The 114,781-nt window shown below is 63.5% G+C and carries 97 protein-coding genes and 2 pseudogenes (2 of these 99 running past the window's edge); 48 read left to right on the top strand and 51 right to left on the bottom strand.

The annotated features are described in order from the left end of the window. The 8 genes from AC56QX_RS02525 to AC56QX_RS02490 all read right to left on the bottom strand — a co-directional run. Positions 1-994: the 5' portion of a dihydroxyacetone kinase subunit DhaK gene (locus AC56QX_RS02525; RefSeq protein WP_497113558.1), read on the bottom strand. Its footprint begins 650 nt before the window's first position; 994 of the gene's 1,644 nt are visible here — the first part of the coding sequence; the start codon lies at positions 992-994; its stop codon lies off the left edge, out of view. A gap of 72 nt (positions 995-1,066) precedes the next feature. After that, positions 1,067-2,080, bottom strand: coding sequence for an ABC transporter ATP-binding protein (locus tag AC56QX_RS02520; RefSeq protein WP_497113557.1), 1,014 nt, complete (start codon positions 2,078-2,080; stop codon positions 1,067-1,069). Beyond that, positions 2,073-3,185 (bottom strand): ABC transporter ATP-binding protein, encoded by a 1,113-nt coding sequence (locus AC56QX_RS02515; protein ID WP_475454038.1) that lies wholly within the window; start codon positions 3,183-3,185, stop codon positions 2,073-2,075. The genes AC56QX_RS02520 and AC56QX_RS02515 overlap by 8 nt, the downstream gene beginning before the upstream one ends. Positions 3,186-3,187: 2 nt before the next feature. Then, positions 3,188-3,394, bottom strand: coding sequence for a hypothetical protein (locus AC56QX_RS02510; RefSeq protein WP_081850242.1), 207 nt, complete (start codon positions 3,392-3,394; stop codon positions 3,188-3,190). Then, positions 3,391-4,341 carry a carbohydrate ABC transporter permease gene (locus AC56QX_RS02505; protein WP_027040435.1) on the bottom strand — a complete coding sequence of 317 codons (951 nt, stop codon included), beginning with the start codon at positions 4,339-4,341 and terminating at the stop codon, positions 3,391-3,393. Before AC56QX_RS02505 ends, AC56QX_RS02510 begins: the two co-directional genes overlap by 4 nt. After that, positions 4,338-5,285, bottom strand: a complete 948-nt coding sequence (locus AC56QX_RS02500; protein WP_027040434.1) for a carbohydrate ABC transporter permease — start codon at positions 5,283-5,285, stop codon at positions 4,338-4,340. The genes AC56QX_RS02505 and AC56QX_RS02500 overlap by 4 nt, the downstream gene beginning before the upstream one ends. Positions 5,286-5,397: 112 nt before the next feature. Further along, entirely contained in the window at positions 5,398-6,729 is a 1,332-nt protein-coding gene (locus AC56QX_RS02495) for an ABC transporter substrate-binding protein (protein WP_027040433.1), read from the bottom strand. 233 nt (positions 6,730-6,962) lie between these two features. Beyond that, positions 6,963-7,661: a PIG-L deacetylase family protein gene (locus AC56QX_RS02490; protein ID WP_497113556.1), complete on the bottom strand. Its 699-nt coding sequence runs from the start codon at positions 7,659-7,661 to the stop codon at positions 6,963-6,965. Between the two features lie 25 nt (positions 7,662-7,686). Between AC56QX_RS02490 and AC56QX_RS02485 the strand changes: the two genes are divergently transcribed. The 5 genes from AC56QX_RS02485 (at position 7,687) to nhaA (ending at position 14,496) form a co-directional block, all read left to right on the top strand. Next, positions 7,687-8,577 carry a DMT family transporter gene (locus tag AC56QX_RS02485; RefSeq protein WP_497113555.1) on the top strand — a complete coding sequence of 297 codons (891 nt, stop codon included), beginning with the start codon at positions 7,687-7,689 and terminating at the stop codon, positions 8,575-8,577. Between the two features lie 47 nt (positions 8,578-8,624). Continuing rightward, the gene (gene hrpB / locus AC56QX_RS02480) at positions 8,625-11,087 is read left to right on the top strand and encodes an ATP-dependent helicase HrpB (RefSeq protein ID WP_497113554.1); all 2,463 of its coding nucleotides are present in this window, start codon (positions 8,625-8,627) and stop codon (positions 11,085-11,087) included. A 26-nt stretch (positions 11,088-11,113) separates the two neighbouring features. Continuing rightward, positions 11,114-12,445 carry an ActS/PrrB/RegB family redox-sensitive histidine kinase gene (locus AC56QX_RS02475; protein ID WP_497113553.1) on the top strand — a complete coding sequence of 444 codons (1,332 nt, stop codon included), beginning with the start codon at positions 11,114-11,116 and terminating at the stop codon, positions 12,443-12,445. A 64-nt stretch (positions 12,446-12,509) separates the two neighbouring features. Beyond that, positions 12,510-13,073 (top strand): ActR/PrrA/RegA family redox response regulator transcription factor, encoded by a 564-nt coding sequence (locus AC56QX_RS02470; RefSeq protein ID WP_010913121.1) that lies wholly within the window; start codon positions 12,510-12,512, stop codon positions 13,071-13,073. A 226-nt stretch (positions 13,074-13,299) separates the two neighbouring features. Next, on the top strand, positions 13,300-14,496 hold the full coding sequence (gene nhaA, locus AC56QX_RS02465) for a Na+/H+ antiporter NhaA (RefSeq protein ID WP_497113552.1): 1,197 nt from the start codon (positions 13,300-13,302) through the stop codon (positions 14,494-14,496). 25 nt (positions 14,497-14,521) lie between these two features. On the opposite strand, the gene AC56QX_RS02460 is transcribed toward nhaA, so the two are convergent. Together AC56QX_RS02460 and cueR are read right to left on the bottom strand one after the other, a co-directional pair. Next, positions 14,522-15,022 carry an MmcB family DNA repair protein gene (locus AC56QX_RS02460; RefSeq protein WP_497113551.1) on the bottom strand — a complete coding sequence of 167 codons (501 nt, stop codon included), beginning with the start codon at positions 15,020-15,022 and terminating at the stop codon, positions 14,522-14,524. 1,635 nt (positions 15,023-16,657) lie between these two features. Continuing rightward, positions 16,658-17,071, bottom strand: a complete 414-nt coding sequence (gene cueR, locus AC56QX_RS02455; protein ID WP_477440973.1) for a Cu(I)-responsive transcriptional regulator — start codon at positions 17,069-17,071, stop codon at positions 16,658-16,660. Between the two features lie 227 nt (positions 17,072-17,298). Here cueR and AC56QX_RS02450 point away from each other — a divergent pair, with 227 nt between their 5' ends. Beyond that, positions 17,299-17,916 (top strand): L,D-transpeptidase, encoded by a 618-nt coding sequence (locus AC56QX_RS02450; RefSeq protein WP_172220276.1) that lies wholly within the window; start codon positions 17,299-17,301, stop codon positions 17,914-17,916. Positions 17,917-18,079: 163 nt separating this feature from the next. Here the strand turns inward: AC56QX_RS02450 and AC56QX_RS02445 are convergent. From AC56QX_RS02445 to AC56QX_RS02410, 8 genes are all read right to left on the bottom strand, one after another. Beyond that, positions 18,080-18,840 (bottom strand): IS5 family transposase gene (locus AC56QX_RS02445; RefSeq protein WP_497109867.1). Its coding sequence is split into 2 segments (ribosomal slippage): positions 18,080-18,513 and positions 18,513-18,840, totalling 762 coding nucleotides; the frame shifts between segments, so codons are not numbered across the junction. Positions 18,841-19,115: 275 nt separating this feature from the next. Continuing rightward, positions 19,116-19,685 carry a NifU family protein gene (locus AC56QX_RS02440; RefSeq protein WP_497113550.1) on the bottom strand — a complete coding sequence of 190 codons (570 nt, stop codon included), beginning with the start codon at positions 19,683-19,685 and terminating at the stop codon, positions 19,116-19,118. Between the two features lie 300 nt (positions 19,686-19,985). Continuing rightward, positions 19,986-20,477 carry a universal stress protein gene (locus AC56QX_RS02435; RefSeq protein ID WP_010913128.1) on the bottom strand — a complete coding sequence of 164 codons (492 nt, stop codon included), beginning with the start codon at positions 20,475-20,477 and terminating at the stop codon, positions 19,986-19,988. Positions 20,478-20,581: 104 nt separating this feature from the next. After that, the gene (gene trpS / locus AC56QX_RS02430; RefSeq protein ID WP_497113549.1) at positions 20,582-21,649 is read right to left on the bottom strand and encodes a tryptophan--tRNA ligase; all 1,068 of its coding nucleotides are present in this window, start codon (positions 21,647-21,649) and stop codon (positions 20,582-20,584) included. 171 nt (positions 21,650-21,820) lie between these two features. Continuing rightward, a complete protein-coding gene (gene murJ, locus AC56QX_RS02425; protein ID WP_497113548.1) occupies positions 21,821-23,419 on the bottom strand; it encodes a murein biosynthesis integral membrane protein MurJ in 1,599 nt (532 codons plus the stop codon). Between the two features lie 148 nt (positions 23,420-23,567). Next, positions 23,568-26,369, bottom strand: coding sequence for a [protein-PII] uridylyltransferase (locus AC56QX_RS02420; RefSeq protein ID WP_497113547.1), 2,802 nt, complete (start codon positions 26,367-26,369; stop codon positions 23,568-23,570). A gap of 90 nt (positions 26,370-26,459) precedes the next feature. Beyond that, positions 26,460-27,257, bottom strand: coding sequence for a glycosyltransferase family 25 protein (locus tag AC56QX_RS02415; RefSeq protein WP_497113546.1), 798 nt, complete (start codon positions 27,255-27,257; stop codon positions 26,460-26,462). Between the two features lie 393 nt (positions 27,258-27,650). Further along, on the bottom strand, positions 27,651-28,454 hold the full coding sequence (locus AC56QX_RS02410; protein WP_497113545.1) for a glycosyltransferase family 25 protein: 804 nt from the start codon (positions 28,452-28,454) through the stop codon (positions 27,651-27,653). A gap of 192 nt (positions 28,455-28,646) precedes the next feature. Between AC56QX_RS02410 and AC56QX_RS02405 the strand changes: the two genes are divergently transcribed. The 3 genes from AC56QX_RS02405 (at position 28,647) to AC56QX_RS02395 (ending at position 32,517) form a co-directional block, all read left to right on the top strand. Further along, positions 28,647-31,148, top strand: a complete 2,502-nt coding sequence (locus AC56QX_RS02405; RefSeq protein ID WP_497113544.1) for a heavy metal translocating P-type ATPase — start codon at positions 28,647-28,649, stop codon at positions 31,146-31,148. Positions 31,149-31,191: 43 nt separating this feature from the next. Next, positions 31,192-31,584, top strand: coding sequence for a CopM family metallochaperone (gene copM / locus AC56QX_RS02400; RefSeq protein WP_027052650.1), 393 nt, complete (start codon positions 31,192-31,194; stop codon positions 31,582-31,584). Between the two features lie 87 nt (positions 31,585-31,671). Further along, on the top strand, positions 31,672-32,517 hold the full coding sequence (locus AC56QX_RS02395) for an aldo/keto reductase (protein ID WP_497113543.1): 846 nt from the start codon (positions 31,672-31,674) through the stop codon (positions 32,515-32,517). On the opposite strand, the gene mutS is transcribed toward AC56QX_RS02395, so the two are convergent. Further along, positions 32,518-35,247 (bottom strand): DNA mismatch repair protein MutS, encoded by a 2,730-nt coding sequence (gene mutS / locus AC56QX_RS02390; protein WP_497113542.1) that lies wholly within the window; start codon positions 35,245-35,247, stop codon positions 32,518-32,520. It lies immediately after the preceding gene. Positions 35,248-35,403: 156 nt separating this feature from the next. On the opposite strand from mutS, the gene AC56QX_RS02385 reads away from it, so the two are divergent. From AC56QX_RS02385 to AC56QX_RS02375, 3 genes are all read left to right on the top strand, one after another. Next, positions 35,404-36,591 carry a glycosyltransferase gene (locus AC56QX_RS02385; RefSeq protein ID WP_497113541.1) on the top strand — a complete coding sequence of 396 codons (1,188 nt, stop codon included), beginning with the start codon at positions 35,404-35,406 and terminating at the stop codon, positions 36,589-36,591. A 132-nt stretch (positions 36,592-36,723) separates the two neighbouring features. Continuing rightward, positions 36,724-39,003 carry an NADP-dependent malic enzyme gene (locus AC56QX_RS02380; RefSeq protein WP_475453989.1) on the top strand — a complete coding sequence of 760 codons (2,280 nt, stop codon included), beginning with the start codon at positions 36,724-36,726 and terminating at the stop codon, positions 39,001-39,003. Between the two features lie 173 nt (positions 39,004-39,176). Beyond that, positions 39,177-40,262, top strand: coding sequence for a GGDEF domain-containing protein (locus tag AC56QX_RS02375; RefSeq protein WP_497113540.1), 1,086 nt, complete (start codon positions 39,177-39,179; stop codon positions 40,260-40,262). Between the two features lie 51 nt (positions 40,263-40,313). Here the strand turns inward: AC56QX_RS02375 and AC56QX_RS02370 are convergent, their stop codons facing one another. Beyond that, positions 40,314-41,015, bottom strand: coding sequence for an antitoxin Xre/MbcA/ParS-like domain-containing protein (locus tag AC56QX_RS02370; protein ID WP_497113539.1), 702 nt, complete (start codon positions 41,013-41,015; stop codon positions 40,314-40,316). 414 nt (positions 41,016-41,429) lie between these two features. Further along, the gene (locus tag AC56QX_RS02365; RefSeq protein ID WP_497113538.1) at positions 41,430-42,422 is read right to left on the bottom strand and encodes an adenosine kinase; all 993 of its coding nucleotides are present in this window, start codon (positions 42,420-42,422) and stop codon (positions 41,430-41,432) included. A gap of 256 nt (positions 42,423-42,678) precedes the next feature. On the opposite strand from AC56QX_RS02365, the gene AC56QX_RS02360 reads away from it, so the two are divergent. After that, on the top strand, positions 42,679-43,581 hold the full coding sequence (locus AC56QX_RS02360; RefSeq protein WP_497113537.1) for a DMT family transporter: 903 nt from the start codon (positions 42,679-42,681) through the stop codon (positions 43,579-43,581). A 90-nt stretch (positions 43,582-43,671) separates the two neighbouring features. Beyond that, positions 43,672-44,370, top strand: coding sequence for a sulfate transporter family protein (locus tag AC56QX_RS02355; RefSeq protein WP_497113536.1), 699 nt, complete (start codon positions 43,672-43,674; stop codon positions 44,368-44,370). A 9-nt stretch (positions 44,371-44,379) separates the two neighbouring features. Here the strand turns inward: AC56QX_RS02355 and AC56QX_RS02350 are convergent, their stop codons facing one another. From AC56QX_RS02350 to AC56QX_RS02330, 5 genes are all read right to left on the bottom strand, one after another. Further along, entirely contained in the window at positions 44,380-45,183 is an 804-nt protein-coding gene (locus AC56QX_RS02350; protein ID WP_497113535.1) for an isocitrate lyase/PEP mutase family protein, read from the bottom strand. A gap of 74 nt (positions 45,184-45,257) precedes the next feature. Next, positions 45,258-46,109, bottom strand: coding sequence for a hypothetical protein (locus AC56QX_RS02345; protein ID WP_497113534.1), 852 nt, complete (start codon positions 46,107-46,109; stop codon positions 45,258-45,260). An 84-nt stretch (positions 46,110-46,193) separates the two neighbouring features. Further along, on the bottom strand, positions 46,194-46,853 hold the full coding sequence (locus AC56QX_RS02340) for an HAD family hydrolase (protein ID WP_497113533.1): 660 nt from the start codon (positions 46,851-46,853) through the stop codon (positions 46,194-46,196). After that, positions 46,853-47,338, bottom strand: a complete 486-nt coding sequence (gene dut / locus AC56QX_RS02335; protein ID WP_497113532.1) for a dUTP diphosphatase — start codon at positions 47,336-47,338, stop codon at positions 46,853-46,855. The genes AC56QX_RS02340 and dut overlap by 1 nt, the downstream gene beginning before the upstream one ends. A gap of 97 nt (positions 47,339-47,435) precedes the next feature. Beyond that, positions 47,436-47,906, bottom strand: coding sequence for an Lrp/AsnC family transcriptional regulator (locus AC56QX_RS02330; RefSeq protein ID WP_497113531.1), 471 nt, complete (start codon positions 47,904-47,906; stop codon positions 47,436-47,438). Between the two features lie 113 nt (positions 47,907-48,019). On the opposite strand from AC56QX_RS02330, the gene AC56QX_RS02325 reads away from it, so the two are divergent. From AC56QX_RS02325 to AC56QX_RS02315, 3 genes are all read left to right on the top strand, one after another. Further along, a complete protein-coding gene (locus AC56QX_RS02325; RefSeq protein WP_475453956.1) occupies positions 48,020-48,268 on the top strand; it encodes a DUF6356 family protein in 249 nt (82 codons plus the stop codon). A gap of 15 nt (positions 48,269-48,283) precedes the next feature. Next, positions 48,284-49,081, top strand: a complete 798-nt coding sequence (locus AC56QX_RS02320) for a class II glutamine amidotransferase (protein WP_497113530.1) — start codon at positions 48,284-48,286, stop codon at positions 49,079-49,081. Positions 49,082-49,395: 314 nt separating this feature from the next. Beyond that, positions 49,396-50,769, top strand: a complete 1,374-nt coding sequence (locus AC56QX_RS02315; RefSeq protein ID WP_497113529.1) for an amidase — start codon at positions 49,396-49,398, stop codon at positions 50,767-50,769. On the opposite strand, the gene AC56QX_RS02310 is transcribed toward AC56QX_RS02315, so the two are convergent. After that, positions 50,763-51,836 (bottom strand): NAD(P)/FAD-dependent oxidoreductase, encoded by a 1,074-nt coding sequence (locus AC56QX_RS02310; RefSeq protein WP_497113528.1) that lies wholly within the window; start codon positions 51,834-51,836, stop codon positions 50,763-50,765. The genes AC56QX_RS02315 and AC56QX_RS02310 overlap by 7 nt on opposite strands. A 199-nt stretch (positions 51,837-52,035) precedes the next feature. On the opposite strand from AC56QX_RS02310, the gene AC56QX_RS02305 reads away from it, so the two are divergent. Next, positions 52,036-53,628 carry a peptide chain release factor 3 gene (locus tag AC56QX_RS02305; RefSeq protein WP_477440999.1) on the top strand — a complete coding sequence of 531 codons (1,593 nt, stop codon included), beginning with the start codon at positions 52,036-52,038 and terminating at the stop codon, positions 53,626-53,628. A gap of 248 nt (positions 53,629-53,876) precedes the next feature. Here the strand turns inward: AC56QX_RS02305 and AC56QX_RS02300 are convergent, their stop codons facing one another. Then, complete coding sequence (locus AC56QX_RS02300) at positions 53,877-54,347, bottom strand: VOC family protein (protein WP_497113526.1); 471 nt, start codon at positions 54,345-54,347, stop codon at positions 53,877-53,879. A gap of 266 nt (positions 54,348-54,613) precedes the next feature. Here AC56QX_RS02300 and ilvD point away from each other — a divergent pair, with 266 nt between their 5' ends. Then, complete coding sequence (gene ilvD / locus AC56QX_RS02295) at positions 54,614-56,458, top strand: dihydroxy-acid dehydratase (RefSeq protein ID WP_497113525.1); 1,845 nt, start codon at positions 54,614-54,616, stop codon at positions 56,456-56,458. Between the two features lie 68 nt (positions 56,459-56,526). Here ilvD and AC56QX_RS02290 read toward each other — a convergent pair whose 3' ends face one another. Both AC56QX_RS02290 and AC56QX_RS02285 read right to left on the bottom strand, forming a co-directional pair. Beyond that, positions 56,527-57,471, bottom strand: a complete 945-nt coding sequence (locus tag AC56QX_RS02290; RefSeq protein WP_497113352.1) for an IS110 family RNA-guided transposase — start codon at positions 57,469-57,471, stop codon at positions 56,527-56,529. A gap of 301 nt (positions 57,472-57,772) precedes the next feature. Continuing rightward, positions 57,773-59,527 carry an ABC transporter ATP-binding protein gene (locus AC56QX_RS02285; RefSeq protein ID WP_497113524.1) on the bottom strand — a complete coding sequence of 585 codons (1,755 nt, stop codon included), beginning with the start codon at positions 59,525-59,527 and terminating at the stop codon, positions 57,773-57,775. 149 nt (positions 59,528-59,676) lie between these two features. On the opposite strand from AC56QX_RS02285, the gene AC56QX_RS02280 reads away from it, so the two are divergent. The 3 genes from AC56QX_RS02280 to AC56QX_RS02270 all read left to right on the top strand — a co-directional run bounded on the left by AC56QX_RS02280 (position 59,677) and on the right by AC56QX_RS02270 (position 62,728). Then, positions 59,677-60,957 carry an amidohydrolase family protein gene (locus AC56QX_RS02280; protein WP_497113523.1) on the top strand — a complete coding sequence of 427 codons (1,281 nt, stop codon included), beginning with the start codon at positions 59,677-59,679 and terminating at the stop codon, positions 60,955-60,957. A gap of 108 nt (positions 60,958-61,065) precedes the next feature. Beyond that, the gene (locus AC56QX_RS02275) at positions 61,066-61,989 is read left to right on the top strand and encodes a DMT family transporter (protein WP_497113521.1); all 924 of its coding nucleotides are present in this window, start codon (positions 61,066-61,068) and stop codon (positions 61,987-61,989) included. A gap of 265 nt (positions 61,990-62,254) precedes the next feature. Next, positions 62,255-62,728, top strand: coding sequence for a DUF805 domain-containing protein (locus AC56QX_RS02270; protein ID WP_497113519.1), 474 nt, complete (start codon positions 62,255-62,257; stop codon positions 62,726-62,728). A gap of 71 nt (positions 62,729-62,799) precedes the next feature. On the opposite strand, the gene AC56QX_RS02265 is transcribed toward AC56QX_RS02270, so the two are convergent. Further along, positions 62,800-63,702: a phosphotransferase gene (locus tag AC56QX_RS02265; protein ID WP_497113517.1), complete on the bottom strand. Its 903-nt coding sequence runs from the start codon at positions 63,700-63,702 to the stop codon at positions 62,800-62,802. 103 nt (positions 63,703-63,805) lie between these two features. Here AC56QX_RS02265 and AC56QX_RS02260 point away from each other — a divergent pair, with 103 nt between their 5' ends. Beyond that, the gene (locus AC56QX_RS02260; protein WP_497113515.1) at positions 63,806-64,438 is read left to right on the top strand and encodes a class I SAM-dependent DNA methyltransferase; all 633 of its coding nucleotides are present in this window, start codon (positions 63,806-63,808) and stop codon (positions 64,436-64,438) included. On the opposite strand, the pseudogene AC56QX_RS02255 reads toward AC56QX_RS02260, so the two are convergent. Continuing rightward, a pseudogene (locus AC56QX_RS02255) lies at positions 64,435-66,889 on the bottom strand (GcvT family protein). The gene AC56QX_RS02260 and the pseudogene AC56QX_RS02255 sit on opposite strands and share 4 nt — an antisense overlap. Continuing rightward, entirely contained in the window at positions 66,886-67,773 is an 888-nt protein-coding gene (locus tag AC56QX_RS02250; protein WP_477441008.1) for a phosphotransferase, read from the bottom strand. The pseudogene AC56QX_RS02255 and the gene AC56QX_RS02250 overlap by 4 nt, the downstream one beginning before the upstream one ends. A gap of 425 nt (positions 67,774-68,198) precedes the next feature. Here AC56QX_RS02250 and AC56QX_RS02245 point away from each other — a divergent pair, with 425 nt between their 5' ends. After that, positions 68,199-68,975, top strand: coding sequence for a DeoR/GlpR family DNA-binding transcription regulator (locus AC56QX_RS02245; RefSeq protein WP_497113514.1), 777 nt, complete (start codon positions 68,199-68,201; stop codon positions 68,973-68,975). A 26-nt stretch (positions 68,976-69,001) separates the two neighbouring features. On the opposite strand, the gene AC56QX_RS02240 is transcribed toward AC56QX_RS02245, so the two are convergent. Both AC56QX_RS02240 and AC56QX_RS02235 read right to left on the bottom strand, forming a co-directional pair. Continuing rightward, a complete protein-coding gene (locus tag AC56QX_RS02240; RefSeq protein WP_497113513.1) occupies positions 69,002-70,363 on the bottom strand; it encodes a sensor histidine kinase in 1,362 nt (453 codons plus the stop codon). 10 nt (positions 70,364-70,373) lie between these two features. Further along, complete coding sequence (locus AC56QX_RS02235; RefSeq protein WP_497113512.1) at positions 70,374-71,048, bottom strand: response regulator transcription factor; 675 nt, start codon at positions 71,046-71,048, stop codon at positions 70,374-70,376. Between the two features lie 290 nt (positions 71,049-71,338). Between AC56QX_RS02235 and AC56QX_RS02230 the strand changes: the two genes are divergently transcribed. From AC56QX_RS02230 to AC56QX_RS02195, 8 genes and pseudogenes are all read left to right on the top strand, one after another. Then, complete coding sequence (locus AC56QX_RS02230) at positions 71,339-71,938, top strand: class I SAM-dependent methyltransferase (protein WP_497113511.1); 600 nt, start codon at positions 71,339-71,341, stop codon at positions 71,936-71,938. Between the two features lie 8 nt (positions 71,939-71,946). After that, complete coding sequence (locus AC56QX_RS02225) at positions 71,947-72,576, top strand: DedA family protein (protein WP_497113510.1); 630 nt, start codon at positions 71,947-71,949, stop codon at positions 72,574-72,576. Positions 72,577-72,650: 74 nt separating this feature from the next. Beyond that, positions 72,651-73,561, top strand: a pseudogene (locus AC56QX_RS02220) (LysR family transcriptional regulator). Positions 73,562-73,777: 216 nt separating this feature from the next. After that, the gene (locus tag AC56QX_RS02215) at positions 73,778-74,932 is read left to right on the top strand and encodes an ABC transporter substrate-binding protein (RefSeq protein WP_056570411.1); all 1,155 of its coding nucleotides are present in this window, start codon (positions 73,778-73,780) and stop codon (positions 74,930-74,932) included. Between the two features lie 177 nt (positions 74,933-75,109). After that, on the top strand, positions 75,110-76,108 hold the full coding sequence (locus AC56QX_RS02210; protein WP_497113509.1) for an ABC transporter ATP-binding protein: 999 nt from the start codon (positions 75,110-75,112) through the stop codon (positions 76,106-76,108). Positions 76,109-76,122: 14 nt separating this feature from the next. Beyond that, positions 76,123-77,073, top strand: coding sequence for an ABC transporter permease (locus AC56QX_RS02205; protein ID WP_497117647.1), 951 nt, complete (start codon positions 76,123-76,125; stop codon positions 77,071-77,073). Further along, the gene (locus AC56QX_RS02200) at positions 77,063-77,878 is read left to right on the top strand and encodes an ABC transporter permease (RefSeq protein ID WP_027043653.1); all 816 of its coding nucleotides are present in this window, start codon (positions 77,063-77,065) and stop codon (positions 77,876-77,878) included. The genes AC56QX_RS02205 and AC56QX_RS02200 overlap by 11 nt, the downstream gene beginning before the upstream one ends. A 19-nt stretch (positions 77,879-77,897) precedes the next feature. After that, positions 77,898-79,325 (top strand): gamma-aminobutyraldehyde dehydrogenase, encoded by a 1,428-nt coding sequence (locus AC56QX_RS02195; protein ID WP_497113508.1) that lies wholly within the window; start codon positions 77,898-77,900, stop codon positions 79,323-79,325. Between the two features lie 223 nt (positions 79,326-79,548). Here AC56QX_RS02195 and AC56QX_RS02190 read toward each other — a convergent pair whose 3' ends face one another. The 10 genes from AC56QX_RS02190 to AC56QX_RS02145 form a co-directional block, all read right to left on the bottom strand. Continuing rightward, positions 79,549-79,863 carry a hypothetical protein gene (locus tag AC56QX_RS02190; RefSeq protein ID WP_497113507.1) on the bottom strand — a complete coding sequence of 105 codons (315 nt, stop codon included), beginning with the start codon at positions 79,861-79,863 and terminating at the stop codon, positions 79,549-79,551. A gap of 29 nt (positions 79,864-79,892) precedes the next feature. Beyond that, positions 79,893-80,255, bottom strand: a complete 363-nt coding sequence (locus tag AC56QX_RS02185; protein WP_497113506.1) for a nuclear transport factor 2 family protein — start codon at positions 80,253-80,255, stop codon at positions 79,893-79,895. 76 nt (positions 80,256-80,331) lie between these two features. Next, positions 80,332-80,811 carry a carboxymuconolactone decarboxylase family protein gene (locus AC56QX_RS02180; RefSeq protein ID WP_497113505.1) on the bottom strand — a complete coding sequence of 160 codons (480 nt, stop codon included), beginning with the start codon at positions 80,809-80,811 and terminating at the stop codon, positions 80,332-80,334. Positions 80,812-80,920: 109 nt separating this feature from the next. Next, positions 80,921-82,474: an alpha/beta fold hydrolase gene (locus AC56QX_RS02175; RefSeq protein ID WP_497113504.1), complete on the bottom strand. Its 1,554-nt coding sequence runs from the start codon at positions 82,472-82,474 to the stop codon at positions 80,921-80,923. Positions 82,475-82,589: 115 nt separating this feature from the next. After that, entirely contained in the window at positions 82,590-82,901 is a 312-nt protein-coding gene (locus tag AC56QX_RS02170) for a formate dehydrogenase subunit delta (RefSeq protein ID WP_497113503.1), read from the bottom strand. Continuing rightward, a complete protein-coding gene (gene fdhD, locus AC56QX_RS02165) occupies positions 82,891-83,721 on the bottom strand; it encodes a formate dehydrogenase accessory sulfurtransferase FdhD (RefSeq protein WP_497113502.1) in 831 nt (276 codons plus the stop codon). The genes AC56QX_RS02170 and fdhD overlap by 11 nt, the downstream gene beginning before the upstream one ends. 2 nt (positions 83,722-83,723) lie before the next feature. Next, positions 83,724-86,636 carry a formate dehydrogenase subunit alpha gene (gene fdhF, locus AC56QX_RS02160; protein ID WP_497113501.1) on the bottom strand — a complete coding sequence of 971 codons (2,913 nt, stop codon included), beginning with the start codon at positions 86,634-86,636 and terminating at the stop codon, positions 83,724-83,726. Between the two features lie 10 nt (positions 86,637-86,646). Beyond that, a complete protein-coding gene (locus AC56QX_RS02155) occupies positions 86,647-88,203 on the bottom strand; it encodes a formate dehydrogenase beta subunit (protein WP_497113500.1) in 1,557 nt (518 codons plus the stop codon). Continuing rightward, positions 88,200-88,679 carry a formate dehydrogenase subunit gamma gene (locus AC56QX_RS02150; protein WP_497113499.1) on the bottom strand — a complete coding sequence of 160 codons (480 nt, stop codon included), beginning with the start codon at positions 88,677-88,679 and terminating at the stop codon, positions 88,200-88,202. Before AC56QX_RS02150 ends, AC56QX_RS02155 begins: the two co-directional genes overlap by 4 nt. 135 nt (positions 88,680-88,814) lie before the next feature. Next, positions 88,815-89,714, bottom strand: a complete 900-nt coding sequence (locus AC56QX_RS02145) for a LysR family transcriptional regulator (protein ID WP_497113498.1) — start codon at positions 89,712-89,714, stop codon at positions 88,815-88,817. A 162-nt stretch (positions 89,715-89,876) separates the two neighbouring features. Between AC56QX_RS02145 and AC56QX_RS02140 the strand changes: the two genes are divergently transcribed. The 4 genes from AC56QX_RS02140 (at position 89,877) to AC56QX_RS02125 (ending at position 94,130) form a co-directional block, all read left to right on the top strand. Next, positions 89,877-91,127, top strand: coding sequence for a sensor domain-containing diguanylate cyclase (locus AC56QX_RS02140; protein WP_497113497.1), 1,251 nt, complete (start codon positions 89,877-89,879; stop codon positions 91,125-91,127). A 101-nt stretch (positions 91,128-91,228) separates the two neighbouring features. Beyond that, entirely contained in the window at positions 91,229-91,870 is a 642-nt protein-coding gene (locus tag AC56QX_RS02135; RefSeq protein WP_497113496.1) for a DUF47 family protein, read from the top strand. Between the two features lie 3 nt (positions 91,871-91,873). Beyond that, the gene (locus tag AC56QX_RS02130) at positions 91,874-92,878 is read left to right on the top strand and encodes an inorganic phosphate transporter (protein WP_497113495.1); all 1,005 of its coding nucleotides are present in this window, start codon (positions 91,874-91,876) and stop codon (positions 92,876-92,878) included. A 76-nt stretch (positions 92,879-92,954) separates the two neighbouring features. Beyond that, positions 92,955-94,130, top strand: coding sequence for an Mrp/NBP35 family ATP-binding protein (locus tag AC56QX_RS02125; protein WP_477441032.1), 1,176 nt, complete (start codon positions 92,955-92,957; stop codon positions 94,128-94,130). Positions 94,131-94,148: 18 nt separating this feature from the next. Here AC56QX_RS02125 and AC56QX_RS02120 read toward each other — a convergent pair whose 3' ends face one another. Beyond that, positions 94,149-94,598, bottom strand: coding sequence for an SRPBCC family protein (locus tag AC56QX_RS02120; RefSeq protein WP_027060891.1), 450 nt, complete (start codon positions 94,596-94,598; stop codon positions 94,149-94,151). Between the two features lie 148 nt (positions 94,599-94,746). Here AC56QX_RS02120 and AC56QX_RS02115 point away from each other — a divergent pair, with 148 nt between their 5' ends. The 4 genes from AC56QX_RS02115 to AC56QX_RS02100 all read left to right on the top strand — a co-directional run bounded on the left by AC56QX_RS02115 (position 94,747) and on the right by AC56QX_RS02100 (position 99,501). Then, entirely contained in the window at positions 94,747-96,552 is a 1,806-nt protein-coding gene (locus AC56QX_RS02115) for an IlvD/Edd family dehydratase (RefSeq protein ID WP_497113494.1), read from the top strand. A gap of 224 nt (positions 96,553-96,776) precedes the next feature. Continuing rightward, positions 96,777-97,595 (top strand): chromate resistance protein ChrB domain-containing protein, encoded by an 819-nt coding sequence (locus AC56QX_RS02110; protein WP_497113493.1) that lies wholly within the window; start codon positions 96,777-96,779, stop codon positions 97,593-97,595. Beyond that, entirely contained in the window at positions 97,592-98,983 is a 1,392-nt protein-coding gene (gene chrA / locus AC56QX_RS02105; protein WP_497113492.1) for a chromate efflux transporter, read from the top strand. The genes AC56QX_RS02110 and chrA overlap by 4 nt, the downstream gene beginning before the upstream one ends. A 119-nt stretch (positions 98,984-99,102) precedes the next feature. Beyond that, positions 99,103-99,501 carry a hypothetical protein gene (locus AC56QX_RS02100; protein WP_497113491.1) on the top strand — a complete coding sequence of 133 codons (399 nt, stop codon included), beginning with the start codon at positions 99,103-99,105 and terminating at the stop codon, positions 99,499-99,501. Positions 99,502-99,519: 18 nt separating this feature from the next. Here the strand turns inward: AC56QX_RS02100 and AC56QX_RS02095 are convergent, their stop codons facing one another. Beyond that, positions 99,520-101,109 carry a trimethylamine methyltransferase family protein gene (locus AC56QX_RS02095; RefSeq protein ID WP_497113490.1) on the bottom strand — a complete coding sequence of 530 codons (1,590 nt, stop codon included), beginning with the start codon at positions 101,107-101,109 and terminating at the stop codon, positions 99,520-99,522. Between the two features lie 181 nt (positions 101,110-101,290). After that, complete coding sequence (gene pdxR, locus AC56QX_RS02090; protein ID WP_172220119.1) at positions 101,291-102,784, bottom strand: MocR-like pyridoxine biosynthesis transcription factor PdxR; 1,494 nt, start codon at positions 102,782-102,784, stop codon at positions 101,291-101,293. A gap of 302 nt (positions 102,785-103,086) precedes the next feature. Here pdxR and pgi point away from each other — a divergent pair, with 302 nt between their 5' ends. Then, on the top strand, positions 103,087-104,730 hold the full coding sequence (pgi, locus tag AC56QX_RS02085) for a glucose-6-phosphate isomerase (protein WP_497113489.1): 1,644 nt from the start codon (positions 103,087-103,089) through the stop codon (positions 104,728-104,730). 5 nt (positions 104,731-104,735) lie between these two features. Then, positions 104,736-105,458 (top strand): HAD family hydrolase, encoded by a 723-nt coding sequence (locus tag AC56QX_RS02080; RefSeq protein ID WP_497113488.1) that lies wholly within the window; start codon positions 104,736-104,738, stop codon positions 105,456-105,458. Here the strand turns inward: AC56QX_RS02080 and AC56QX_RS02075 are convergent. Beyond that, positions 105,455-106,099, bottom strand: a complete 645-nt coding sequence (locus AC56QX_RS02075) for a class I SAM-dependent methyltransferase (protein ID WP_497117645.1) — start codon at positions 106,097-106,099, stop codon at positions 105,455-105,457. The genes AC56QX_RS02080 and AC56QX_RS02075 overlap by 4 nt on opposite strands. 92 nt (positions 106,100-106,191) lie before the next feature. Then, positions 106,192-107,880 carry a long-chain fatty acid--CoA ligase gene (locus AC56QX_RS02070; protein ID WP_497113487.1) on the bottom strand — a complete coding sequence of 563 codons (1,689 nt, stop codon included), beginning with the start codon at positions 107,878-107,880 and terminating at the stop codon, positions 106,192-106,194. On the opposite strand from AC56QX_RS02070, the gene AC56QX_RS02065 reads away from it, so the two are divergent. The 6 genes from AC56QX_RS02065 (at position 107,879) to AC56QX_RS02040 (ending at position 113,944) form a co-directional block, all read left to right on the top strand. Continuing rightward, the gene (locus AC56QX_RS02065) at positions 107,879-108,283 is read left to right on the top strand and encodes a hypothetical protein (RefSeq protein WP_497113486.1); all 405 of its coding nucleotides are present in this window, start codon (positions 107,879-107,881) and stop codon (positions 108,281-108,283) included. The genes AC56QX_RS02070 and AC56QX_RS02065 overlap by 2 nt on opposite strands. Positions 108,284-108,688: 405 nt before the next feature. Beyond that, complete coding sequence (locus AC56QX_RS02060; RefSeq protein WP_497113485.1) at positions 108,689-110,287, top strand: ABC transporter substrate-binding protein; 1,599 nt, start codon at positions 108,689-108,691, stop codon at positions 110,285-110,287. A gap of 45 nt (positions 110,288-110,332) precedes the next feature. Beyond that, positions 110,333-111,340: an ABC transporter permease subunit gene (locus tag AC56QX_RS02055; RefSeq protein ID WP_497113484.1), complete on the top strand. Its 1,008-nt coding sequence runs from the start codon at positions 110,333-110,335 to the stop codon at positions 111,338-111,340. A 26-nt stretch (positions 111,341-111,366) separates the two neighbouring features. Continuing rightward, on the top strand, positions 111,367-112,251 hold the full coding sequence (locus tag AC56QX_RS02050; RefSeq protein ID WP_497117643.1) for an ABC transporter permease subunit: 885 nt from the start codon (positions 111,367-111,369) through the stop codon (positions 112,249-112,251). After that, the gene (locus AC56QX_RS02045) at positions 112,251-113,117 is read left to right on the top strand and encodes an ABC transporter ATP-binding protein (RefSeq protein WP_497113483.1); all 867 of its coding nucleotides are present in this window, start codon (positions 112,251-112,253) and stop codon (positions 113,115-113,117) included. Before AC56QX_RS02050 ends, AC56QX_RS02045 begins: the two co-directional genes overlap by 1 nt. Continuing rightward, complete coding sequence (locus AC56QX_RS02040; RefSeq protein ID WP_497113482.1) at positions 113,114-113,944, top strand: dipeptide ABC transporter ATP-binding protein; 831 nt, start codon at positions 113,114-113,116, stop codon at positions 113,942-113,944. Before AC56QX_RS02045 ends, AC56QX_RS02040 begins: the two co-directional genes overlap by 4 nt. A 158-nt stretch (positions 113,945-114,102) precedes the next feature. Here AC56QX_RS02040 and AC56QX_RS02035 read toward each other — a convergent pair whose 3' ends face one another. Further along, positions 114,103-114,781, bottom strand: the 3' portion of a protein-coding gene (locus AC56QX_RS02035) for a cysteine desulfurase-like protein (protein ID WP_497113481.1). It continues 596 nt past the right edge of the window; 679 of the gene's 1,275 nt are visible here — the last part of the coding sequence; its start codon lies beyond the right edge, outside the window; its stop codon occupies positions 114,103-114,105.

Here is a 114,781-nt window from a genome sequence, read left to right as displayed (position 1 = left end):
TGATCGGCTTTGCCGGCATCCAGGCGTGCGGGCCGACCGGCGCCAGCAGGGCGGCCTCGCGCGCTGCGTCGAGCCGGATCAGCGACAGCGAAAAGCCGTTCATGTTGAGCGCCGTCATCAGCGGCCCGGGACCGATCGCCAGCTTGACGGTCTTGGCCAGCGGCGAGGCCAGCACCGCATTGGCAACCAGCGACATTTCGAGCGGCGGCACCGAGCCGAGATTGTTGATCAGCAAGGCATAGCTTGCTTTCGGATCGAGCCCTGCCGCGAGGCGATCCGCCATGATCGCGACCAGCCTGTCGACACTTTGCAAGGCAATCCGCTCGACTCCCGGCTCGCCATGAATGCCGAGGCCCAGTTCACCGTCGTCCGCGCCAAACCTGTCTTCATGCGGCTGGCCGGGGATGGAGCAGGACGACAGCGACATGCCGAGCGAAACAATGTCCTTCGCCGCCGCCCGCGCCGCTGCCGCGATGTCTGCCAGATCACGGCCGGTCTCCGACAAATGCCCCGCGATCTTGTGCACGAACAGAGTGCCGGCGACACCGCGTGGCTGGGTGATGTCGGGCAGCGCGATGTCGTCGGCGACGATCACCATCTCGACGCAAAAGCCCTCGGCGCGCGCCTTCTCGGCGGCCAGGCCGAAATTGAGGCGGTCGCCGGTATAGTTCTTGACGATCAGCAGGCAACCGGCCGGGCCGGTGACCGCGCGGATGGCCGCCAGCACGGCTTCGACACTCGGCGAGGCAAAAATCTCACCCGAAACCGCCGCCGTCAGCATACCCTTGCCGACGAAGCCGGCATGCGAAGGCTCATGCCCGGCGCCGCCGCCGGAGACGACGCTGACCTTCGTCTTGTCCCAGTCGGCGCGCAGCACGACCTTGATCTCGGGATAGCCGTCGAGGCGCGCGAGGTCGCCTGAGCCGATGGTCCGCAACAGGCCGTCCAGCGCCTCGGTGACGATCGTTTCCCTGCGGTTGAAAAAGTGCTTCATCGAACTCGTCCCGTATTCGCGATCGTCAATCAGAAGCGGCGTGAACCCGGTGAGGGGGAACGCCGAAACCATTCACATCAGTCTTTGTCCGTCGGCGCCGAAATAGAGCGGTGAGCGGTAGCGGATCACCACTTTGTCGCCTTGCCCCAGATCGGTGTCGGGGTCGGTCAGCGTCACCAGCTTCTTCGATCCCACTGTCACATGCAGATGGTTCTGGTCGCCGAGATGCTCGACCCAGTCGACGACGCCGTCGGCGTGACCATTCGCGGCCTTCTCAATTGTCAGATGTTCGGTGCGCGCGCCGATCGTCTTGGTGCCGGTCGGTGCACCGCCATCGGGCAGCAGTCCGGTCGGCAGAAGGTTGATCGCCGGCTGGCCGAGCCTGGCCGCGACATGCAGGTTTGCCGGCTCAGAATAGATCGTCCTGGGCGAGCCGATCTGCACCAGCACGCCGTCGGCGAGGATGCCGATGCGGTCCGCCATCGTCATCGCCTCGATCTGGTCGTGCGTGACGTAGAGCATGGTGGCGCCGAGCTCGGACTGGATGCGTTTCAGCTCGAGCCGCAGATCCGCCCGCAGCTTGGCGTCGAGCGACGACAGCGGCTCGTCCATCAGGTAGATGGCGGGCTTGCGCACCAGGGCGCGGCCGATGGCGACGCGCTGCATTTCGCCGCCCGACAGCTTGGTCGAGCGGTTGGCGAGCTTGTGATGGATGCGCACCATCTTCGCCACCTCCTCGACGCGCCGGCGGATCTGGTCTTCCGGGATTTTCCGCGCCGGCGAGCGCAGCGGGAAGGCGAGATTGTCGAACACCGACAGATGCGGATAGAGCGAATATTGCTGGAACACGAAAGCGGTGTCGCGCTCGGCTGGCGACAGCGTCGTGGCATTGTGGCCGCCGATCTCGATCGTGCCGCTGTCCGGCCGTTCCAGCCCGGCGATCAGCCGCAGCGTCGTCGTCTTGCCGGCGCCTGTTGGCCCGAGCAGCACGACGAACTCGCCGTCGGCAATGTGCAGGTCGAGACCGTTGACGGCGACATGCTCGCCAAAGCTCTTGGTCACGTTCTTGATGTGCACGTCAGCCATGCTGCGCTCTCCCCTGAGAGGCGGTATCGTGGACGGCGGTTCGCACCGCCCGGCCCGACCCCTTGTCGAACAGCGACAGTCGCGCGCTGTTCAATGCCAGGCCGACATGGTCGCCGGCATTGAGCCGGATTTCGGCCGGCACACGCGCCTTGATGATGCCGTCCGCCGTCTCCACCGCGACGATCTGCGTCGTGCCGAGATATTCGGTGCCGTAGATGGCGCCGCGCAGCTTCGAGGCGTCATCGAAGCGGATGTGTTCGGGCCGGATGCCAAGTGCCATGTCTGCCGGCGCGATATCCTCACGCACCTCCGGCACCGCAACTTTCGCGCCTTGGACGACAATCTCCTTCGCGCCCTTGGCGAGCCCGCCGCCGAAACCCAGAAAGTTCATTGGCGGCGAGCCGATGAAGTCGGCGACGAACATGGTCGCCGGACGGTCATAGATTTCGCGGGGCGTGCCGAACTGTTCGATAACGCCATGGTTCATGACAGCGATCTTGTCGGCCATCGACATCGCTTCCATCTGGTCATGCGTGACATAGACCGTGGTGGCGTGGATGCGGTTGTGCAGTTCGCGCAGTTCATGGACCATCAAATCGCGGAATTCGGTGTCGAGCGTGCCGAGCGGTTCGTCCATCAGGAAACATTTTGGCCGCCGCACGATGGCGCGGCCGAGCGCCACGCGCTGGCGGTCGCCGCCGGCAAGGCCGGAAACGGATTTGTTGAGCAGATGGTCGATGCGCAAGAGTTTTGCCGTTTCCTCGACGCGGGTGCGGATTTCGGCCGACGGCATGCCTTGCGCCAAGAGGGGAAAGCCGATGTTCTTGCGCACATTCATGTGCGGATAGAGCGCGAACAGCTGGAAGACGAAGGCGATGTCGCGCTCGCGTGCCCGCAGCATGGTAACGTCGTCGCCGCCGAGCAGGATCTCGCCGCCCGTCGGCAGTTCGAGCCCGGCGATCATGCGCAGCGTCGTCGTCTTGCCGCAGCCCGATGGCCCGAGCATGACGAAGAACTCGCCATCCTCGACGACGAAGTTGGAATCCTGCACGGCGACGAAATCGCCGAAGGCCTTTCTCAGATGCTGGACGCGGATTTCGGCCATGATTATTCCGGGAATTTCGAGACGATGATGAACATCACGGTGCCGGCAAGCATGGTGATGAAGGAATAGGTGTAGAGCGACAGCGCGAAGGGCTGGAACAGCATCAGGAAGCCGATGGCGATCAGCGCCGTCGCGATGTTTTCCATCAGGCCGCGCCTGGCCCAGACCGGCCAGCGCGATTTGCGTTTGACGGGCTTGGTCATGCTCATTTGCGCACCGCACCGAAGGTGATGCCGCGCAGCAATTGCTTGCGAAGCAGGATGGTGAAAACCAGGATCGGCACCAGGAAGATCGTCGTGCCGGCCGCAACCGCCGGCCAGTCCTGGCCGCCTTCGCCGATGATTGTCGGGATGAAGGGTGGCGCGGTCTGCGCCGTGCCCGAGGTCAGCAGCGCGGCGAAGGCATATTCGTTCCAGGCGAAGATCAGGCAGAAGATCGCCGTCGCGGCAATGCCCGTGGTCGCCTGCGGCAAAACCGTGCGCCAGAACGCCTGCAGCCGCGTATAGCCGTCGATCATCGCCGCTTCTTCATATTCGCGCGGGATCTCGTCGATGAAGCCTTTCAAGAGCCACACCGCCAGCGACACGTTCACCGCCGTGTAGAGCAGGATCATGCCGAGCGCTGTGTCCGACAGGCCAAGCTCGCGGTACATCAGGTAGATCGGGATGGCGACCGCGATCGGCGGCATGAAGCGCGTCGACAGGATGAAGAACAGAAGGTCGTCGGCCAGCGGCACCTTGAAGCGCGAGAAGCCGTACGCCGACAGCGTGCCGAGAAAGACGGCGCAGAAGGTCGAGCCGAAGGCGATGATCAACGAGTTGACGAAGCGCGGCAGGAAGTTGGACGGGCCGGCGATCACCATGTTGCGCTTGCGCGTGGTCTCGTCGCAAAAGCCGGTCGCCGGTCCCAGCGAGTTGATGTATTCCGGCGTCTGCCGCGTCCGCGTCGTGAACAGGTTGCAATAACCTTCGAGGCTCGGCTGGAACAGCACCTTCGGCGGATAGGCGATCGAATCCGGTGGCGTCTTGAAGCTGGTGGCGAAGATCCACAAAAGCGGCACGATCGAGATCAGTGCATAGGCGATGATGATCGCGCCGGCGATGCGCTTCGAGTTGGCCGAGGGAGCGACGACCGAATGGGCTGTGGTCAGGCTCATCTCTGCTTCACCTTGTTGAGCGCCTTGACGTAGATGTTGGCGAGACCGAACACCGCAACGAACAGGATGATGGCGAAGGCCGAGGAATAGCCGGTGCGCCAGCTCTCGAAAGCCTGCCGCTTCAGCGTGATCGAGGCGACCTCCGTGGTCGATCCCGGCCCGCCGCCGGTGAGCAGATTGACCATGTCGAACATCTTGAAGTTCTCGATGCCGCGAAACAGCACCGCCAGCATGATGAAGGGCAGCGCCATCGGCAGGGTGATCGACCAGAACTGCCGCCAGTTCGAGGCGCGGTCGACCTCGGCCGCCTCATAGATGTATTCGGGGATCGAACGCAGTCCGGCGAGGCAGATCAGCATCACGTAAGGTGTCCACATCCAGGTGTCGACGATGATGATCGACCACGGCGCCAGCGACACGTTGGAGAGCATCTGGATGCTTGTCGGCGGGATGCCGCTGACGAACGAGATGACATAAGAGAACAGGCCGATCTGCGGCTCGTAGAGGAAGCGCCAGAAATTGCCGACCACCGCAGGCGACAGCATCATCGGCACCAGGATCAGCGTCGTCCAGAAGGCGTGGCCGCGGAATTTGCGGTCGATCAGCCAGGCTAGGGTAAAGCCGATCAGCGTCTGCAACAGGATCGTCCAGAACACGAAATGCGCCGTTGTCTGCATGGCGATCCAGATGTCCTGGTCGCCGAGAATGCGCTGGTAGTTGGCGAAGCCGAGATTCTTGACCACTTCGTTCGGCCGGTTGGCCCGGTAATTGGTGAACGACAGATAGATCGCCCAGAACAGCGGGAAGATGTTGATGGCCAGCAGCAACAGGATCGTCGGCGAGATGAACAGCCAGGCGAGGCCCTTGTCGCTGATGCCCCGGACCTTGCGGGCCAACGGTTCCGGGGTCGCCCGGGCAACGTTCTCCGCAGTCCGATTGAGCATGGTAAGTCCTGCTTCGGTCACTTGGGTCGTCTCTGTCATGGAATTTATCTGAACTGCGTCCCGTGCCAAGGGTGGCACGGGACGCTCTGGGTCCTAGCTCGGGAGGAGCCGGTTACATCTTGCCGTCATCCTGGAACACCTGGGTCCAGTCCTTGACCAGGCCGTCGAGCGCATCCTTGGCAGAGCCCTGGCCGGCGACGACATAGTCATGGAAGCGCTTCTGCGACGCCTGCAGCAGCGGGGCGTAGCTTGGCTCGGCCCAGAAGTCCTTCACGATGGCCATCGAGTCGAGGAAGGTTTGTGCGTAGGGCTGGCTGGCCGGGAACTTCGGATCCTTCACCACCGCGTTGAGGCAGGAGTAACCGCCGAGCGACCACCACTTGGCCTGCACATCCTTGTTGGCGAACCACTTGATGTATTTCAGCGCCGATTCCTGCTTGTCGGAATAGGAGACCACCGAAATACCCTGGCCGCCGAGCTGCGCGAACTGGGCGCCGCCGGGACCCTTGGGATTGACGAAGTAGCCGATCTTGTCGCCGCCGACATTCTCGTCCTTCTGCAGGCCCGGCCAGGTGAAGGCGAAGTTCATGTGCATCGCCACCTGACCGGATTTGAAGGCATCGACGCCTTCACCCATGTAGCTGTTCGATGCGCCCGGAGGGGTGCAGCAATCGTAAAGCGCCTTGTAGAATTCCAGGCCTTTGACCGAGTCGGCCGAATTGACGAAGCCTTCCATCTCGTAGGGCTTCTTCGGGTTCTCATACTGGAAGCCGTAGCTGTAGAGCACGTCCATGGCGCCCATGGTGATGCCTTCCGAGCCACGCTCGGTGTAGATCGAGGCGCCATAGACGGTCTTGCCGTCGATCTGCCGCTTCTGGAAGAATTCGGCGATCTGCTTCAGCTGGTCGAAGGTGGCCGGCGGGCCGAGATCCCAGCCATACTTCTCCTTGAATTCCTTCTGCAGCTCCGGCTTGGAGAACCAGTCCTTGCGGTAGGTCCAGCCGACGACGTCGCCCATGGCCGGCAGTGCCCAGTAGTTGGGCGTGTTCTTCGGCCATTCCGAATAGCCGACCACGGTCGCCGGCACGAAGTCGTCCATGCTGATCTTCTCCTTGTCGAAGAAGTCGTTCAGCTTGACGTAGTGGCCGTTCTCGGCCGCGCCGCCGATCCACTGGCTGTCGCCGATGATCAGGTCGCACAATTTGCCGTGCGAATTCAGCTCGTTGAGGAAGCGATCGGCATAGTTGGTCCACGGCACGAACTCGAATTTCATGCCGATGCCGGTTTCCTTGGTAAAATCCTTGGACAGTTCGACAAGTGCGTTTGCCGGGTCCCAGGCGGCCCAGCAAAGTGTCAGGTCTTCAGCGTGCGCGGCGTTCGAGACAGCTGTCGACGCAACCACCGCCGAGGCCAGTCCCAACGCCATTTTCAAGCTCGATTTCATGCCTTCCTCCCATTTGCGAAACGCGCCCGGATGACGGTTTCAAGAGCCCTCAACCTCTCTCCTCAGAGGCCCAAACATGGCGGCGCCGGAGCGCGGCAGATGTTTAGTAATTTGTTTAGTGATGCAATTTTTACTAAACAACGCAAGCGAATTCGTTGCTGCGTCGCAGCATGACGAAACGAGTGATTGAAATCGTTGAGAAATGACCGCCGGATGGTTTCTCCGGCAGCCGCTCAGTCGGCCTCGCCGATGACGTTGGTCTGTGGCGTCACCGGCCGGACCGGCGGCGCGGGCGGCAGCAAGGCGCGTATGTCGGCGAAGGGAAATGTCGGCTCGAAGCGAAAAGCCTCGGCCAGAGAACCGGGGATAGCGTTGCATTGACCGGCGCGAAATTCATTCTGAATGCGCGCCCTGTCGACATATTGCTCCGGTCGCTGCGAGCGGTGCGCCCGGATCGCCTGTGTCTTGATATCCCGGTAGGCTGATATGTCGACATAGTGCGTCGGCGAAAATCCGGTGCCGCCCATCGTGTCGGCATGCAGCACTGGAACCGCGAACGAGGCGGCAATGCGCACACCGTCCGACAGCGCGCGATGGTCGGCGTGATAGTCGTTGGGCGCGTGCGTGATGACCAGGTCCGCTCCGGTCGCGCGTATCAGCGTTTTCAACGCGCCGATCAGCGCGGCATCGGCGACCAGTTCGCCGTCGGGAAAGTCGAGGAAGCGTGGCGCAGCACCTGCCAGTGCGGCCGCGGCCATTGCTTCTTCGCGACGGACACGGGCGAGAACCGTGGCATCACTCTTGCCGCCCCTGGCACCATCCGTGGCCACGGCAAAAGTGAGTTCTGCGCCTTGCGCCGCATAGGCGGCCAGCGTACCGAACATGAAAATCTCGATGTCGTCCGGATGCGCACCGAGCGCCAGTATTTTCAAGCTACTCTCTCCCCGGAAATGGAACGTGACGAACGGAATCCTGCTCGCTCTGATCGCCTATGCAAGCTATTCGGGCAGCGATGCCGTTATCAAGAGCCTGGGCGGACAGTTCACCGTCTTCGAGATCGGCTTCTTCGGCACCTTGTTTGCCGGTTTTTTCCTGTTCTTCACCCGCCCGGCGGGCGAACGCTGGCGCGATTTCTGGCGCATGAAGCGGCCATGGGCCGTGCAGGCCCGCGCCTGGGCCGGCATCGCTTCCGGCGTGCTCAGCGTCTATGCCTTCACCCACATTCCTCTGGCCGAAGTCTACGCCTTGATCTTCCTGGCGCCCTTGCTGGTCACCATCCTGTCCACCGTCATCCTGAAGGAAAAGGTCGGTCCCTGGCGGTGGCTGGCCGTGGTTGCCGGCTTTGCCGGGGTGATGCTGGTGGTGCGGCCGGGTTTTCGCGAACTGAACCTCGGCCATCTGGCCGCCTTCGTGAATGCTTTCCTCGCCGCGACCAGCGTCATTCTGCTGCGCTCGCTGGCGCAGCAGGAGAAGCGCACCTCGATGCTCGGCGTGCTTGTCGGCTATGGCCTAGTGTTCAACGGAGTCGGCGCCGCCGCCACCTCGTTCACCTTGCCGAATGCCATGCAGCTTGTCTGGCTGGCGATGGCGGGCGCCTTCACCGCAGGCGGACAATTCATGCAGCTGCTCGCCGCCAAATACGCCCCCGCCAACCGTATCGCGCCGACGCATTATTCGCAGATCGTCTGGGCGGTGATCCTCGGCGCGCTGTTCTTCAAGGAATACCCCGACTGGCTGTCGCTCGTCGGCCTCGCGATCGTCGGTGGGGCCGGCCTGCTGACCATGGTGCGCGAGGAGGTGCGGCTCGGCACCGTACGCTGGAACCCGTTTGCGCGGACCAGGCTTTGAGCCGGCGCCGGTTGCACGGCGACCATGACCGCTGATATGCGGACGCGATGACGACAAGATCCCTGCCGGAGCTTCCGGTATCCGCCGTGCTGCCGGCGCTGGGCGCAGCGCTCGACGCCGGCAACAGCGCGGTGCTGGTGGCGCCGCCCGGCGCCGGCAAGACGACCCTGGTGCCGCTGGCGCTGCTCGATGCGCCGTGGCTGGGTGCGGGCAAGATCGTCCTGCTCGAGCCGCGCCGGCTCGCCGCCCGCGCCGCCGCCCGCCGCATGGCGCAATTGCTGGATGAGGAGCCGGGCGCCACGGTAGGCTATGCCATGCGCATGGAAAACCGCACTTCGGCGAAAACCAGGATATTGGTCGTCACCGAGGGCGTGCTGGCGCGCATGATCCTCGACGATCCCGAATTGCCCGGTATTTCGGCGGTCATTTTCGACGAATTCCACGAGCGCTCGCTCGACGGCGATTTCGGTCTGGCGCTGGCGCTCGACGTGCAGGGCGCGCTGCGGCCGAACCTGCGTCTGCTGGTGATGTCGGCGACACTCGACGGCGCCCGCGTCGCCAAACTCCTGTCGGGCGCGCCGGTGATCGAAAGCGAGGGCCGCGCCTTCCCTGTCGACATCCGTTACGACGAGCGGCCAGCCGGTGTTGCGGTCGAGGACGCTATGGCCAAGGCGATCCGCGCCGCACTTGCCGACGAGGGCGGCAGCGTGCTTGCGTTCCTGCCTGGCCAGCGTGAGATCGAGCGCACCGCCGAACGGCTGGCCGGCAAGGTCGGCGCCGACACCGATATCGTCCCGCTCTACGGCCAGCTTGATGGCAAGGCGCAGGACGCCGCGATCAAGCCGGCGCAGGCGGGCCGCCGCAAGGTGGTGTTGGCGACGTCGATCGCCGAGACCTCAATCACCATCGACGGCGTGCGCGTCGTCATCGATTCCGGCCTGTCGCGCCTGCCGCGCTACGAGCCGGCCAGCGGCCTGACGCGGCTGGAAACGGTTCGCGTCAGCAGAGCCTCGGCCGATCAGCGTGCCGGTCGCGCCGGACGCACGCAACCGGGCGTCGCCATCCGGCTGTGGCGCGCCGAGCAGACATCGGCACTTCCCGCCTTCACCCCGCCGGAGATACTCGAAGCGGATCTTTCCGGCCTGTTGCTCGACTGTGCCGCCTTCGGCGTCGCCGATCCGACGGCGCTCGCCTTCCTCGATGCGCCGCCGGCCCCGGCGCTCAATGAGGCAAGGGTGCTGTTGCGCGCGCTCCATGCCATCGACGATGCCGGGCGCCTGACCGAAGCAGGCGCTTCGATGCGCAAGCTCGCTCTGCCGGTGCGCCTGGCGCACATGGTCGCCGAGGCGGCGAAGAGCGGTTATGCTTTTGAAGCGGCCATGCTCGCCGTGTTGCTCACCGAACGCGGCCTTGGCGGCGACGGCGCCGATCTCGATCGGCGGCTGATGCGCTTTCGCGGGGAAAGATCGCCGCGCGCCGCTGCCGCGCGGCAGCTCGCCGAACGATTGGCAAGGCAGGTGGGTGGGGTGAAAAACAGCGAAGCTGTCCCTGCCGGTCCTTTGCTTATCCATGCCTGGCCGGACCGCGTCGCCAAGGCGCGTGGCGAGCGCGGGCGCTTCGTGCTGGCCAATGGCTCCGGCGCCATGCTCGATGCCGCCGACCCGCTGGCGGGTGAGCCGTTTCTGGTCGTCGCCGACCTGCAGGGCAAGGCGCAGAACGCGCGCATAGCAGCGGCTGCGGCAATCGGCGAAGAGGACATCCGCGCCACATTGGCCGACCGGATCGAAACACGCCGGCAGACGAGCTTCGACCGCGAACGCCGCGCCGTGCGTGTGCGCGAAACGGTTCGGCTCGGCGCCATCACGCTCGCCGAACGCATGCTGCCGGCTCCTTCAGGCGCCGAGGCCGACCGTGCCATCCTTGACGCCTTGCGCGAGCACGGGCTGTCGCTGCTGACCTGGAGCAAGGAGGCCGAGACGCTGCGCCAGCGGCTGTCCTGGCTGCATCGCGGCCTCGGCGCACCCTGGCCAGATATGTCTGACGAAACGCTGATCGAGCGCCTCGACGACTGGCTGCTGCCCTTCCTGTCGGGTGCGGCTTCGTTTGCCGCCATCGGTCCCGGTGTTGTCTCCGCCGGCCTGACCTCGCTCGTGCCGCACGATCTGCAGCGCAAGGTCGAGGCGCTGGCGCCGACGCATTTCGACGCCCCATCGGGCAGCCATGTGCCGATCCGCTATGACGGCGAATGGCCGGTGCTGGCGGTTCGCGTGCAGGAACTGTTCGGGCTCGACCGCCACCCCTCGATTGCCAATGGCACGGTGTCGCTGACGCTCGAACTGTTGTCGCCGGCGCATCGCCCTATCCAGATGACGCGCGACCTGCCCGGCTTCTGGCGCGGCTCCTGGGCCGACGTGCGCGCCGACATGCGCGGCCGCTATCCCAAGCATGTCTGGCCGGAAAACCCGCTGCTCGCCGCCGCCACCGCCCGAGCAAAACCGCGCGGGACCTAGCGTTCCCGGCCCTGCGGCTGTAATCCATGGCCATGATCAACGTTTTGCGTTCACCCGATTTCCAGCAGAGCCAGCGGCTCCGCCTCAACACGCTGATCCGGCTGCGCTGGCTGGCCATTGTCGGCCAGAGCGTGACGGTGCTCGTCGTCGCCTATGGCCTGAAATTCCCGCTGCCGGTCAGCCTGTGCTTCGCCCTGATCGCGTGCTCAGCCTGGATGAACCTGTTCCTGGCCTTCCGCTTTCCGGCCGCGCACCGGCTCACCCCGTTCGCGGCGTTCGGCATCCTGATCTTCGACAGCCTGCAACTCGCCGGCCTGCTCTACATGACCGGCGGCCTGACCAATCCGTTCTCGCTGCTGATGACCGTGCCCGTCGTCATTTCGGCGACCTCGCTGCCCCTGCGCCTGACAGCTCTCCTCGGCGGGTTGGTGATGATAGCCGCGACCTTGCTGGTGTTCATCCATCTGCCATTGCCCTGGCACGAAGGCGCGCCATTGGCCATGCCCTTCATCTATGTCGCCGGCATGTGGATGGCGGTGCTGTCCTCGATCGCCTTCACCGCCATCTATGCCTTCCGGGTGGCCGCCGAGGCACGGCTTCTGGCCAATGCGCTTGCCGCCACCGAACTGGTGCTGCAGCGCGAACAGCACCTTTCGGCGCTCGACGGCCTGGCGGCGGCGGCGGCGCATGAGCTTGGCACGCCGCTCGCCACCATCACGCTCGTCGCCAAGGAAATGGAAAAGGCGCTCGGCAGCGACCCGAAATACGGGGAAGACGTGAAGCTGCTGCGCTCGCAAAGTGAACGCTGCCGCGAAATCCTCAAACGCCTGACCAGCCTGTCGTCGGAGGGCGAGGCGCATCTGTCCCGCCTGCCGCTGACCTCGCTGGTCGAGGAGGTCACCGCGCCGCATCGCGACTTCGGCATCTCGATCAAGCTTCGCCCGGGCGAGCGCACCGGGCCTGAGCCGGTCGGGCGTCGCAATCCGGGCGTCATCTACGGCCTCGGCAATCTGGTCGAGAACGCTGTCGATTTCGCCCGAAAGAGCGTCACCGTGCGCTGGAGTTGGGACGAGGCCGCCGTCACCTTTTCGATCATCGATGACGGGCCCGGCTTTCCGCCCGAGATCATCGACCGCATCGGTGAGCCCTATATGTCGACGCGCCAGGGCAATGAAGCCGGCGGCGGCCTGGGGCTTGGCCTGTTCATCGCCAAGACGCTGCTCGAACGCTCGGGCGCCACGCTCGATTTTCGCAACTCGAGCGGACTGGGCGAGGGCGCCGTGGTGCAGATTTCGTGGCCGAGAACGGTCTTCCTGAACCCGGAAACGGCCCCGGCCACCATGTTTGACATTGCGTAAATTGGACAATAGCGGCGCAAAACTATATCTGCGTAAAATTAAGGCAGCAGGAATTTTCAAGACGATGACAGGCGATGAAAATATTGGCGCAATGGTTGAAGGCGAGGACACCTCGCTTCTGATCGTCGATGACGACAAGCCGTTCCTCACCCGTCTGGCCCGCGCCATGGAAACCAGGGGCTTCGTGGTCGAGACCGCCGAGAGCGTCGAGGAGGCCGTGGGCAAGGCGCGCGCCAATCCGCCGGCCTATGCCGTGGTCGACATGCGGCTTGGTGACGGCAACGGCCTCGACGTCGTCGCCGCCATCCGCGAGAAGCGCGAGGACTCCCGCACCATCATCCTGACCGGCTACGGCAACATCGCCACCGCGGTGACCGCGGTGAAGCTCGGCGCCGTCGACTATCTGTCGAAGCCCGCCGATGCCGACGACATCTTTGCGGCGCTGACCCGCACCTCGGGCGAGCGTGCGGCACCGCCGGAAAACCCGATGTCGGCCGACCGCGTGCGCTGGGAGCATATCCAGCGCGTCTACGAAATGTGCGAGCGCAACGTCTCCGAAACCGCGCGCCGGCTCAACATGCACCGCCGCACGTTGCAGCGCATACTGGCCAAGCGCGCGCCGCGCTGAGACTGTTTGGAAATTCTACTCCGGCGGCCATCTGATGGCGTTTTCTGCGCTTCCGGTGCTCACGGACCCAAATGTCCGCTCCGCTCCGGTTCTCGAAACCACCACCATATGACTCGCCGGAGCGAATTTCGAAACAGTCTCTGAGGCGCTGACAGACGGTCCGATTACTTGCCCGGAGACTGGAGTTTGAGCATCATCGAGAATGACGCGGCTTAACGGAGGCGACATGCAGGATCTGAAGCAGCGGCCGGTTTCCGTCTTCCGCGAATTTCTCGATGGCGAGGCGGCCGGCGGCATCATCCTGATGGTGGCGGCGGCGCTTGCGCTGATCGTCGCCAATTCGCCGCTCGCGGAAACCTATTTCTCCGTTCTCCATGCCTATCTCGGCCCGCTCAGCGTTTCGCATTGGGTCAATGATGGGCTGATGGCGGTGTTCTTCCTGCTCGTCGGGCTGGAGATCAAGCGCGAGATGCTGGACGGCCAGCTGTCGACCTGGCCGCGCCGCGTCCTGCCCGGGATCGCGGCGGCCGGCGGCATGGTTGTTCCGGCACTGGTCTATGTCGCCATCAACCGCAACAACGGGCCGGCGCTCTCCGGTTGGGCGATCCCGACCGCCACCGACATCGCCTTCGCGCTTGGCGTGCTGTCGCTGCTCGGCAGCCGCGTGCCGGCCTCGCTTAAAGTCTTCCTGACCGCGCTCGCCATCATCGACGACCTCGGCGCCGTCATCATCATCGCCATCTTCTACACCAGCGGCCTGTCGCTGGCCTATCTCGGCGCCGCCTTCGCCGTCATTGCCGTGCTCATCGTGCTCAACCGCATGCGGGTGATGACGCTGGTGCCCTATCTCGTGCTCGGCGCAATCCTGTGGGTATTGGTGCTCAAATCGGGCGTCCATGCCACGCTTGCCGGCGTCGCCCTGGCGCTGACCATTCCGCTCGAACGCTCCGCCGGGATCGGCCACGACCTCGACCACTCGCCGCTGCATCGGCTCGAGCATGGCCTGCACAGAATAGTGCCGTTCTTCGTCATCCCGATCTTCGGCTTCGCCAATGCCGGCGTTTCGCTTGCCGGCCTGAGCTTCGGCGCGCTGATCGAGCCGTTGACGCTGGGTGTCGCCGCCGGCCTCGTGGTTGGCAAGCTGGTCGGCGTGTTTGGCTCTTCAGCACTAGCCATCCGGCTCGGCCTCGCCGATCTGCCGGCCCATGCCGGCTGGTCGCATATGGTCGGCATCTCGCTGCTCTGCGGCATCGGCTTCACCATGAGCCTGTTCATCGGCCTGCTCGCCTTCGCCGGCGACGTCGCCCTGCAGGATGCGGTCAAGGTCGGCATCCTCGCCGGCTCCTTCATCGCCGCCATTCTTGGCGCCGCCGTGCTTTTGATGGCGCCGGCCGCGGGTGGGGTGGAAGAAGAGACGGAGTAGGGGCGAGGAACCCAGGTTTTTCGAACTACTCGCTCTCCCCCTCCAGCGCCGGCACCGACACGCCGGCCAGTTCCGCTGCCAGCAGCCGCGAGGCGCCGGCCCGGGCGATGCGGAGCATCAGCGCCTTGCGCGTCGCCGCCGCCATGCGGTGCTCCGGCGCGTCACGTAGGATCTCGGCGCCGTAGCCGTCGGAGAGGATGAAGCCGCACTCTTCCGGGAAGATTTCCGCCGGCACGCCGGGATGGGTGGCGAAGAAGAAGCGATCGGAATGCAGCCGGTAGTCGGGCCATTTGCGGTCGACCCGGAAATCCTCGATCGAGGATTTGATCTCGATGATCCAGATGTCGCCCTGCCGGGTCAGCGCCACGAGGTCGGCGCGGCGGCCGGTGGCCAGCGACAATTCAGGCAGCACATGCGCGCCCATTTCCATGAGCAGCCGCTGCACGCCGCGCCGCACCAGCATGGCGCGTTCCGACTGGCGGCCGTCGATGAGAGGGTTGATTGCGATGGGGGAAATGATCGGCATGGCGGGCACCATGCCAGATTCTGTTCACGGTTTGAACCCCTGGCGCTACTCAGCCGTAGGGAAACGGGATGCATCACTTGTTGCATGGTGCCAGTACGAATTGGATCGCTAAGGCAGTTCCGTGCAGGACGATAGTGAGGGCCACGAGAATCGCGATCTGCCAATACCAAGCGTAGGGGGAACGGTTGGCGACAAAGACAGCCGTAAAAATTGAAACCGCCCGGATAAGCCGACCCATCCACGCCTCCCTTCCCCGTTCCTGGAGAATGCGCGTGGAGCGCCGCAGACGCCAAATCACAAGCGCGATACTTGCGGCGACCCAGCCCAGGCCGCCGCATGAACGACACATCCTTATCGGTGATCCCCACCGGCTCTCACTGGCGCAAGGAAGGTGGAAACATCTGAGGCCGATTGGGTCTGTCAAATGTACGATCGCTTGGCGATAGGGATTGTATATTTGACAACCCTACGACCGAATGGCGGTCCGTACGGAATCGGCAGGGGGAAGTCGAGCTTAATCCAGTGGGAACACCACAGCGCCGGTGCGATCCCTACAACTGGGGATCAGCGCGATTCACCCTGGCGAACTCTTTGTTTTTCGAGGAACCGCTTGGCGTGTTCCCCCCACTCCGCGGCCGTTGTTTTGTGCTCTCGAACGTATGTTTCGAAAGCCTTGCGCAGAGCATCAAGGTCTAGAGCCCAAAGCCGCTCGCCCTTATCGTCGTTCAACATTGCGTCACCCAAGCCCCTTGAGGCGACGATATGCCCTTCAGATCAAGCCTTCAAGAACCGGTCCTGACTTCTTTTGGGTGTATCTGGCCTGTCAAATATACAACCGCCTTCGATAGGTGACCGATTGGAGACCGCAGGAACTGCTGCCAGTAGGAATGAAGTCGACTTCATCCCGCGGATCAGCGCCAGGGCAGGTGCTGTCCTTACAACTGAGCAGTCCGTGGACGGGACTTCAGTCTCAATTGAGCTAGTCCTAATATGAATATAGGTTTGGCCGTGCGGGAGGAGATCCCAAAAGCCTGACCCGCAACGACCCGGCACGACCCCATGTCCCCCCGACTGAGCGTGCCGGGTCGTTCCTACCAGGGGACTGGCAAGCGGCGCGTCCAGGGCGCGATCGCTCACGCGACAATGTCTGTCAAATATACAAGCCGGGGTTTGTCAAATGTACAAACCGGCCCGGCCTGAAGCTGCCTTCCGTGATCGCGCACTATTCGGCTGAGTACAGTCTGGTATTGTTCCTTTGCGGAACGGCCCTATATCGTGCCTATCAACTCCCGTTCTTTGTTGGAGAATGGCAGGACTAAGGTCTTGCGTGCCAAGCGCAAAGGTCTGAGGGGACCGTTTAGGTTCCGTTAGTGTCCATTGGACGTTCCGTTACTTTAGTTAGTCGGCATATAAAGGCTGATGTAAGGGAACATGGCTGGCGGAATGGCCGGCGCAGCTTGGCTTGGGTTTATAGGGGGGCTGCACCGGCCATTGCGGGTGTGGGCTTTTGGGTGTGATTATCCCCGCGTCCATCAAACTATATGTATATTAGCAATAGCGCAAATAAGACTGAAGTCCCTTGTTCCACCAGACCTGACCGGACTTCCTCAAAGCTTTGACCTCCGCCAGCCCTTGCTATGAAACGGCCCTTTCGCCAGGCGCCGCAGCCCCTGCCATATCATCCAGGATCGGGCAGTCCGGCCGGTTGTCGCCATGGCAGGCATGGATCAGTTTCTGCAGGGTCGTGCGCATCGATTGCAGCTCGCGCACCTTTTCCTCGATCGCCGTGACATGGGCGGCGGCGATCTCGCGTACGTCGGCGCTGGCGCGGCCGCGATCCTGGTAGAGCGCCATCAACTGGCGGCAATCGTCGATGGAAAAGCCGAGGTTGCGCGCGCGGCGCAGGAAGGCCAGCCGGTGGATATCGTCGCCGGAATAATCGCGGTAGCCGTTGGCGGCGCGCGCCGGCGCGATCAGGCCGATCTCCTCATAGTAACGGATGGTCTTGGCCGGCAGGCCTGAACGGTGGGCAGCGTCGCCGACATTCATGACTGATCCTCGATTCCAGGTAACCGTTTGATGTCGCCCGCATTGAATTTACTTCACAATCCGGTGAGGGCTGTTGCCGAAATGCCATAGTGATACGCTTACCCGCGGGTAAGGCCTTGCATATAGGCATCGCGTGCTTGGCAAGCAAAGCAAATGCCAGCATGAATGATGGCAAGAAAGCGGTCGACTCGTGCCGCTGACGTTTGGGCGGGGCTCCGGATCATCTCATGCGCATGAAGTCGCTTGCAATAATTGCCGCATTGGCGCTGTCCACGGCCATCGCCGGTTGCAGCACCATTGGCGGGCAGATCTTCTCCAACGACTACGGCGCCGTGACCGATGCTGGCTACCAACTGCCGCGGATTCCGATCGAAAAAGTGCCGAGGCAGTTCCACCGGCAGGAAGTGAACTACGATACCAAGGAAAAGCCGGGCACCATCATCGTCGATACCCAGAACAAGTTCCTCTATTTCGTCGAGGGCGACGGCTTGGCGATCCGCTACGGCATCGGCGTCGGCCGCGAGGGCTTCGAGTGGCATGGTACCGCCCATATAGCGCTGAAGCGCGAATGGCCGACCTGGACGCCGCCCCGTGAAATGATCAGGCGCCAGCCGGAACTGGAGAAGTTCGCCGACGGCATGGAGCCGGGCCTGAAGAACCCGCTCGGCGCGCGCGCCATGTACCTGTTCAACAAGGGCGGCGACATGGGTTACCGGCTGCACGGCAGCCCGGAATGGAATTCGATCGGCAAGGCGATGTCGTCTGGCTGTATCCGCCTGATGAACCAGGACATCATCGATCTCTATGACCGCGCCTCGGTCGGCGCCAAGGTCATCGTGATGTAAGGACCACGATCCCTCGTGGGATCATGGTCGGACACGTTTCGTACGCGGACCGTCTAGGCAACAACGGACGTCCCAAACAGAAAACCGGGCAATTCGGCCCGGTTTTTTGTTGTCTGCGGATGGGATGTTTCAGGCCGCGCCCTAGGCTGTAGTGACAATTTAATCATTTGAGCCAGAGCATGATGGCTGCGAGCTTGACGAAGCCGAGGAAGTTGGCGGCGATTTTGTCGTAGCGCGTTGCGATGCGCCGCCACTGCTTGAGCTTTGCAAAGAAGGCCTCGATGCCCCAGCGGTTTTTGTAGGCGATCTTGTCATAGCTGTGTTGGTATCTGCGATGGCGCCGCGGCGGGATGACCGGTTCACCGCCTTGGTCGAGGATCACATCATGCAGTCGATCGGCATCATAAGCGCGGTCGGCGATCACTTGGCCTGCTGCAATCCCCTCGATCAGACCGCAGGCCGCTGCCATGTCGTTTTGCTGGCCGGGGCCGATCTCGAAGCGGACCGGTAGGCCGAGCGCATCTACGACGGCATGGAGCTTGGTGCCGAACCCACCACGCGAGCGGCCGAGAGCCTGGGCTTCAGATCCCCCCTTTTACGCCGGGCTCCAGCAGCCTGGGCCTGAGCGCGGATAACGGTCGCGTCGATCATCAGCCATTCCATATCTGGATGCCTGCTGATGGCTTCGAACAGCCGGTCGAACACGCCCGCTTCGATCCAGCGGTAGTAACGTCGCTTTGCCCTCTGATACGGGCCGAACCGCTCCGGCAGGTCGCGCCAGCGCGCGCCTGACCGAGCGATCCATAAAAGCGCATCGAAGAAGCGCCGACCATCGCTACGCGGACCCCGCTTGCCCTTGCGCCCACCCGGCACAAAAGGCTTGATCTGCTCCCACTGATCGTCGCGTAGAACCTCACCTTCCAAAGCCGACCTCCAAAAGTCAGCCTTGAATCTGATTTGCCTCGCGATGGGAATCCCAAGTCGTTAATTTGTCACTACAGCCTAGAGCAATTCCAGGAAAAGTGTGGAACGGCTTTCCGTCCGGAATTGCGTCAAAACAAGGACTTAGAGCAATTCCAGGAAAAGTGTGAAACGGTTTTCCGTTCGGAATTGCGTCAAAACAAGGACTTAGAGAGGGTCACCGTTTCCGTGAAACGGTGAACTGCTCTAAGACCGACAGGCGGCGCGGCGCGAAAGAATCAGGAAACCTGCTCGACCTGCTGCACTTCGGGCACGAAATGCCGAAGCAGGTTCTGGATGCCGTGCTTCAGCGTTGCCGTCGATGACGGGCAACCGGCGCAGGCGCCCTTCATGTGCAGGAACACGGTGCCGTTCTCGAAGCCGCGGAAGGTGATGTCGCCGCCATCCTGGGCCACCGCCGGGCGCACCCGTGTGTCGAGCAATTCCTTGATGGTGGTGACGAGTTCCTCGTCGGCCTTGTCGTAGAATTCTCCGGTCTGGCTGGTCTCGGCGGCCGGGCCGGCCTTGGCCATGACAGGCGCGCCGGACATGAAATGCTCCATGATGGCGCCAAGGATCGCCGGCTTCAGGTGCTGCCAGTCGGGGCCGTCCTTGGTCACGGTGATGAAGTCGTAGCCGAAGAAGACGCCGGTGACGCCGGGAATCTCGAACAGCCGGCCGGCCAGCGGCGAGGCGGTTGCCGCACTGTCGGCATCGCGGAAATCGGCCGTGCCTTCGAGCAGCACTTCCTTGCCGGGCAGGAATTTCAGCGTCGCCGGATTGGGCGTCGATTCGGTCTGGATGAACATGGCCGTCTCCGTGCCCGTTTCGGGCAGATAGTTTGGAATAGTTCTAAATAGGCTCTATCGGCCGGACATTCAAGCGAAACGCATCGCGCGAACGGCTGGCTGGCGGAATGTTTTTGCTCACCTGCACTCACGGGAGTTGTGTTGAGATTCAGGTCAGGCCGAGTCGAGAATGGTGGTTTCCGAGAACCGGAGCGGAGCGTACTTGAAGTGCGTGAGCACAGTTCTACTGCGACGCAGTAGAACGGGGAAGCGCAGGAAGCCGCCATTTGCAGGCTGGCCTCACCTGAATATCAGCATATCTCAGGCGAGGCTGTCGATCTCCTCGTCCGACAGATTCTGCGGCACGACCGTGACCGGAATGGGGAAGGCCGCGCCCTTGCCGGCCACCGCGCCGACCAGCGGTCCGGGGCCTTCCTTGCCGGCGCCGGCCGCCAGCACTAGAATGGCGATGTCCTGGTCTTCCTCGATCAGCTTGTGGATCTCTTCCGTCGGCTTGCCTTCGCGCACCACCATCTCCGGCTCGATGCCGAGCTTCTGGCGCACCTTGTTGGCGTAGCCGTCGAGAGCCGCGCGCGCCGTGGCGTTCGCCTCTTCGCGCATGATCTTCTCGACGCCCAGCCAGTGCTGGAAATCGTCCGGCACGATGACATAGAGCAGCACAAGCGTACCGCTGGTGCTCTGCGCCCGCTTCGAGGCGTAGGCGACGGCGCGCTCGCACTCGGGCGTGTCGTCGATGATCGTCAGGAATTTCCTGCGATGACCGGCTTCGCGGCTGAGGCGTTTGGAGACCATGTCTATCTACCTGGTGTCATTTCGGCCGCAATCTGCCACCGCCGCCGACCGGCGGCAAGCCGCCGGCCTTATGCCAGTATGGTGCGGTGCACCGACGATGCGGATCAGCCCTGCAGCAGGCCGATGATGTCGCGCACGGTCTTCATCGTCGTTTCGGCGAGCACGCTGGCGCGTTCGCCGCCGTCCCTGAGCACCGCGTCGACATAGGTGCGGTCGCCTTCGATGCGGCGCATCTCGCCGGCGATCGGTGCCAGCTTCTCCACCGCAAGGTCGGCCAGCGCCGGCTTGAACACCGAAAACTGCTGGCCGCCGAATTCCTTCAGCACGTCGGCCTTCGACATCTCGGCCAGGCCGGCGTAGATGCCGACCAGGTTTTCCGCTTCCGGCCGGCTTTCCAGCCCGTCGACTTCGCTCGGCAAGGCTTCCGGATCGGTCTTGGCCTTGCGGATCTTCTTCGAGATGGTGTCGGCATCATCAGTCAGATTGATGCGCGACAGATCCGACGGGTCCGACTTCGACATCTTCTTCGACCCGTCGCGCAGGCTCATGATGCGCGCCGCCGGGCCGCCGATAACCGGTTCGGTGATCGGGAAGAAGCCGTTCACCGTCTCCTCGCCGACCCGCATCTCGACGCCGACGCCAAGGCGGGCGATGCGGCCCGAAAAATCATTGTTGAATTTCTGTGCGATGTCGCGGGTCAGTTCCAGATGCTGCTTCTGGTCCTCGCCCACCGGCACATGCGTTGCGCGATAGAGCAGGATGTCGGCAGCCATCAGCGAGGGATAGGCGAGCAGGCCCAGCGAGGCATTTTCGCGGTCCTTGCCGGCCTTGTCCTTGAATTGCGTCATCTTGTTCATCCAGCCGATGCGCGCCACGCAATTGAAGATCCAGGCTAGCTCGGCATGCTGCATCACCCGCGACTGGTTGAAGACGATGTGCTTCTTCGGGTCGATGCCGGAGGCGAGGAACGCCGCGGTGATCGAACGCGTCTGGTCGGCAAGGTCGTCATGGACCAGCTGCGCGGTCAGCGAATGCAGGTCGACGACGCAATAGATGCAGTCGGAGGTGTCCTGCAGGGCGACGAACTTCTTGATGGCGCCGAGATAATTGCCGAGATGCAGATTGCCGGTCGGCTGGACGCCGGAGAAGACGAGGGGCTTGAAGGCGGACATGGGTTTCCTCATGGCTTGTGGAGGGCCGTATAAGCATGATTCCAAAAAGTTGCAGACTTTTTGGAGCCAATCATGCGGCTGGAAACCGCGCGCGGCGAAAGTCTTGCGACGGCGCGCTTATGGACGAAGACGCCGCCGCGATCAAGATGGGGCTATAGGTCGATTGAGGCTCTAGTCGTCGATGCCGGTCGTTGCGGCCGGCGGCACTCCCTTGCGCCCGACATTGCGCCGGATCATGCCGAAATCGGCGCCGCCGGTGGCAAACGCGGTGACGAAGTAGAGCAGCGCCCCGCCGGCCACCAGCGCCAGCAGCGTCGTCGCCTTGACGACCAGCGGCGAGCCGGGACCGAGCCTGACGGCCAGCCAATGCTCGGCGAAATACAGCGCCACCGCCATCACCGCGGCCGACAGAACCAGTCGGGGAATGCGTTTCAGGAGCGGCACGTCGCGGCCCCAATGGCCGCGCCGGATCAGCACGGCAAGCAGCATCAGCGCGTTGACCCAGCCGGCCACGGCCGAGGCGACCGCAATGCCGGGTGCACCCATCCTGGGAAACAGCGTCAGCGCGGTGGCGACGTTCACCGCCACCGAGATGGCGGCGAAGATCATCGGCGTGCGGGTGTCCTCGCGGGCGAAATAGCCGGGAGTGAAGGCCTTGATCAGCACGAAGGCCGGCAGGCCGAGACCGAAGATCGCCAGGATCGCCGCCACCGTGGGCGTCGAATGGTTGGCGGCAAACGCGCCGCGCTCGTAGACCAGCCGCACGATCGGCTCCGCCATCACCCAGAGCGCTGCCGCCGCCGGCAAGGTCATGAACAAGGTGAATTCGACGGAGCGGTTCTGCAGATTGGCGGCCTCGATGAGATTGCCCGATTTCAGTGCCCGCGACAGCTCCGGCAACAGCACGATTGCCACCGCCACGCCGACGACACCGAGCGGCAGCTGATAGACGCGGTCGGCATAGGCAAGCGAGGACACGGCGCTGTCTTGCGCCGACGCGATCGCCGTGCCGATCAGCTGGTTGATCTGGGTGATGCCGCCGGTAATCGCCGCCGGCAGCGCCAGGATCAGCAGGCGCTTGACGTTCGGCGTCATCTTCGGCCGGCGGAAGCCGATCGAGATGCCGGCATTGCGAACCGCCACCCAGACGATGGCAAGTTGCACGAGGCCCGCCGCCAGCACGCCCCAGGACAGGCTGGAGCCGACAGCACGGGCATCCAGCCCATGGTACCAGGCATAGCCCAGCACGCTGATCAGGATGATGTTGAGGAACGCCGGCGCGATGGCAGCCGCGAAATAGCGGCGCAGCGAGTTCAGCATGCCGGCCATCATGGCGGCGAGCGACATGCAGATCAGATACGGGAACATGATCGTCGCCAGTGCGACGGTCGTCTCGAACTTGCCCGGCGTGTCGGCAAAGCCCGGCGCCACCAGGTAGCGCACGATCAGCGGCATCGCCAGTTCCATGACGATGGTCAGCGCCAGAAGCGCCGAGAACAGCACGCCGAACACTTCCTCCGAGAAGCGCTTGGCGCCGTCGGTGCCGTGCGTTTCGATCTCCTTGGCAAACAGCGGCACGAAAGCGGCGTTGAAGGCGCCTTCGGCGAACAGCCGGCGAAAGGTGTTGGGAAACTGGAAGGCGGCGTTGAAGGCGTCGGCCACCGGTCCGGTGCCGAGTGCTGCCGCCATCAGCATCTCGCGGCCAAAACCGAGCGCGCGGCTCATCAGCGTGCCGGAAGCGACCGTAGCGAATTTCTTGACGAGGCTCATGCGTTCGAAGACTGCCTTGGAGCAATTCCAGGAAAAGTGTGAAGCGGTTTTCCGTCTGGAATTGCGTTGAAACGAAGATTTAGAGCTGTTCGCCGTTTCCGTGAAACGGTGAACAGCTCTAGGGATTGGGACAAAGTGAGGATGGCAGTCACTCGGCGGCCGCCTTGGCCTTGCCGCCGCGTTCGGGCGCGATGCCTTCGAGCGTCGCCATCAGCCGGTTGCGGATGGTGGCGGTGCGGGCCGGGCTGTCGATCTTCTGCCCGGTGAGGTCGGTGACATAGAAGGTGTCGATGACCTTTTCGCCGAAAGTGGTGATGTGTGCCGATGCGATGTCGAGCGACAGGTCGGACAGCGTGCCGGTGATCTCCGACAGCAGGCCCGGGCGGTCGAGCCCCTCGACCTCGATGACCGAAAACCGGTTCGACAGCGTGTTGCGGATCTCGGCGCGTGGCGGGATCTTGAACACCTTGGACCCGCGCCTTGGCTTGGTGCGCTTCTCGATCATCTCCGGCAGCCAACTCTTGCCCGACAGCACGTCCTCGATCAGCCGGCCGACGCGCTCGGCGCGCCGCCGCTCGTCCTCGTCGCGGTCGAATTCCCGCGAGATCAGGATCGTGTCCAGGGCGCGGCCATCAGACGTGGTGAAGATCTGCGCGTCGACAATGTTGCCGCCGGCGCCGGCGCATGCCCCGGCAATGACCGATAGAAGACGAGGATGGTCCTGCGCCAGCACGGTGATTTCGGTCACCGCCTCGAACTGGTGGGTCTTGACCATGGTGGCGAGCTTGTTGCCCGACGCGTCCGCCTCGCGGATGAATTCGGCGTGGCGAATCTGGTCCGGCAGGTCCACGGCCAGCAGGTAGTTCTCATAGTGCAGCCCGACATAGCGTTTGCGGGCCTTGTCGGGCCAGTCGGCGAGTGCCTCGGCCAGACGCTCGCGCGCCGCCGCCGTGCGCTGCGCGCGCGACACTTCCGAAAAGCCGCCGGTCAGGAGCAGTTCGGTTTCGTAATAAAGCGTGCGCAGCAACTGGCCCTTCCAGCCGTTCCACACACCGGGTCCAACGCCCCTGATGTCGCAGACGGTGAGGATCAAAAGCATCTTCAGCCGCTCGACCGATTGCACGACCGAGGCGAAATCCTCGATCGTCTTGCGGTCGTTGAGATCGCGGGTCTGCGCCGTCATCGACATGACGAGGTGGTTCTCGACCAGCCAGGCGACGGTTTCCGTGTCGGCCGGCGACAGCCCCATATGCGGGCAGATGCGGCGCGCGATCCTGGCGCCGGCCTCGGAATGATCTTCCGGCCTGCCCTTGGCGATATCGTGCAGCAGCACGGCGACATAGAGCGCCTCGCGGCTCTTCTTCAGGCCCGGCATAAGCGAATGCGACAGCGGGTGCACTTTCTCGCCGTCGCCGCGTTCGATTTCTGCCAGCACGCCGATGCAGCGGATTAGGTGCTCGTCGACCGTATAGTGGTGGTACATCGAGAACTGCATCATGGCGACGATCTTGCCGAAATCGGGGATCAGCCGGCCCAGCAACCCGGCCTCGTTCATGCGCCGCAGATTGAGTTCGGCGTTGCGGTCCGAGGTCAATATGTCGAGGAACAGCCGATTGGCCTCCTCGTCGCGGCGCAGCGACTTGTTGACCAGGCCGAGCGAGCGCGTCAGCAGCTTCAGCGCGTCAGGGTGGAACTCCAGCCCGTGCTTGTCGGCGAACCAGAACAGCCTGAGCAGATTGACCGGATCGCGTTCGAACACCTGGTCGTCGGCGATGTTGATGCGGTGGTTGTCGACGATGAAATCGGAAGTGCCGGCGAGCTTGCGCTTGCGGCGCTGGAAGGTGAGGAAGATGCGGTTGAAGCCCGGCACGTGCTTGGCCTGCTCCTCCTCGAGCGCGGCGCAGAAGATGCGGGTCAGGTCGCCGACATCCTTGGCGACGAGGAAGTAGTGCTTCATGAAGCGTTCGACTGCCGACAGGCCGGGATGGGTGGTGTAACCCAGCCGCCCGGCGATCTCGCGCTGGATGTCGAAATGCAGCCGCTCCTCGGCCTTCCCGGTGAGGAAATGCATGTGGCAGCGCACTGCCCACAGGAAGTCCTCGGCTTTCTGGAATTCGCGGTACTCGGCCTCGGTGAAGACGCCTTTGTCGACCAGTTCCTCGCCGGTACGCACCCGGTAGAAATACTTGCCGATCCAGAACAGCGTCTGCAGGTCGCGCAGGCCGCCCTTGCCGTCCTTGACATTGGGCTCGACCAGATAGCGGCTCTCGCCGGCCTTGGCGTGCCGCTCGTCGCGTTCGGCGAGCTTGGCCTGGACATATTCCGGGCCGGTCGTGCGCACCACCTCGTGGTCGAAGCGCAGCATCAGCTCGTCATAGAGCTTGCGTTCGCCCCACAGGAAGCGTGCTTCCAGGATTGATGTGCGGATGGTGATGTCGGTGCGTGACAGCCGCAGGCACTCATCGATGTTGCGGGTGGCGTGGCCGACCTTTAAGCCCAGATCCCACAGCATGTAGAGCATGTATTCGACGGTTTGTTCGCCCCACGGCGTCTGCTTGTAGGGCAAGAGGAACAGCAGGTCGATGTCGGATCCCGGCGCCAGCGTGCCGCGGCCATAGCCGCCGACCGCGACGACGGCCATGCGTTCGGCCGACGAACGGTTCTTCACCCGGTAGACATGCGTCGCCGCGAATTCGTAGAGCGCCCGGATCAGCTCATCCATCAGGTGCGACAGCCGCTCGGCGCAGGCGTTGCCGCCGCCATCTTGCTTCAGCATGGCTTCGGTGATCTTTCGGCCTTCGGCAAGCCGGGCCTTGAGAAGCTGGAGAACGCCGGCACGCGCGGCCGCTCCGGAACCGTCGCCGGCCGTGGCCGTCGTCAGCGCGGTCATCTCGCGGCGCAAGGCTTCGCCGTCGATCAGTTCATCGAGCTTCAGGGAGATTTTCGCCATAGGTACCGGTTGGCCTTGCCATTTGGGCGGCGTCTATAGCGCGTTTTCGCGGCGCTGGGTATGGGGCCTGCCGGTGGCCCGGCAAGCGGCCTACTCCGTTGCCTCGATCGGATCGAGGGGAACGACAATCCGTTGCCGGAATCTGCAGAAATCGGCGATCCACCTCACGGCTCGCCCGGCCTCTCTGCTGATTCTCACGGCTGCCGGCTTCCTCTGCCTTGTCATAAGCCCGCTCGCGGTCCGCGCGGCGTCGCGTTCCTGGTCGAGCAGGCTTGGCAGCCTTTCACCGACGAACTGGTCCTGTGCGCAGAGCGCTGGAACAAGTTGGTAGACAGTCCTGCCGGCGGACATGATGGGGTCGAAGATGAGATCATCGACAGCTATGTTGACCCGCGCCGTTGCCTCCAGAAAGTCGCGCGCCGTTCGCCGCGAGAGCAGATAACCCCCGGCCCCCGGATGGCCCTTGCGGAGCCGGACCATGGAAAAACCATGTCCGGCGGAGGTCCTTCTCCTCTGGATCACGGTTCTGGAGAAGAACGTCTCGAGTTTCACGACATCGGCGTATGCCGGCACCCAACTCGTATCGCCCAGCAACGCCCCGGCCTTGCTTGAGAAGACCATGTCGTCCTCGAACACGGCGCCGTATGGGGCCTCGTCCTGCGCGATGATCGTCCAACAGGCTCGATGACTATGCAGGCAAGCGATCTCGCTGCCGGAAAGCGGCCGGACGGCGTGTATCGCGTGCTGCGGCTGCAGCACCAGGTCGGGATGCTCCTTGGCATCGATCCCCGCGACGCGCTCGAACCCGATGCCGATACGGGCGAACTCCGACGCCATGTGGGCAAGCCGGTCAGGAGATCGATCGAGGTTGATAACCAGACGCTTCATTCTTACGAGCTATTCTGTTCAAAATTCTTTGTACAAAATCCTTGCTTCCACCGGAACCGGCGGGAGCCGCCAAGCAGCGTAGGAGCCTTCTAGCACAGGTGACGTGACGGTTTGTTGATCTTTTCTGGGGTGGATATTATACCACAATCAGAAAGCCAAGCTTTTAAACCGACTATCTTCCCAGGATTACCGGGAGATGACATGTTGCGGCTGGCCGGAGGAATTTTCTATTCAAGGTCACTGGCGGCAAGGTGGAATTCGCCCGGAGCCCGAGATTTTCCTCGATGAGGGCAAGCAGTTTCCGACGGTGGGTGTCGGATAAGCTGGCTTTTCATCGATGTCTCTGCGCGTTGTGGCCGCGCCGGATATCAGGCCCTGCGGACGGAAACAGATCTATCGTTCCGCTTCGGGTGGATCGAAGGGGACAACCGTGTACCGCCGTAGTCTGCAGTGGTCGACAATCCACTCGGCGATGCGCCTGGTTTCCACCCTCATCTTTTCGCGGAGGGGCTTTCGGCGCTTCGCGGTCAGCCCGCTTGCGATCCATTCGGCTTCGCGTTCCTCGTAAAGCAGGCTTGGCAGCCTGTTGCCCATGAACTGGTCCTGCGCGCAGAGCGCGGGAACAAGCTGGTAGATCGTCTTTTCACCCGACGTCGGGAACACCGGGTTGAAGAGAATGTCATCGGCGGCCGCGTTGGCCCGCGCGGTGGCATCCAGCAGATCGCGTGCCATCTGCCTGGAGAGGATGTAGCCGCCGGTCCCCATATGGCTCCTGCGGAGCCTGAACACGGAAAAGCCGTGGCCGACAGCGGTCCTCTTCCTCTGGATCATGGTCTTGCTGAAGAATGTCTCGAGCTTGACGGTATCGGCATCGGCTGGAATCCAGCCGCCGTCGGCAAGCAGGGCGCCGGCATTCGCGGAGAACACAATGTCGTCCTCGAAAACGGCGCCATAGGGCGCTTCGTCATGAGCAATGACGGCCCAGCATGCGCGATGGCTGTGCATGCAGGCGATCTCGCTGGGGGACAGGCGCCGTATGGAGTACTCAGCATGCTGCGGCTGCAGCATCAGGTTCGGATGCTCGCGGGCGTCGATTGCGGTGATTCGTTCGAAGGCGATGCCGATGCGGGCAAATTCCGCCGTGACATGGGCAAGCCGGTCAGGCGACCGATCAAGATTGATGACCAGACATTTCATGTCTCGACGGATCGGCATCACGTTGGAGGGGCCGGCGTAGTTAGCACAACGCTGCGCTACGCAATGTGGGCTTTTTCGGGGCGAACCGCCCCGGGTTGGGCTCGAAACGCGAAAAATCGACACAGCCCTTGACCTTCCAGTTACTGGAAGCACTACCTCCGCTTTAGGCAGAGGCACAAAGGCATTTTTGGAATGACGCATTCAGATCATGATCACCCCGGCGCCCATGGCGGCTGCTGTGCGGCGAAAGGCGCGGCCGTGGAAGCGGTTCTGCGCGATCCGGTCTGCGGCATGACCGTGGATCCGGCCGCCGGCAAGCCGACATCAGAGCATGGTGGCCGCCTCTATCATTTCTGCAGTGAAGGTTGCCGCACGAAATTCCAGGCTGCGCCGGAACAATATCTGACGGCCACCGACCCCGTCTGCGGCATGAGCGTCAACCGCGCCACCGCCAGGCACTTCGTCCGCCATGAAGGCCAGGGCTTTTATTTCTGTTCCGCCGCTTGCCAGGCGAAATTCGAGGCGGCACCGCAAACCTATCTCAGCGACAGGCCGGCGCCGGTGCCGGCGCCCAAGGGCACGCAATACACGTGCCCGATGCATCCCGAGATCATCCGCGACAAGCCCGGCTCCTGTCCGATCTGCGGCATGGCGCTGGAGCCGATGGGGGTACCATCAGGCGATGAAGGGCCAAATCCCGAGCTGGTCGATTTCACCAGGCGGTTCTGGGTCAGCGCGGTCTTGTCGATCCCGCTTCTCATCATCGCCATGGCCCCGATGATCGGCCTGACGTTCGAAGGCCTGGTCGATGATCGGACGAAGGTCTGGATCGAGCTGGCGCTGGCAAGCCCGGTGGTGCTCTGGGCTGCCTTTCCTTTCTTCCATCGCGGCTGGGAGTCGATCGTCAACCGCAGCCCCAACATGTGGACGCTGATTTCGCTCGGCGTCGGTGCGGCCTACCTCTACAGCGTCGTTGCCACGCTCTTCCCTGACATCTTTCCACATCAGTTCCGCAGCCATGGCGGTGCGGTGCCGGTCTATTTCGAGGCTGCGGCCGTCATTGTCGCGCTGGTGTTCCTCGGCCAGGTGCTGGAATTGCGTGCCCGCGAAAAGACCGGGTCGGCGATCCGCGCTCTGCTCGATCTGGCGCCCAAGACCGCGCGGCGCATAGCCGAAGACGGTTCCGAGACCGACGTGCCGCTGGACAGCGTCAAGGCTGGCGATCGCTTGCGCATCCGGCCAGGCGACGCCATCCCGGTCGACGGCACCGTGCTCGAAGGCCGTTCGTCTATCGATGAATCGATGATCACGGGCGAGCCGCTGCCGGTCGAAAAGGTCGAGGGCGACGCCCTGACCGGCGGCACGCTCAACAAGAACGGCTCGCTTATCATGCGCGCCGAGCGGATCGGCGCCGAGACCACGCTTGCGCGCATCGTCGAACTTGTCGCCAAGGCACAACGTTCGCGCGCGCCGATCCAGGGATTGGCCGACCGCGTTTCCTTCTACTTTGTTCCCGCCGTCGTCCTTGTCGCCGTCGTGGCATTCATCGCCTGGGCGCTCTTCGGCCCAGAGCCCAGCCTGATCTTCGCCGTCGTCTCGGCGGTCTCGGTGCTGATCATCGCTTGTCCCTGCGCGCTTGGCCTCGCCACGCCTATGTCGATCATGACCGCCACCGGGCGCGGGGCGCATGCCGGCGTGCTGATCAAGGAGGCCGCTGCGCTCGAACGCTTTGCCTCCGTCGACACGCTGATCGTCGACAAGACCGGCACGCTGACCGAGGGCCGGCCGAAACTGACGGATGTTGTCGCAGCAAACGGCTTTTCCGAAGACGAATTGCTGGGGTTCGCCGCGAGCCTGGAGAAGGGCTCGGAGCATCCGTTGGCCGAGTCCATCGTCGAAGGCGCCGCCGCGCGCGGTGTAATCGCCACTGAGGCCAGCGCCTTTGAGGCGCTCACCGGCAAGGGCGTTTCCGGCACGGTGTCGGGCAAGACTGTCGCGCTCGGCAACGCCGCGATGATGCGCGATCTTGGCGTCGACGTTTCCGCCGCCTCAGTCAGTGCCGAAGCGTTGCAAGGCGATGGCAAGACCGCGATGTTCATCGCCGTCGGCGGCAAGCTGGCCGGCATCGTCGCCGTCGCCGATCCCATCAAGGCGACCACCGCCGAGGCGATCCGGGCGCTGCATGACAGTGGCCTCAGGATCATCATGGCGACCGGCGACAATGAGCGCACCGCCAAGGCGATCGCCAGAAGCCTCGGTATCGATGAGGTTCGCGCCGGTCTGCTGCCGGAACAGAAGGCAGCCCTTGTCGAGGAATTGCGTGGCAAGGGCGCTGGCGTTGCCATGGCCGGCGACGGCGTCAACGACGCACCGGCTTTGGCCGCCGCCGATGTCGGTATCGCCATGGGCACCGGCGCCGATGTCGCGGTCGAAAGCGCCGGCATCACTTTGGTCAAGGGCGACCTCAACGGCATCGTCCGGGCCCGTAAGCTCGCCCAGGCGACGATCGGCAACATCCGCCAGAACCTGTTCTTCGCTTTCCTCTACAATGTGCTTGGCGTGCCGGTCGCCGCCGGCGTGCTCTATCCGCTCACCGGCATGCTTCTGTCGCCGATGCTGGCGGCGGCGGCGATGAGCCTGTCCTCCGTGTCCGTCATCGCCAACGCATTGCGTCTGCGGACGTTGAAACTCTGATCCAAACCCCCAAATACGACACCGAAGCAACAGGAGACCATGAATGACCTTGGCCAAGAAACTCGTGCTTTTGCTGATGGCGGCCGGAATGCTGCTCGCCGTCTTCCTCGAAAGCGTTCCGGCGCAGAGCGAAGAGATGAAACACGACATGGCTGGCATGTCCATGGACGCGACCAGCCCTTCGACCGAAGGCTATAAGGCGGCGATGGACAAGATGCATGCCGACATGATGGCGTCGCAATATACCGGCAATGCCGATGTCGATTTCGTCCGCGGCATGATCCCGCACCATCAGGGCGCCATCGACATGGCCAAGGTCGAGCTTGCCAATGGCAAGGATCCCGAAATCCGTAAGCTCGCCGAAGGCGTCATCGCCGCGCAGGAAGCCGAGATCAAGCAGATGCAGGACTGGCTCGCCGCCCATCCGGTGAAGTGAGCCCTTTCAAGACGAAGAATTGGGCGAGAACGCCTCTGGATTTCTTGTCCGCCCTGTGATGCGATCCGGCCTCCAACGGAGCCTGCCATGTCATCGACCATCAGAACCACCACGCTGCCCTCCGGCGAAGCCATTGCTGTTCTCGGCCAGGGCACGTGGAAGATGGGCGAGGATTCGCGCCGCCGTGCTGGCGAGGTCGATGCGCTCAAGCTCGGTATCGACCTTGGCATCACGCTGATCGACACCGCCGAAATGTATGCCAGCGGCGGCGCCGAGGAAGTGGTGGCCGAAGCCATCGCCGGGCGCCGCGACGAGACTTTTCTGGTCTCGAAAGTTCTACCATCCAACGCGTCGCGCGCGGGCGTGCAGCGCGCCTGCGAAAACAGCCTGAAGCGCCTGCGCACCGACCGCATCGACCTCTACCTCTTGCATTGGCCAGGCAGCGTGCCGTTGGCGGAGACGGTCGAGGCCTTCGAGGCGCTTAAGAAGGCCGGCAAGATCCGCCATTGGGGCGTCAGCAATTTCGACACCGAGGAGATGGAGGACTTGGTCAGTGTTGCCAATGGCGGCAACGTCCAGACCAACCAGGTGCTCTACAATCTGGTCCGCCGCGGCCTCGAGTTCGATCTGGCGCCGTGGAGCCGGCAGCGCGGCATTCCGCTGATGGCCTATTCGCCGGTCGAGCAGGGCGCCTTGGCGCGCAACGGCAGGCTCGACGCCGTCGCCGCCCGCCACAATGCCACCCCTGCACAAATCGCCTTGGCCTGGGTGGTGCATCAGGAGGGCGTCATCGCCATTCCAAAGGCCAGCAGCCAGGAGCATGTCCGTCAGAATGTCGCCGCACTCGACATCAAGCTCACGGCCGAAGATCTCGCCGATCTCGACCGCGCCTTCCCGCCGCCGACGCGTAAGCGCGGGCTGGAGATGATCTGACTATTTCCCCGCCAGACCCTTCAGCCGGTACAGCGCCTCCAGCGCCTCCCTCGGCGTCATCTCGTCGGGATTGATCTCGCCCAGCGCAGCACCCAGCGCGTCGTTCTTCACCGGCTTCGGTGCTTCCCGCTTCACCGCCACGGAAAACAGCGGCAAATCGTCGACCAGCCGGTTGGTCTTGCCGGAAACCTCGCCTTCCTCCAGTTGGTGCAGCACCTGCTTGGCCCGGTCCACCACAGCTTCCGGCAGGCCGGCCAGCCGTGCCACCTGCACGCCGTAAGAGCGGTCGGCCGCGCCCTTGCCAACCTCATGCAGGAACACGACGTCGTTTTCCCATTCCTTGACCCGCATGGTGACGTTGTGAAGCCGCGCCAGCTTGCCGGCGAGCGAGGTCATTTCGTGAAAATGGGTGGCGAAGATCGCCCGGCAGCGGTTCTTCTCATGCAGATATTCCACCGCCGCCCAGGCGATCGACAGGCCGTCGAAAGTGGCGGTGCCGCGGCCGATCTCGTCGAGGATCACCAGCGCCCGTTCGCCGGCCTGGTTGAGGATCGCCGCCGTCTCGACCATCTCGACCATGAAGGTCGAGCGGCCGCGCGCCAGATCGTCCGAGGCGCCGACGCGCGAGAACAGCCGGTCGACGACGCCGATATGGGCCGACGTCGCCGGCACGAAGGAGCCGGTCTGGGCCAGGATGGCGATCAGCGCGTTCTGGCGCAGGAACGTCGATTTACCGCCCATGTTCGGGCCGGTCAGTAGCCAGATCGCACCGTTCTTGGCGCTGCCCTCCGGTGACAGGTCGCAGTCATTGGCGACGAACGGACCTTCGCCGGAGCGGCGCAGCGCCTGTTCGACCACCGGATGGCGGCCGCCGGAAATTTCGAAGGCAAGGCTGGAATCCACCACCGGCCGGCACCAGGCTTCGCTTTCCGAAAGCAGGGCGAGCGTCGCCGACACGTCGATCACGGCGAGCGCATCGGCGCCGGCGCGGATTCTTTCTGCTTCGCCGACGGCTTCCGCCGTCAGCGCATCGAAGGCCGCCAGTTCGATGCTCAGTGCCCGGTCGGCGGCATTGGCGATCTTGGTCTCGAGCTCAGCAAGCTCGGTCGTGGTGAAGCGCATGGCATTTGCCATGGTCTGGCGGTGGATGAAGCGCGCCTTGGCGCCGTCGCTGCCGGCCATGATCGCATGGTGGTTGGCGGTCACCTCGATATAGTAACCGAGCACATTGTTGTGCCGGATTTTTAGCGAGCGGATGCCGGTCTCCTCGATCAGCGAGCGCTCCAGTCCGGCGATCACTTTTCGCGACTCGTCGCGTAGCGCCCGCATCTCGTCGAGCTCGGCATGATAGCCGCCACGGACGAAGCCGCCGTCGCGCTTCAACAGCGGCAGTTCCTCGCCGAGCGCCTGCATCAGGTGCTGGGTAAGTGCCTTGGGCAGCGCCTGGATAGCGGCCATTGCGCCGGTCAATTCCTGGGGCAGGGCGGTGGTGGCAAAGATTTCGGCGATCGCGCCTGCCGCCTCAAAACCGGCGCGCAGCGCGCCGAGGTCGCGCGGGCCGCCACGGTTGAGCGCCAGCCTGGACAGCGCGCGCGGCATGTCGGCGACGCTCTTCAGGCTCGTCCGCACTGCCTGGCAGAGCCGGGTTTCGGAGCGGAAGAACGATACAGAGTCGAGGCGGGCACCGATCGCCGCCGGGTCGGTCAGCGGCGCCATCAGCCGGTCGGCGAGCAGCCTTGCGCCGCCGCCGGTCACCGTGCGGTCGATCGCCTTGAACAGCGAGCCCTCGCGGCTGCCCGACAGCGTGCGCAGCAACTCGAGATTGCCGCGCGTCGCCGGATCGATGAACAGCGTCGAGCCTTGCTCCTCGCGCTCGGGTCGCGACAGTGGTGGACGCTCTGCCTTCTGCGTCTTCTCGACATAGGCAATGGCGCCCGAGATCGCCGACAGTTCGGCGCGCGAAAACGTGCCGAAACTGTCTGGCGTCGCCACATCGAAGAAGCGGGCGATCCGCCCCGTGGCCGAGGCCGAATCGAACAGCGACGGCGGCTGCGGATTGGCGACCCGGCCGAGCACGTCGAACACCGGCTTCAGCTCCGGATCATGAAACACCGGTTCGGCGACGATCATCTCGCGCGGATCGACACGGAAGATGTCGGCGAGCAGCCGGTCAGCCGTGGTCTCGGCAACCCGGAAGGCGCCGGTCGAGATGTCGATCCAGGCAATTGCAAAGGAATGGTCGCTGCCGCCCTTCACCCGCCCGAGCGCCATCAGGAAGCTCGATTCCGACGGCGCCAGCAATTTGTCCTCGGTGATGGTGCCCGGCGTCACCAGCCGCACGACGTCGCGACGAACCACCGATTTTCCGCCGCGCTTCTTGGCTTCCGCTGGGTCTTCGATCTGTTCGCACACCGCGACGCGGAATCCCTGGCCGATCAGCTTCTGCAGATAGTCGTCCGCCGCATGCACCGGCACGCCGCACATCGGAATGTCGTGGCCCTGGTGCTTGCCGCGCTTGGTCAAGACGATGCCCAGCGCCCGGCTTGCCTTCTCGGCATCGTCGAAGAACAGTTCGTAGAAATCGCCCATGCGGTAGAACAGCAGCGAATCCGGGTTCGCCGCCTTGATCTCGATGAACTGCTCCATCATCGGTGTGACGGCGGCGGTGGCGGTCGGCAATGGCGTCATCGCCTCGGGAGCGTCGGGCTCGTTTGGGGTGTGCATGTTCATGCGCGGCACGCTAGCAGATGTGATCGCGCGGTTTAATGCCGGGCCTGCGAAAAGCGGGGGACGACCGCATTGCTGCCGCCATCGGGTGACGGCGGCGCAGGCATTGCAACAAGGGGATGGCGGACCTAATCATCCCTGCGGACAGGGCAGGGCTCGATGGACAGGTTTGGCCAAAGGGAATTCGAGGAGATGATCGGCGCAGCCCGTTCGCCTTCCGGGCGACGGGGCATCGCTTCACGCGCAGCCAATCTGCTTGTCAAAGCCCGGCTTTCGGCCGCCAAGCGGATACCCTTCCTGCTTCCGGTCCGTGGCCCGTTGCGGGATCTCGACGGTGGCATGCTCGTTTCAGTTTATGCGGTCAGTCGCGATCCTCTGATACTCTACACGCCGATCGGTGGCGCGCGCCCGCTCTCCACCATTGCCGCCATCGGCCGGCGGCTGGCAGAGCGGCGTGCGACCTTGCTGCTGTCGCCGAACTGGACATTGGAGCGGCCGGCCGTCGTCGCCAGGATGGGTAGGGATCTCGCCTGGTATGCCCAGCGGTTTCCGCTTCACGAGCTGATTTTCGTCTGCAACACCGAGGAGGAGCGCCGCCTTGTCGCCGCGACCGGCGGCACCGCGATCGTCTCCAACCACAATCTCATGGTCTCTGAGGAGATGTTCCACCCACTGCCGGATGTGCCCGTTGTGTTCGATGCCGTCTACAATGGCCGCATCTCGCACACCAAGCGGCACTATCTCGCGTTGGACATTGAAAGGCTGGTCCACATCACCTTTTCGATCGGTGAAATACCGCCAGCCGGTGCCCGCGCCTTTATCCGCCGCCTGCAGGCACAATCGCCGCTGCACCACATCGCCAACCCGATCGTCGACGGCATGACCGCCAAGCTGACCACGCCTGAAGTCAACCGCATCTACAACCAGGCCGCCGTCGGCCTTTGCCTGTCGGCCGAGGAAGGGGCGATGTATTCCTCCATGGAGTATATGCTCGCCGGCTTGCCGATCGTCAGCACGCCAAGCATTGGCGGCCGGGACGTGTTTTTCGACCCGGACTATTGCATGATCGTCGAGCCGGAACCGGCCGCCATCAGGCGCGCGGTCGAGCGGCTCCGCGACCGCGCCATCCCGCGCGAGGAAATACGCGGCCGCACGCTGGAAAAAGTACGGGCAGGGCGGCTGGAGCTGACGGCCTATCTGTCGGCACTGAAGCAGCGCCTGGGCAGCGGCGACCCGCCATTCTCTCAATGGCCGTTTCAAGGTGCCGGGACCCTGATGCGCTGGGCGACGCTGCGCGAGCACGCCCGCGAGATCGCGGCATTCAAGCCAGCGCCGCACAACCCCTGACCGGCTCTGTCCGCTTTGAAGCAGCTTTGCTGCGCTTGGCGGTTTACACGAGCCGGTGTGTGGTCTTAATTCGGAAGCACACAAGCACCCGCTTCAAGGAGGTGCTGCACCGGCGAGGAAATCAAAAGCATCATGGCCAGGAAAACCGAGAACAGCGGTCCGTCCGTCAGCGCGCAGGAAGCGCTCGAATTCCATGCCATGGGTCGCCCCGGCAAGCTGGAGGTCGTCGCCACCAAGCCGATGGCCACCCAACGCGATTTGAGCCTTGCCTATTCACCTGGCGTTGCGGTGCCCGTCCTGGCCATCGCCGAGGACCCCAGCCGCGCCTTCGACTACACGACGCGCGGCAACATGGTCGCCGTCATCTCCAACGGCACCGCCATCCTTGGCCTCGGCAATCTCGGTGCGCTGGCCTCCAAGCCGGTGATGGAAGGCAAGGCGGTGCTGTTCAAGCGCTTCGCCGATGTCGATTCCATCGACCTCGAGGTCGACACCGAAGACGCCGATGAGTTCATCAACTGCGTGCGCTTCCTCGGGCCGTCCTTCGGCGGCATCAACCTCGAAGACATCAAGGCGCCGGAGTGCTTCATCATCGAGCAGCGCCTGCGCGAATTGATGGACATCCCGGTCTTCCACGACGATCAGCACGGCACCGCCATCATCTCGGCCGCCGGCCTGATCAACGCGCTGGAGATCACCGGCCGCGACATGAAGACCACGAAAATGGTCTGCAACGGCGCCGGTGCTGCGGGCATCGCCTGCATCGAACTGATGAAGGCGATGGGTTTTGCGCCGGAAAACATCACCTTGTGCGACACCAAGGGCGTGGTCTTCCAGGGCCGCACCGAAGGCATGAACCAGTGGAAGTCGGCGCATGCGGTCAAAACCGAGGCTCGTTCTCTGGCGGAAGCGCTCGACGGCGCCGACGTCTTCCTCGGCCTCTCGGCCAAGGGCGCACTGACCACCGCCATGGTGCAGTCGATGGCCAAGAACCCGATCATCTTCGCAATGGCCAACCCCGACCCCGAAATCACGCCGGAGGAAGTGGCCGAGATCCGCACCGATGCCATCATGGCGACCGGCCGTTCGGACTATCCGAACCAGGTCAACAACGTGCTCGGCTTCCCCTACATCTTCCGCGGCGCGCTGGATGTTAGGGCAACCACCATCAATGACGACATGAAGATCGCCGCGGCACGTGCGCTCGCCGAACTGGCGCGCAAGGACGTGCCCGACGATGTCGCCGCCGCCTATCAGGGCAACCGGCCGAAATTCGGCCCCAACTACATCATCCCGGTGCCGTTCGACCCGCGCCTGATCTCGGCAATTCCTCTTGCCGTGGCCAAGGCGGCGATGGAGTCGGGCGTCGCCCGCAAGCCGATCCTCGATCTCGACCGCTACGCGCAGGAACTGTCCGCCCGCCGCGACCCGATCGCCTCCACCTTGCAGCGTATCTACGACCGCGTGCGCCGCCAGCCCAAGCGCATCGTCTTCGCCGAGGGCGAGGAGGAGCAGGTGATGCGCGCCGCCGTCTCCTATGTGAACCAGAAGCTCGGCACCGCCATCCTGCTCGGCCGTGACGACGTCATCAAGGAAAACGCCAAGCACGCCGGCATCGATCTCAACAAGCAAGGCATCGAGATCATCAATGCAAGGCTGTCGCGCCGCAACGGCATCTACACTGACTATCTCTACGAGCGCATGCAGCGCAAAGGCTTCCTGTTTCGCGATTGCCAGCGCCTGATCAACAACGACCGCAACCACTTCGCCGCCTGCATGGTGGCGCTGGGCGATGCCGACGGCATCGTCACCGGCGTGACCCGCAACTATTCCACCGCGCTCGACGACATCCGCCGCGTCATCGACGCCAAGCCCGGCCACCGCGTCATCGGCGTCTCGATCGTGCTGGCGCGGGGCAAGACCGTGCTCGTCGCCGACACTGCCGTGCACGACATGCCCAACGCCGAGCAGATCGCCGACATCGCCGAGGAGGCGGCAGGCTTTGCCCGCCGCATGGGCTACGAGCCGAGGCTCGCCATGCTCGCCTACTCCACCTTCGGCCATCCGCAGGGCGAACGCTCGGAGCGCGTCCAGGAAGCCGTGCGCATCCTCGACAAACGCCGCGTCGATTTCGAATATGACGGCGAAATGGCCGCCGACGTCGCGCTCAATGCCCGCGCCATGTCGCAATATCCGTTCATCAGGCTGACCGGCCCGGCCAATGTGCTGATCATGCCGGCCTTCCACTCTGCCTCGATCTCGACCAAGATGCTGCAGGAACTCGGCGGCTCGACGGTGATCGGCCCGCTGCTGGTCGGTCTGAACAAGCCGGTTCAGATCGTGTCGCTGAATGCCAAAGACAGCGATATCGTCAACATGGCGGCGATTGCGGCTTATACGGCGGGGACGTGACGAACGGTCCTGGAGGGCGGAAGCCAACGATCTAGCTCTTCGAACGCGGCGGTGCCGAAGACGCCGTCGGCCCCCATAAGACATTGATAAGATTCAGCTGGTATAGGGAAGCTCTTGCCGCATGCCGTAACGGCATCCACGGCGCGCTCAGACCGCCAAATGGGGGTGCGGCCATGAAGCATGACGGAGTTTCTGTATCCGTGGTCGGCGAGCGAGCCTACCACGACGAGCGATTGGATGCTTTGCTCAGCATCACCGGACGCATGGACGGTTATCTCTACCGTTGCCGCAACGACGCGTCCTACACCATGCTCTATATCAGCGACGGCATCTTCACCGTCAGCGGTTATCGGCCGAGCGATTTCATTCACAACGCGGTGCGCGATTACGTCTCGGCCATCCACCCGGATGACCTGCAGTCGGTCTATTCCGCCGTCGACGCCGCGCTCGAGGCGCGCTGCAACTGGAATGTCGACTACCGCATCGTGCCGCAGGTCGGCGAACCGCTCTGGGTCCGCGAGATCGGCGGCGGTGTCTGGGACGAGGCCGGCGAACTCGAATTCCTGGAAGGCTTCGTCGTAGACATAAGCGACCGCAAGGTCGTCGAGGACCTCAACGCCCAGTTGCTCCTGGATCTGAAGACCGCCAACGAGGAACTGTCCGCGCAAAAGCGCGAGATCGAGGTGGCGAAGCAGCAGAGCGACCATTCGGCCAACCACGATGCCTTGACCGACCTGCCCAACCGGCGCGCCTTCCACAACGAGCTCAAATCGGTGGTCGCCCGCTGCGGCGCCACCGGCGAGGCGGCCGGGCTTCTGTTCATCGACCTCGACCGGTTCAAGGAAGTCAATGACACGCTCGGCCACGAGGCCGGCGATGCGCTGCTGCAGCGCGTGTCGAGCCAGCTTCGCTCGATCCTGCGCAGCGCCGATTTCGTCGCCCGGCTTGGCGGCGACGAGTTCGCCTTCCTGTTCTCGGCCGACACCGATCTGGCGCAGCTGAAGGCCGTACGCGTTGCCGAACGCATCCTGGAACGGTTGCGGATCAAGGTTCCGACGCCCAATGGCGCCATCCAGGTCGGCTGCACCGTTGGCGTCGCCATGTATCCGGCGGAGGCCGGCGATTGCGAAGCGCTGATCGCGCTGGCCGACCGGCTGATGTACATAGGCAAGAAGAGCGGCCGCAACCGGCTGGTCACTGCCAGCGAAATGACGCCGCAACAGCCGTCGTCCGGGCCAAGTCTTCGCAAGACCGCGTAGAGCTATCGGCGCGAATTTTAACGTCGACTCCGATATTCGACCGTGCCGGCTTCAGCCCGGCGCGAACACCCGCGCGGCTTCGACCACTTCATCGATCTGGTCCTGCCGCAGCAGGTCGATCGGAATGCGGCCGTCGAGCTGCGCGGCCGGCCGTGTCAGCCACAGCCAGGTCAGTCTCGGATTGCCGATCAGTGACAGCACGTCGCTGATGCCCGCGACCGGCCTGCCGTCGACGAACTGCGCCAAGGGGAAAACGTGCTTGCGGCCACCCTTGCGCAAGGCGATGACATCGCCGCGCCTTTGCCAGCGATGCAGGGTCGAGCGGGCGATGCGCAAATTCTCTTCCAGATAGGTCGAGCCGGCGACGCGGCCGGCCCAGTCCTCGATCAGCATCGATTCGAGGTCGTCGGACTGCGGCGACGGAGGAAGCGGTTCATCGGCCAGCAAAGCCGTCGACGGATTTGTGGTTCCGGCGGTGCGTGCTTCGCCGCGGCGCGCGGCTTCCGCCGCCAGCGCGCGCACGAATTTCGAGGCAAGGCCGGGAAGATCGGCATGGATGGCGTCGATGGCACGCTGGTGCTTCGGCGACAGCAAGGTGACGGCGGATGCTATGCTGCCGGCGATCTTGCCGACCGAGACCACGGTGGATTGGTTGATGGCCTCGTCATAATGAGCAAGCGCACGTTCGACGTCCTCCGCGACCATCTCCGCGAAGTCATCCTGTCCAAGGCTGGTTGTCTGAAATCTGCTCATGCATCTGTCTTCCGGCCGCGCGCGCTCTCCCCTCAGCCGCGGCCGATTGCTGAATTTCTAGTGCGGAAAACGGAAATCGCGGCGGCAACGAATCGCGCCGCCCGACAGCTTGCTGTCTTGCATCTTTCAACATCCCATCCGACTGCGGCGCCCGAAATGTCAGTCACGGGACACTCTCGATTTCGTGTAGGAGCGACATGTGACAATCACGCGACGGTGAGAAGCGGTCCGCGCAGCGGACGAAAAGCCAATTGCTTGGCTTTTCGAGCTTCGAACGGTGAGGGGCCGGTCCGCCTGCGGGCGGATTAAAAGGTCCGGTGGACCTTTTAAAGGAACCGAACGCCCGAAGGGCTGGGAGCCTGCGAAGGGCTGTGGCGCGGCCGGCTGTTAACAACAGAAGCGCCGGGCTTTCTGCTACAGCAACCCGGCCAGTTCCGCCTCGCGGCGCAGATTCTGCCTTGGCCTTGGACCGATCTGCTGGATCACCAGGCCGGCGGCCAGCGAGCCGAGGTCGCCGCAGGTCTTGAGGTCGCGGCCTTGCGTGTAGCCGTGCAGGAAACCGGCGGCGTAGAGATCGCCGGCGCCGGTCGTGTCGACGAGTTCCCGGATCGCCGTCGCCTGGATGACCACGGTCTCGTCACCGCGCACGATGACAGAGCCTTTTTCGGATCGCGTCACGGCGGCCAGTCTGCAGTCCTTGCGGATCTTGGCCAGCGCCTCGTCGAAGGACGAGGTCTGGTAGAGCGACTTGATCTCGTGGCTGTTGGCAAAGACGATGTCGACCGTGCCCGAGCGCATCAGGTCGAGGAACTCTTCGCGGTAGCGGTCGACGCAGAACGAATCCGACAGCGTCATCGAAACCTCGCGGCCCGCCGCGTGCGCCAGCTTCGCTGTCTGCCGGATCGCTTCCTTGGCGCGCGGCGGATCCCACAGATAGCCTTCGAAATAGGTGACTTTGGCGCCGGAGGCCTTGTCGGCCTCGACATCCTCCGGGCCGAGCTCGACGCAAGCGCCGAGATAGGTGTTCATCGAGCGCTCGCCGTCGGGCGTGACGAAAATCATCGAGCGCGCCGTCGGCGGTTCGCCCGTGAGCGGTTTGGTGTCGAAGGCGACACCTTGCGCATGGATGTCGTGCGCATAGATTTCGCCCAGCGCATCGTTGGAAACCTTGCCGAAGAAGGCGGCGCGTCCGCCGAAGGAGGCGACGCCAGCCGCCGTGTTGCCGGCGCTGCCGCCGGAGGCTTCGATCGCCGGGCCCATGCGGCTGTAGAGCAGTTCGGCGCGCTGCGTATTGATGAGGTTCATCGCGCCCTTGATGATGCCGTTGGTCTCGAGGAATTCCTCCTCGCACTGGGCGATGATGTCGACAATGGCATTGCCGATGCAAAGCACGTCATAATCCGGCATCAATGTCTCCACCAAAAACCTAGAGCAATTCCAGGAAAAGTGCTTAGCGGTTTTCCCACAGGAATTGCGTACAAAGAGAGGGCCGGCTTCTTGCCACGCTCGGGCGGGTCTACAGCATGACCCCGAAAATTGGCAACCGATTTTCTGTCGTGTGATGGCAGCAGCCAGGCGCTACGACAATTCGACCGTGGACGAAGCATTTCTTCGCGGCGTTGCCTAGAACACGCTCGATCACACCCGAAGGCGGCGAACCCCGATGTCTGCAAAGGGCAATACAACCACCGACCTGGCGTTGCTCGGCGTGCTGGCGGTGCTGTGGGGTGCTTCCTACACCTTCATCAAGATCGGCGTCGAGACGATCCCGCCGGTTACCTTCATTGCCGCCCGCACCTTGATCGCCGGCGGCATCCTGTTCGCCATCATCCGCTGGCGCGGGCTCGCCATGCCGCGCGATGCGGCCACGTGGCGCCGCTTCGCCTTCCAGGCCTGCCTCAACAGCGTCATACCGTTCACGCTGATCGCCGCTGCCGAGCGCTCGGTCGATGCCGGTCTGGCCACCATCCTCAATTCCACCTCGCCGATCTTCACCTTCGTCTTTACCGCGCTCATCACACGCCATGAGCCGGTCACGATGCGCAAGCTGATCGGCGTCGGCGCGGGCATTGCCGGCATCTGCCTCATCGTCGGCACCGAGGCGCTGGGTGGTCTCGGTCACGAATTGTGGGCGCAAGTCGCCATCGTCGTCGCAACGATCTGTTACGCCGCTGCCGCGATCTTCGGCCGTGGCTTCAAGGGCCTCGATCCAATGCTGCCGGCGGCAGGCTCAATGCTCTGCGGCGCGGTCATGCTGGTGCCGCTCAGCCTGGTGGTCGACCAGCCCTGGACGCTCACGCCGTCGATGGCGTCGATCTTGGCGCTGCTCAGCCTGTCGGTGTTCTCGACGGCGCTCGCCTTCGTCATCTATTTCCGCCTCATCCACACGCTTGGCTCGGTCGGCACGACGTCGCAGGCCTATCTGCGCGTGCCGATCGGTGTCGGCATAGGTGCTGTCTTCCTCGGCGAAAGCCTGGAGCCAACGGCGTGGCTCGGCATGGGTTTTGTCGTGGTCGGCGTTGCGGCCATGACGATCCCCGTTAGAAAGCCGGCGTTTGCACGCTAGCAATACGCGCTTGTGCTCGAGCCCCGCCCTGCCTATCTCGGGAGCGTCCGCCTTTCCGGCGCTGTCCGCTGACCTCGGGGTTGAAGCACGGTGATTTTCGACGCTGCCCGCACTGCGGCCCTCGAGCTGCTCTCGCCGCCGTTTCGTGCCGTGTTCATCAAGACGCTGGGCCTCACCGTGCTGGCGCTGGTTGCCTTGTGGTTCGGCCTGACCAGCCTTGTCGAGTGGCTGGCCCTGCCATGGCTCCAGACCTTGTTGCCCGGCATACCGTCTTGGGCCGGCTGGCTGGGCGGCATCATCGCGGCAATAGCTCTTGCCTTCGGCATGGCACTGCTCGTCGCGCCGGTCACGGCGGTGATCGCCGGCCTGTTCCTCGACGATGTCGCCGAAGTGGTCGAGCGTACCGACTATCCCCGCGACCCGCCCGGCCGTGCCATGCCGGCGCTGCGCTCGCTGGTGCTGGCGACAAAATTCCTCGGCGTCGTTATAGCAGGCAACATCGTCGCGCTCATGCTTCTGCTGGTGCCGGGCATCAACATCGCCGCCTTCTTCATCGTCAACGGTTACCTGCTCGGCCGCGAATTCTTCGAATTCGCCGCCATGCGCTTTCGCCCGGAGGACGAAGCCAGGGCCTTGCGCCGGCAGTATGCCGGCACAGCCTTTCTCGCCGGGCTGGTCATCGCGGCCTTCCTTGCCGTGCCGCTGCTCAATCTGGTCACGCCGCTCTTCGCCGCCGCCATGATGGTGCATCTGCACAAGGCGGTTTCGGCGCGCGAAAGCCGCCGGTGACAGCCCCTCTTACCCCGGGGATTTGCCGAACAGCGCCTGCAATTTGCCGAACGGCATGGCGGCGCGGGTGAAGCCGAACGTGCCGTCCTGCTGGATTTCGCGCGCCGCCGTCTCCAGCATGCCGTAGGCGAAGTTGGTCAGCCATGGCCCGAGCGAAATGCGCTTCACACCAGCCATCGAAAGATCGGCGATGGTGAAGCCCGGTTTCGCCATGACGTTGACCGGTTTGCCGACCGCCGAGCAGACGGTGCGGACCATCTCGACATCGCCGATGCCCGGCGCATAGAGCACGTCGGCGCCGGCCTTCTCGAAGGCCTGCAATCGCTTGATGGTGTCGTCGAGGTCGGACTTGCCCCAGAGAAAATTCTCGGCGCGCGCCGTGAAGACGAAATCGCGTTTCAGTGCCCGCGCCGCTTCCACCGCTGCCGCGACGCGCTCGACCGCGTGGGAGAAGTCATAGATCGGCTTGTCGGGGTCGCCGGTGTGGTCCTCGATCGAGCAGCCGGCAAGGCCGGCCGCTTCCGCCGCGAAGATGGTTTCGGCGGCCTGCTCGGCGCTGTCGCCCTTGCCTTTCTCGAGATCGGCCGACACCGGCAGGTCGGTCGCCGCCGTCACCTCGCGGCAATGGTGGATCATCTGCTCGAAGGTCACCGCGCCGTCCGGCAGGCCGCGCGAAAAGGCAAAGCCGGCGCTGGTCGTCGCCAGCGCCTTGAAACCGAAGGAACCGAGCAACTTGGTCGTGCCCGGATCCCAGGGATTGGGCATGACGAAGGTCGAGGCATGCAGGTCGCGAAAGATCTTGCCCTTGTCCATGAATGCTCCCCATCATGAATGTCGAGGCGGATGCTATCGCGCTGTCTCCGGCCGGGCAAACGAATGCGCTCGGTTCAGAAGCGTTTCTCGTTCTCTGCTGCCAATTTCTCGAACGCGTCGGAATCCGCGACATAGCGTGCCGCCGTTTTGTCCCAGCGATAGGTTACCGAAATGTCGGCGGAGGCGGCGTGTGGGGGCGGTTCACCACAATCCTCCTCGTTCGGCTCGGTCTTGTCGGTTATGGTGGCTTTGATCGCCGCATAGGGTTGGCCGTCGCTCAGCGACTGGAAAGCCAGGTTCTGCGAGCGTTTGTAGGAACAGACATTTTCGTCGAGCGTGTAGATGATGTCGATCAATTCGAAACGGTCGTTGCGCACCAGAATGACCGGTGTCGACAGATAGCCCTGGTTCGAATTGAAATGCGTGCTTGAGATCATCAGCGCATCATCATCTGCGCCCAGGGAGAGTTTGCCGGGACTGCGAAAGAAGGTGAAGCGGTCGGTCGCCACATTGACGGCATCGAGCAGTTTGGGTTTGCCGGTAAGATCGTAAAGCGCCAGCACGGCATAGCCCTCGGCGCTGTCGGGTGACTCGCCGAGATCGACCAGCATGGCCAGCCGGTCCTTGCCGCCGGCCTTCAGGGCGAGCACTGCGGCGCTGAAAACGCTCGACGCTTCCGGCGGCGAGGTGTCATTGTCGGGACCGGCGATGTGCCGCATCTGGATCGGCGAGGAGCCGACATAATAATCCTCCTTCGCCGTCAAATCCGGGATGAACATCCGGACAAGATCGGCATAGGTGGTGTCGGCGTGGCCAACGATGGATTTGCCGAGGTCCGGGTTGGCGGTGTCTTCGGCGCCAGCCGTGCCCCACAGCAATGGCAGCAGCAGGCAGGCAAAGGCGAGGCGATGCAAAAATCCTGACATGCTGAATGTCGTCCCCCGCCGCAAGCACCCGCAAAGCTAGCATAGCTTACAGAACCGTACAGCTCGCCCGTCGAACCCGGGCAATCAGTGGATCGGCACCAGCCCGGCCAGTTCGCGCATGTCGTCGAACAGGATGCCGCCGGCCTGGATCAGGCCATCGCGGTCGGAATAGGGGTCGCCGTGATAGGAAAACACCCGCATCCCGGCGGCTATGCCGGCCTGTGTGCCGGCGACGCTATCCTCGATGACGATGCAATCGGCGGGCGCGAAGCCCATGGTCTTGGCCGCATAGAGGAACAGGTCGGGGAACGGCTTGCCGCGCCCGACCATGGTCGACGAAAACATCGCATGCTCGAACAGCGGCAACAGCCCGGTCTGGCCAAGCGTGATGTGCATCTTCGAAATCCTGGCCGAGGTGGCGACGCAATAGGGGATGCCGGCCGCGCGGATCGCCTCGATGAACTCCCGCACATAGGGGATCGCGTCGACGCCATGGGAAAACAGGTCCGGCAGGCCGGCATTCCAGCGATCGACGAAATCGGCGCCGAGCCGAACCTCGGTCTGCTCTTCGATTTCCTTCTGCACCGAGAGCATGCTGCGACCGGAGAAATTCTTGCGGCAATATTCGAAGTTTGTCGGACAGCCGGCCGCGCTCAGCCATTCGGCAAGGCGCCGGTTGGCCAGGTTCTCCGTGTCGACGAGAATGCCGTCGCAGTCAAAGATAACAAGTTTAGGTATTGGCATCAGGCGGTGCCGGTCGATCCGAACCCGCCCGAACCACGCGCCGTGCCGCCGGCGAGCGAGCGCTCTTCGACACCGGCCTGCGTTACAACAGCGAAAACGATCTGGGCGATGCGCATGCCGCGCGTCACCGCAAAATCCTCATCGCCGAGATTGATCAGCAGCACCTTCACCTCGCCGCGATAGTCGCTGTCGACCGTGCCGGGCGAATTGAGGACGGTGAGGCCGTGTTTGAAAGCAAGGCCGGAGCGTGGCCGCACCTGGCCTTCCATGCCTTCGGGGATTTCCAGGATCAGCCCGGTCGGCACCAGAGCGCGTTTGCCCGGCAGGATCAGCAGCGGCCGGTCGTCGGGCACAGCCGCGCGCAGATCCATGCCGGCGGCGCCGGCGCTTTCATAGGCGGGGAGGGGTAGTCCTTCGGCGTGCGGCAATCTGACAAAGCCGACGGTCGGACCGATGACGGAGGAGTTTTGAAGGGCTGCGCGCATAAAATCGATCCTATCGGCGCGAATGCCGATTCGGTCAATTCGCCCGCACCGCTATCAACGGCTTTCTTTCGGGCATCACTATGACCCTGAGCTCGTCTCAGCGCAGTTCCATCGGAACAACCGTCGTCTCCTTGATCTCTTCCATCACGAAGGAGGCGGAGACATCGGACAGCGCCACCTTGGCGATCAGCCGCTGGTAGAGCCGGTCATAGGCCTTCACGTCGGCGACGCGGGCGCGCAGGACATAGTCGAGGTCGCCCGACATGCGGTAGACGCCGGTGATCTCGGGAAAGGCGGTCACCGCTGCCCGGAATTTCTGCAGCCAGTCCGGATCATGGTTGGACGTGCGGATCAGGATGAACACCGACAGGCCAAGCCCGAGCTTTTCGGCGTCTACCAGCGCCACGCGGCCGGTGATGACGCCATCCTCCTCCAGCCGCTTGACCCGCCGCCAGCAGGCATTGCGCGACAGGGCCACGCGTTCCGACAGCTGGTCGACCGACAGCGTGCCGTCGCGTTGCAATTCGGCAAGCAATTTTCGGTCGATTTCATCGATGTCCGGCGCCATATTGGGATATTTGTCCCATGAAATGGCAAAAGACAAGGATATTTTGAGACCGATGAACCGGCGAAGCGTGTCAGGATACTCATATCTGAACGCAAGCGCTGAAGGGGGCCTCAATGTCGCTCGCAAGGATTTTCACCTCTCATCCGGCCAAGGTTGGCGAAACCTATTTCGGCCACATGGGTTTTGCCGCCTGGTTTTCCTCGCGTTTGCTGATGGCGGCGGGCGCCGCGCTCGTTCACGCTTTCTTGCCATTTCTGTTCGAGACTACGGCCAGCCGAATCGTCCGCGAGCTTTACGAGCGGACGCACAACAGAGGCACACACGCGACCAGGGAGCCGGCGGCTCTTCTGGATCGCGCCTAGAGGACGACAGAAGCGATGTGCCGGTGGGCGGCCTATCTCGGTGAAGCGGTCTTTCTCGAAGACATTCTGACCGCGCCCTGTCACTCGCTGATCGCCCAGAGCCACTGCGCCCAGGAAGCCAAATCGCCGACCAATGGCGACGGTTTCGGCCTTGCCTGGTATGACGACCGGCCGGAACCCGGTCTCTATCGCGATATCCTGCCGGCCTGGTCCGACCCCAATCTGAAGAGCCTGTGCCGGCAGATCAAATCCGGCCTGTTCCTCGCCCATGTGCGGGCCTCCACCGGCGGCGCCACCAGCCGCATGAACTGCCATCCCTTCATCTCCGGTCCCTGGTCGTTCATGCATAACGGCCAGATCGGCGGCTTCGAGAAAATCCGCCGCCCACTGGAGAATTCATTGTCCGACGCCGTCTTCGACCAGCGCGAAGGCACCACCGATTCCGAACTCTTCTTCTTGCTGATGATCGACGAGGGATTGGCCGGCGATCCGCAAGGCGCGGTGTCGCGCGCCACCAGCCGCGTGCTCGAAGCCTCGCGCCGCGCCGGCCTCGAACCGGCGCTGAAACTCACCGCCGCCTTCTCGGACGGTCAGGCGCTGCACGCGGTGCGCTACGCTACCGACGCCCACGCGCCGACGCTCTACACTTCCGTTTTGCGCAGGGGCGGCCGCTGCATCGTCTCCGAGCCGTTCGATCGTGAAGGGGGCGACTGGCAGGCGATCCCGCCATCGAGCTTTGTCACTATGACTGGGGATGGCATTGCTATTCGCCCGTTCGCTCCGGCTGCGGCGAAGCTGGCGCTGGTCGGATAATCTAAGTCGGAAACGCCGCGGGCCAGCGCCCCTCTCTGTCCTGCCGGACATCTCCCCCCACTTGGGGGAGATTGGCTGTCATCTCGGCTTTCGCCAATCTCCAACGTTGCAGGACTGACCACAGCGCTGAAGCTGCCAATCTCCCCACCCGTGGGGGAGATGTCCGGCAGGACAGAGGGGGGCGCCGTAGAGCACTGGCCTACCGGCGCAATTTCGATCAAACGCGGCCAATCTTCTGATGCTCAACTCCGCTTGAAGTCGCGCCGCTGCCCACCATTTTCCAGGCAAGTGCGGCCAAGTCGGAGCCTTTGATCATGGACCTCGCCTTTTCCTCGACCATTGAACTGGCTGCCGCCATCGCCCGCCGCAAAATCTCCGCCGTCGAAGCAATCGACGCCCATCTGGCGCAGATCGATAGCCACAATCAGGCGATCAACGCCGTCATCTCGCTCGACAGGGAAGGCGCGTACGAACGCGCTGGAAAGGCCGACGCAGCACTCGCGCGCGGCGCCACGCTCGGACCGCTACATGGCGTTCCCTTCACGCTGAAGGATACGCACGAAACCGCTGGCATGAAAACCACGGTCGGCTTTCCGCTCTTCGCCGATCATGTCGCCAAACACGACAGCCCGGTCGTTGCCAGGCTGAAGGCGGCCGGCGGCGTGCTGATGGCCAAGACCAATGTCGCGACGATGCTGTCGGACTGGCAGTCGAACAATCCGTTGTTTGGCTGCACCGGCAATCCCTGGAACCTTGAGCGCACCGCCGGCGGGTCCAGTGGTGGTGCCGCAGCGGCGGTGGCGGCCGGCATGACACCCTTCGACATCGGCACCGACATGCAGGATTCGATCCGCCTGCCCGCCGCCTTCTGCGGTGTCTACGGCTTGAAACCGACAGAGCATCGCGTCTCGCTGGCCGGCGCCTTCCCCGATCCGGGTGGTGCGGCGCGAAGCGTGCGGCTGATGTCCTGCCTCGGACCGCTGGCGCGCAGCGTCGACGATCTGGCGTTGATCTATCGGATCATCGCCGGGCCGGACGGGCGCGACACCGATCTCGCACCGGTGCCGGTCGAGGCCATGCCAAAGCTCGACCTCAAGGCACTCCGCATGGCCTTCGCGCCGTCCTTTCCCGGCTTCCCGGTGGCCGGCGACATCAGTGCCGCGGTTGAAAATCTCGCAAAGCAGCTGCAATCGGCCGGCGCGATCGTCCAGGAAGCCAACCTGCCCAAGCTCGATCTGCACGACGATCTCGCCCAGGGCGGCGCACTGATCGGCATGATGATGGAGGCCGCGCAGCCCGAACCGCCGGAGCAGCCGACGTCAGTCTCGCGCTGGTTTGAGGCGCTCGCCCGCCGCGACAAATCCATTCTCGCCTGGGAACAGTTCTTCGAAAACTGGGATGCGCTGCTCTGCCCTGTCGCCATGACCACGGCCTTCCCGCATTGCGAGCCGGGCACGCCGATCAAGGTCGACGGCAAGGACCAGAGCTACTGGATGCTGCCGGCTTATGGCGCCGTCTTCAACTACAGCAGCCATCCAGCACTTTCGATGCCGTGCGGGCAGGACGACGACGGCTTGCCGATCGGCCTGCAACTGGTCGGCAAGCGCTGGTCGGAATCGCGGCTGCTTGGTATTGCGGCGGCGATCGAGCCGCTCACCGGCGGCTTCTACCGTCCGCCCGGCTACTGAGCAAAGCGTGACAACCCATAGGGCGAAAGCAGCGGATCGCGCTCGCCGTCAAGGATTTCCCGTGTGGCGAACAGGCCGACGGCCGGCGCCAGCGTGATGCCGGAGTGCATGACAGCGACATAGAGCCCATCCATGCCTTCGGCGCGGCCGATGATCGGAAAGCCGTCGATCGGATTGGGGCGGTAGCCGATGGTATGGAAATCGAGTTCCAGCGCCTCGGCGCCACGCAATGCTGCTTTCGTGACCGCGAACAGCGCGCGGGCGGTCGCTTCGGCGTCCACACCTGGATCGCCGCCGGCGAAATCCGAGCCGGCGATGATGCGGCCCTCGGCGGTCTGGCGCATGTGCAGCCTCTCGGCGTGCACCAGCCCATTGAGCAGCCTTTTGTATGGCCGCGAATGGACGATCAGACCCGGCGGCGTCTCGATCGGCAGCTTGATGCCGGCCGTCGCGGCAATATCCGGAGAGCCGACGCCTGCGGCGATCACCACCTCGTCGGCGGCAACCAGCCCATGCGATGTGTCCACGCCGCTAATCCTGCCGCTGCTCTGGGCCAGCGCGGTCACCGTGCCGGAGAGAATGCGCGCGCCTTGCCGCGCTGCGTCCGCCAGCAGCGCCTTCGCGGTAGCCACCGGCTCGGCGACACCTTCCTCAGCGATATGCAAGGCAAAATCTGGAGGCTCGGCGAGATTGGGCTCAATGCGTGCCACCTGCTCTCGGCCAACCCGCTCGATGCCGTAGCCCCAGGCCGAATGCTCGTCCGCGTAGGCTTCGAGCCTGTCCGCCGGCAGGTCCCAGTTCAGGCCGCCGCACCAGGCCAGCGGCAGGCCGGGCAAATCATTTGCAAGTCGCTTCCACTCGGCCATGGCACGGATGCGCAGCCGGAAATAGGTTTCCGGATTGCCCCAACTGGCGTTGATCCAGGCAAACGAATTCGGCGTCGCCACGCCGCCCGGCGCGCTATCGGCAATGATCGTCACCTGCGCACCAGCCCTGGTCAGATGCCAGGCGATCGAGGCACCAATAATGCCGGCGCCGATGACGATGATTTGTTTCGACGCAGCCATGGTCACTCCTCTGTCTCGTGATTCCAAGGGATGTTCATCCAAGTGGCATTCCCATGGCCGCTTGCCAATGGCGAAATACGCGGCTCTCGGCCGTTGCTGGCCGAGAGACGGCATCCGGCGGCGTCTGCGCCGCCGGGGCGGTCGACAGCCCGGCACTACGCTGCTAGAAGCCCGGCCTGTCACACGGAAATCCCAGAGAATGCCCGAAACAATACCAGAGGAAGTGGCGCGCCGCCGCACCTTCGCGATCATCGCGCACCCAGACGCCGGCAAGACGACGCTCACCGAAAAGCTGCTGCTGTTCGGCGGCGCCATCCAGCTCGCCGGCGAGGTCAAGGCCAAGAAGGACAAGATCCAGACCCGCTCCGACTGGATGAAGATCGAGCGCGAGCGCGGCATTTCGGTCGTCACCTCGGTGATGACCTTCGAATATGAAGACAATGTCTTCAACCTGCTCGATACGCCCGGCCACGAGGATTTCGCCGACGACACCTATCGCACGCTGTCGGCGGTCGACTCGGCCGTCATGGTCATCGACGCCGCCAAGGGCATCGAGCCGCGCACGCTGAAGCTGTTCGAGGTTTGCCGGCTGCGCGACATCCCGATCATCACCTTCGTCAACAAGATGGACCGCGAAAGCCGTGATCCCTTCGAGATCCTCGACGAGATCGAGCAGAAGCTGGCGCTGGACACCGCCCCCATCACCTGGCCGATCGGCCGTGGCAAGACTTTCTCCGGTACCTATCATCTGGCGCTGAACGCGGTGCGCAAGGGCGATGACGAGAAGGAACGCACACCGGTCAACGGTCCCGATTCCAACCGCGTCGCCGGCCTGCTGCCGGAAAACGAGCGCGAGGCCTTCATCGAGGAACTGGAACTCGCGCGAGAAGCGTGCAGACCCCTTGATATAGAAGCCTTTCGCGAGGGCCATCTGACGCCGGTCTATTTCGGCTCGGCGCTGCGCAATTATGGCGTGCGCGACCTGATCGAGGCGCTCGGCGCCTTCGGCCCGCCGCCGCGCGCGCAGGAAGCCGACACGCGCAAGGTCGAGGCGACGGAGGACAAGATGACCTCCTTCGTCTTCAAGATTCAGGCCAATATGGACCCCAACCATCGCGACCGCATCGCTTTCGTGCGCGTCTGCTCGGGCAAGCTCGAGCGCGGCATGAAGGCCAAGCTGGTGCGTACCGGCAAGCCGATGAGCCTGTCGGCGCCGCAATTCTTCTTCGCCCGCACCCGCGTCACGGCGGACGAAGCCTTCGCCGGTGACGTCGTCGGCATTCCCAATCACGGCACGCTGCGCATTGGCGACACGCTGACCGAGGGCGAGGAGATTCTTTTCAGGGGCGTGCCGAATTTCGCCCCGGAAATCCTGCGTCGTGTGCGCCTGGGTGACGCGATGAAGGCCAAGAAACTCAAGGAAGCGCTGCACCAGATGGCCGAAGAAGGCGTCGTGCAGCTGTTCTCGCCGGAGGATGGCTCACCGGCCATTGTCGGCGTCGTCGGCGCCCTGCAGCTCGACGTCTTGAAGGAGCGGCTGAACTTCGAGTACACGCTGCCGGTCGAATTCGAGATGTCGCGGTTTTCCGTCTGCCGCTGGATATCCGCTGACGACAAGGCTGAGACGCTTCGCTTCATCGAAGCACATCGCGGCGACATCGCCAGGGATCTCGACAACGACCCGGTGTTTTTGGCCCAGCACGCCTTCTCGCTGAACTACGAAGCCGAGCGCTGGAAAGCGATCCGCTTCGCCACGATCAAGGATTATCAGGTCCGCGACAAGGCGGCGTAAAGTTCTCCCTTCTCCCCGTTCACGGGGAGAAGGTGCCCGAAGGACGGATGAGGGGCAGCGCAGACCTCAAGGACTAGCGGCCTGACATGCGTCTCCGGCCCTTCGCAAGGCTCCCAGCCCTTCAGGCGTTCAGCCCCTTCAAAAGGTCCACTGGACCTTTTGATCCGCCCGAAGGCGGACCGGGTCTTCACCGTTCGAAGCTCGAAAAGCCAAGCAATTGGCTTTTCGTCCGCTACGCGGACCGCTTCTCACCCTCTCGCCGCCTCTTCGATCTTGGCGATGTCGATCTTGCTCATCTGCATCATCGCTGACATCACCCGGCCGGCCTTGGCCCGGTCCGGATCCAGAAGCAGGCGCGGCAATTGCTCCGGCACGACTTGCCAGGAGACGCCAAACTTGTCCTTCAGCCAGCTGCATTGCGACGGTTCCCCGCCACCTTCGATCAGCTTGTCCCAGAAATAATCCACCTCTTCCTGCGTCTTGCAGTCGATCGACTGCGACATCGCTTCGTTGAACTTGAATTGCGGTCCGCCGTTGAGCGCCTGGAACTGCACGCCGTCGAGTTCGAACGTGGTCACCAGCGCCTTACCTTCATCGGCGTGGCCTTTTGGCCAACGCATCACGCTCAGTACCTTCGAATTTTTGAAGATGGACACGTAGAAATTCATCGCCTCTTCGGCCTGGTCGTTGAACCACAGGCAGGTGGTGATCTTTTGCATGTCGTGCTCCTCCGTTTGCTCTTTGCTGTTGCGGTGAAACGGCTGACTCCGAGAATGGTGCCATTTCCGTGCCGTCTGCCCAAGGACGGCCGTGCGGCACGCAATCCGACAGCGGCCTGCGATTTTTTACGGCATCCGGTTTTTCGAGGAATCTGGCGCATTGCAAAATTGTGGCCAGACCATACTTGCGCGTCTATAAAGCCAGCGATCCGAACTCAGCTCCGCCGCGCCATTCCTCGGCTGCGGCCAGCCACCAAGGAAAAAACATGCCCGCCTATCGCTCCCGCACCACCACCCATGGCCGCAACATGGCCGGCGCCCGCGGCCTCTGGCGCGCCACAGGCATGAAGGACAGCGACTTCGGCAAGCCGATCATCGCGGTGGTCAACTCCTTCACCCAATTCGTGCCGGGCCATGTCCATTTGAAGGACCTCGGCCAACTGGTCGCGCGCGAGATCGAGAAGGCCGGCGGCGTCGCCAAGGAATTCAACACCATCGCCGTCGATGACGGCATCGCCATGGGCCATGACGGCATGCTCTATTCGCTGCCGTCGCGCGAGCTGATCGCCGATTCCGTCGAATACATGGTCAACGCCCACTGCGCCGACGCCATGGTCTGCATCTCCAATTGCGACAAGATCACGCCGGGCATGCTGATGGCCTCGTTGCGCCTCAACATCCCGACCGTCTTTGTTTCAGGCGGGCCGATGGAGGCCGGCAAGGTGGTGCTGGCCGGCAAGACGCAGGCGCTCGATTTGGTCGATGCCATGGTCGCGGCCGCCGACGACAAGATCTCCGACGAGGACGTCAAGGTCATCGAACGCTCGGCCTGCCCGACCTGCGGTTCCTGCTCGGGCATGTTCACCGCCAATTCCATGAACTGCCTGACCGAGGCGCTCGGCCTGTCGCTGCCCGGCAACGGCTCGACATTGGCGACGCACGCCGACCGCAAGCGGCTGTTCGTCGAAGCCGGCCATCTAATCGTCGATCTCGCCCAGCGCTATTATGAGCAGGACGACGAAACGGCGCTGCCGCGCAGCATCGCGTCGAAAGGCGCCTTCGAGAATGCCATGACGCTCGACATCGCCATGGGCGGCTCGACCAACACCGTGCTGCACATCCTGGCCGCCGCGCATGAGGGCGAGGTCGACTTCACCATGGAGGACATCGACCGGCTGTCGCGGCGGGTGCCGGTGCTCTGCAAGGTCGCGCCGGCCAAGTCCGACGTCCATATGGAAGACGTCCACCGCGCCGGCGGCATCATGGCGATCCTGGGCCAGCTCGACAATGCCGGGCTGCTCAACCGCGACCTGCCGACGGTGCACACCGCCAGCCTCGGCGAGGCGCTCGATCATTGGGATATTTCCCGCACCTCCAGCCAGAATGTCCGCGACTTCTTCCTCGCCGCTCCCGGCGGCGTGCCGACGCAGGTCGCCTTCAGCCAGGACCGCCGCTGGGACGATCTCGACCTCGACCGCGAGAAGGGTGTCATCCGTTCGGCGGAAACGCCGTTCTCGAAGGATGGCGGTCTTGCCGTGCTGAAAGGCAATCTGGCAGTCGACGGCTGCATCGTGAAGACGGCGGGGGTCGACGAGTCGATCCTGAAGTTCACCGGCCCGGCGCGGGTCTTCGAAAGTCAGGACGCCTCGGTCAAGGCAATCCTGTCGAACGAGATCAAGGCCGGCGACGTCGTCGTCATCCGCTATGAGGGTCCGCGCGGCGGCCCCGGCATGCAGGAAATGCTCTATCCGACCAGCTATTTGAAGTCGAAAGGCCTCGGCAAGGCCTGCGCGCTGGTCACCGACGGCCGCTTCTCCGGCGGCACGTCGGGCCTGTCTATCGGTCATGCGTCGCCGGAAGCCGCCGAAGGCGGCACGATCGGGCTGGTGCAGGAGGGCGACACGATCGAGATCGATATCCCCAACCGCACCATCCGTCTTGCCGTCAGCGACGCCGAACTTGCAGCGCGCCGCGCGGCGATGGTGGCCAGGGGTGCCTTGGCCTGGAAGCCCGAGGAAAAGCGCAAGCGCAAGGTGACGACCGCACTGCGCGCCTACGCCGCCTTCGCCACCAGCGCCGACAAGGGCGCGGTGCGGCACGTGCCGGAGTGAGGTAGTTTCTTCCTTCTCCCCTTGTGGGAGAAGGTGTCGCCGCAGGCGACGGATGAGCAACTGTGTTTTCAGGCTTTGTCTGGATACCAGGGTTGGTTGTGTCGAAGCATTGCGCTGAGGATGGTCATAATCTTTCGGGCCACGGCGACGAGGGCGACCTTTGGTTGCTTACCGTTTGCAATGAGACGCTGGTGGAAGGCTCTGAGTACGGGATTTGAGCGGCTGGCGGTGAGCGCTGCCATGTAAACCACCCTGCGCAGAGCATGGCGGCCGCCCCAGATGACGCGGCGACCTTTGAAGGTGCCGGTGTCGAAGTCGTAGGGCGCCAGACCGGTAAGCGCTGCAATCTCGCGTCGCGAGGCCTGCCCGATCTCCGGCGCCAGCGCCAGTATGGTATGGCTGAGGACTGGACCGGCACCGTGGAAGGACTGGATCAGGCGATCCTTGGCCGCGAGCGCCGGCTGGCTGGCGACGAGTTGGGCCATACGCTTGGCGAGCAGCGCGATATCGAGTTCGATACGACGCAGCCGCTGGGTGAAGATGCGCTTCACCATCGGCTCGCGTAGCTGCTCGAGTTGATTGGCGAGGCTGACCTTATCGTCGCTAAGCTGCCTGCGGGCCACGACCAGATCGGCCAGTTGCTCCGCAATTGGGTCGCAACGCACCGGCCGGGTCGGCAGTTCGGCGGTGTAGCGCGCAATCAGCAAGGCATCGATGCGATCATTCTTGGCCAATCGGCCAAGGGCGCGGGCATAGTGGCGCAATTTGTGCGGATTGACGTTCCTGGCCGGCAGGTCCGCGCTGCGCAGTGCCTTGGCCACGCCGCGCTCATAGCCGCCGCTCGGCTCCATGCCGATGGCGCGTACGGTGCGACCCCGCAGCCATCGGACCAGCTTGGCCCATCCATCCTTGTCGTTGTCGAAACGCGCTTGTTCCTGCGTTTGAAACACCGCCACGTCGAGCCAGCCTTTGGCAACATCGATGCCTATGTCCTGAACCGTTTGGGCTACCATCTCCTCGGTCCCTTCCTTGTGTGCGGGGGCTTGCCCCTTGCAACTGTTCGGGTTCACAAAAGAAGGCGGTCGGGCCCCAGCTCATCCACGGTTTAGGCCACCTGAGGGGCGACGGGCTCTCGACCGCCGCCACGGATCAGGCAAGCACCTGGTCCGTGGCACCCTCAACAATGCACGATTCCAAACACACAAGGGGTGTTCCAGGGAACGCCAACGTCTCACTCCGCTGGAACACCCCTCATCCGTCTTGCCGCTTCGCGGCAATCCACCTTCTCCCACAGGGGGAGAAGGGAAGAGTGCGCTATGGCATCAACTGGTACTCATAAAGCTTCTGGTAAAGCCCGCCCTGCCTGAGCAGCGCACGATGGGCTCCGCTCTCCACCACCTTGCCGCCCTCCAGCACCACGATCGTGTCGGCCTGATGCACTGTCGACAGCCGGTGCGCGATGACGATCGTCGTGCGGCCTTCGGTCAGTTGCTGCAGTGCTTCGCGGAACAGCGCTTCGGATTCGGCGTCGAGCGCGCTGGTCGCCTCGTCCAAGAGCAGGATTTCGGCGTCGCGCAGCATGGCGCGCGCGATCGAGATGCGCTGGCGCTGGCCGCCCGACAGCAGGCCGCCATTCTCGCCGACATCCGTCTCATAGCCTTTCGCCTGCGCCATGATGAAGTCATGCGCGTTGGCGGCCTTGGCGGCGGCAATCACCTCCTGATCGGTCGCGCCCTCTCGCCCGAGCCGGATGTTGTGCATGATGGTGCCGGCAAACAGGAACGTGTCCTGGCTGACATAGGCGATCTTTTCCCTGAGCGAGGCGAGCGTCGCATGGGAAATATCCTGGCCGTCAAGCAGCACCTTGCCGCTCTTCGGGTCGTACATGCGCATGATCAGGTTCAGGATGGTCGACTTGCCGCCGCCGGAAGGCCCGACCAGCGCCGTCATCTTGCCGGGCGCAAGGGTCAGGTCGAACCCTTCGAGCACCGGCGGACCGTTCTGATAGGCGAAGCTGACGGCGTCGAACCGGATCTCGCCCGGCCCGGCCCGAAGGGGCCTCGCGTCCGGCTTCTCGGCGAGCGTTAGCGGCTGGTCGGCGAGCTCGAACATCATGCGCACGCCGACGATGCCGCTTTCCAGCGAGATGCGCACGCGCGCAAGGCGCTTTGCCGGCTCATAGGCAAACAGGAGCGCCCCGATGAAGGCCATGATATTTCCCGGCATCTGGCCACCCCGCAGGACCAGGAAGCCGCTGACGAAGACGGCCCCGGAAATTGCCAGCCCGGCCAGCGTCTCCATCACCGGGCTTGTCGCTGCCTCCAGCGTCGCGATGTTGTTGGCGCGGGTCTCGACGTCGGATACTGCCTTATACATGCGCTTGCGCATTGCGCCTTCGAGGTTGAAGGATTTGACGACGCGCACGCCGATCGCCGTTTCCTGCATGACCTGAATGATCTGGCCGACCGAGCGAAACTCCATCGCGGCAATCTTGCGCACGCGCTTCAGTATGCGGTTGACGCCATATATAGCGACCGGCCCGATGACGAAGCAGATCAGCGACAGGGCAGGCTGCTGCCAGACCATGACCCCTACCAAGACAATCAGCGACACCAAGTCGCGCACATAGGAGGTGACGATCAGGTCGAGCACGTTGCGCGCCGCCTGGGCATTGTTGGTCATGCGGGTGATCAGATCGGACGACGAGGTCGAATGGTAGAATTCGATGCCTTGCGACAGGATGCGATCATAGATCTTGCGTTGCCGGTCGGCGATGATGGCGTTGCCGACCCGGCTCATGGAATAGGCCTGGATGAAGTTGGCGACGCCCTTGAGGATAAAAATCCCGGCGACCCCCGCCGCAATCAGGTTGACGCGGTCCGTTCGCTTGAAGACCACGAATTCGTCGGTGATCGCTTTGAGAATCCAGGCGCTGGCGCCGGTCGTAGCAGCCACCACAAGCATCGACACGATTGCCGCGGCATATCCGAACATATGCTGTCGGAAGGATTCCCTGACCAGCCTCGCCACGAGGCGCTGGTTTTCCGTCGAGCGGAAGAAACGAAACACAGGCTGATCCTTGATAGCGGAATGACGAACGCGGCTTATAGAGGGAGTTGTCCCCGGATGGAACCGTCAGCGGCGTCTGGAAAGAAACCGCTGCGGCATGCTGTCTTTTGGGACACGATGGAAAAGTGATTCTGCAGGGATGACGACAGATGGATTTCGACCTTATCGTTCGTGGCGGCACGCTGCCGGATGGCAGGATTGCCGATATCGGCATCAGCGGCGAGACGATCGCGGCGATCGAGCCCAAACTGCAGGGTTCCGCGCGGACCGAGGTCGATGCAAGCGGCAATCTGGTCTCGCCGCCCTTGGTCGATCCGCATTTCCACATGGATGCAACGCTGTCCTATGGCATTCCGCGCATCAACGCCTCGGGCACGCTGCTCGAAGGCATTGCGCTATGGGGTGAACTGAAGCCGCTTTTGACGCATGAGGCGGTGCGCGACCGCGCGCTCGCCTATTGCGACTGGGCGGTGTCGATGGGCCTGCTCGCCATCCGCACCCATGTCGATGTCTGCGATGACCGTTTGCTGGCGGTCGAGGCGCTGCTCGACGTCAAGAAGACGATCGCACCCTATATCGACCTGCAGCTCGTGGCTTTCCCGCAGGACGGTTTCTACCGCTCACCGAAGGCGCGTGAAAACACCATTCGCGCGCTGGACATGGGCGTCGATGTCGTCGGCGGCATCCCGCATTTCGAGCGCACCATGGCCGATGGCACGCGCTCGGTGACCGAGCTTTGCGAGATCGCGGCAGAACGTGGCCTGATGGTCGACCTGCATTGCGACGAGACCGACGACCCGTTGACACGCCACATCGAGCAACTGGCCTATGAAACGCAGCGCCTGGGCCTGCAAGGAAGGGCAGCCGGATCGCATCTCACTTCCATGCACTCGATGGACAATTACTATGTCTCGAAGCTGCTGCCGCTGATCGCCGAGGCCGGCGTCTCCGCCATCCCCAATCCGCTGATCAACATCATGCTGCAAGGCCGCCACGACAGCTTCCCGAAGCGGCGTGGCATGACCCGGGTCAAGGAGATGCAGGCGCTCGGCATCCGCGTCGGCTGGGGCCAGGATTGCGTGCTCGATCCCTGGTATTCGCTGGGCACCGCCGACATGCTCGACGTCGCCTTCATGGGCCTGCACGTTGCCCAGATGTCGAGCCCGGCCGACATGGCGCGCTGCTTCGACATGGTCACCAACGTCAACGCCGCCATCATGGGGTTGGATCATCTTGGCCTGGCTGTCGGCAAGCGCGCCAGCCTTGTCATCCTCGACGCCGGCAATCCGATCGAGGCCCTGCGCCTGCGCGCCGAGCGCATCTGCGTCATCGCCAAGGGCAAGGTGGTGGCGGAACGGACGAGGCAGGATACCAGGCTTTCCCTGCCTGGCAGGCCGGCACAGGTCAACCGCAGGCACAGAACCACCTAGATACAGCCGATTCCCGGCGCTGGCCTTGCCGATTTCGGGATTTCTCCTCGTAAAGGCGGCCGCTTCCGTTTAGGACGCGGCTTACGCAAGGGAGGAATCGGGATCGGCATGATGCAACCCGTGGCGCAGAATTCCACAATCAGGAACGTGCTTCTGGCCGGCATCCTGCTGATGCTGGCCGGCGACTTCCTGTTTGCGCTGAACGATGCGATGGGCAAGTGGCTGGTCGCCAGCTTCTCCGTCGGCCAGGTCGTGCTGATCCGCTCGATTGGCGCCTTTATCGTGCTCGGCCCGATGATCGCCAACCAGGGCGCCGGCAGGCTGTTCCAGATGGAGCGGCCCGGGCTGCAGATCCTGCGCGTGGTGGCGACGACGCTGGACACCGCTTTGTTCTACGCGGCCGTCGTCTATCTGCCGCTTGCCGATGTGATGAGCTTCTACATGGCCGGCCCGATCTATGTGGCGGCGCTGTCGCATTTCCTGCTTGGCGAAAAGGTCGGCTGGCGCCGCTGGGTGGCGATCCTGCTCGGCTTCTGCGGCGTGGTGATCATGCTGAAGCCTTCCTCGGCGGCATTCTCGCTGTCGTCGAGCTTCGCGCTCGTTGGCAGTCTCGCCTTTGCCTTCGCCATCATCCTCAACCGGCGGCTGCGCGGCACCAGCGACACCAATCTGGTGACATGGCAGACGATTGGCACGCTGCTGGTGGGCGGCGTGCTGACCATCGGCGCCTGGCAGACGCCTTCGGCACTCGATCTCGGCGCCATGCTGCTGCTCGGCATCGTCTCCTGCAGCGCCCATCTGATGATCACGCGGGCGCTCAAACTCGCCCCGGCCTCGACGCTGGCGCCGCTGCACTACACGCTGCTGCTATGGGCCGTGGTGTTCGGGCTGGTGTTCTTCGGCGACATTCCCAGTACGCGCATCCTGATCGGCTCCGGCATCATCGTCCTGGCCGGCCTGTTCATCTTCCACCGCCAGAAGGTGGTTGACACCACGGTGCCGCCCGAAAACGTGCCGAAGGGCGTGAACTAAGCGGTTACAGGAAAGTGTGAAACGGCTTTCCGTCTGCGATTGCAGCCAAACAAAGCATACGGCACGTCACACGGTGCCGTTTCGAAGCGATGCGTTTGGCAGCTGAAGGGTATCATCCGGAGTTGTTTGAGTTTCCGGTCAGAAAGTCCGGTGTTTACATCGATATTTTGCTGTGTACGTTGCCTTCCGGGCGCAATACGGGATTGATTCTTGGCCGGAAGAGGCAAGATCAATATCTCAAGAGAATTGCGATAGAGGGGGGATAATGGGTAGTTTCTCTATATGGCATTGGCTGATCGTTTTGGTACTGATCGGCTTGCCATTGGTGTTTGTTCTAAGAGCAGCGCCAGCTGGCGGCAATCGTTTCGGAGAAATGCCGCCTCCGATGAGTTTTAGTGAAGCCGTTTCAAGTTTCTTTCGAAATTATGTGAATTTTTCCGGCAGGGCCAGTCGCTCGGAGTTCTGGTATTCCTACCTCTTCCTTTTCATTGTCGGCGTCATTCTCATCATAGTTGATGCCGTTGTGAAGAATGAAATTATCTCATCGATATGGAATCTGGCCGCCCTTCTGCCGACACTGGCCATGACCACCCGCCGGCTGCATGACATCAACCGAAGCGGTTGGCATCAGCTCCTGGTGGGATTGTTTCCCATCGGTACCATCGCGCTGATCATTTGGTATTGCAAAAAGTCTGACGATACAGTGACGTTGAGTGAAATAGAGAGGGTTTTCAGGTAGACGCGACAACAGGCATTTGGGCGCCTGATAGAATCGCGGGAACGCCAAAGCCGCTGTCACATGGAATTGCTCTACCCCAAACGCACAGCCGCCAGATGCCGGGAAAACTCCGGCGTCTCCATCAGTGCCTTGCAGCGGGCGAAGCGGCCGTCGGCATAGGCGCGGAAATCGTCGACCGGGTTGTTGTTGGCGAGCTGGATCAATCCCCATAGCGTCCACAACAGGTCGCACATTGCCTTGTAGATGACGACCCGGCCGCGCTCGGACGGCCGCGCCTCGCCGCCGAAATAGGCACGCATCATCTCCTCATCCTGCGCGGCGTCGAATTTGCCTTCCACGCTGAGGTCGCCGAGATCCCAGAGCGGGTCGTTCATCCCCGAATATTCCCAGTCGACGATCCACATCCGCTCGCCCGTATCGAGAAAATTCTCGCACAGCGGGTCGCAATGGCAGGCGACGAGCGGCAGCGGATGGGCGGCCAGCGCCGAGCGCACGCTGTCGGCCTCGCGCACCACGTCGTGATAGCCGGCGGGCAGGGTGACGTCCTTGGTCGACAGTACCTTGAGATAGTCGTCGATCATCGCGAACAGTTCGAAGCGGAAGGGGAACACGGCGCCGGAATTGTGCAGCTTGCGGAAGGCTTCGCCGGCGCGGGCCGGACTGCCCGGCCTCTCCTTAAATTTTTCCGGCGACATCGTCACGGCGCCGGCGATGAAGCGGGTCACCATCACGCCGGTATCGGCATCGGCATGCAGCACTTCGGGGCTCACGCCGGCTTTAGCCGCCTCGCGCGCCGCCACCGTTTCGTTGGCGCGGTTGATGTATTCCTCGGTGCCTTTGCCCGGAATGCGCAGGCAGAGATCGCCGGCCCTGAAAACGAGGTTGGTGAGGCCGCCGAGCCGGTCCAGTGGCCCGGTGTAGCCGGCCAGCATCGGAATGGCGGCCAGTTTTGCCCGCGCCTCGTCTGTCACCATGCCCGCGCCCCCACGCCGTTATTTCTCGCCGCAACGGTTCCACAATTTTCGCCGTTTGGCTATCATCGGATCGAAGGCAACTCGATCAGGCGACAAAGCAGCGATGACGGACGGCAAACACCTGGGCGCGCTCAGCGCAGCCTACGCGGCGAAGCGGCCAGAGGAAGTGGCCGCCCTCTATGATCGTTGGTCGCAGACCTACGACGCAGACATGTCGGCCGCCGGCTATCGTCATCCGACGATCTGCCTTGCTTTGCTCGCCCGCCATTTGCAGCGGGGCGCGGCACCGTTGCTCGATGCCGGCGCAGGCACCGGGCTCATCGGCGAATGGCTTGATATTACCGGCTATCCGCAAGTCGAGGCGCTGGACATCTCGCAAGGCATGCTGGATCAGGCCGCCCGCAAGGGCGTCTATTCCGCGCTGCATTGCCTGGCGATGGGCGGGCCATTGCCCTTTGCAAGTAATGCCTATGCCGGGATCATCTCGGCCGGCGTCTTCACCTCGGGCCATGTCGGCGTCGAAGGGCTGGACGAACTGATCCGCATTTGCCGGCCGGGCGGGGTGATCGTGCTGACGGTCAAGAACACGCTGTGGGAGGCCGGTTTTGCCGCACGCATCGCAGAGCTCGAAGCACAAGGCAGCGTCACCCGCGCCGAGGAGACTCGCCCCTACGTATCCATGCCGGGCGAGGCAGACACCGTGCCCAGCCGCGGTCTCGCCCTGCGGGTGAATTAGGCTTTCACCCTCTCAGCGGCCGGATCGTACATCGGCTCGAGATGGATTTTGGCCGGCGTCCGCTCCATCGCGACCACCAGCTCATAGTCGCCCGAGGCGAGAAAATCGTCGCTCACCCCGTCAGCGTTGCGCACATAGCCATAGCCGATGTTCCTGCCCAGCGTGTAGCCATAGCCACCGCTTGTGAGATAACCGACCGGCTCGCCATTGCGCAGGATGGTCTCGCGGCCAAGCAGCACGATCTCCGGGCTATCGACCGTGAAGCCGGCAAAGCGCTTCTTCAACGGCGTGCCGCCAACCTTCTCGAGAGCGCGCCGTCCGACGAAATCGGTGTTTTTGCGCAGCTTGACCGCCCAGCCGAGCCCGGCCTCCTGCGGCGCATCGTTGGGTGTGATGTCGGAACCCCAGGCGCGATAGCCCTTTTCCAGCCGCAGCGATTCCAGCGCCCGGTAGCCGACCGGTCGGATGCCGTGCTGCCTGCCCGCCGCCATCAGCGCGTCGAAGACTTCGCCGGTGGCCGCGATCGGCACATGCAGCTCCCAGCCGAGTTCGCCGACATAGGTGACGCGCAGCGCCCGGACCATGTGGCCGGCGATGGTGATCTCGCGGACATGGCCGAACGGGAAGCCGGCGTTCGAGACATCGGCATCGGTCACATCGGAAAGCACATCGCGAGCGCGCGGACCCATCAACGACAGCGTGCCGAAATCCTCGGTGACGTCGGTCAGCCCGGCATCGAGGCCTTCGCCGATATGGTCGCTGATCCATGAGGCATCATGCGTGCGGAAGCCGGTGCCGGTGACGATGTAGAATTTGTCCTCGGCCAGCCGCGCCACGGTTAGGTCGGCCTCGATGCCGCCGCGCGTGTTGAGAAGCTGCGTATAGGTCAGCCTGCCGACCGGCTTGCTGACATCGTTGGCGCAGATCCAGTCCAGCGCCTTGGCCGCGTCGGGCCCGCTCAATTCGTATTTGGCGAAGGACGACTGGTCGAAGATGCCGACATGCTCGCGCACATGCCGATGCTCGTCGCCGACCGCCGCGAACCAGTTCTGCCGACCCATCGAATAGATGTCGTGCGGCTCGACGCCTTCGGGTGCGAACCAGTTCGGCCGCTCCCAGCCGAGCTTGGAGCCGAACACGGCGCGCTGCTGCTTCAGCCTGTCGTAAAGCGGCGAGACGATGCGCGGCCGGCCTGAGGCATACTCCTCGTGCGGGAAGCCGATCGTGTAATGCTTGCCATAGGCTTCCAGTGTGCGTTCGCGCACCCATTGCCGGTCGCGGTGCAGGTTGGAAAAGCGCCTGATGTCGACCACCCACAAGTCAAGCGGCGCTTCACCATCGACCACCCACTGCGCCAGCACCCAGCCGGCGCCGCCGCCCGACGCGATGCCGAAGGCGTTGAAGCCGGCGCCGACGAACATGTTGGCGCATTCGGGCGCCGTGCCGAGGATGAAATTGCCGTCCGGAGTAAAGCTTTCCGGCCCGTTGATCATCTGCTTGACGCCGACGGTCTCCAGCGCCGGCACCCGCGCGATCGCCTGTGTCATGTGCTGCTCGAAATGGTCGTAATCGTCGTCGAACAGCCGGAATTCCCATTCGTTTGGCACGTCGCCACCGGGCAGACCGGTCGTCCACGCCTGCGGGTTCGGCTCATAGCCGCCCATCACCAGCCCGCCGACTTCCTCCTTGAAATAGGTGCGCCGGTCCGGGTCGCGCAGCGTCGGCGCGTCGGTCGCCAGTGCCATCGATCTTCTCGGTGATGATGTATTGGTGCTTGACCGGCTGCAGCGGCACGTTGATGCCGGCCATGTCGCCGACCTGCCGTGCCCATTGTCCGGCGCAGTTCACCACCTTGTCGCAAGCGATGTCGCCCTGCTTGGTCTTCACCGCCGTGATGCGGCCGTTCTTCATCTCGAAGCCGGTGACGCGGACATCCTCATACAGCTTCGCGCCGTGCATGCGCGCGCCTTTGGCCAGCGACTGGGTGATGTCGGAGGGGCTGGCCTGGCCGTCGGTCGGCAGCCAGGAGGCGCCGACGAGATCGCCGGTTTCCATCAGCGGCCACATCGCCTTGACCTCGGCCGGGGACAAAAGATGCATGTCCATGCCGAAGCTTTTCGCCGTCGTCGCCAGCCTCTTGTACTCCGTCCAGCGGTCGGCATTGGTGGCAAGCCGCAGGCAGCCGGTCATCTTCCAGCCGGTGGCAAGGCCGGTTTCGGCCTCCAGCCCCTTGTAGAGGTCGACAGAGTATTTGAGCACGCGGGTGATCGAGGCAGACGAGCGCAATTGCCCGACCAGGCCGGCGGCATGCCAGGTCGAGCCGGAGGTTAGCTTGCCCTGTTCGAGCAGCACGACGTCGGCCTTGTGGTCGCGCGCCAGATGATAGGCCGTCGAACAGCCGATAATGCCGCCGCCGATGACGACAACCGCGGCCTGGCTAGGCAAGGTCATGATTTCAGGATCCCGTATTTCGTCCGGTAGTTTTCCAGCGCCGCGTCGAGCCGCACCAGGTTTTCCTCGGTGTAGGCGACGTAGTCGATGCCGGGTGCGTCGAGATAGAGTTCCGACACCATGCTCCACATTGCCTCGCGCAACAGCGAGGCGCATTGCATGGCGGCATGCGAGCGGCGGATCGCCTCGTCCGGTTCTTTCATGAAATAGGCGGTCAGGAAGGCGAAGGATTCCGCATCGCTCATGCCGGCGTTGGAGGCGACGCCGGCAAGGTCGAACATCGCCGTGTTGAAGCCGGCATATTCGAAATCGATCAGCCACAGCCTGCTGCCGTCGTCGAGGATATTGGCCGGCAAAAGATCATTGTGGCCAAAGACGATCGGCAGCAGTTTCTGCGCCCGCTCCAATTCGTCGGCCAGCGTCAAAAGACGCGGCAAGTCGCTGCGCTTGCGGCTGCCGCCCTCTTCAAGCGTGCGTGCATAGTCGCGGATGACGTGGAACACCCAGAACATGAAGCCGGCGCCGGAAATATGGTTGGGCATCTCGCGGTGGAAGCCGCGCATCAGCGCCGCGACGCGGCCAAGATTGGCGCGCACGTCCTCGGCCAGATAGGTCCTGGCGCCGAGGAACGCCGTCACCATGATGCCCGGTTCGGCATAATGGACAGCCGGTGCGAAACCGGCGGCGTGGGCCGCTCGCGCGGTCATCACCTCGCGCTCGCGGAAGACATGGTGGAAGGGATAGTCTTGGCCGAAGCGCACGACATGCCGTCCGGCAGCGTCGCTGACCACATAATTGGCGTTGCTCAGGCCGCCGGGCAGGGGGGCGATCTCGATGGCGCCGGTCCAGCAGGGCAGGGCGCGGATGCGGTCTTCGGCAATCACGGAATCATCCCTGGTTTGCTGGCCTGGTTTGCTGGGCTTCGACAACGCGCCATGGACAGCGCAACGACGGCGGGGAGAACCGCAAATAATCTCGTCGGTGCGGGACGCCAGGATTGGTATCCCGCACCGCACCGACGAGCCCCTTGGCCAGGTTTCTGATCCCGGCATCCGCCCCCGCGGATCTCTAGATTCCTTGTGACAGGCACGTTCAAGACGGCCTGGTCAGTGAGTTGCGGCTCTGCCATCGCCCTCCCGTTTGCAGCTCCGAACCCCTGTTGATGTCTGGATTTCACGCCAGGGTTGCTCGGTTGTCAACAAAAACATGTGACTTTTTTTGGGTGTTTTGCCCGAAAGCAAGGGAGATCCCTTTAAAAGCACTCGAATTACCTTAGAACCGGTCAAAAGCCTAAGTCCGGGAAAACCAAATGGCCCATTCCAAACGCCACGGCGAAATACTGCGGCTGCTGCAGGAAGAGGGAACCGTCACCATCGCCAGTCTGGCCGACCGGCTGGGTGTTTCGCTGGAAACCGTGCGCCGCGACGTCAAGCCGCTCACCAGTGATGGCTCGGTTCTGAAGATGCATGGCGCCATCGGCCTGCCATCGATGATCGGCGAAGCGCCGTTCGAACGGCGCATGCGCGAGAATGCCGACGCCAAGCGCGTCATTGCCCGCATGGTTGCCGCCACCATCCGCGACGGCGAATCGGTCATGCTCGACACCGGCACCACGACCTCGTTCCTGGCGCGGGAACTGCTCGGCCACCGGCGCCTGACGGTCGTCACCAATTCGTCTGACATCGCCCGCACGCTGGCCACCATCAACGGCAACAAGGTCTATATGGCCGGCGGCGAACTGCGCAGCGATTCCGGCGCAGCGTTCGGCACCTCGGCCATCGAGTTCGTCAGCCGCTTCTCGGTCAGCCACGCCATCATCTCCACCGGCGCCGTCGATGCGGTGACGGGTGTCATGGACTATGATCTGGAAGAGGCCGAGTTCGCCCGCATGGTGCTGTCGCGCGGCCAGCGCTCGCTTGTCATCACCGACCACACCAAATTCGGCCGCCAGGGCCTTGTCCAGGTCTGCGGCTTCGATGGCTTTTCCGAACTCGCCACCGACCGCTCGCCGCCGCATGACATCGCCGCCGCTCTGGCACAGGCCGGTGCGCGGCTCAGCATTGCCGGCGGCGAAGCCGGATTTTGAGCCGAACACCATTGATTAGCGAATTCCTATCTCGGCAAGGCGCGAAAACTCATCCTGAAGCAGGCGCCGCTTGGCTTGCTGTCGAGAATCTCGATGCGCCCGCCATGCAGTTGCATGATTTCCTGCACCAGGTTGAGGCCGAGCCCGGCGCCATGATCCTGGGGACGCAGCCGATAGAAGGGCTCGAAGATGCGTTCGCGCTCGGCTGGCGGCACGCCGTCGCCTTCGTCCCGCACCTCGATGACGGCAGGCGCTGTGACGCCGACGGTGATCTTGCCCGCGCGGCCGCCATGCTCGATGGCGTTCTGGACGATGTTGGTCACGGCACGTTCGATCGCGGTGCGATCGCCGCTGGCGACAACCGTTTCCCGTTCCGGCTCGAACGACATCTCGTACCCGGCCGAGAAGGCCATCGGCGCGAGGTCGACGATGACGCCGCGCGCGATTGCCACCAGGTCGACCGTCTCAAAGGATGCGGCTTGCCGGTCGAGGCGTTGCAGGTCGAGCAACTGGTCGGTCAGCGTCGAAAGCCGTGCTGCATCCTGCAGCAGCCGTGCCCGCTCGGGTGTTGCCGGCAGCGAGGCCAGGCGTGTGTTGAGGATGGCGACCGGTGTCCTCAACTCATGGGCGGCGTCGGTCAGGAAACGCTTGTGGCGCTCATAGCCTTTGTCGAGCCGCGCAAGGGCGGCGTTCACCGCCTTCACCAGCGGCGTCACCTCCATCGGTACGTCCTTTAGCGGCAGCTGCACGCCGCGTTGATCGATGTCGATGCGTTCGGCCTCGGCGGCCGCATGGCCAAGGCCCGACAGCGCGCCGCGCACCACCCAGGGCGTCGCAAACAGCGTGGCCAGCGCCATCAGTCCGGCGAGCGGCAATATGCCCTGCAGGAAGAACTGCGGCGCCTGTCCGAGCAGGCGCAGCAGCGAAAGCCCGCCCTTGGTGCCGGTGAAGATCTGGACGCTGCCGGCCGCGGTATCGGTCCAGCGGATCTTCCCCTCCGGCGGCGCGCTTTGCCCGATTGTATGGTCGATACGCGCATCGCTGATGGTGTCCAGCAGCCCGGCGAAAGGCTGGAAGACGACCGGCACCGTGCCCTCCTGCAGCCGCTGCCCCTGCTTGTCGCGGATGATGAACCAGAGGTCGGGGACCTCGGATCGCAGCTTCGTCAGATCCGAGGTCTCGCGCAGGACAAGCTTGCCGCCAGCGTCACGCGCCACCGCATCCGCCAGCACATCCATCGTGCCGTCCTCATAGTCGTGCGGGATGAGGCCGGTGGCGAGCAAGACGCCGAGAATGCCGACAATGATCAGCGTCAGCATCGCGCATTGCAGCAAGGCGATGCGCAGCACCAGGCTCCATTTGAGCGAACGCGGGCGTTTGATACTCATCGTTCGGTGCTCATGTCGTTTCGCGCAGGAGATAGCCGACGCCGCGAATGCCGTTGATCGTCACCCCGGCATCGGCGTCGGCCAGCTTGCGGCGCAGGCGTGACACATGGGTGTCGAGCGCGTTGGACTGGATCTCGTCGTCGAGGCCAAACACCGCTTCCATCAACGCCTCGCGCTGCACCATGCGGCCGGTGCGCCGCATCAGCGCCTCCAGCACCAGGAGTTCGCGCCGCGGCAGGCTGAGCGGCTCGCCGCGGATTGCAGCCTCGCGATGTCCGACATCGAGCACCAGATCGCCGGCGCGGATGAATTGCGACTGCATCGGCGCCGGCCGCCTGAGCAGCGCGCGCAAGCGGGCCAGCAATTCCTCGAAGGCGAACGGCTTTGCCAGATAGTCGTCCGCGCCCATGTCCAGCCCATCGACCTTGTCAGACGTTTCGCCCTTCGCCGTCAGCACCAGAACGGGCGTCGTGTTCTTCGCCGCGCGCAGTCTCGGGACCAGCGACAGCCCGTCGCCGTCAGGCAACTGGCGGTCGAGCAGGATGGCGTCGTAGCTGTCGATGGCAACGAAGCCCTCCGCCTCCAGCAATGTGCCGGCGTGATCGACCACCATGTCGTGACGTTTCAGCGCCGCACGCAGCGCCGAGACCATTTCGGGCTCGTCCTCGACCAGCAAGATACGCATCCACACTCCCCAGGTAATCACATCGCTTCGGGCGCTACCGCGCCAACATTGCGTAGACATGGCAAAGCCGAATGGACCGGGGCCGGCAAGTTCTTTCTTTGCGCCAGCGATGTGCGCAATGTCTATGCAATCCAGGCCCGGCAAACAGCGCCGGTCGGCAGGAACCGCCCATGCCGACGTCAAGGCGTCGGGCCCGGATATGCAGCAACAGGTTCGGGTCCGGCGCTGAAACGAAATCAAACGCCACACCAAACTGATTGGTGTGCTGTCGTCCGGAATTGAGGTTGTTTATGTCTGCAAATGACGCTCTGTCTTTTCTCATGGCGTGGACCGTGGCACCGTTCAGGGTCGGCTCCGTCACGCCGTCCAGTTCCAGCCTGGCGGCCTTGATGACGCGCGACATCGGTCCCGAGACTGGCCCCGTGTTGGAGCTTGGTCCCGGAACAGGTCCGTTCACACGGGCGCTGCTGTCACGCGGGGTGAGGGAAGAGGATCTGACGTTGATCGAATCCGATCCGGATTTTGCGGCACTGCTCATGCGGCGCTTTCCCGCCGCCCGTATTGTCGAAATGGATGCCGTCGGTCTGCGACATCTATCGCTATTCCAGAGTCCCGTGGTCGGTGCCGCCGTCAGCGGGTTGCCCTTCCGCCTGATTTCGCCGCGCAAGACGCTTGCCATTCTCGAAGGCGTTTTCGCAAACCTGCGCCCGGGCGGGGCGCTCTATCAGTTCACCCTCGGCCGACGCTGCCCGTTCGACCAGTCGCTGCTCGACCGGCTCGATCTCGAGGTCACGCGGGTCGGTCATACCTTTCGCAATTTCCCGCCGGCGACGGTTTATCGCGTCGCCAGGATCAAGACGCTGGGAATCTATGATTGGCGCTTCGCATGACAGTTCCCATGACAGTTCCCATGACAGGTCCATTGTCGGCCATTCTCGGCTTCGGCCTGTTCGGCGTCTTCTGCCTTGCCTTCACCGAGAAAATCCTCCCGGTTCCACCCTCGCATGTGCTGCTGCTGTTCCTCGGCATGACGGCTGCGCCGGATGTGTCCACACTGGCGATCCTGCTGGCTGTGACGACGCTTGCCTCCTTTTCCGGCTGCCTTGTCTGGTATGGGGTCGGCCGCCGGATCGGATTTGACCGTGCCGACAGGCTGATCGAACGTGCCGGCAGATATGTCTTCCTGCGCCCCGCGACCTACCGCAGGCTTGGCCAGGCCTACCGGCGCAATCATGTCCGAGTGTCCTTGCTGGCGCAGTTCATCCCGACCGTGCGCAATTACCTGCCGATAGCGGCCGGTGCGCTTTGCTTGCCCGCTCTGCCCTTCGCGGCCGCGACGCTGCTCGGCGCTACGCTGTGGAACTTCGGCTTTCTCGTGACCGGCCATCTCTTGCAAGGCAGTGGCCAGGATACCTTCACGGTGGGCTTCCGCATCATTGTCATCGTGGTGGGGCTGGAGACGGCCTTCATGCTGGCGCTGCGCTATGGTCCCGCATGCCGGCGGCGCATCAGGCTGATGCTCGGCTGAGCGCACAGCACCAGTCATGGGATAAGCTCCGCCATCGGCTTTCCTTCGCTTGTCCGCCGGTGTTTAGTCCGGCCATGGCCTTCACCATCCGCCAGTTGCAGTTCTTCATCGCCGTCGCCGAGCAAGGCACGGTGTCGGGCGCGGCACAGAACCTCTCGATTTCGCAATCCTCGGTCACCGAAGCGATCAAGGAACTTGAAAGTGATCTCGGCGTCGAACTCTTCGAACGCCATCCGCGCGGCCTCAACATTACCCACAAAGGCCATCAGTTCCTTCGCCACGCGACCAAGATCCTCGCCGACGTGTCCGACGCCCGCCGCTCTTTTTCGGCGAGCAGGCGGTGGTGGGTGGACGGCTGCAACTCGGCGTCACGTCTTTGGTCGCCGGCTATGTCCTGTCGGATCTGCTTGCCCGCTACCGCCGCGCCTATCCGGGCGTCGAGGTCTCGGCCATCGAGGACAATGGCGATTATCTTGAACATCTCCTGATCGGCGGCAAGCTGGACATTGCCGTCATGGTCACCTCGAACCTGCGTGACCGCACCGCGCTGCAGTCGGAAATCCTCGAGGTCTCGGCCTACCGCCTGTGGCTGCCGCTCGGCCATCCGCTCGCCAGCGCCGACATCATCAGCATTGGCGACATTGCCGGCGAGCCGCTGATCATGCTGACCGTCGACGAGATCGAGGAGAACACGGGAAAACTGCTGACGGCGATCGGCGCCAAGCCGCACGTCGCCTTCCGCACCCGCTCGGTCGAAGCCGTGCGCAGCCTGGTCGCCACCGGCGCCGGCGTGGCGCTTTTGCCCGACCTCGTCTACCGGCCATGGTCGCTGGAAGGCGACCGCATCGAATCGCGCGATATTTCGGGCTCCTTGCCGGTGGTGCAGGTCGGCATGGTCTGGCGTCGCGGCTCCGGCCTTCCGCAGGCGGCGCGCGATTTTATCGGCCTTGCCCAGTCGCAGCGGACGGTCCGCCAGCGTCCCTGATTGAAGAGTGTCAATCTATCGGAAAAACCGATATCGCCTTTCTGATAAATGAATTTGCGAAACCGGAATTTTCCAAGCACGTTCCGTTCCAGGGACCAAGCCGCCACAAGAGCGGCATCAAGTCCACAGGACGAACCGGCAGTTTTACAGTCCGCGCGTGATCTGGCGAAAACCGGAGCGGTTTCGGGGATCATGCGCCAAAATGGGAGATCGATGATGAATTCATTCCTGAAGTCGTGCACTGCGCTGACCGTCGCGCTGACCTTCTCGGGTCAGGCCATCGCCCAGGTCAAGGAACTCGGCAAGGGCGAGGGCCAGGTCAACATCGTTGCCTGGCCTGGCTATATCGAGCGCGGCGAGACCGACAAGGGTTATGACTGGGTCACTGCCTTCGAGAAGGAGAGCGGCTGCAAGGTCAACGTCAAGACCGCCAACACGTCGGACGAGATGGTCTCGCTGATGAACGAGGGCGGCTTCGACCTCGTCACGGCTTCGGGCGATGCCTCGCTGCGCCTGGTTGCCGGCAAGCGCGTGCAGCCGATCAACACCGATCTCATTCCGAGCTGGAAGGCGGTCGACGATCGCCTCAAGGACGCGCCCTGGTTCACCGTCGACAAGGTCCATTACGGCGTTCCCTATCAGTGGGGCCCCAACATCCTGATGTACAACACCGAAGTGTTCAAGGAAGCGCCCAAGAGCTGGAACGTCGTCTTCGAGGAGATGAAGCTGCCGGACGGCAAGTCAAACAAGGGCCGCGTCCAGGCTTATGATGGACCGATCCACATCGCTGACGCTGCCAACTATCTGATGTTCCACAAGCCGGAACTCGGCATCAAGGATCCCTACGAGTTGAACGAGGACCAGTACAAGGCAGCGCTCGACCTGCTGCGCGTCCAGCGCACCCTGGTCGGCCGCTACTGGCATGACGCCGCCATCCAGGTCGACGATTTCCAGAACGAAGGCGTCGTCGCCTCGGGCTCGTGGCCGTATCAGGTCAACACGCTGGTTGCAGCAAAGAAGCCGGTTGCCTCGACCGTGCCGGAAGAGGGCGTCACCGGCTGGGCCGACACCACCATGATGGAAGCCGACGCGGCGCATCCGAACTGCGCCTATATGTGGCTCGAACATTCGCTGTCACCGAAGGTGCAGGGCGATGTCTCGGCCTGGTTCGGATCGCTGCCGGTCGTGCCCGCCGCCTGCAAGGGCAACGAACTGCTCGGCGAGGAAGGCTGCAAGACCAACGGCTACGACAATTTCGACAAGATCAAGTTCTGGAAGACGCCGGTCTCGAAATGCGTCACCCAGAACGACCAGTGCGTGCCGTATTACCGCTGGGTGTCGGACTATATCGGCGTCATCGGCGGACGGTGATTTTCTTCACCCTCCCCCTTGTGGGGAGGGTCGACGCGCAGCGTCGGGGTGGGGGCTGTCCGATAGTTCCGCGCCACCACCCCCACCCGCGGCTTCGCCGCGACCTCCCCCATCGAGGGGGAGGTGAAGCGGTGCGTGAACTCGTCCTTGTTTGACCCGGCAACAGACTGACAGCCCATGACATCAGCCGTCTCCTTCCAGAAAGTCTCGCGCCATTTCGGCAGCGTTCGCGCTGTCGACGCGGTCGATCTCGACATTGCGCCGGGCGAGTTCTTCGCCATGCTCGGGCCGTCCGGCTCGGGCAAGACGACATGCCTGCGCCTGATCGCCGGTTTCGAGCAGCCGACAGCGGGCTCGATCTCGATTTTCGGCGAACGCGCCGAGGGCGTGCCGCCCTATCGCCGCAACGTCAACACCGTGTTCCAGGACTATGCGCTGTTCCCGCATCTCAATGTGCTCGACAACGTCGCCTATGGGCTGATGGTCAAGGGCGTCGGCAAGGCCGGGCGGCACAAGGCAGCTGAGGAAGCGCTGTCGCTGGTGCGGCTGCCCGGCTATGGCGCCCGCCGCCCCGGCCAGTTGTCCGGCGGCCAGCGCCAGCGCGTCGCGCTCGCCCGCGCGCTGGTCAACCAGCCCAAGGTGCTGTTGCTCGACGAGCCGCTGGGCGCGCTCGACCTCAAATTGCGCGAAAACATGCAGGAAGAGCTGAAATCGCTGCAGAAGGCGCTCGGCATCACCTTCGTCTTCGTCACCCACGACCAGGGCGAGGCGCTGTCGATGGCCGACCGCGTCGCCGTCTTCAACGACGGCAGGATCATGCAGATCGGCACTCCGGAGGACATCTATCAGCGGCCGAAGACGCGCTTCGTCGCAGATTTCGTCGGTTCCTCCAACGTGCTGCCGCCGGACTTCGTCCAGCGTTATTCCGGCCAGCATCGCTGGGGCAGCTTGCGCCCCGAATCCATCCGCGTCGGCCGCGCCGCAAGCGGCGAAGGTGTCGCCGCGCGCCTCGTCTCGACCAATTATCTCGGCGCCACCACCAGGCTGGCGCTCGATGCCGACGGGCTCAAGCTGCACGCCATCGTGCCGGCCGGCACGGCCCTGCCGGCGGAAGGCGAGGCGGTCGTGCTCACCTTCAACCGCGAGCACCTGCATCTGATGGACGAGCCGGCATGAGCCTCGACGCCACCATGCCGCGCGCCACGACCCCCGCCATCCTGCCGGGCAGCGGCGGCATGCGTGGCGCACTGTCGGACCTGTTCTGGCGCCGGCCGCAACTCCTGCTCCTGCTCATGCTTTTGCCGCCGGTGCTGTGGCTCGGCATCGTCTATATCGGCTCGCTGTTCGCCCTTTTGGCGCAGAGCTTTTTCTCGATCGACGAGTATTCCGGCCTCATCAACCGTCAGTTCACGCTGAAGACCTACGGCGACCTGTTGCAAGCCGCCAATCTCGACATCATCCTGCGCACGGTGACGATGGCGGCTCTGGTGACGCTGGCCTCGGCCATCGTCGCCTTCCCCATCGCCTACTATGCGGCGCGTTATGCGCGCGGGCGCTGGAAGGCGCTGTTCTATCTCGGCGTCATGCTGCCGCTGTGGTCGAGCTACCTGGTCAAGATCTACGCCTGGAAGCTGATCCTGGCCAAGGAAGGTATTTTGACCTGGCTGCTGGCCAAGCTGCATCTGTTGTGGGTGCTCGATGCCTGGCTGTCGCTGCCGGTCGTCGGCGGCAACTCGTTGTCGGTGTCGTTCACCGGCACCTTCATCGTCTTCGTCTATGTCTGGCTGCCGTTCATGATCCTGCCGGTTCAGGCAGCCCTCGAGCGCGTGCCCGGCAATCTGGTCGAGGCCTCGTCCGATCTCGGCGCATCGCCCGGCCAGACCTTCCGCAATGTGCTGTTTCCGCTGGCGTTGCCCGGCATCGTCGCCGGCTCGATCTTCACCTTCTCGCTGACGCTCGGCGACTACATCATCCCGCAGATCATCGGCACGTCGCGGCTGTTCATCGGCCAGGCGGTCTATTCGCAGCAAGGTACCGCCGGCAACATCCCGCTCGCCGCCGCCTTCACCGTCGTGCCCATCGTCATCATGGGTTTCTACCTCTGGGGCGCCAAGCGCATGGGGGCCTTCGATGCGCTCTGATCGTGGCCAGTCCGCACCTCTTTCGCTGAAGATATCAGCCGCTTGCGGCCTGCTGTTCCTGCATCTGCCGATCCTGCTGATCTTCGTCTACGCCTTCACCACGGAGGAGAAGAGCTTCGTCTGGCCGCCGCCTGGGCTGACCACGCAGTGGTTCGCCGTCACCTGGAACCGGCCCGATGTCTGGGAAGCGCTGTCGCTGTCGGTGCGCGTCGCCGCCATCTCGACGGCGATCGCGCTGATCCTCGGCACGCTCTGTTCAGCGGCGGTGTCGCGGACAAAGTTCTTCGGCCGTGAGACCATCTCGCTGCTGGTTATCCTCCCGATCGCGCTGCCCGGCATCATCACCGGCATCGCGCTGCGCTCGGCGTTTTCGCTGGCCGAGATCCCGTTCTCGTTCTGGACGATCGTGCTCGGCCACGCCACCTTCTGCGTCGTCGTCGTCTACAACAACGCGGTCGCCCGCTTCCGCCGCACGTCAGGTTCGATGATCGAGGCCTCGATGGATCTTGGCGCCGACGGTTTTCAGACCTTCCGCCACGTCGTGCTGCCCAACATCGCCACCGCGCTGCTCGCCGGCGGTATGCTCGCCTTCGCTTTGTCTTTCGACGAAGTTATAGTCACCACCTTCACTGCCGGCCAGCAGCAGACCGTGCCGATCTGGATGCTGGAAGAATTGATCCGTCCGCGCCAACGTCCGGTCACCAATGTCGTGGCCATGGTCGTCGTGCTGGTGACGCTGCTGCCCATCCTGTTTGCCTATTACCTGACCCGCGACGGTGACCAGATCGCCGGTTCGGGCAAATAATCTCAAGGGAGAGACTTCCATGGACACCCAGATGCTGATCGGCTCGAAATTCGAGAAGGGCACGGAAGCCGAGGAGCCGATCCTCAATCCGAAGACAGGGGCGACCATTCTCAACCTGCCGGAGGCCAGCCAGGCGCAAATCGAGGCGGCAGTCATTGCCGCCGAACAAGCGTTCGTCTTGTGGTCGCGCACCACGCCGGCGCAGCGCTCCGGCTACCTCTTGAAGGTCGCCGACCGCATCGAAGCCGAGGCCAAGGACTTCGCCGCTCTCGAAGCATTGAACTGCGGCAAGCCGATCAATGCCGTGCTCAATGACGAGATCCCGGCGATTGTCGACTGCTACCGCTTCTTCGCCGGCGCTGTCCGCTCCATGCCGGGCGTTGTGGCCGGCGAATATCTGCCTGGCCACACCTCGATGGTGCGGCGCGACCCGATCGGCATCGTCGCTTCGATCGCGCCCTGGAACTATCCGCTGATGATGATGGCCTGGAAGCTGGCGCCGGCGATCGCCGGCGGCAACACCGTCGTCTTCAAGCCGTCGGAGCAGACGCCGTTGACGGCACTGAAACTGGCGAAGATTCTGGCCGATGTCCTGCCGGAAGGCGTCGTCAATGTCGTGCTCGGCCGCGGCGACAGCGTCGGCAACACGCTGATCAACCACCCCAAGGTCAACATGATCTCGATCACCGGTGACGTCGCCACTGGCAAGAAGGTGCTGCAGGCCGCCGCCAAATCGGTCAAGCGCACGCATCTCGAGCTTGGTGGCAAGGCGCCGGTCATTGTCTTCGACGACGCCGACCTTGGCGCCGTCGTCAACGGCCTGCGCGCCTTCGGCTACTACAATGCCGGCCAGGACTGCACCGCGGCCTGCCGCATCTATGCTGGCAAGAAGATCTACGACAAGCTCGTCGCCGATCTCTCCTCGGCTGTTTCGACCATCAAGTACAACCAGCCGGACGACACGGAGAACGAGATCGGCCCGCTGATCTCGCGCCGCCAGCGCGACCGCGTGTCGAGCTTCGTCGAACGTGCCTCGGAACTGAAGCACATCGAGATCACCACCGGCGGCAAGCCGGGCGAGGGGTCCGGCTTCTACTACCAGCCGACCGTCATTGCCGGCGCCTTGCAGGAGGACGAGATCGTACGCCGCGAAGTCTTCGGCCCAGTCGTCTCGATCACCCGTTTCACCGAAGTCGACGAGGCGGTGAACTGGGCCAATGACAGTGACTACGGCCTGGCGTCATCGGTATGGACCAAGGACGTCTCGCGCGCCATGGCGACGGCTGCACGGCTGCAATATGGCTGCACCTGGATCAACACCCACTTCATGCTGACCAACGAGATGCCGCATGGCGGGCTGAAACAGTCCGGCTATGGCAAGGACATGTCGCTCTACGCGCTGGAGGACTACACCGCCGTGCGGCATGTGATGGTTGCACATGGGTGAGGAGCGGTCGCCGAAGGCGATCAATCGACAACGATTTGTCGATTGAAGCGACGAACGCCCGGAGCCATAGCGTAAGGCCGGGCGTGGCTATTTTCCCTTCTCCCCGTGAGCGGGGAGAAGGTGGCTCGAAGGGCCGGATGAGGGGCAGCACAAACTTGCGACGGTCAGCTCCGCCCCTCATCTGCCTGCCGGCATCTTCTCCCCGTAAACGGGGCGAAGACCGCTACTCGACGATCCGATAGATCTTCCACAGGCTGGTGCCTGACACCACGTAGGGCTCCATCTCCTTGCCCCATTTGGCATGGGCGTCGATCTTGCCGATCTTGGCGAACATCGCCTCCAGCTGGGCCAGGCTCTCGACCTGGTGATGCGACTCGACCGTTGCCTCCCGGGCGCCGATCGATCCCGTCATGATCTGGAACTTCAGGTCGGCGAGGCCGACCTGCGAGCCGATCTCCCGTTCCCATTTCTTCAACAGGTCGAGCACGGTCTGTTTATGCCCGAACTTGGCGTCGATCTGCCATCTGGCGCTGAACATGTTGGTCCTCCTCCGAGATTGCGGTTGATCTACTCGTCCCAGGCCTGCACGACGGTCTGCCGCGCGATGCGCCCGTTCTTCAGCTCCAGCATCGCCGCGGCGAACACTTTCGTGCCGTCCGGATAGGCGCAGGCCTGGGTGAAGGCGAGGCTGTCGCCGTCGGCGATCGTGGTGTCGACCTTGTGGGTCATAGCCCGGCTGCAAATGTCGTCCCAGAAGGTGGCGATCGCTGCGCGCCCGCGGACTTCGCGCGGCTTGCTCGGTGGGTTGTTGCGGTCGATCACCCGCACCACCGCGTCGTCGGCGTAGAAGTTCGACAGCATCTTGCCGTCGCGGCCCTCGATCGCCTTCTTGATCGCCGCGCCATCCACCACTTGAGTCTTGGTCAGCATTTTATCCTCCATGTGCCCGTTTTCGGGCGGTTGATGTTCGGAAGTCTGTCCGGCGCTTGTCGACGGGCAGTGTCGTTCACTGCGACTTCGCCTTGACGGCCGCGAACACGTCGTCGGTCTGCTTCTTGAAAGTGGCGAGATCGACCTGGCTGCCGTTGAGGATCGTCGACCAGTGGCGCACGATCGCCGCCATCGCGATCGTCTCCTTGATCTCCTCGTCACTGGCGCCATTGAGCTTGGCCGCCTCGGTGTGGAAGTAGATGCAATATTGGCAGGGGATCTGCGAGGCGACCGCAAGGCCCATCAGTTCCTTGGTCTTGCCGTCCAGAGCGGTTTTCGGGTTGAGCTGGACGCCCTTGATTTCAGCCCAGGCGCCGGCGATCGCGACATCAGGCAAGGTCTTGAACATGTCCGGCACCGAGCCGAGCGTTGCCTGGATGTCCTTGTAGGCGGCCGTTGCCGACGCATCCTCGGCTTTTGCGGGAGTGATCGTGAACAGCGCGCCAATGCTTGCCGCGATCACCAGTGATCTGACATTCGGCTTTGACTTGAGCATTTCATCCTCCGTTCGCAGCGCCTTCAAAGGCGATATCCGCCTGGCCTGCATGGGGGAATTGATAGCGCCTACGTCGGCATGGCCGCTTCGCCCGGACGGGCCATGGCTCTCATGGCCCGTCCGGGCCAGTGTGCCTGGCGGAGAATGCGGCTGCCGCCGCCCGCGACGGCAGGTCGAGCTTGAGCAATATGTTGGCGACGTGGCGCTTGACCGTGTGCTCGCTCAGCCTGAGTTCGGCGGCAATCGCGGCATTGCTCTTGCCGTCGGCAATCAGGCTCACCACCTCGCTTTCCCTCGCCGTCAGCACGGCCGGTTCGGTTGTTTTGGTCCTGGCGCGGCAGTCGGGCTCCAGATGCTGTTCCGATATTGCCCGCACCAGCGCCATCGGCTCGTCCAGATCGTCCAGCGTGACCCGGCTGGCGTCTTCGAAATGCAGGCCCGAGCCGGTTGCCAGATCCGCGACCAGCCGCGAGGCGAGGATATCGCCTCGGCTGGCGTGCGCGGCGAGCTGCATCGTCACCCGCGCCGTCAGCCCCACGGGCGGCCCGCGCAGTTCGATCTCGCCGACATGCGCGCCCTGCGCGCTGGCCACACCGATCCCTTGCGCCGCCTCGCGCAGCGCCGCCGCGCAGCGTATGGCGCGCGCCGGCCCATCGAAGCGCGAAATCATCATTTCGCCCTGCGTACCCAGCGCGCGGCCGCCATGGCGCCCGACCAGCGACCGCCAGGTTTCCTGGAAGCGCTCGCTGCGTTCGCTCCACATGCGGTCGCCCATCCGCGTCGTATCGTAGATGCGCGTCACCAGAAGGGCCGCCAGCACACGGTCTGCTTCCGCCACGGCGCGCTCACCGGTCAGGAACTCCTCGATCAGGTCGGCGACCCGGTCGACGTCGCCGGTCCAGATCGGATGGTCGCGCCCGGGAATCTCGACCAGCCGCGCATTCGGGATTTTCCCGGCCAGGAAGCGGCTGGCGTCGGGATCGACTCGCGCGTCGTTGCGGCGATGGATGAGCAGCGTCGGTGCGCTGATTGCCGCCAAAATGCCACGCACGTCGATTTCCGCGTTCATGCGTGCCAGGGCTGCCGCCGCCGTCGGGCTCGCCGACAGCCGCTCGAAACGCGCCCACCACTGGGTGAAATGCGCGTCGTCGACCCGGCCCGGCGCGAAATTTGGCAAGGTGGCGCCCGTGCCCCAGGCCGTGTCGGCCGTGGCGATGAAGGCGTTGAGGCGTTCCGGCGGCATCACCCATTTGTGGAAATGCGCATAGCCGCCATAGAGCGCCAGCGCCCGCGTCCGCTCGGGATAGGTGGCGGCGAACAGCATTGCCATCGGCGCGCCTTCGGAAGCACCAAGCAAGGCAGCACGACCGCTGCCGGTGGCGTCCATTACGGCGCGCACATCGTCCATGCGCGTTTCAAGACTGGGCAGGTTGTGCGCATCGACACGGTCGGAAAGGCCGGTGCCGCGTTTGTCGAACAGGATCAGCCGCGAGAACGCCGAAAGCCGCTTCAGGAGCCTGGAATAGCCTTCGTCTTCCCAATGCAGGTCGAGATTGGAAATGAAGCCCGGCACGAAGACGAGATCGAACGATCCCTGGCCGACCACCTGATAGGCGATCCGCACATCGCCGCTGAGGGCATATCGGGTTGCGATCGGCCTCACGAGGTTCTTCCGCCCGGCCTGACGATTTCTGATCGTCAAACATAGCAGAGCCGCGTCGATTGCGGCAGCTCAAACCTTAGCAGGGAGGAATATAAGCCCGCGCGGGCGTCCGCGGTTATTCCTGCGAGGCGGCGACGTCGGCCGGGGAGGGCTTGAGCCCGAGCTTGAGGTCGGCCTCGGCCGGCGTGATCGGCCGTTTGATCCTGGCCGCCGCCACCACGACGAGCTCGTCAAAACTTTTGTCGCCGCTGTCCAGCAGCTCGAAGAACTGCCGCCGCATCCTGGGCTCCCAGAACTTGTTGATGTGCTCGGCGACCCCCGCAACACCGTCCTCGCGCGGCCGCGAGTGAAAAAAGGCCGCGATCTGGTTGGCCATGCGCACCAGCTTTTCGCTGGTGCTGGTGATGTGGTCTTCGTCATGCGACATGCTGGGCAACTCCCGAGACCACCCGTTCGGGGTGGGTGAAAACATCGAAATCGTCGCCGCGCACCAGCGCCACCAGCGTCATGCCGGCTTCTTGCGCGGTGCGGATGGCAAGGGCGGTCGGCGCCGAGACGGCGATGATGAAGGCAGCGCCGATAGAGGCGGTCTTCTGCACCATCTCGACCGACACGCGCGACGTCACCACGACAGCGCCCGATGCACCGTCGATGCCGGCTTTCGCCAACGCGCCGGCCAGCTTGTCCAATGCATTGTGGCGGCCGACATCCTCGCGCGCCAGGACGACGCCCTTGCCGGGGATATAGAAGCCGGCGGCGTGCACGGCTCCGGTTTCCTGATGCAGCGGCTGCACCTTCGACAACAGCTTGACGGAGCGCACGATGTCGTCGGCAACAAGCGTAAGTTTTGACGCACCAACCGTATCGACCGAGCGCATCGCTTCCTCGATGGATTCAATGCCGCACAGCCCGCAACCGACCGGGCCGGCCAGCCTGCGCCGCCGCGCCTCGAAGCGTGTATTGGCCTGGTCCTTCAGCCGGATCTGGATGTCGATGCCGGCGCCATGATCTTCGACCTCGATGGCTTCGATTTCTTGCGGGTCGGCGATGATGCCTTCGGTCAGCGAAAAGCCGAGTGCGAAATCCTCGAAATCGGCGGGGCTCGCCATCATCACCGCATGGGTTGTGCCGGCGAAGGAGAACGCCACCGGCGTTTCCTCCGGCACCATGCGGTTGGCTGCAGCCGTGCCGCTGGCGCGGTGCGCCATCCGCGATATCTGCGTCGTGGCTTTGCGGCGCGCGGCCAAGATTACTCCGCCGCTTCCAGAGAGGCGATGCGGCGGCTGTTCTTGGCCTGCTCATCGTACTCGCGCTGCCATTCCGACGGCCCGTTGGAGGCCCCGACCTGCACCGCCGTTACCTTGTACTCCGGACAGTTGGTCGCCCAGTCGGAGAAGTCGGTGGTGATGACGTTGGCCTGCGTGTCGGGATGGTGGAACGTCGTATAGACCACGCCCGGCGACACCCGGTCGGTGATCAGCGCGCGCAGCGTCGTCTCGCCAGAGCGGCTGGTCAGCCGGACCCAGTCGCCATCGCGCAGACCGCGGTTCTCGGCATCGTGTGGGTGGATCTCCAGCCGGTCCTCGCTGTGCCACATGACATTGTCAGTACGCCTGGTCTGCGCGCCGACATTGTACTGGCTGAGGATGCGGCCGGTTGTGAGCAGCAGCGGGAAGCGTGGCCCGGTCTTCTCGTCGGTGGCGACATATTCTGTGCGGATGAACTTGCCCTTGCCGCGCACGAAACCATCGACATGCATGATCGGGGTGCCGAGCGGCGCCTTTTCATTGCAGGGCCATTGCACGGATCCGACACGGTCGAGCAGCTCGAAGGAGACGCCGGCGAAGCTCGGCGTCGTCCTGGCGACCTCGTCCATGATCTCTGAGGGATGCTGATAGTTCCAGTCGAGCCCCACCGCGCGGGCAAGCTCCTGCGTCGCCTCCCAATCAGCGTAGCGCGCCTTGGGCTCCAGAACCTTACGCACCATGTTGATGCGGCGCTCGGCGTTGGTGAAAGTGCCGTCCTTCTCCAGGAAGGTGGAGCCCGGCAGGAACACATGCGCGTAGTTCGCCGTCTCGTTGAGGAAGAGGTCGTGCACGACGACGCATTCCATCGCGGCGAGGCCGGCGGCGACATGTTTGGTGTCGGGATCGGACTGAAGAATGTCCTCGCCCTGGATGTAAATGCCCTTGAAAGTGCCGTCGACGGCGGCATCGAGCATGTTGGGAATACGCAGGCCGGGTTCGTCGTCCAGCTTCACGCCCCACAGGCTCTCGTAGATGTCGCGCACGGCTTCGCCGGAGATGTGGCGATAGCCGGGCAGTTCGTGCGGGAAAGAGCCCATGTCGCACGAGCCTTGCACGTTGTTCTGGCCGCGCAGCGGGTTCACGCCAACGCCTGGCCGGCCGATATTGCCGGTGGCCATGGCGAGGTTGGCGATCGCCATCACCGTGGTTGAACCCTGGCTGTGTTCCGTCACTCCGAGGCCATAATAGATCGCGCCGTTGCCGCCGGTGGCGTACATCCGCGCCGCGCCGCGGATCAACTCGGGATCGACGCCGGACAACTTGCCGACGGTTTCGGGGCTGTTTTCCGGCAAGGCGACGAAGGAGGCCCAGTCCTGGAACTCCGCCCAGTCGCAACGTTCGCGGATGAAGGCTTCGTTGAAAAGACCTTCGGTGACGATGACATGCGCCAGCGCCGTCAGCACCGCCACATTGGTGCCCGGCTTCAGCGGCAGGTGATAGTCCGCTTCGATATGCGCCGACTTGACCATCTCGGTGCGACGCGGATCGAGCACGATCAGCTTGGCGCCCTGGCGCAGCCGCTTCTTCAGCCGCGAGGCGAACACCGGATGGGCGGAAGCGGGATTGGCGCCGATGATGACGGCGACGTCGGTGTAATCGACTGAGTCGAAATCCTGCGTGCCGGCCGAGGTGCCATAGGTCTGGCCGAGGCCATAGCCGGTCGGCGAATGGCAGACGCGTGCGCAGGTATCGACATTGTTGTTGCGGAAGCCTTGCCGCACCAGTTTCTGGACGAGATAGGTCTCCTCGTTCGTGCAGCGCGAAGAGGTGATGCCGCCGATCGAGGTGCGGCCATACTGATACTGGATACGACGGAATTCCTTGGCCGTATGGGCGATCGCCTCCTCCCAGCTCACCTCGCGCCAGGGATCGCTGATCTGGTCCCGGATCATCGGCGACAGGATGCGGTCCTTGTGTGTGGCGTAGCCATAAGCGAAACGGCCCTTCACGCAGGAATGGCCGTGGTTCGCCTTGCCGTCCTTATAGGGCATCATGCGAATGACCTCGTCGTCCTTCACTTCGGCCTTGAACGAACAGCCGACGCCGCAATAGGCGCAAGTGGTGACGGCCGAGCGCTCCGGCATGCCCTTCTCGAGCACCGATTTCTCGCGCAGCGCGTCGGTCGGGCAGGCCTGTACGCAAGCGCCGCAGGACACGCATTCGGAGGCGATGAAGTCCTCGTGCATGCCGGCGACCATGCGTGATTCGAAACCGCGGCCCTCAATGGTCAGTGCGAAGGTGCCTTGCACCTCTTCGCAGGCCCGCACGCAGCGCGAGCAGACGATGCACTGCGCCGGATCGTAGGTGAAATAGGGATTGGATTCGTCGCGGGCGATGTAGTCGACCGCCAGCGAGCCATGGCCGGGCGCGACGCCATCTTCCTGCTTGACGTGGTTGCGGCCCTCGACGCCGTAGCGGTTCTCGGTCAGGCCAACCGACTTGGCCACCGTGTCGAATTCGCTGGCGCCGGTGCCGGCCTTCTCGTTCCAGCCGGTCGGATGGTCGGAGACGTAAAGCTCCATGACGCCGCGGCGGATAGCGTCGAGCCGGTCGGACTGCGTGCGCACCACCATGCCTTCGCCGACTGGCGTCGTGCACGAGGCCGGCGTGCCGCCGCGCCCTTCGATCTCGACCAGGCAAACGCGGCACGAGCCGAACGAATCCAGCATGTCGGTGGCGCAGAGTTTTGGGATCTCGACCCCGCCTTCCATCGCCGCACGCATGATCGACGTGCCTTCCGGCACGCTGATGCTGCGGCCGTCGACGACCAACGTGACCTGCTTTTGCGCCCGCGATTCCGGGGTTCCGTAGTCGATCTCTTCGACGAGCGATGGGAAGTCGGCCTTGATGTTCATCTGCCAGCTCCTATTCAGCGGCCACGCGCGCCGGCGCGGGCTTGAAATCTTCAGGGAAATGCGTGATCGAACTCATCACCGGGTAGGGCGTGAAGCCGCCCAGCGCGCACAGCGATCCGAACTTCATCGTGTTGCAGAGGTCGGTGACCAGAGCGAGGTTCTTTTCCGGCTCGATGCCGGCGGCAAGCCTGTCGATGGTCTCGATGCCACGTGTCGAGCCGATGCGGCAGGGCGTGCACTTGCCGCAGCTTTCTATCGCGCAGAATTCCATGGCAAAGCGCGCCTGCTTCAGCATGTCGGCGGTGTCATCGAACACGGTGATGCCGGCATGGCCGATCAGCCCGTCACGCTTGGCGAATTCTTCGTAGTCGAACGGCGTGTCGAACAGTCCGCGGGGAAAATAGGCGCCTAAGGGACCGCCGACCTGCACCGCCTTGACCGGCCGTCCCGTCGCCGTCCCGCCGCCGATGTCGTCGACGATTTCGCCGAGCGTCAGGCCGAAAGCGGTCTCGAACAGGCCGCCATTCCTGACATTGCCGGCGATCTGGATCGGGATCGTGCCGCGCGAACGGCCCATGCCGAAATCCTTGTAGAAGGCGGCGCCCCTGTCCATGATGATGGGCACCGAGGCCAGGCTGATGACGTTGTTGATCACCGTCGGCTTGCCGAACAGGCCCTGGATTGCCGGCAGCGGCGGCTTGGCGCGCACCACGCCGCGCTTGCCTTCAAGGCTGTTCAGAAGCGAGGTTTCCTCGCCGCAGACATAGGCGCCGGCACCGACGCGGATTTCCATGTCGAAGGCGTTGGGCGAACCCAGCACATTGACGCCGAGCACGCCGGCCTTGCGGGCGATTTCGACGGCCTTGTTCATTGTTGCCACCGCGTGCGGATATTCCGAGCGGATATAGACGAAACCCTTGGTCGCGCCGGTGGCGATGCCGGCGATCGTCATGCCTTCGATCAGCACGAAGGGATCGCCTTCCATGATCATCCGGTCGGCGAAAGTCGCACTGTCGCCCTCATCGGCGTTGCAGACGATGTATTTGCGGTCGGCGGTCGTATCGAGCACCGTCTTCCATTTGATGCCGGTCGGGAAGCCGGCGCCGCCTCGGCCGCGCAGGCCTGAGTCGGTAACTTGCTTGACGATATCAGCGGGCGCCATGGCGACCGCGTTCTGCAGACCCTTCAACCCGCCGAGCGCCTTGTAGGCGTCGAGCGACAGCGGGTCGTTGATGCCGCAGCGGGCAAAAGTTAGCCGCGTCTGCTTGGCCAGGAAGGGGATCTTGTCCGGCGAACCAAGCCAGCGCTTGTGGTGGCCACCGGTGAGGAAGCCGCTGTCGAACAGGCTTTTCACGTCGGAAGATTTGACCGGTCCGTAGGCGACACGGCCATTGGCGGTCGCCACTTCGACCATCGGCTCGAGGAAATAGGCGCCGCGCGACCCGTTGCGCACGATCTTGGCCTCGATGCCACGCTCGGCGAGTTCCGCGCGAACAGCCTTGGCGACCTTTTCGGCACCGAGCGCCAGCGCGCCGGAATCGCCGGGAATGTAGATGCGGGGGATCATGAGCGCACCTCGGCAAGGATCTCGTCGATCTTGTCGTCATCGAGCCGCCCGATCACCTCACCGTCGAGCATCGCCGACGGCGAACAGGCGCAAAGCCCGAGGCAATAGACCGGCTCGAGTGTAACCGATCCGTCGCGGGTGGTCTCGTGGAAGCCGATGCCCAGCAATTGCTTGATCTTGGCGGCGACGGCATCCGAACCCATCGACTGACAGGCTTCCGCCTGGCAGAGCTTGAGGACATGCCGTCCGGCCGGCCGGGCACGGAAATCGTGATAGAAGGTGACGACGCCGTGCACCTCGGCCTTGGAGAGGTTCAGCCCGTCGGCGATCACCGGCAGGGCTGCCTGTGGCACATGGCCGAATTCTTCCTGGATCTCGTGCAGGATCGGCAGCAGCGGGCCTTCGAGGCCTTTCAGCTCTTGGATAATCGCCGCCGTGCGCGATGCGATCTCGGTACTTGCAGGCTGCATCGTCATGCAGCGCCCTCCCTGGTCGGTAGCGTTCTAGCGCTAAGTCGTTACAAAAACAGAGGAAACCCGCGAAATCAATAAAGCTGATCCGTCGCTTGATAGAAATTTTCTATCAAGCATGGTCAGCCACCTTTCTCTACCCTAGCGATGGGTGCGGAAATCGTCTGCCAGCGCCATTGCCTCGCCCAGCAGCGCCTGCACCAGCGGCGTGTGCGGCTCGCGTGGCGTGGCCACCAGGCCGACCGTGTGGCTGGCATCGGGCTCGACGATCGGTATGGCCCGGATTGGCTCGGAAAAGCCGAATGTTTCCGCGAGGTTGAGCGGCATGATCGACGACCATTTGCCGGTGCGGATGTGCGAGAACAGCACGATCATCGAGTTGGATTCGAGCGTCGGCCGCACCTGCACCCCGGCCTCGGCCAGATGCTGGTCGATGAGGCGGCGGTTCTGCATGTCCGGTGTCAAAAGGCACAGCGGCAACTGGCTGATTTCGGCCCATGTCACTTTGTCGCGGTCGGAATAGGGGTTTCCGACCGCCGTGATCAGCTGATAGCGCTCGTCATAGAGCGGCACACTGGTCACCCGCCCGAGCGGCTCGTTGTCGAGATAGGTGATGCCGGCGTCGATGTCGAAATTGCCGAGCAGCGACAGCACCTCGATCGAGGTGCGCGACAGCACCGAGAAGGTGACGCCCGGGTGCTTTTCGCGAAACGGCGTCGTCAGCCGCGCCACCATGGCCAGTGCCGTCGGGATGGCGGCTATGCGGATACGCCCGGAAAGACCGTGGCGCGCCGCGCGCATCTCCTCGCGCATGGTCCTGGAATCGCCAACGATGCGGCGCGCCCAGACCAGCACCTGCTTGCCCTCCGGCGTCAGCCCCTGGAAACGCGACCCGCGATTGACCAGCATGACGCCGAGCTGACCCTCCAGCTGCTTGATGCCGGCCGACAGGGTCGGCTGGGTGACGCCACACGCTTCCGCCGCCCGGCCGAAATGCTCTTCCTTGGCCAGCGCGATGAAGAATTCGAGTTTGTCGATCATGCCGCGAGCCCTTTCCGCGTGCCTGCGCTCAGCTGCTCGTTAATCATCGTGGATGAGGCAGACAATAGTGGCAACAGCCAATAACCAATTGATAATATTTGCCTTGCCATCATGGTCGATGCGGGTATCGCGGCAGGGGGCGCCGAAGATAGGTTGGTTCGCATGCTCCAGGAGCATCCGCCGGAAATACAAGCGCCTTCCGCCGCCGATCTGCGCGAGGCGGCGCGGCTTCGCGCTGTCGAGCGTTTCGATATTCTGGACACGCCGCGCGAAGCGTCGTTCGACCGCATTACGCGATTGATCAAGACTGTCTTCGATGTCCCGATCGCCATCATCTCGGTCATCGACGGGCACCGCCAATGGTACAAGGCATGCGAGGGCCTGGCGGTCAATGAAGTCGAACGTAAGGCGACATTCTGCCAGTACACGATCCTCAATGAAGAGCCGCTGATCGTCACTGACGCGACCAAGGATTCCCGTTTTGCCGACAATCCCATGGTCAGGAACGACCCACATATCCGCTTCTACGCAGGCGTGCCCTTGCGCAGCCGCGACGGCCACAACATCGGCAGCGTCTGCGCGATCGGCTATGCACCGAGGGAATTCAGCGGCCGCGACATCGCAATCCTCCAGGATTTCGCCGATCTTGCCATGGACGAGCTGGAACTGCGCCAGCATGCCTCGAGTGACGCGCTGACCGGCGTGCTGTCGCGGCGCGCGTTCATCGATCACGGCGGCAGGGCCTTTGCTCTGGCGCAGCGGCAGCGCTTCGACTTCTCCTGCATTGTCTTCGATGTCGACCATTTCAAATCGGTCAACGACAATTTCGGCCATGCCGCGGGCGACAAGGTTCTGGCCGGTGTGGCCCGGCAATGCAGCGCCACCTTGCGGGACGTCGACATATTCGGCCGCGTCGGCGGCGAGGAATTCGCGGTACTTCTCTACGCCGGCCGCAACGGCGCGCTTGAATCCGCCGAGCGGCTGCGCGGCACCATCGAGGCCATGCGGCTCGCGCACGGCACGGATGAAATACGGGTCACGGCGAGCTTCGGTGTCGCCGCGTTCGATGCCGCGACCGGCAATTTGCAAGAGCTGATCGAACGCGCTGACGCGGCCATGTATCGCTCGAAACACGCTGGCCGCAATCGGGTCACAGGCTGGAATTCCCCTGTGGGCGATCAGGCCCGGCCACGACGCAGGGTGCTGAAGGCGGGTCAGATCGTCTTCAACAAACGCATGTCGACCATCGACTGCACGGTTCGCAGCCTCGGCGAGGACGGCGCCACCATCGACGTTTCAAACATCGCCGGCATTCCCGGCCAGTTCGTGCTCGCCATCAGGGCGGACCGATTCGAGACGAAATGCCGGGTCATCGCCCAGGCGGAAAGGCGTCTGGAACTCGCCTTCGATTGACCGGGCCCGGTGGTCCCGGTGCTCAATCCACATATTTGAGCCGGCTTACTGTTCCCTGTGACGCGATGCGGCGTTATGTGGATGAAACCGGGAGATCGACAATGCTGGGCTGGTTCCGCAAGCTGCTGCCACGCGAAGATCGTTTCTTCGACCTGTTCGAGCGGCATTCCCGCACGGTCGTCGGCGGCGCGGAGGCGCTGCAGCAGCTTCTCCAGGGCAAGGACATCGAGCGCTGGTGCCAAAAGATCGTCGAACTCGAGGACGAGGCCGATCATATCACGGCGGAAGTCCTGCTTGCCGTGCGGCGCTCTTTCATCACGCCTTTCGATCGCGGCGACATCAAGGATCTGATCCAGTCGATGGATGACGCCATCGACATGATGCACAAGACCGTCAAGACGGTAAAACTGTTCGAAAAGAAGGAATTCGACCCGCTGATGCAGGAAATGGGCGGCGTCATCGTCGCTGCCGCCAAGCTGGTTGCGGAGGCCATCCCGCTGCTCGCCAAGGTCGGTACGCACACGGTGCGCCTCAACGCCATTGCCGAAGAGGTCATGCGCGTCGAAAGCCGGGCCGACGATCTGCACGAGCAAGGCCTGAAAGACCTGTTCAGGCGGCACGGCGGCAGCGACCCCATGGCCTATCTGATCGGCAGTGAGATCTATGGCCAGCTCGAGAAGGTGGTCGACCGTTTTGAGGACGTCGCCAATGAGATCAGCGGCATCGTCATCGAGAATGTTTAGGTGATGGAAGCCACCATTGCCTTTCCCGTGCTGATCGGCCTTGTCGCCGTGGCGCTGTTCTTCGATTTTCTCAACGGCCTGCACGACGCCGCCAATTCCATCGCCACCATCGTCTCCACCCGTGTGCTGAGGCCACAATATGCAGTGCTGTGGGCGGCCTTCTTCAACTTCATCGCCTTCATGTTTTTCGGCCTGCATGTCGCCGAGACCGTGGGGAAAGGCATTGTCGACGTCAGCATCGTCACGCCGGCGGTGATCTTTGCAGCCCTCGTCGGCGCCATCGTCTGGAACATCGTCACCTGGATAGCCGGCATTCCGTCGAGCAGTTCGCACGCGCTGATCGGTGGGCTGGTGGGCGCAGGCGTCGCAAAGGCAGGCATCGGTGCCATCGTCTGGTCGGGACTTGGCAAAACGGTCGCCGCGATCGTGCTCTCGCCGGCGACCGGCTTTGTCCTGGCGCTCGTCCTGATCCTGATGGTTTCGTGGCTGTTCGTGCGCCAGACACCGTTCGCCGTCGACAGCACCTTTCGCATCCTGCAATTCTTTTCCGCCTCGCTCTATTCGCTTGGCCATGGCGGCAACGACGCGCAGAAGACCATGGGCATCATCGCCGTGCTGCTCTATTCGCAAGGCATGCTCGGTACGACTTTCTACGTGCCGCTGTGGGTCGTCCTCACCTGCCAGTCGGCGCTGGCGCTCGGCACGCTGTTCGGCGGCTGGCGCATCGTCCACACGATGGGTTCGAAGATCACCCGGCTGAACCCGATGCAAGGCTTCTGCGCCGAAACCGGCGGCGCCATCACGCTGTTCGCCGCCACCTGGCTCGGCGTTCCGGTATCGACCACGCATACGATTACCGGCGCCATCATCGGCGTCGGTGCCGCCCGCCGCGTCTCGGCGGTGCGCTGGGGCATCGCCGGCAACATCGTCATTGCCTGGGTCGTCACCTTGCCGGCGACGGCGGCGATTTCGGCTCTCACCTATCTTGCCGTCAACCTGGCGGGTTGACGGCGGGCATCGTGGCGCTTGGAGTCGCCTCCAATCTGCACTATTTGAGCGGCAGCCTAACGCCAGGGATAAAATCATGTCCGTCACCAAGGAAATCGTCACCGAGCGTCTGAAGACGGTCAACGGGCCGGACTTCACCGGCAACATCGTCGACCTCGGCATGGTTTCCGAGATTTTCATCGCCGATTCGAAAGTGTTCTTCTCGATCACTGTTCCCGCCGCCAGGGCGCAGGAGATGGAGCCGCTGCGTGCCGCTGCCGAGCGCGTCGTCAAGGCGATCCCCGGCGTCGCCGGCGCCGTTGTCGCGTTGACGGCGGAAAAAAAGGGCGGCGGCATGGAAGCCCCGGTCCCATCGCGCCCCGCACCCAGGCCGGCCCCGCCGCCCGCCGCTGCAGCCCCACGCCCAGCTCCGCATGCCCCCGCATCGCACAGCCAGGGCAAGCGCGGCGTGCCCGGCATCGAGGCGATCATCGCGGTTGCTTCCGGCAAGGGCGGCGTCGGCAAGTCGACCACCGCGGTCAACATCGCGCTTGGCCTTGCCGCCAATGGTTTGCGGGTCGGCGTGCTTGACGCCGACATCTATGGCCCGTCCATGCCGAAGCTGCTCAACATCCATGGCCGGCCGCAGACGGTCGACGGCAAGATCCTGAAACCGATGGAGAATTACGGCCTTAAGGTGATGTCGATGGGCTTCCTTGTCGACGAGGAGACACCAATGATCTGGCGCGGACCGATGGTGATGTCGGCGCTGACGCAGATGCTGCGCGAGGTCGAATGGGGCCGGCTCGACGTCCTCGTCGTCGACATGCCGCCCGGCACTGGCGACGCGCAGCTGACCATGGCCCAGCAGGTGCCGCTGGCCGGCGCCGTCATCGTCTCGACGCCGCAGGACCTGGCGCTGATCGATGCCCGCAAGGGCCTGAACATGTTCAAGAAGGTCGACGTGCCGCTGCTCGGCATCGTCGAAAACATGAGCTACTTCATCGCCCCTGACACCGGCAAGCGCTATGACATTTTCGGCCATGGCGGCGCCCGCCGCGAGGCCGAGCGTCTCGGCGTCACCTTCCTCGGCGAAGTGCCGCTGGAAATGGGCATCCGCGAAAGCTCGGATGCCGGTGAGCCGGTGGTTGTCTCGAAGCCCGACAGTGCCACGGCGAAAACCTATCGCGACATCGCCGCCAAGGTCTGGGACCGGGTCAATGAGGAACGCGGCGCGGCCGAAGCGGCGGTGCCGAGCATCGTCTTCGAGTGATTTCTGCCCTTCGTGGGCTCAGCCGCCGACTTTCTCGCCAAAACTCGAGAAGAACTGACCGGCCAGTTTCTTCGACGTCGACTCGATCAGCCGGCTGCCGAGCTGGGCGATCTTGCCGCCGACATCGGCCTTGGCGGCATATTTGAGCACCGTGGCGTCAGGCCCATCCTCGGTCAGCGTCACGTCGGCGCCGCCCTTGGCAAAGCCGGCAATGCCGCCCTTGCCTTCGCCCTGGATGGTGTAGGAGTGCGGCGGCTTGAGGTTCTTCAGCGTCACTTCGCCGTTGAAGGTCGCCTTGATCGGCCCGATCTTCAACACCACCGTCGCGGCCATCTCGGTCGGCGACTTCATCTCGAGGCTCTGGCAGCCGGGAATGGTCGCCTTCAAAACCTCGGGATCGTTCAGCGCTTCCCACACTTTTTGCAGGGGTGCGGCAATGCGCTCCTCGCCTTCGATCACCAAAGCCATGAAAACCTCCCGAACAAGACTGTCCGAAGGCCTAACGCACGGCTGGGTGCGTGTCTATCGCACCAAAGTCCCGATTCAGATCGCGCCTGCCCCTTGCCTGCATCCGCGCGTTGTCATATCGATTTGTCATACAAATACGGAGACCATGATGGCTGGCGCCCCCACAGGAAACAAGAAATTTCGCTCGCAGGAGTGGTTCGACAACCCCGACAATCCAGGAATGACGGCGCTCTATCTGGAGCGCTACCTGAATTACGGGCTGACCCGTGCCGAGTTGATGTCGGGCAAGCCGCTGATCGGCATCGCTCAGACCGGCTCGGATCTGTCGCCTTGCAACCGGCACCATATCGAGCTCGCCAAGCGCGTGCGCGAAGGCATCGTTTCGATGGGCGGCATTCCCTTCGAATTCCCCTGCCATCCGATCCAGGAGACCGGCAAGCGCCCGACCGCCGCGCTCGACCGCAACCTTGCCTATCTCGGCCTGGTCGAGGTGCTCTACGGCTATCCGCTCGACGGTGTCGTGCTGACCATCGGCTGCGACAAGACCACGCCGGCGCTGCTTATGGCAGCGGCCACCGTCAACATTCCGGCCATCGCGCTGTCGGTTGGCCCGATGCTCAATGGTTGGCACAAGGGCAAACGCACAGGGTCCGGCACCATCGTCTGGGAATCGCGTCAGCGCCTGTCGGCCGGCGAGATCGGCTATGACGAGTTCATGGATATCGTCGCCTCTTCCGCGCCGTCCACCGGCTACTGCAACACCATGGGCACCGCCACGACGATGAACTCGCTGGCCGAGGCGCTCGGCATGCAGCTGCCCGGCTCGGCCGCCATCCCGGCGCCCTACCGCGAGCGCGGCCAGATCGCCTACGAGACGGGAAAACGCATCGTCGACATGGTGCATGAGGACCTGAAGCCCTCGGATATCATGACGCGCAAGGCCTTCGAGAACGCCATCGTCGTCAATTCGGCGATCGGTGGCTCCACCAACGCACCGATCCATCTCAACGCCATTGCCCGCCATCTCGGCGTGCCTCTCGACAATGACGACTGGCAGGCGATTGGCCTCAAGGTGCCGCTCATCGTCAATTTGCAGCCGTCGGGCGAATATCTTGGCGAAGATTACCATCATGCCGGCGGCGTGCCCGCCGTGGTTGCCGAACTGATGAAGGCGGGACTGCTGCCTTATCCCGAAGCCGTGACCGTCAATGGCAAGTCGATCGGCGACAATTGCAAGGGTGTCGCCAATGAGAATACCGATGTCATCCGCACCGTTGCCGAGCCGCTGAAGACCAATGCCGGCTTCATCAACTTCAAGGGCAATCTGTTCGATTCGGCGATCATGAAGATGAGCGGCATCTCGCCGGAGTTCCGCGAGCGCTATCTGTCCAATCCGAAGGATCCCGAGGCATTCGAAGGCAACGCCATGGTCTTCGACGGCCCCGAGGATTACCACGCCCGCATCGACGATCCGGCGCAAGGCATCGACGAGCACACCATCCTGTTCATGCGCGGCGCAGGCCCGGTCGGCTATCCCGGCGGTGCCGAGGTCGTCAACATGCAGCCGCCTGCCTATCTCATCAAGAAGGGCATCCACGCGCTGGCCTGCATCGGCGATGGACGCCAGTCGGGCACGTCGGGCTCGCCATCGATCCTCAACGCCTCGCCGGAAGCTGCTATTGGTGGTGGCTTGGCGCTGCTCAAGACAGGCGACCGCGTCCGCATCGATCTCAGGAAGGGCACCGCCAACATCCTGGTCAGCGACGACGAGATCGCCAAGCGGCGCGCGGCGCTGCAGAGCGATGGCGGCTATCATTATCCCAAGCACCAGACGCCATGGCAGGAAATCCAGCGTGGCATGGTCGACCAGTTCGACCAGGGAATGGTGCTGAAGCCGGCGGTGAAATACCAGGATGTCGCCCACACCAGCGGCGTTCCCAGGGACAATCACTGATTGCTCCGGGGAACAATCATTTGATTGCTCCGGGGACGGTATCTGTGCGCAAGTTCTGACATTAACGACAAACGGCGGCTTGATCCGGATCAAGCCGCCGTTTGTCATCCTTGACAAGCGCGCCCAACAAATCCACGATCATGACCAAGGGGTGCATCGCGACGACCCCGTGAGGCGTCAGCCCAACGTTCGCGTCCAAGCTTCTCTATCAGGAGGTGGACGCCATGCCGTCAACAACCGCTATCACCGTATCGCAACTGTCACGCCTGGTCGGCCTGCCGGGTGCGCCTGACATCGTCGATGTTCGCATCGATGAGGATTTCGAAGCCGACCCGCGCCTGCTGCCGGCCTCGATCAGGCGCGACTTCAAAACCGTTTCGACCTGGGCGTCCGAATTTGCCGGCAGGCAGGTCTCGATCGTCTGTCAGAAAGGTCAAAAACTCTCGCAGGGCGTGGCCGCATGGCTGCGGCACGAGGGAATTTCCGCTGAATCCCTCGAAGGCGGCTTCGAAGCCTGGCGCGACGCAAATGGGCTCTTGGTCCGCAGCGAAAGCTTACCGCCGCGCGACGAAAAAGGCCGCACGGTGTGGGTGACGCGGTCCCGCCCGAAGGTCGATCGCATCGCTTGCCCCTGGCTGATCCGGCGTTTCGTCGATCCGCACGCGGTCTTCCTGTTTGTCGAGGCGGCCGAGGTGGCTGCCGTGGCCGACCGCTTCAAGGCCGTGCCTTTCGACATCGACACTGTGTTCTGGAGCCATCGCGGCGAACGCTGCACCTTTGATACGATGATCGAGGAATTCGGGCTGGAATCCGCGGCGCTCGATCGCCTTGCCGTGATCGTGCGCGCGGCCGACACCGCAAGCCTCGACCTGGTGCCCCAGGCCGCCGGCTTTCTGGCTGCCTCGCTTGGCCTGTCGCGAATGTTTCGCGACGATCTGGAGCAACTGGAAGCAGGCATGCTGCTCTACGATGCGTTCTTCCGCTGGTGTCGAGACGCCACCGAGGAAACGCACAACTGGCCCAGCGCAGGTAAACCGTCATGAGCGATGTTGTGCCGGCACATAGGTCGGGCAACATCGAGGCGCCGGCTGCGCCGACCTTTGCCGAAGCCGTGAAAGTCTGGGCGAAAATCGGATTGCTCTCCTTCGGCGGGCCGGCCGGCCAGATCGCCCTGATGCACAAGGAATTGGTCGAGGAGCGACGCTGGATCGGTGAACAGCGTTTCCTGCATGCGTTGAACTACTGCATGCTGCTGCCTGGCCCGGAAGCCCAGCAACTCGCCATCTATATCGGCTGGCTGCTGCACAGAACGATCGGTGGCCTCGTCGCCGGCATCCTGTTCGTCGTGCCGGGCGCGCTCGTCATGCTCATCTTGAGCAGTCTCTACGTGCTCTATGGCGACATGCCGCTCGTCGAGGCGCTTTTCCTCGGGGTGAAGGCGGCGGTGCTTGCCATCGTCATCGAGGCGGTGATCCGCATCGGACGGCGCGCCTTAAAGAATCGGGCCATGGTGTTGATCGCGGTTGCCGCCTTCATCGCCATCTATGCGTTGAATGTGCCGTTTCCGCTCATCATTCTGCTCGCGGGCCTGACAGGATGGCTGGGAGACCGCGTTGCTCCCGGCCTGTTTTCCGGCTCCGCGCATGGCAAGGGCGATGTTGCCGACATCAAGGGAGCGGTCGACCTGATGTTCGAGCGCGGCGAGCTGAGCCATATCAAACCGACCAGATGGCATGCGCCGCGCACTATCGCGGTCTGGCTGCCGATCTGGCTCGGGCCTGTTCTGCTCATCTGGTGGTTCACCGGTTCTGCCAGTGTGTGGACCGAGATTGGCCGGTTCTTCAGCCTGATGGCGGTCGTCACCTTCGGTGGCGCCTACGCGGTGCTGGCCTATGTCGCGCAGGCGGCCGTCCAGTCCTTCGGCTGGCTCGCCCCCGGTGAAATGGTCGATGGTCTTGGGCTGGCCGAGACGACGCCTGGTCCGCTCATCCTGGTGTTGCAGTTTGTCGGCTTCATCGCTGCGTTCCGTCACTCCGGCTCACTCAACCCGTTGCTTGCCGGATCGCTTGGAGCGCTGCTCACCTTGTGGGTGACGTTCACGCCGTGCTTCTTCTGGATATTCCTTGGCGCGCCCTATATCGAGGCCCTGCGCGGCAACAGGGCCTTGTCGGCCGCGCTCGGCGCGATCACCGCGGCAGTTGTCGGCGTCATCATGAACCTCGCTCTGTGGTTTGCCTTGCACGTCGTTTTCCGTGAGGCGCACGCAGTGAGCCTCGGCATGAATGTGCCGGTTCTCTCATCGATCGACTGGCGCGCGGCGCTGCTTTCCTGTGCCGCGATGATCGCCATCCTGAAGCTCAAGATCGGCATGCTGCCGACGCTCGCCGGATTGGCCCTTGCCGGTGTCTTTCTGCTGGCGGTAGGTGGCTAATGCATGTCGCCCAAAAGTGAACTCGGTTTTGGGAGAACGACATGCATAAAACAAAGACCGCCTGCCTTTGTATTCCGCTTGCCGACCACTTAAGTGGTTGAAAAACGGATTGGAACATCATGGCGCAACGACGCTCTTCCCTCGGTTTTCTCGGCATGTTCGGACGCTCGGGTGATCTGAGGCAGCTGGACGATGCCCTGCGCGGCGCCGACCTGCATCCTGCCCTTGTGCCGGAGGGGGTAAAACTCACCATCGTCAATCTGATGAAGGATCACTGGCCCGACGAGCCGCCCAGCCAGGCCTATCCCGACGTGGCGCGGCTGTTCAGCTATTGCATTGCCGGACCGGAAACCTTCGAACGCTCCCACGGTTTGCAGCAGCGGCAGGACGTGGAGCGCCGGATCGAGACCGCGGTCGAGGCCGGCGACAGTTTCGATGCGCAAATCGTGCTGATGGCGCTGCACGCCAAGCTGATCAATGCCGAGGTCGTCGAGCGTTTCGGGTTGGCCTTGGAATAACTTGTTCCGACGAGCGCCTCAGCCGCCCATATTAGCGCGCGGCAGCTTGATCATGTCGCCGAAGCGGGTGCGCAATTTGTCGTCGAGCAGTTTTGGCACATGGCGCGGAAAACGCTCGGCAAGCACGCGCTTCTTCTCGATGATCGCCCGCTGCAAGATGTCGGGCCGGCCCTTCTCGTTCCATTCCTTCGGCGAAAACCGGTCGCCGACGGCCGGGTAGAAATATTCGGTCTGCATCAGCCGCAAGGTCTGCTCGTTGCCGAGATAGTGGCCCGGGCCATTCAGGCAGACCTCTGCGATGGTGTCGATCGACAGCGATTCATCTGACACCTCGATGCCGCGCACGCAGCGCAGGCAATGGCCGAGCATGTCATTGTCGATGATCAGGCTTTCCAGGCAGAAGCCGAGCAGCGAGGCATGCATGCCGGCCGATTCATAGACGAGGTTGAGCCCGGCAAGGCCGGCCATCACGTCGGTGATGCCCTTTTCGTAGCCGGACTGGATGTCGGGCAGTTTCGAATCCGTCATGCCGGCGGCTGAGCCGCCAGGCAGATCGTAGAACTGCGCCATCTGCGCGCAGGCAGCCGTCAGCACCGCCTGTTCGGCCGAGCCGCCCGACATGGCGCCGGTCCGCAGATCCGACACGAACGGCCAGGTGCCGAAGATCGCCGGATGTCCCGGCTTGATGGCATTGACATAGACCAGACCGGCCAGCACTTCGGCCACGGCCTGCACCACGGCGCCGGCAATCGCCGCCGGAGCGGTCGCGCCGGCCTGGCCGGCCGACAGCAGCAGGATCGGGATGCCGCCCTCGACGCAGGCCTCGAGCACGCCGCAGGCGTCCTCGGCGAATTTCATCGGCGGCACGACGAAGCAGTTGGAGTTCGACACGAACGGCCGGGCGCGGAAATTTTCCTCGCCGCCGGCGATGGCATAGAGCATTTCGAGCGCCGGCTGCACGTTCTCGCGCACCGTGAACGAGGTGCCGACATGCTTGGACGTGCCCATCACGCAGGCATAGAGCGTGTTGAAATCCATTTCGAGCGGATCGGGAATGTCGCGCGGCACCATCGGCCGCTGGAAGAAATGGATGTTGTCGAGCCCCTCGACGAGGCGGGCCGCGTCATAGATGTCCTGCAGCAGCGATTCGCGGTATTCGCGCTTCTCGACATCGACCAGATGGACCGCGGCGCCGGCCGTGCCGTAGTGCACGCGCTTGCCCTGGATCAACATGTCGTGTTTCGGGTCCTGGCCGTGCAAGGTGAAATTGCGTGCCGCCTTTTTGATCGTGTCGAGCACGAGCGCGCGCGGAAAGCGGATACGGCCGTCATCGCCATAGGTGGCGCCGGCCTTGGTCAGCGCCTCGATGCAGGAGGGGATGGCGTTGGCGAAGCCGACGGTCTCCAGCAGCGTCAGCACCGCCTCGTGGATGCGTTCCTGGTCGTTGCGCTTCAGCGGTCCGTAGCTGCCGCCCTCGAGGCCGGCGCGCACCGGCTTGATGTCGTCGGCCAGGGGCGCGGCCCGCATGGCGCGACGCGCTTCGCGTCCACCGGAGCGGCGCGAGCGCTGATCCGCCGCCGCTTCCTGCTTTTCAAGAACCACTGACATGGAGACACTCCACCTTTTCTCGGAAACAGGGCGGCGGTTGGTCCACCATCGGCTGCTTCTTCCCCTTTGTGCCCCGACTATGCCGCCGGCATTGGCACAGCCTATGGGCCAGGCTGTCCGGTTGCATGTGCCAGAGCTAAAGGAGAGCCGGAGCCACTGCTGGTGGCTCCGGTGAAAGGGATCAGGCGGCGGCGGGCCTCCGTCCGGCGGCCGTGGCCAGTTCGCGGATGCCGGGCTCGATGTGCTGCAGCGCGATCGAGGAAATGCCCAACCGCATGAAACGCGAAGGCTTTTCGGTGCGGTCGAAGAAGCGGTCTCCCGGCTCGATGATCACGCTGCGCGAGGCGGCGGCCTCGGCCAGACCGCGGGAATCGGTGCCGCGTGGTCCCTCGAGCCAAAGCGAGGTGCCGCCGGCCGAGTCGGTCGAGCGCCATTCCGGCAGGAAGGCGGAAATCGCATGGACCAGGCGCTTGCGCCGCTCGTCGAAGGCGCTCGACAGACGCCGCACCAGTGCTTCGTGATGGCCGAGCGACAGGAACAATGCAACGGCGCGCTGGTTGTTCGCCGGCGGATGGCGCAGCATGAAACGGCGCAGCGCCCTGAGCTCGGAGATTAGTCCAGCAGAGGCTACGATGTAGCCAAGCCGCAGGCCGGGAGCCAGCGTCTTTGACATCGAGCCGACATAGACAACGCGGCCTGAACGATCGAGGCTTTTCAGCGCCTGCTGCGGTGCCTCGTCGAGAAGCTGACTGTCATAGCCGTCCTCGATGATGATCTGGTTGTGCCGGTTGGCGCGCGCCAGCAGATCCTGCCGCCGCTCCGCCGACAACGGCACCATGGTCGGGCAATGATGGCTGGGCGTGACGAACACGAAGCCGGAATCATTGGGGATGGAAGAGGTTACGATGCCGGACTGGTCGACCGGCACCGGCTGGATCTCGGCGCCGGCAAGCCGGAAGATCGAGCGTGCGTCGGGGTAGCCGGGATCTTCCATCGCCACCTTCGAGCCCTTGGTCATCAACAGTGTCGCCAGCATGTAGAGCGCGTTCTGGGCGCCAAGCGTGACGATGATCTCGTCGGGATTGGCGAAGATGCCGCGCCGCGGCAACAGCCGCGCCTGGATCTGCTCGATCAGCAAAGGATCGTCGCGGTCGACCATGTCGGACGCCCAGTTGCGGATCTCAAGCACCGCCAGCGCCATGCGGTTGCACTCGCGCCACTCGGCGGTCGGGAACAGCGCCGGGTCGAACTGGCCGTAGACGAAGGGATAGGACGACTTGATCCAGTTCTCGTGCTTGGCCGGCGGCGGCATGTCGCTGGCGGCGATCTGCCGGCGTGCCTTCCAGTCGATCTCGTTGGCCTGGTCGGGCGCCTTCTGGTGCGGCTTGGCCGGTGTCGCCAGCACGTCGGGATTGACGAAATGGCCGCGCCGCTCGCGCGCCACCAGGAACCCCTGGTCGACGAGCTGCTGGAAGGCCAGCACCACCGTGCCGCGTGCCACGCCGAGCTTTTCGGCCAGGATCCGGCAGGAGGGAAGCGGCATCGAAGCGGCAATCTGACGGTCGAGAATGGCGGCCACGATGGCTTGGCGGATCTGCGCCTGCAGGGTCTGGCCGGATTCAGCCGAAATCCGGAACAGGCCGGACCATATCGCCGTGTCGTTTCTCTGTGGCATGGGAGATGTTCCTCGATGGCCAACTTTTTTCGCTTGGCTGGACCAGTCGAATGTAACGGTGGCACAAGGTGTTGCGCCAATCAATTTTTCTGATCTTTGGGATTTATGCCAGTGATCCTTCCGGCCGAAATCGGGCGCTGCAGCCTCCCGGAGCGACACATTGTGTCATCGCATCGTGATGCGATGCGGCATCGCCGCGTATTGACCGCACGGAGTTCGGCTCAATAGTTGTGCCGCGACGACACGCGCCGGAAACATCCGGTCTGATATGGTGCATCCAAAACGCCAGGAGCTACCCGCCAGTGGATAAGTCAGCCTTCCAGAAACAGCTTGCCGCCTTGCGCGACCATCGCGCTGCGGCACCTGCCAGCATGCGCCAGGCCTTCGCCGCCGATCCGCAGCGGTTCCAGACATTCTCCGCCACCGACGACAATTTGTTGCTCGACTGGTCGAAATGCGCCGTCGACGCGACCACCATGGATTTGCTGGAAAAGCTCGCTGGCGCCGCCGATCTCGAGGGGCGCCGCGCCGCCATGTTCGCCGGCAAGAAGATCAACATCACGGAAGACCGCGCCGTGCTGCACACGGCGCTGCGCAATCTCAGCGGCAAGGGTGTCACGGTCGATGGCCAGGACGTCAAGGCGGACGTCCTTTCCGTGCTCGACGCAATGGGCGCCTTTGCTGATGCCATCCGCTCCGGCAAGGCGGCCGGCGCCACCGGCAAGACAATCACCGACATCGTCAACATCGGCATTGGCGGCTCCGACCTCGGCCCGGCCATGGCGACGCTGGCGCTCGCCCCCTATCATGACGGGCCGCGCGCGCACTACGTTTCCAACATCGACGGCGCCCATATCCATGACACGCTGAAGGGCCTGTCAGCCGAAACCACGCTGTTCATCATCGCCTCCAAGACCTTCACCACGGTCGAGACGATGACCAATGCGCAGACGGCGCGCGACTGGGTGCAGAAGGCGCTCGGCAAGCAGGCGGTCGGCAAGCATTTCGCCGCCGTCTCGACGGCGCTCGACCTGGTGGCCAAGTTCGGCATCGAATCCGATCGCGTCTTCGGCTTCTGGGACTGGGTCGGCGGCCGCTATTCGGTCTGGGGCGCGATCGGCCTGCCCGTCATGATCGCCGTCGGTCCCAGGAATTTTCGCGCCTTCCTCGACGGCGCTCACGAAATGGACGAGCATTTCCGCACCGCGCCGATCGCCGGGAACCTGCCGGCGCTGCTGGGGCTGGTCGGCTGGTGGCATCGCGTGATCTGCGGCTATCCGGCGCGCGCTGTCATCCCCTACGACCAGCGCCTGTCCAGGCTGCCGGCCTATCTGCAGCAGCTCGACATGGAATCGAACGGCAAGGGGGTCACTCTCGACGGCACGCCGGTGACGACGCCGACCGGGCCGCTGGTCTGGGGCGAGCCCGGCACCAATGGCCAGCACGCCTTCTTCCAGCTCCTGCACCAGGGCACCGACTTCATCCCGGTGGAGTTTCTTGCCGCGGCCGTCGGCCATGAACCGGAGCTCAAGCACCAGCATGATTTGCTGCTCTCCAACTGCCTGGCGCAATCGGAAGCCCTGATGAAGGGCCGTACGCTGGACGAGGCGCGCGCGCAGATGCTGGCCAAGGGCATGAAGCCGGCCGATGTCGACAAAATAGCGCCGCATCGTGTCTTCTCCGGCAACCGGCCTTCGGTGACCATCCTCTATCGCAAGCTCGACCCGCGCACCTTCGGCCGGCTGATCGCGCTCTATGAGCACCGCGTCTTCGTCGAGGGGACGCTGTTCAACATCAATTCCTTCGACCAGTGGGGCGTCGAGTTGGGCAAGGAACTGGCGACCGGCCTTTTGCCTGTCGTTGAGGGCAAGGAAAGTGCCGCCAAGCGCGACGCATCGACGGCTGGCCTTGTGGGATACATCCACCAATTGCGTGCTTCGGAGTGAAAAGTTTGGCAGACATCAAGGGCATACTGTTCGACAAGGACGGGACACTTGTCGACTTCAACGCGACCTGGCTCGGCGTCGCCGACTTCATGGCCATGGATGCCGCCGAGGGCGATCGCTGGAAGGCCGACAGGCTGCTCGCGGCCGCCGGCTTCGATTTCGCCAACCGCCGCTTCAAGCCCGATTCGATCTTTGCCTCGGGCACCAACATGGACGTCGTCGAACTGTGGTTCCCGCGTCTGTCCGACGAAGACCAGATGCTGGCCGTCGCCCGCTTCAACGAGATCACCTCGGTGCAGGGCTCGACGATGGCGGTGGCGCTGCCGGGCATCGTCGATACGCTGGCAACGCTGCACAAAAGATCCTACCGGCTTGGCGTCGCCACCAATGACTCCACCAGCGGTGCGGAAAAGACCTTGGTCACGCTGGGCGTCGCCCAGCTGTTCGACGCCGCCTATGGCTACGACGCAGTGGCCAATCCCAAACCGGCGCCCGACACCATCCAGGCCTTTTGCGACCTCACTGGCCTGAGAGCGGCGGAGATCGCCATGGTCGGCGACAACCGCCACGATCTCGAAATGGCGCGCGCCGGCGGCTGCGGTCTGGCGGTCGGCGTGCTCTCCGGCACCGGCACCCGCGAATCGCTGGCCGAGATCGCCGACGTCATCCTGGATTCGGTTGCTGACCTGCCGGATTTTCTCTCGGCGCGGGTCAAGGAGACGGTCTAACCGCCAGGTTCGGTCTCGAAGCGAAAGACGCCGCTCGGCCTTGGGGCTGCGTCTTTCGTGTCGCCGAAATCCGGCACCGTGTATTCGGCAAGCAGGCGCAATCGCGAGCGCGGCAGATAGGCCCGGCCCGGATCGCCGACCAGCACCGCGATGCCGGCGGCGAGGCAGCGGTCGAGAAAAGGCATGACGCGCTCAGTGACGTCCTGCCCGTAGAAGACATCGCCGGCGAGCACGAGGTCGACCGCCAGTGGCGGACCTTTCGTGATGTCGTCTCCGAAAACGGTTATGGAGACACCGTTCGCGGCCGCATTGAGGCCGATCGCGGCAACGCCATTGCGGTCGATCTCGGCCGCCATCACCATACTTGCGCCCGCCTTGGCTGCGGCGATGCCGACGAGGCCCGAGCCTGCGCCGAGGTCGAGCACGCCGCGGCCCGCCACGCTCATCGGATGGTCGAGGATGTAGCGCGCGAGCACGGTGCCGCCGGCCCAGGCATAGGCCCAATAGGGCGGCTGTGGTTCCGGCGTAGCTTCGTCAGTATCGTTGTCGTCTTCGGATCCGAGAAGCCGTCTCAACCCGCTGCCTGGATGGGCGGCGTAAAGCCGGATTTCGGGAAGCGCCGGCACGCTGACAAGGCGCATGTTCGCCTTGATGAATTCAGCCGGGTCGAGGCGCGGATGCCCGCCCGGCACATCGTTGCCCAACACCCCTTCGCCGACAGGATCGTCATTCACTATTCGCGCAGCGCCCGCCGCAGGATCTTGCCGACCGGCGTCTTCGGCAATTCGGTCCGGAACTCGATATATTTGGGCCGTTTGTAGCCGGTCAGGTTCTCGCGGCAATAGGCGGTGATGGCCTCGGCGGTCAGCGCCGGATCCTTCTTGACGATGAACAGCTTCGGCACCTCGCCCGAATGCTCGTCCGGCACGCCGATCGCCGCCACCTCCAGCACGCCCGGATGCTGGGCCACGACCTCCTCGAGCTCGTTGGGATAGACGTTGAAGCCGGAGACGAGGATCATGTCCTTCTTGCGGTCGACGATCTTGGTGTAGCCGCGCTCATCCATGAACCCCATGTCGCCGGACTTGAAGTAGCCGTCCTTGGTCATCACCTTGGCGGTCTCGTCAGGGCGGTTCCAGTAGCCCGCCATCACCTGCGGCCCCCGGATACAGATTTCGCCGACCTCGCCGAGCGGCAAATTGTTGCCGTCGTCGTCGCGGATAGCGATTTCCGTTGACGGCAGCGGCAGGCCGATCGTGCCGGTGAAGTCGCCGGAACTGAACTTGTTAGCGGTGGCCACCGGCGAGGTTTCCGAGAGGCCGTAGCCTTCAGTGACAGGGCAACCGGTCAACGCCTTCCAGCGTTCGGCGACGCCCTTTTGCACCGCCATGCCGCCGCCCAGTGTCAGCACCAGCGGCTTGAAGTCGAGCTTGCGGAAATCCTCATTGTTGAGCAGCGCGTTGAACAGCGTGTTGAGGCCCGGAAAGACATGGGTCGGATACTTTGCCAGTTCCTTGACGAAGCCGGGGATATCGCGCGGGTTGGGAATGAGCACGTTGCGGGCGCCCTGCTGCATGCCCATCAGAGCGTTCACGGTCAGCGCGAAGATATGATAGAGTGGCAGCGCGCAAATGAAGTTCGGGTGCGCCGGTTTCGGCTTGATCGTATAGGCATCTTCCATCCACTGCGCGTTCTGCACGACATTGGAGAGCACATTGCTGTGCAGCAGCGTGGCGCCCTTCGACACGCCCGTCGTGCCGCCGGTATATTGCAGGAAGGCGACATCGTCGGCTGCAACCTTGACCGGCTTGAAGCCAAGGCCGGCCCCGGCCTTCACCGCGACGTTGAACTTGACATGCCCGGGCAGCGACCATGTCGGCACCATCTTCTTCACGCGGCGCACGACGAAGTTGACGATCGTCCCCTTGAGGCCACCAAGCATGTCGCCCATGGCCGCCACCACGACATGCTTGACCGCCGTCCTGGCGATTACGGCCTGCAAGGTGTTGGCGAAGTTTTCCAGAATGACGATGGCTTGTGCGCCGGAATCCTTGAGCTGGTGCTCCAGCTCGCGCGGCGTGTACAGCGGATTGATGTTCACCACGACATAGCCGGCGCGCAGGATGCCCATCATCGCCACCGGATATTGCAGAACGTTGGGCATCATCAGGGCGATGCGCGCACCCTTTTGCAGGCCCTTCGATTGCAGATAAGCACCGAAGGCCGCCGACAGCTGCTCGACATCGGCGTAGCTGATGGATTTGTCCATGCAGGTGAAGGCCGGCTGGGTGGAAAATTGCTTGCAGGCGCCGACCAGGAAATCGCCGATCGAACTGTAGGGCAACACACCGATTTCGGCCGGCACATTTTTCGGATAACTCTTGAGCCACGGCTTTTCGGGCAGGCCGGCAGCAAGTTCCATGAGTGCCTTCGGCAGCCGCTTGGTGGCAGCCGGCTCCGGTTTTGACGTCGGCGCCGCCTTTGACGGCGATGCGGCCCTCGTTGCCCCAACCTTCGTGGGAGAAGCCTTCGTGGGAGATGTCTTTGCGGGAGAAGTCTTTGTCGGGGCGGCTTTCGTCGCCGGCTTCTTAGCGGCCCTGGCTGTGGCCGCTGCTTTTGCCGCAGGTGCCGTCTTGGCAGGCTTTGCGTCTGTCTTGGCGGTCGCGGCCTTGGCAGCAGCTTTACCTTGCCCGTCGGCGGCGGCTGGTTTCGAGACCGCCTTGGCCGACGCTTTCACCGGCGCCTTAGATGCTTTTGCCACCCGTTCCTCCCTAGCAATTCTTGTTCGCCCGTCTCTTGGTCGCCTCTGCTGCGCCCGCCTCTAAATGACAGAGACGTCCTCCGCTGGCGCCAGCATATCCATCTATGTATTGCCTCTATCGGCGGCGGTGCAAGTCTTGCCCTTGCGGCAAGGCGCCGAAAGATTTGCCGTCGAAAATCTTTCCCGCCGGCGACACTTGGAGTCGGTCTCTTCCACATCCGTGGCCGGATGAAGGCGGGGCGCGGCATTGATGTCGCCAGATGCCAGATCAATAAAAAAATGCGGTCGTTAATAATATTGTGAATGGAAAAAACTGCTAATTTTTTCTGCCATTTAGCAAAATCGCGGATTTTTTTCCTGCTTCCCGAGGGGTAAGCAAACGGGGTGTTCCAAAGCCGTAAAAACGGTGCTTATATGCGCGCTTCGCGAGCCTGATAGAGGGGCTTGGAAGAACATCAGGGAGTGCTCAATGAAAAAGAAACTCGCTTTTGCGGCCGCGTTGCTGGCCGCAAGCGTCCTGGGCGGCATGGCCAATGCAAAGACGCTTGTCTATTGCTCGGAAGCGTCGCCTGCCAATTTTGATCCGGGTACCACGACCGGCGGCAACGATTTCGATGCCTCGTCGCGTACCGTCTATTCGCGTCTGGTCGAGTTCAAGCATGGCGGCACCGAGGTCGAGCCCGGCCTCGCCGACAAGTGGGAAATATCCGACGACGGCCTGGTCTACACTTTCCACCTGCATCCGGGCGTGAAGTTCCAGACCACCGACTATTTCAAGCCGACGCGCGACCTCAACGCCGACGACGTCGTCTTCTCCTTCGACCGCCAGTTCAACAAGGAAAACCCCTGGAACGGCGACAAGTATCTGCCCAACCTGACCTGGGACTACTACACCGGCATGGACATGCCGAAATACGTCGCCAAGTGGGAAAAGGTCGACGACCTGACCGTCAAGCTGACGCTGACCGAGCCGAACGCGCCGATGCTGGCCAACCTCGGCATGGACTTCGCCTCGATCGTCTCGAAAGAATATGCCGACCAGCTGGCGAAGGACGGCAAGATGGCCGATTTCTCGACCAAGCCGATCGGCACTGGTCCGTTCCAGTTCGTCGACTACCAGCTGGATTCGGTCATCCGCTACGCGGCCAACCCGGACTATTTCAAGGGCAAGGAGAAGATCGACGATCTCGTCTTCGCCATCACGCCTGACGCGACCGCCCGCATCCAGAAGGTGCTTGCCGGCGAATGCGACATCGCGCCCTATCCGAACCCGGCCGACATCGCCACCATCAAGGCCAACAAGGACGTGACCCTGATGGATCAGGCCGGCCTGAACATCGGCTATATGAGCTACAACACCACCATCCCGCCGCTCGACAAGCCTGAGGTACGCCATGCACTCAACCAGGCGATCGACCGGGAATCGCTGATCAAGTCGCTGTTCCAGGATGCAGGCGCAACGCCTGCCGAAAACCTGATCCCGCCGACCATGTGGTCGTGGAACAAGGATGTTAAGTCCGACGCCTATGATCCGGATGCGGCCAAGAAGGTGCTTGCTGCTGCCGGGCTGACGGAAATCCAGCTCTGGGCTTCCGATCGCGTTCGCCCGTACAACCCGAACTTCCAGCGTGCCGCCGAACTGATCCAGGCCGATTGGGCCAAGGTCGGCGTCAAGGCCGAGATCGTCAACTACGAGTGGACCAAGTATCGCTCGGAAGGCAAGAAGAAGGACCGTCCAGGCGCCTTCCAGATCGGCTGGACCGGCGACAATGGCGATCCGGACAACTTCTTCGCCACCCTGTTCGCCTGCTCCGCCGTCGGTGTCTCGAACTACTCGAGCTGGTGCGACAAGGACTTCGAAGATCTGATCCAGAAGGCCAAGAAGACCAGCGACCAGGCCGAGCGCGCCAAGCTGTATGGAGAGGCGCAGGTCGTCTTCCAGAAGCAGGCCCCGGCCTTCCTGCTGGCGCATAGCCAAGTCTACGCGGTCGTGCGCAAGAATGTCAGCGGTTTCATGATGGACCCGCTCGGCATTCACCGCTTCGACGGCGTTGACAAGGCCGAATAAGACTATAGAGCGGGGCGGCGCAATGAAGCGCCGCCCCCCTACATCATGCTAAAATACATCCTCCACCGAATTGCACTTTTGATCCCGACGCTTGTCGGCATCACGATCTGCGCCTTTGCGTTCGTCAGGCTGCTGCCCGGCGATCCTATCCTTGCCATGGCCGGCGAACACGGCGTGGCGCCGGCGCGCTACGAAGAGCTCAAGGAGCAGTTCGGCTACAATCTGCCGATCTGGGAGCAATATGCGCGCTATGTCGGTGAGGTCGTGACCGGCGATTTCGGTGTCTCGATTTCGTCCAAACGCCCGGTGCTCGAAGAGTTCAAGACGCTCTTCCCGGCGACGTTGGAACTTTCATTCTTCGCCATGATTTTCGCCATGGTGCTCGGCATTCCAGCCGGCATCTTTGCGGCGATCAAGCGTGGCTCGTGGTTCGACCAGTCGCTGATGGGCACGGCGCTTGTCGGCTATTCGATGCCGATCTTCTGGTGGGGCCTGCTGCTTATCATCTTTTTTTCCGGCTATCTCGGCTGGACACCGGTTAACGGCCGCATCGACCTGCAGTACTTCTTCAAGCCGATAACCGGCTTCATGACCATCGACACCTTGCTCTACGGCAAATGGGATGCATTTCGCTCGGTAATGCGCCATCTGGTGCTGCCGACAATTGTGCTCGGCACCATTCCGCTGGCTGTGATAGCGCGCCAGACGCGCTCCGCCATGCTCGAAGTGCTGGGCGAGGACTACGTGCGGACTGCCCGAGCCAAAGGGCTTTCGTCGGCCAGAGTCATCGGCGTGCATGCTCTGCGCAATGCACTCATCCCGGTGGTCACCACCATCGGCCTGCAGGTCAGCACGCTGCTCGCCGGCGCCATCCTTACCGAAACGATCTTCTCCTGGCCGGGCATCGGCAGGTGGATGGTCGAATCCATATCCAAGCGCGACTATGTTGTCGTGCAGTCTGGCCTGCTCTTGATCGCCCTTATCGTCATGGCCGTGAACCTGATCGTCGATGTGCTCTATGCCGTTATCAACCCACGCATAAGGGCGGCGTGATGAGCCAGTCGACCGAAATCGCCCCAATGGCCGCCGGCAGCCCGGATCGCCTCACCGGTCTCAGGACCTTCTGGTTTTATTTCTCGGTGAACCGCGGCGCCGTCATCGGCCTGTTCGTCTTCATCGTGCTGGTCCTGGCGGCGCTGTTTGCGCCGCTGCTGGCTCCCTATGCACCCGACATCCAGGACAAGACTGCATTCCTGCGGCCTCCGGCCTGGCAGGACGGCGGCTCGACACAATATCTGCTCGGCACCGATCCGGTCGGGCGCGACATCCTCTCGCGCCTGCTCTACGGCGCGCGCTTCTCGCTGCTGATCGGCGCGGTGGTGGTCACGCTGGCGCTCACCGGCGGCATTACGCTCGGCCTGCTGGCCGGCTATTTCCGCGGCTGGGTCGACGTGGCGATCATGCGCGTCATGGACCTCATCCTGGCTTTCCCGTCGCTGTTGCTGGCGCTGGTGATGGTCACCATCCTTGGCCCTGGCCTGTTCAATGCGATGCTGGCCATCGCGCTCGTTCTGCAGCCGCATTTCGCCAGGCTGGTGCGGGCGGCCGTCATGGCGGAGAAAAGCCGTGAATATGTCGTCGCCGCCAAGGTCGCGGGGGCGGGCCATGTCAGGCTGATGCTTCGCACCATCCTGCCCAATTGCCTGGCGCCGCTGATCGTCCAGGCGACCTTGTCGTTCTCCAACGCCATTCTTGAAGCGGCAGCGCTCGGTTTCCTCGGTCTCGGCGCTCAGCCGCCGACGCCCGAATGGGGAACCATGCTCGCCTCGGCGCGCGAATTCATCCTGCGCGCCTGGTGGGTCGTCACCTTCCCCGGCCTGGCGATCCTGATCACTGTGCTCGCCATCAACCTTGTCGGCGACGGCCTGCGCGACGCGCTCGATCCCAAGCTCAGGAGGTCATGATGGCGTTGCTCGACATCCAGAACCTCGTCGTCGAATTCCAGACCGCGGCCGGCCCGTTCCGCGCCGTCGATGGCGTCTCGCTCCATGTCGACGAACGCGAAGTGCTTGCCATCGTCGGCGAATCCGGCTCCGGCAAGTCGGTGTCGATGCTGGCCGTAATGGGCCTGTTGCCGTGGACGGCCAAGGTCACCGCCGACAAGATGAGCTTTGGCGGACGCGATCTCCTGAAGTTAGGCCCTGCCGAGCGGCGCAAGATCGTCGGCAAGGACATGTCGATGATCTTCCAGGAGCCGATGGCCAGCCTCAATCCCTGCTTCACGGTCGGCTTCCAGATCGAGGAAGTGCTGCGCTTCCACATGGGCATGGACAAGGCCCAGCGCCGGGCGCGCGCCATCGAGCTTCTGCAGCAGGTCGGTATTGCCGAACCGGCGGAACGCCTGAACTCGTTCCCGCACCAGATGTCGGGCGGCCAGTGCCAGCGCGTCATGATCGCCATCGCCATTGCCTGCAATCCGAAGCTTTTGATCGCCGACGAGCCGACGACTGCATTGGACGTCACCATCCAGAAGCAGATCCTCGATCTGCTGGTCTCGCTGCAGGCCAAATACGGCATGGGCCTGATCATGATCACCCACAATATGGGCGTGGTGGCGGAGACCGCCGACCGCGTCATCGTCCAGTACAAGGGCCGCAAGATGGAAGAGGCCGACGTGCTGTCGCTGTTTGAATCGCCGAAGAGCAATTACACGCGCGCGCTTTTGTCGGCGCTGCCGGAGAACGCCGTCGGCGACCGGCTGCCGACCGTCTCCGACATGCTGTTCGAGCCGGCGCCCCAGGAAGTTAGTACGACTGGAGCCAGCGCATGACCATTGTTGTCGAAGGCAAGGACATCAAGCGCGTCTACCATGTCGGCGGCGGGCTGTTCCGCGGCGCGCGCACCGTGCATGCGGTGAAGGGCGTGTCCTTCAGTGTCGAGAAGGGCAAGACGCTGGCCATCGTCGGCGAATCGGGCTGCGGCAAGTCCACGCTCGCGCGTATCATCACGCTGATCGATCCGGCGACTGCAGGCGAGCTGTTCATCGACGGCAACAAGGTCGACATCGCCAAAAATGGCCTCTCCAAGGAGATGCGCCGCAAGGTGCAGATCGTCTTCCAGAACCCTTACGGGTCGCTGAACCCGCGCCAGAAGATCGGCGACGTTCTCGGCGAGCCGCTTTTGATCAACACCGACAAGCCGGCCGAGGAACGACGCGACCTCGCGATGAAGATGCTGAAGAAGGTCGGCCTCGGACCCGAGCACTACAATCGCTACCCGCATATGTTCTCGGGCGGCCAACGCCAGCGCATCGCCATCGCCCGCGCGCTGATGCTGAATCCCAGCCTGCTGGTGCTGGACGAGCCGGTCTCGGCTCTCGATCTGTCGGTTCAGGCGCAGGTGCTCAACCTGCTCGCCGACCTGCAGGACGAATTCCAGCTGACCTATGTCTTCATCAGCCACGATCTGTCCGTGGTGCGCTACATCGCCGACGATGTGATGGTGATGTATTTCGGCGAGGCGGTCGAATACGGCTCGCGCGAGGAGGTCTTTTCAGACCCCAAACACAGCTACACCAGGACATTGTTCGCCGCGACACCGCGCGCCGACGTCGCCTCGATCAAGGCGAGGTTGGCAAAGAAGAAGGCGGCGGCCTGACTCCGGGTGTGTCGATATTCAGGTGAGGCCGGCCTGCGAATGGCGGCGTCCTGCGCTTCCGGTGCTCACGTACTTTAAGTACGCTCCGCTCCGGTTCTCGAACACCACCACTCTCGGCTCGGCCTGACCTGAATCTCAACACACCCCGGCTAAGTCGCTCATGACAGCTTGGCGATAATCGCGCGCAATGCTTCGCCGAAGCGATGGATTTCCTCGACCGTGTTGTAATGCACCAGCGAGGCGCGGATGGCGCCGCTGTCCATCGACAGGTTGAGGCGCTTCATCAGGCGCGGTGCGTACATGTGGCCGTCGCGGATGCCGATTTGCATCTCGGCCATTTCCTCTACGATCCGCTGTGGCGACAGTTTGCCGATGTTGAAGCAGAAGGTCGGCACGCGCTCGTTGATGCGGGCCTCGTCGGCAACGCCGTAGATGGTCGCCCCGCAGCCTTTCAGCACGCCAAGCATCTCGCGTGCCAGCAGCAGCTCATAGTCGCGGATGGCGCCCATGCCGGCGACGATGTTCTCGCGCCTCGAGCGGTTGTTGGAGGGTGCGAGATTGCGGCCGATCAGTTCCAGATACTGCACGGCGGCATCCATGCCGGAGACATTCTCGTAGATGAAGGTGCCGGCCTCGACCTTGTACGGCGGCTCGTCGGGGATGAAATCCTCGCGAAAAGTCGGCAGCCGCTTCAGCGTGTCGAAGCGGCCCCACAGGAAGCCCATATGCGGCGAGAAATTCTTGTAGCCCGAACAGACGAGATAATCGCAGTCCCAGGCCTGCACATCGATCAGCCCGTGCGGTCCGTAATGCACGCAGTCGAGGAACACTTCCGCG

The sequence above is a fragment of the Mesorhizobium sp. RCAM 06353 genome, assembly GCF_059683585.1.
The sequence above is the reverse complement of the archived record's forward strand: the minus strand, read 5'-3'. Positions and strand labels throughout refer to the sequence as shown.

What these genes read in the sequence shown, in the direction of transcription:
- AC56QX_RS02385 (WP_497113541.1), top strand. Translation starts at nt 35,404, where the DNA reads ATGGACAGGTTTGGCCAAAGGGAATTCGAGGAGATGATCGGCGCAGCC.
- AC56QX_RS02170 (WP_497113503.1), bottom strand. Translation starts at nt 82,901, where the DNA reads ATGTCGCATGACGAAGACCACATCACCAGCACCAGCGAAAAGCTGGTG.
- AC56QX_RS02110 (WP_497113493.1), top strand. Translation starts at nt 96,777, where the DNA reads ATGCCGTCAACAACCGCTATCACCGTATCGCAACTGTCACGCCTGGTC.
- AC56QX_RS02265 (WP_497113517.1), bottom strand. Translation starts at nt 63,702, where the DNA reads ATGGTGACAGACGAGGCGCGGGCAAAACTGGCCGCCATTCCGATGCTG.
- AC56QX_RS02300 (WP_497113526.1), bottom strand. Translation starts at nt 54,347, where the DNA reads ATGCAAAAGATCACCACCTGCCTGTGGTTCAACGACCAGGCCGAAGAG.
- AC56QX_RS02045 (WP_497113483.1), top strand. Translation starts at nt 112,251, where the DNA reads ATGGCGTTGCTCGACATCCAGAACCTCGTCGTCGAATTCCAGACCGCG.
- AC56QX_RS02405 (WP_497113544.1), top strand. Translation starts at nt 28,647, where the DNA reads ATGACGCATTCAGATCATGATCACCCCGGCGCCCATGGCGGCTGCTGT.
- AC56QX_RS02510 (WP_081850242.1), bottom strand. Translation starts at nt 3,394, where the DNA reads ATGAGCATGACCAAGCCCGTCAAACGCAAATCGCGCTGGCCGGTCTGG.
- AC56QX_RS02180 (WP_497113505.1), bottom strand. Translation starts at nt 80,811, where the DNA reads ATGCTCAAGTCAAAGCCGAATGTCAGATCACTGGTGATCGCGGCAAGC.
- AC56QX_RS02470 (WP_010913121.1), top strand. Translation starts at nt 12,510, where the DNA reads ATGACAGGCGATGAAAATATTGGCGCAATGGTTGAAGGCGAGGACACC.
- AC56QX_RS02475 (WP_497113553.1), top strand. Translation starts at nt 11,114, where the DNA reads ATGGCCATGATCAACGTTTTGCGTTCACCCGATTTCCAGCAGAGCCAG.
- AC56QX_RS02050 (WP_497117643.1), top strand. Translation starts at nt 111,367, where the DNA reads ATGGCCGCCGGCAGCCCGGATCGCCTCACCGGTCTCAGGACCTTCTGG.
- AC56QX_RS02375 (WP_497113540.1), top strand. Translation starts at nt 39,177, where the DNA reads ATGAAGCATGACGGAGTTTCTGTATCCGTGGTCGGCGAGCGAGCCTAC.
- AC56QX_RS02095 (WP_497113490.1), bottom strand. Translation starts at nt 101,109, where the DNA reads ATGTCAGTGGTTCTTGAAAAGCAGGAAGCGGCGGCGGATCAGCGCTCG.
- AC56QX_RS02495 (WP_027040433.1), bottom strand. Translation starts at nt 6,729, where the DNA reads ATGAAATCGAGCTTGAAAATGGCGTTGGGACTGGCCTCGGCGGTGGTT.
- AC56QX_RS02365 (WP_497113538.1), bottom strand. Translation starts at nt 42,422, where the DNA reads ATGCCGGATTATGACGTGCTTTGCATCGGCAATGCCATTGTCGACATC.
- AC56QX_RS02150 (WP_497113499.1), bottom strand. Translation starts at nt 88,679, where the DNA reads ATGACGATGCAGCCTGCAAGTACCGAGATCGCATCGCGCACGGCGGCG.
- AC56QX_RS02450 (WP_172220276.1), top strand. Translation starts at nt 17,299, where the DNA reads ATGCGCATGAAGTCGCTTGCAATAATTGCCGCATTGGCGCTGTCCACG.
- dut (WP_497113532.1), bottom strand. Translation starts at nt 47,338, where the DNA reads ATGCGCGCAGCCCTTCAAAACTCCTCCGTCATCGGTCCGACCGTCGGC.
- AC56QX_RS02155 (WP_497113500.1), bottom strand. Translation starts at nt 88,203, where the DNA reads ATGATCCCCCGCATCTACATTCCCGGCGATTCCGGCGCGCTGGCGCTC.
- AC56QX_RS02145 (WP_497113498.1), bottom strand. Translation starts at nt 89,714, where the DNA reads ATGATCGACAAACTCGAATTCTTCATCGCGCTGGCCAAGGAAGAGCAT.
- AC56QX_RS02235 (WP_497113512.1), bottom strand. Translation starts at nt 71,048, where the DNA reads ATGCGTATCTTGCTGGTCGAGGACGAGCCCGAAATGGTCTCGGCGCTG.
- AC56QX_RS02225 (WP_497113510.1), top strand. Translation starts at nt 71,947, where the DNA reads ATGACAGTTCCCATGACAGGTCCATTGTCGGCCATTCTCGGCTTCGGC.
- AC56QX_RS02230 (WP_497113511.1), top strand. Translation starts at nt 71,339, where the DNA reads ATGTCTGCAAATGACGCTCTGTCTTTTCTCATGGCGTGGACCGTGGCA.
- AC56QX_RS02380 (WP_475453989.1), top strand. Translation starts at nt 36,724, where the DNA reads ATGGCCAGGAAAACCGAGAACAGCGGTCCGTCCGTCAGCGCGCAGGAA.
- AC56QX_RS02370 (WP_497113539.1), bottom strand. Translation starts at nt 41,015, where the DNA reads ATGAGCAGATTTCAGACAACCAGCCTTGGACAGGATGACTTCGCGGAG.
- AC56QX_RS02270 (WP_497113519.1), top strand. Translation starts at nt 62,255, where the DNA reads ATGGGTAGTTTCTCTATATGGCATTGGCTGATCGTTTTGGTACTGATC.
- AC56QX_RS02415 (WP_497113546.1), bottom strand. Translation starts at nt 27,257, where the DNA reads ATGAAGCGTCTGGTTATCAACCTCGATCGATCTCCTGACCGGCTTGCC.
- AC56QX_RS02125 (WP_477441032.1), top strand. Translation starts at nt 92,955, where the DNA reads ATGTCCGTCACCAAGGAAATCGTCACCGAGCGTCTGAAGACGGTCAAC.
- AC56QX_RS02460 (WP_497113551.1), bottom strand. Translation starts at nt 15,022, where the DNA reads ATGCCGATCATTTCCCCCATCGCAATCAACCCTCTCATCGACGGCCGC.
- AC56QX_RS02345 (WP_497113534.1), bottom strand. Translation starts at nt 46,109, where the DNA reads ATGTCAGGATTTTTGCATCGCCTCGCCTTTGCCTGCCTGCTGCTGCCA.
- AC56QX_RS02360 (WP_497113537.1), top strand. Translation starts at nt 42,679, where the DNA reads ATGTCTGCAAAGGGCAATACAACCACCGACCTGGCGTTGCTCGGCGTG.
- AC56QX_RS02340 (WP_497113533.1), bottom strand. Translation starts at nt 46,853, where the DNA reads ATGCCAATACCTAAACTTGTTATCTTTGACTGCGACGGCATTCTCGTC.
- AC56QX_RS02290 (WP_497113352.1), bottom strand. Translation starts at nt 57,471, where the DNA reads ATGGTAGCCCAAACGGTTCAGGACATAGGCATCGATGTTGCCAAAGGC.
- AC56QX_RS02500 (WP_027040434.1), bottom strand. Translation starts at nt 5,285, where the DNA reads ATGCTCAATCGGACTGCGGAGAACGTTGCCCGGGCGACCCCGGAACCG.
- AC56QX_RS02395 (WP_497113543.1), top strand. Translation starts at nt 31,672, where the DNA reads ATGTCATCGACCATCAGAACCACCACGCTGCCCTCCGGCGAAGCCATT.
- AC56QX_RS02410 (WP_497113545.1), bottom strand. Translation starts at nt 28,454, where the DNA reads ATGAAATGTCTGGTCATCAATCTTGATCGGTCGCCTGACCGGCTTGCC.
- copM (WP_027052650.1), top strand. Translation starts at nt 31,192, where the DNA reads ATGACCTTGGCCAAGAAACTCGTGCTTTTGCTGATGGCGGCCGGAATG.
- AC56QX_RS02215 (WP_056570411.1), top strand. Translation starts at nt 73,778, where the DNA reads ATGAATTCATTCCTGAAGTCGTGCACTGCGCTGACCGTCGCGCTGACC.
- AC56QX_RS02070 (WP_497113487.1), bottom strand. Translation starts at nt 107,880, where the DNA reads ATGGAACTTGCTGCCGGCCTGCCCGAAAAGCCGTGGCTCAAGAGTTAT.
- AC56QX_RS02115 (WP_497113494.1), top strand. Translation starts at nt 94,747, where the DNA reads ATGGCTGGCGCCCCCACAGGAAACAAGAAATTTCGCTCGCAGGAGTGG.
- AC56QX_RS02310 (WP_497113528.1), bottom strand. Translation starts at nt 51,836, where the DNA reads ATGGCTGCGTCGAAACAAATCATCGTCATCGGCGCCGGCATTATTGGT.
- AC56QX_RS02280 (WP_497113523.1), top strand. Translation starts at nt 59,677, where the DNA reads ATGGATTTCGACCTTATCGTTCGTGGCGGCACGCTGCCGGATGGCAGG.
- AC56QX_RS02325 (WP_475453956.1), top strand. Translation starts at nt 48,020, where the DNA reads ATGTCGCTCGCAAGGATTTTCACCTCTCATCCGGCCAAGGTTGGCGAA.
- AC56QX_RS02320 (WP_497113530.1), top strand. Translation starts at nt 48,284, where the DNA reads ATGTGCCGGTGGGCGGCCTATCTCGGTGAAGCGGTCTTTCTCGAAGAC.
- AC56QX_RS02065 (WP_497113486.1), top strand. Translation starts at nt 107,879, where the DNA reads ATGAGTGCCTTCGGCAGCCGCTTGGTGGCAGCCGGCTCCGGTTTTGAC.
- AC56QX_RS02305 (WP_477440999.1), top strand. Translation starts at nt 52,036, where the DNA reads ATGCCCGAAACAATACCAGAGGAAGTGGCGCGCCGCCGCACCTTCGCG.
- nhaA (WP_497113552.1), top strand. Translation starts at nt 13,300, where the DNA reads ATGCAGGATCTGAAGCAGCGGCCGGTTTCCGTCTTCCGCGAATTTCTC.
- cueR (WP_477440973.1), bottom strand. Translation starts at nt 17,071, where the DNA reads ATGAATGTCGGCGACGCTGCCCACCGTTCAGGCCTGCCGGCCAAGACC.
- AC56QX_RS02205 (WP_497117647.1), top strand. Translation starts at nt 76,123, where the DNA reads ATGCCGCGCGCCACGACCCCCGCCATCCTGCCGGGCAGCGGCGGCATG.
- AC56QX_RS02440 (WP_497113550.1), bottom strand. Translation starts at nt 19,685, where the DNA reads ATGTTCATCCAGACCGAATCGACGCCCAATCCGGCGACGCTGAAATTC.
- AC56QX_RS02140 (WP_497113497.1), top strand. Translation starts at nt 89,877, where the DNA reads ATGCTCCAGGAGCATCCGCCGGAAATACAAGCGCCTTCCGCCGCCGAT.
- AC56QX_RS02350 (WP_497113535.1), bottom strand. Translation starts at nt 45,183, where the DNA reads ATGGACAAGGGCAAGATCTTTCGCGACCTGCATGCCTCGACCTTCGTC.
- AC56QX_RS02240 (WP_497113513.1), bottom strand. Translation starts at nt 70,363, where the DNA reads ATGAGTATCAAACGCCCGCGTTCGCTCAAATGGAGCCTGGTGCTGCGC.
- AC56QX_RS02055 (WP_497113484.1), top strand. Translation starts at nt 110,333, where the DNA reads ATGCTAAAATACATCCTCCACCGAATTGCACTTTTGATCCCGACGCTT.
- chrA (WP_497113492.1), top strand. Translation starts at nt 97,592, where the DNA reads ATGAGCGATGTTGTGCCGGCACATAGGTCGGGCAACATCGAGGCGCCG.
- AC56QX_RS02120 (WP_027060891.1), bottom strand. Translation starts at nt 94,598, where the DNA reads ATGGCTTTGGTGATCGAAGGCGAGGAGCGCATTGCCGCACCCCTGCAA.
- mutS (WP_497113542.1), bottom strand. Translation starts at nt 35,247, where the DNA reads ATGAACATGCACACCCCAAACGAGCCCGACGCTCCCGAGGCGATGACG.
- AC56QX_RS02505 (WP_027040435.1), bottom strand. Translation starts at nt 4,341, where the DNA reads ATGAGCCTGACCACAGCCCATTCGGTCGTCGCTCCCTCGGCCAACTCG.
- AC56QX_RS02520 (WP_497113557.1), bottom strand. Translation starts at nt 2,080, where the DNA reads ATGGCTGACGTGCACATCAAGAACGTGACCAAGAGCTTTGGCGAGCAT.
- pdxR (WP_172220119.1), bottom strand. Translation starts at nt 102,784, where the DNA reads ATGCCACAGAGAAACGACACGGCGATATGGTCCGGCCTGTTCCGGATT.
- fdhF (WP_497113501.1), bottom strand. Translation starts at nt 86,636, where the DNA reads ATGAACATCAAGGCCGACTTCCCATCGCTCGTCGAAGAGATCGACTAC.
- AC56QX_RS02130 (WP_497113495.1), top strand. Translation starts at nt 91,874, where the DNA reads ATGGAAGCCACCATTGCCTTTCCCGTGCTGATCGGCCTTGTCGCCGTG.
- AC56QX_RS02075 (WP_497117645.1), bottom strand. Translation starts at nt 106,099, where the DNA reads ATGCGCCTTGTCAGCGTGCCGGCGCTTCCCGAAATCCGGCTTTACGCC.
- AC56QX_RS02060 (WP_497113485.1), top strand. Translation starts at nt 108,689, where the DNA reads ATGAAAAAGAAACTCGCTTTTGCGGCCGCGTTGCTGGCCGCAAGCGTC.
- AC56QX_RS02420 (WP_497113547.1), bottom strand. Translation starts at nt 26,369, where the DNA reads ATGGCGAAAATCTCCCTGAAGCTCGATGAACTGATCGACGGCGAAGCC.
- AC56QX_RS02100 (WP_497113491.1), top strand. Translation starts at nt 99,103, where the DNA reads ATGGCGCAACGACGCTCTTCCCTCGGTTTTCTCGGCATGTTCGGACGC.
- ilvD (WP_497113525.1), top strand. Translation starts at nt 54,614, where the DNA reads ATGCCCGCCTATCGCTCCCGCACCACCACCCATGGCCGCAACATGGCC.
- AC56QX_RS02040 (WP_497113482.1), top strand. Translation starts at nt 113,114, where the DNA reads ATGACCATTGTTGTCGAAGGCAAGGACATCAAGCGCGTCTACCATGTC.
- AC56QX_RS02330 (WP_497113531.1), bottom strand. Translation starts at nt 47,906, where the DNA reads ATGGCGCCGGACATCGATGAAATCGACCGAAAATTGCTTGCCGAATTG.
- murJ (WP_497113548.1), bottom strand. Translation starts at nt 23,419, where the DNA reads ATGAGCCTCGTCAAGAAATTCGCTACGGTCGCTTCCGGCACGCTGATG.
- AC56QX_RS02315 (WP_497113529.1), top strand. Translation starts at nt 49,396, where the DNA reads ATGGACCTCGCCTTTTCCTCGACCATTGAACTGGCTGCCGCCATCGCC.
- AC56QX_RS02245 (WP_497113514.1), top strand. Translation starts at nt 68,199, where the DNA reads ATGGCCCATTCCAAACGCCACGGCGAAATACTGCGGCTGCTGCAGGAA.
- AC56QX_RS02210 (WP_497113509.1), top strand. Translation starts at nt 75,110, where the DNA reads ATGACATCAGCCGTCTCCTTCCAGAAAGTCTCGCGCCATTTCGGCAGC.
- AC56QX_RS02135 (WP_497113496.1), top strand. Translation starts at nt 91,229, where the DNA reads ATGCTGGGCTGGTTCCGCAAGCTGCTGCCACGCGAAGATCGTTTCTTC.
- hrpB (WP_497113554.1), top strand. Translation starts at nt 8,625, where the DNA reads ATGACGACAAGATCCCTGCCGGAGCTTCCGGTATCCGCCGTGCTGCCG.
- AC56QX_RS02190 (WP_497113507.1), bottom strand. Translation starts at nt 79,863, where the DNA reads ATGTTCAGCGCCAGATGGCAGATCGACGCCAAGTTCGGGCATAAACAG.
- AC56QX_RS02185 (WP_497113506.1), bottom strand. Translation starts at nt 80,255, where the DNA reads ATGCTGACCAAGACTCAAGTGGTGGATGGCGCGGCGATCAAGAAGGCG.
- trpS (WP_497113549.1), bottom strand. Translation starts at nt 21,649, where the DNA reads ATGTCCGCCTTCAAGCCCCTCGTCTTCTCCGGCGTCCAGCCGACCGGC.
- AC56QX_RS02200 (WP_027043653.1), top strand. Translation starts at nt 77,063, where the DNA reads ATGCGCTCTGATCGTGGCCAGTCCGCACCTCTTTCGCTGAAGATATCA.
- AC56QX_RS02435 (WP_010913128.1), bottom strand. Translation starts at nt 20,477, where the DNA reads ATGGTCTCCAAACGCCTCAGCCGCGAAGCCGGTCATCGCAGGAAATTC.
- AC56QX_RS02515 (WP_475454038.1), bottom strand. Translation starts at nt 3,185, where the DNA reads ATGGCCGAAATCCGCGTCCAGCATCTGAGAAAGGCCTTCGGCGATTTC.
- AC56QX_RS02275 (WP_497113521.1), top strand. Translation starts at nt 61,066, where the DNA reads ATGATGCAACCCGTGGCGCAGAATTCCACAATCAGGAACGTGCTTCTG.
- AC56QX_RS02260 (WP_497113515.1), top strand. Translation starts at nt 63,806, where the DNA reads ATGACGGACGGCAAACACCTGGGCGCGCTCAGCGCAGCCTACGCGGCG.
- AC56QX_RS02195 (WP_497113508.1), top strand. Translation starts at nt 77,898, where the DNA reads ATGGACACCCAGATGCTGATCGGCTCGAAATTCGAGAAGGGCACGGAA.